General features: G+C 41.4%; 84 protein-coding genes and 2 riboswitches (2 of these 86 only partly in view). Of the genes, 16 read left to right on the forward strand and 68 right to left on the reverse strand.

Going from position 1 to position 115,343, the window contains the following annotated elements; all coding sequences use genetic code 11:
* A protein-coding gene (locus L1999_RS27085) for an NAD(P)H-dependent flavin oxidoreductase (protein ID WP_235741356.1) crosses the window boundary here: on the forward strand, positions 1 to 455 show its end. It extends 499 nt beyond the left edge of the window; the window shows 455 of its 954 coding nt (coding positions 500-954); its start codon lies beyond the left edge, outside the window; it ends in the stop codon at positions 453 to 455.
* A gap of 156 nt (positions 456 to 611) precedes the next feature.
* Here the strand turns inward: L1999_RS27085 and L1999_RS27090 are convergent, their stop codons facing one another.
* The 7 genes from L1999_RS27090 to L1999_RS27120 all read right to left on the reverse strand — a co-directional run bounded on the left by L1999_RS27090 (position 612) and on the right by L1999_RS27120 (position 6,502).
* Positions 612 to 1,358, reverse strand: a complete 747-nt coding sequence (locus L1999_RS27090) for a DUF4253 domain-containing protein (protein WP_235741357.1) — start codon at positions 1,356 to 1,358, stop codon at positions 612 to 614.
* Between the two features lie 69 nt (positions 1,359 to 1,427).
* Positions 1,428 to 1,883 carry a hypothetical protein gene (locus L1999_RS27095; protein WP_235741358.1) on the reverse strand — a complete coding sequence of 152 codons (456 nt, stop codon included), beginning with the start codon at positions 1,881 to 1,883 and terminating at the stop codon, positions 1,428 to 1,430.
* Positions 1,884 to 1,965: 82 nt separating this feature from the next.
* Positions 1,966 to 2,640 carry an SDR family NAD(P)-dependent oxidoreductase gene (locus L1999_RS27100; protein ID WP_345790911.1) on the reverse strand — a complete coding sequence of 225 codons (675 nt, stop codon included), beginning with the start codon at positions 2,638 to 2,640 and terminating at the stop codon, positions 1,966 to 1,968.
* 137 nt (positions 2,641 to 2,777) lie between these two features.
* Positions 2,778 to 3,395 carry an AmiS/UreI family transporter gene (locus tag L1999_RS27105; RefSeq protein WP_235741360.1) on the reverse strand — a complete coding sequence of 206 codons (618 nt, stop codon included), beginning with the start codon at positions 3,393 to 3,395 and terminating at the stop codon, positions 2,778 to 2,780.
* A gap of 101 nt (positions 3,396 to 3,496) precedes the next feature.
* Positions 3,497 to 4,678, reverse strand: coding sequence for a NupC/NupG family nucleoside CNT transporter (locus L1999_RS27110; protein WP_235741361.1), 1,182 nt, complete (start codon positions 4,676 to 4,678; stop codon positions 3,497 to 3,499).
* Positions 4,679 to 4,739: 61 nt separating this feature from the next.
* On the reverse strand, positions 4,740 to 5,138 hold the full coding sequence (locus L1999_RS27115) for a cytidine deaminase (RefSeq protein ID WP_235741362.1): 399 nt from the start codon (positions 5,136 to 5,138) through the stop codon (positions 4,740 to 4,742).
* 62 nt (positions 5,139 to 5,200) lie between these two features.
* Positions 5,201 to 6,502 carry a pyrimidine-nucleoside phosphorylase gene (locus tag L1999_RS27120; protein ID WP_235741363.1) on the reverse strand — a complete coding sequence of 434 codons (1,302 nt, stop codon included), beginning with the start codon at positions 6,500 to 6,502 and terminating at the stop codon, positions 5,201 to 5,203.
* An 895-nt stretch (positions 6,503 to 7,397) separates the two neighbouring features.
* On the opposite strand from L1999_RS27120, the gene L1999_RS27125 reads away from it, so the two are divergent.
* Positions 7,398 to 8,570 (forward strand): N-acetylmuramoyl-L-alanine amidase family protein, encoded by a 1,173-nt coding sequence (locus L1999_RS27125; RefSeq protein ID WP_235741364.1) that lies wholly within the window; start codon positions 7,398 to 7,400, stop codon positions 8,568 to 8,570.
* Positions 8,571 to 8,606: 36 nt separating this feature from the next.
* Here L1999_RS27125 and L1999_RS29725 read toward each other — a convergent pair whose 3' ends face one another.
* The 12 genes from L1999_RS29725 to L1999_RS27180 form a co-directional block, all read right to left on the reverse strand.
* The gene (locus L1999_RS29725; RefSeq protein ID WP_275677274.1) at positions 8,607 to 8,732 is read right to left on the reverse strand and encodes a hypothetical protein; all 126 of its coding nucleotides are present in this window, start codon (positions 8,730 to 8,732) and stop codon (positions 8,607 to 8,609) included.
* A 183-nt stretch (positions 8,733 to 8,915) separates the two neighbouring features.
* A complete protein-coding gene (locus tag L1999_RS27130) occupies positions 8,916 to 9,095 on the reverse strand; it encodes a sulfurtransferase TusA family protein (protein WP_275677738.1) in 180 nt (59 codons plus the stop codon).
* Positions 9,096 to 9,164: 69 nt separating this feature from the next.
* Entirely contained in the window at positions 9,165 to 10,394 is a 1,230-nt protein-coding gene (yedE, locus tag L1999_RS27135; protein ID WP_235741366.1) for a selenium metabolism membrane protein YedE/FdhT, read from the reverse strand.
* A gap of 282 nt (positions 10,395 to 10,676) precedes the next feature.
* Entirely contained in the window at positions 10,677 to 12,590 is a 1,914-nt protein-coding gene (locus tag L1999_RS27140) for an Ig-like domain-containing protein (protein ID WP_235741367.1), read from the reverse strand.
* Positions 12,591 to 12,725: 135 nt separating this feature from the next.
* Positions 12,726 to 15,482 (reverse strand): sigma-54-dependent transcriptional regulator, encoded by a 2,757-nt coding sequence (locus tag L1999_RS27145; RefSeq protein WP_235741368.1) that lies wholly within the window; start codon positions 15,480 to 15,482, stop codon positions 12,726 to 12,728.
* A 252-nt stretch (positions 15,483 to 15,734) separates the two neighbouring features.
* Complete coding sequence (locus L1999_RS27150) at positions 15,735 to 16,391, reverse strand: HAD family hydrolase (RefSeq protein ID WP_345790912.1); 657 nt, start codon at positions 16,389 to 16,391, stop codon at positions 15,735 to 15,737.
* Positions 16,392 to 16,430: 39 nt separating this feature from the next.
* On the reverse strand, positions 16,431 to 17,486 hold the full coding sequence (locus L1999_RS27155) for an SIS domain-containing protein (RefSeq protein WP_235741370.1): 1,056 nt from the start codon (positions 17,484 to 17,486) through the stop codon (positions 16,431 to 16,433).
* A 20-nt stretch (positions 17,487 to 17,506) separates the two neighbouring features.
* Positions 17,507 to 18,313 (reverse strand): PTS system mannose/fructose/sorbose family transporter subunit IID, encoded by an 807-nt coding sequence (locus L1999_RS27160; protein WP_235741371.1) that lies wholly within the window; start codon positions 18,311 to 18,313, stop codon positions 17,507 to 17,509.
* On the reverse strand, positions 18,306 to 19,097 hold the full coding sequence (locus L1999_RS27165) for a PTS mannose/fructose/sorbose/N-acetylgalactosamine transporter subunit IIC (protein ID WP_235741372.1): 792 nt from the start codon (positions 19,095 to 19,097) through the stop codon (positions 18,306 to 18,308). Before L1999_RS27165 ends, L1999_RS27160 begins: the two co-directional genes overlap by 8 nt.
* Before the next feature lie 21 nt (positions 19,098 to 19,118).
* Positions 19,119 to 19,601: a PTS sugar transporter subunit IIB gene (locus L1999_RS27170; protein WP_235741373.1), complete on the reverse strand. Its 483-nt coding sequence runs from the start codon at positions 19,599 to 19,601 to the stop codon at positions 19,119 to 19,121.
* Complete coding sequence (locus tag L1999_RS27175) at positions 19,579 to 20,019, reverse strand: PTS sugar transporter subunit IIA (RefSeq protein WP_235741374.1); 441 nt, start codon at positions 20,017 to 20,019, stop codon at positions 19,579 to 19,581. Before L1999_RS27175 ends, L1999_RS27170 begins: the two co-directional genes overlap by 23 nt.
* 498 nt (positions 20,020 to 20,517) lie before the next feature.
* Positions 20,518 to 21,555, reverse strand: coding sequence for an asparaginase (locus L1999_RS27180; protein ID WP_235741375.1), 1,038 nt, complete (start codon positions 21,553 to 21,555; stop codon positions 20,518 to 20,520).
* 184 nt (positions 21,556 to 21,739) lie between these two features.
* Here L1999_RS27180 and L1999_RS27185 point away from each other — a divergent pair, with 184 nt between their 5' ends.
* The gene (locus tag L1999_RS27185) at positions 21,740 to 22,087 is read left to right on the forward strand and encodes a helix-turn-helix domain-containing protein (protein WP_235741376.1); all 348 of its coding nucleotides are present in this window, start codon (positions 21,740 to 21,742) and stop codon (positions 22,085 to 22,087) included.
* Positions 22,088 to 22,322: 235 nt separating this feature from the next.
* Here L1999_RS27185 and L1999_RS27190 read toward each other — a convergent pair whose 3' ends face one another.
* Positions 22,323 to 23,198 (reverse strand): SH3 domain-containing protein, encoded by an 876-nt coding sequence (locus L1999_RS27190; RefSeq protein WP_235741377.1) that lies wholly within the window; start codon positions 23,196 to 23,198, stop codon positions 22,323 to 22,325.
* A gap of 739 nt (positions 23,199 to 23,937) precedes the next feature.
* On the opposite strand from L1999_RS27190, the gene L1999_RS27195 reads away from it, so the two are divergent.
* The 4 genes from L1999_RS27195 to tatC all read left to right on the forward strand — a co-directional run bounded on the left by L1999_RS27195 (position 23,938) and on the right by tatC (position 27,603).
* On the forward strand, positions 23,938 to 24,705 hold the full coding sequence (locus tag L1999_RS27195; RefSeq protein WP_235741378.1) for a gluconate 2-dehydrogenase subunit 3 family protein: 768 nt from the start codon (positions 23,938 to 23,940) through the stop codon (positions 24,703 to 24,705).
* 25 nt (positions 24,706 to 24,730) lie between these two features.
* Positions 24,731 to 26,440, forward strand: coding sequence for a GMC family oxidoreductase (locus L1999_RS27200; protein ID WP_235741379.1), 1,710 nt, complete (start codon positions 24,731 to 24,733; stop codon positions 26,438 to 26,440).
* 218 nt (positions 26,441 to 26,658) lie between these two features.
* A complete protein-coding gene (tatA, locus tag L1999_RS27205; protein WP_235744480.1) occupies positions 26,659 to 26,871 on the forward strand; it encodes a twin-arginine translocase TatA/TatE family subunit in 213 nt (70 codons plus the stop codon).
* A gap of 12 nt (positions 26,872 to 26,883) precedes the next feature.
* On the forward strand, positions 26,884 to 27,603 hold the full coding sequence (tatC, locus tag L1999_RS27210; RefSeq protein WP_235741380.1) for a twin-arginine translocase subunit TatC: 720 nt from the start codon (positions 26,884 to 26,886) through the stop codon (positions 27,601 to 27,603).
* 261 nt (positions 27,604 to 27,864) lie between these two features.
* On the opposite strand, the gene L1999_RS27215 is transcribed toward tatC, so the two are convergent.
* From L1999_RS27215 to L1999_RS27225, 3 genes are all read right to left on the reverse strand, one after another.
* On the reverse strand, positions 27,865 to 28,065 hold the full coding sequence (locus L1999_RS27215) for a hypothetical protein (RefSeq protein WP_235741381.1): 201 nt from the start codon (positions 28,063 to 28,065) through the stop codon (positions 27,865 to 27,867).
* A 321-nt stretch (positions 28,066 to 28,386) separates the two neighbouring features.
* A complete protein-coding gene (locus L1999_RS27220; RefSeq protein WP_235741382.1) occupies positions 28,387 to 28,533 on the reverse strand; it encodes a YwzD family small protein in 147 nt (48 codons plus the stop codon).
* A gap of 207 nt (positions 28,534 to 28,740) precedes the next feature.
* Positions 28,741 to 29,271 (reverse strand): hypothetical protein, encoded by a 531-nt coding sequence (locus tag L1999_RS27225; protein ID WP_235741383.1) that lies wholly within the window; start codon positions 29,269 to 29,271, stop codon positions 28,741 to 28,743.
* Positions 29,272 to 29,519: 248 nt separating this feature from the next.
* Here L1999_RS27225 and L1999_RS27230 point away from each other — a divergent pair, with 248 nt between their 5' ends.
* Positions 29,520 to 30,452: a polyisoprenyl-teichoic acid--peptidoglycan teichoic acid transferase TagU gene (locus L1999_RS27230; RefSeq protein ID WP_235741384.1), complete on the forward strand. Its 933-nt coding sequence runs from the start codon at positions 29,520 to 29,522 to the stop codon at positions 30,450 to 30,452.
* A gap of 454 nt (positions 30,453 to 30,906) precedes the next feature.
* Here L1999_RS27230 and L1999_RS27235 read toward each other — a convergent pair whose 3' ends face one another.
* On the reverse strand, positions 30,907 to 34,230 hold the full coding sequence (locus L1999_RS27235) for a trifunctional glycoside hydrolase family 18/polysaccharide deacetylase/glycosyltransferase family 2 protein (protein ID WP_235741385.1): 3,324 nt from the start codon (positions 34,228 to 34,230) through the stop codon (positions 30,907 to 30,909).
* Between the two features lie 300 nt (positions 34,231 to 34,530).
* Positions 34,531 to 34,613, forward strand: a riboswitch (cyclic di-GMP riboswitch).
* A 295-nt stretch (positions 34,614 to 34,908) separates the two neighbouring features.
* Between L1999_RS27235 and L1999_RS27240 the strand changes: the two genes are divergently transcribed.
* On the forward strand, positions 34,909 to 35,892 hold the full coding sequence (locus L1999_RS27240) for an LCP family protein (RefSeq protein WP_235741386.1): 984 nt from the start codon (positions 34,909 to 34,911) through the stop codon (positions 35,890 to 35,892).
* Between the two features lie 408 nt (positions 35,893 to 36,300).
* On the opposite strand, the gene manA (L1999_RS27245) is transcribed toward L1999_RS27240, so the two are convergent.
* Together manA (L1999_RS27245) and L1999_RS27250 are read right to left on the reverse strand one after the other, a co-directional pair.
* Positions 36,301 to 37,245, reverse strand: coding sequence for a mannose-6-phosphate isomerase, class I (gene manA / locus L1999_RS27245; protein WP_235741387.1), 945 nt, complete (start codon positions 37,243 to 37,245; stop codon positions 36,301 to 36,303).
* A 21-nt stretch (positions 37,246 to 37,266) separates the two neighbouring features.
* Positions 37,267 to 37,803, reverse strand: coding sequence for an NUDIX domain-containing protein (locus L1999_RS27250; RefSeq protein WP_235741388.1), 537 nt, complete (start codon positions 37,801 to 37,803; stop codon positions 37,267 to 37,269).
* A 640-nt stretch (positions 37,804 to 38,443) separates the two neighbouring features.
* Positions 38,444 to 38,533: riboswitch (cyclic di-GMP riboswitch) on the reverse strand.
* A gap of 396 nt (positions 38,534 to 38,929) precedes the next feature.
* Here L1999_RS27250 and L1999_RS27255 point away from each other — a divergent pair.
* Together L1999_RS27255 and L1999_RS27260 are read left to right on the forward strand one after the other, a co-directional pair.
* Positions 38,930 to 39,337: a VanZ family protein gene (locus tag L1999_RS27255; RefSeq protein WP_235741389.1), complete on the forward strand. Its 408-nt coding sequence runs from the start codon at positions 38,930 to 38,932 to the stop codon at positions 39,335 to 39,337.
* Positions 39,338 to 39,744: 407 nt separating this feature from the next.
* Positions 39,745 to 40,542 (forward strand): AIM24 family protein, encoded by a 798-nt coding sequence (locus tag L1999_RS27260; RefSeq protein ID WP_235741390.1) that lies wholly within the window; start codon positions 39,745 to 39,747, stop codon positions 40,540 to 40,542.
* Between the two features lie 347 nt (positions 40,543 to 40,889).
* Here the strand turns inward: L1999_RS27260 and manA (L1999_RS27265) are convergent, their stop codons facing one another.
* The 19 genes from manA (L1999_RS27265) to L1999_RS27355 all read right to left on the reverse strand — a co-directional run bounded on the left by manA (L1999_RS27265) (position 40,890) and on the right by L1999_RS27355 (position 78,244).
* Positions 40,890 to 41,837 (reverse strand): mannose-6-phosphate isomerase, class I, encoded by a 948-nt coding sequence (gene manA / locus L1999_RS27265; protein WP_235741391.1) that lies wholly within the window; start codon positions 41,835 to 41,837, stop codon positions 40,890 to 40,892.
* A gap of 341 nt (positions 41,838 to 42,178) precedes the next feature.
* Positions 42,179 to 44,461, reverse strand: coding sequence for a glycoside hydrolase family 3 N-terminal domain-containing protein (locus L1999_RS27270; RefSeq protein WP_235741392.1), 2,283 nt, complete (start codon positions 44,459 to 44,461; stop codon positions 42,179 to 42,181).
* 31 nt (positions 44,462 to 44,492) lie between these two features.
* Complete coding sequence (locus L1999_RS27275) at positions 44,493 to 47,618, reverse strand: alpha-mannosidase (RefSeq protein WP_235741393.1); 3,126 nt, start codon at positions 47,616 to 47,618, stop codon at positions 44,493 to 44,495.
* 158 nt (positions 47,619 to 47,776) lie between these two features.
* Positions 47,777 to 50,776, reverse strand: coding sequence for an endo-beta-N-acetylglucosaminidase (locus L1999_RS27280; RefSeq protein WP_235741394.1), 3,000 nt, complete (start codon positions 50,774 to 50,776; stop codon positions 47,777 to 47,779).
* A 938-nt stretch (positions 50,777 to 51,714) separates the two neighbouring features.
* Positions 51,715 to 52,590 carry an ROK family protein gene (locus L1999_RS27285; RefSeq protein ID WP_235741395.1) on the reverse strand — a complete coding sequence of 292 codons (876 nt, stop codon included), beginning with the start codon at positions 52,588 to 52,590 and terminating at the stop codon, positions 51,715 to 51,717.
* Between the two features lie 43 nt (positions 52,591 to 52,633).
* Positions 52,634 to 53,524: an ROK family protein gene (locus tag L1999_RS27290; RefSeq protein WP_235741396.1), complete on the reverse strand. Its 891-nt coding sequence runs from the start codon at positions 53,522 to 53,524 to the stop codon at positions 52,634 to 52,636.
* A gap of 40 nt (positions 53,525 to 53,564) precedes the next feature.
* The gene (locus L1999_RS27295) at positions 53,565 to 54,974 is read right to left on the reverse strand and encodes a glycoside hydrolase family 1 protein (protein ID WP_235741397.1); all 1,410 of its coding nucleotides are present in this window, start codon (positions 54,972 to 54,974) and stop codon (positions 53,565 to 53,567) included.
* A 39-nt stretch (positions 54,975 to 55,013) separates the two neighbouring features.
* Positions 55,014 to 56,519, reverse strand: coding sequence for a response regulator transcription factor (locus L1999_RS27300; RefSeq protein ID WP_235741398.1), 1,506 nt, complete (start codon positions 56,517 to 56,519; stop codon positions 55,014 to 55,016).
* Positions 56,512 to 58,308 (reverse strand): sensor histidine kinase, encoded by a 1,797-nt coding sequence (locus L1999_RS27305; protein ID WP_235741399.1) that lies wholly within the window; start codon positions 58,306 to 58,308, stop codon positions 56,512 to 56,514. The genes L1999_RS27300 and L1999_RS27305 overlap by 8 nt, the downstream gene beginning before the upstream one ends.
* A gap of 320 nt (positions 58,309 to 58,628) precedes the next feature.
* Positions 58,629 to 60,086: an ABC transporter substrate-binding protein gene (locus tag L1999_RS27310; protein ID WP_235741400.1), complete on the reverse strand. Its 1,458-nt coding sequence runs from the start codon at positions 60,084 to 60,086 to the stop codon at positions 58,629 to 58,631.
* A 23-nt stretch (positions 60,087 to 60,109) separates the two neighbouring features.
* Positions 60,110 to 60,988 (reverse strand): carbohydrate ABC transporter permease, encoded by an 879-nt coding sequence (locus tag L1999_RS27315; protein ID WP_345790914.1) that lies wholly within the window; start codon positions 60,986 to 60,988, stop codon positions 60,110 to 60,112.
* A gap of 150 nt (positions 60,989 to 61,138) precedes the next feature.
* On the reverse strand, positions 61,139 to 62,068 hold the full coding sequence (locus tag L1999_RS27320; protein ID WP_235741401.1) for an ABC transporter permease: 930 nt from the start codon (positions 62,066 to 62,068) through the stop codon (positions 61,139 to 61,141).
* 177 nt (positions 62,069 to 62,245) lie between these two features.
* Complete coding sequence (locus L1999_RS27325; RefSeq protein WP_235741402.1) at positions 62,246 to 65,356, reverse strand: alpha-mannosidase; 3,111 nt, start codon at positions 65,354 to 65,356, stop codon at positions 62,246 to 62,248.
* Positions 65,357 to 65,381: 25 nt separating this feature from the next.
* Positions 65,382 to 67,262, reverse strand: a complete 1,881-nt coding sequence (locus L1999_RS27330; RefSeq protein WP_235741403.1) for a beta-N-acetylhexosaminidase — start codon at positions 67,260 to 67,262, stop codon at positions 65,382 to 65,384.
* Between the two features lie 286 nt (positions 67,263 to 67,548).
* Complete coding sequence (locus L1999_RS27335) at positions 67,549 to 68,166, reverse strand: YesL family protein (protein WP_235741404.1); 618 nt, start codon at positions 68,164 to 68,166, stop codon at positions 67,549 to 67,551.
* A 38-nt stretch (positions 68,167 to 68,204) separates the two neighbouring features.
* The gene (locus L1999_RS27340; protein ID WP_235741405.1) at positions 68,205 to 69,530 is read right to left on the reverse strand and encodes a glycoside hydrolase family 125 protein; all 1,326 of its coding nucleotides are present in this window, start codon (positions 69,528 to 69,530) and stop codon (positions 68,205 to 68,207) included.
* Between the two features lie 11 nt (positions 69,531 to 69,541).
* Positions 69,542 to 72,238 carry an alpha-mannosidase gene (locus L1999_RS27345; RefSeq protein WP_235741406.1) on the reverse strand — a complete coding sequence of 899 codons (2,697 nt, stop codon included), beginning with the start codon at positions 72,236 to 72,238 and terminating at the stop codon, positions 69,542 to 69,544.
* Positions 72,239 to 72,438: 200 nt separating this feature from the next.
* Positions 72,439 to 75,456 (reverse strand): endo-beta-N-acetylglucosaminidase, encoded by a 3,018-nt coding sequence (locus L1999_RS27350; protein ID WP_235741407.1) that lies wholly within the window; start codon positions 75,454 to 75,456, stop codon positions 72,439 to 72,441.
* 112 nt (positions 75,457 to 75,568) lie between these two features.
* Positions 75,569 to 78,244 (reverse strand): endo-beta-N-acetylglucosaminidase, encoded by a 2,676-nt coding sequence (locus L1999_RS27355; RefSeq protein ID WP_235741408.1) that lies wholly within the window; start codon positions 78,242 to 78,244, stop codon positions 75,569 to 75,571.
* An 887-nt stretch (positions 78,245 to 79,131) separates the two neighbouring features.
* On the opposite strand from L1999_RS27355, the gene L1999_RS27360 reads away from it, so the two are divergent.
* Positions 79,132 to 79,317, forward strand: coding sequence for a hypothetical protein (locus tag L1999_RS27360; protein ID WP_215046895.1), 186 nt, complete (start codon positions 79,132 to 79,134; stop codon positions 79,315 to 79,317).
* Positions 79,318 to 79,746: 429 nt separating this feature from the next.
* Here L1999_RS27360 and lsrF read toward each other — a convergent pair whose 3' ends face one another.
* From lsrF to L1999_RS27385, 5 genes are all read right to left on the reverse strand, one after another.
* Positions 79,747 to 80,625: a 3-hydroxy-5-phosphonooxypentane-2,4-dione thiolase gene (gene lsrF, locus L1999_RS27365; protein WP_235741409.1), complete on the reverse strand. Its 879-nt coding sequence runs from the start codon at positions 80,623 to 80,625 to the stop codon at positions 79,747 to 79,749.
* A gap of 398 nt (positions 80,626 to 81,023) precedes the next feature.
* The gene (gene lsrB, locus L1999_RS27370) at positions 81,024 to 82,097 is read right to left on the reverse strand and encodes an autoinducer 2 ABC transporter substrate-binding protein LsrB (RefSeq protein WP_275677739.1); all 1,074 of its coding nucleotides are present in this window, start codon (positions 82,095 to 82,097) and stop codon (positions 81,024 to 81,026) included.
* Between the two features lie 14 nt (positions 82,098 to 82,111).
* Complete coding sequence (locus L1999_RS27375; RefSeq protein WP_235741410.1) at positions 82,112 to 83,110, reverse strand: ABC transporter permease; 999 nt, start codon at positions 83,108 to 83,110, stop codon at positions 82,112 to 82,114.
* 7 nt (positions 83,111 to 83,117) lie between these two features.
* The gene (locus tag L1999_RS27380; protein ID WP_235741411.1) at positions 83,118 to 84,113 is read right to left on the reverse strand and encodes an ABC transporter permease; all 996 of its coding nucleotides are present in this window, start codon (positions 84,111 to 84,113) and stop codon (positions 83,118 to 83,120) included.
* Positions 84,106 to 85,617 carry a sugar ABC transporter ATP-binding protein gene (locus L1999_RS27385; protein ID WP_235741412.1) on the reverse strand — a complete coding sequence of 504 codons (1,512 nt, stop codon included), beginning with the start codon at positions 85,615 to 85,617 and terminating at the stop codon, positions 84,106 to 84,108. The genes L1999_RS27380 and L1999_RS27385 overlap by 8 nt, the downstream gene beginning before the upstream one ends.
* A 329-nt stretch (positions 85,618 to 85,946) precedes the next feature.
* On the opposite strand from L1999_RS27385, the gene L1999_RS27390 reads away from it, so the two are divergent.
* Genes L1999_RS27390 through L1999_RS27400 form a run of 3 tightly spaced genes read left to right on the forward strand, consistent with a single transcriptional unit; the run spans position 85,947 to position 88,836 of the window.
* Positions 85,947 to 86,867 (forward strand): sugar-binding transcriptional regulator, encoded by a 921-nt coding sequence (locus tag L1999_RS27390; RefSeq protein ID WP_235741413.1) that lies wholly within the window; start codon positions 85,947 to 85,949, stop codon positions 86,865 to 86,867.
* 29 nt (positions 86,868 to 86,896) lie between these two features.
* Positions 86,897 to 88,456 carry an autoinducer-2 kinase gene (gene lsrK, locus L1999_RS27395; protein ID WP_235741414.1) on the forward strand — a complete coding sequence of 520 codons (1,560 nt, stop codon included), beginning with the start codon at positions 86,897 to 86,899 and terminating at the stop codon, positions 88,454 to 88,456.
* A gap of 23 nt (positions 88,457 to 88,479) precedes the next feature.
* On the forward strand, positions 88,480 to 88,836 hold the full coding sequence (locus L1999_RS27400; protein ID WP_235741415.1) for a cupin domain-containing protein: 357 nt from the start codon (positions 88,480 to 88,482) through the stop codon (positions 88,834 to 88,836).
* 832 nt (positions 88,837 to 89,668) lie between these two features.
* Here L1999_RS27400 and L1999_RS27405 read toward each other — a convergent pair.
* The 13 genes from L1999_RS27405 to L1999_RS27465 form a co-directional block, all read right to left on the reverse strand.
* On the reverse strand, positions 89,669 to 89,821 hold the full coding sequence (locus tag L1999_RS27405) for a hypothetical protein (protein WP_235741416.1): 153 nt from the start codon (positions 89,819 to 89,821) through the stop codon (positions 89,669 to 89,671).
* A gap of 381 nt (positions 89,822 to 90,202) precedes the next feature.
* Positions 90,203 to 91,993: an acid phosphatase gene (locus L1999_RS27410; protein WP_235741417.1), complete on the reverse strand. Its 1,791-nt coding sequence runs from the start codon at positions 91,991 to 91,993 to the stop codon at positions 90,203 to 90,205.
* Positions 91,994 to 92,118: 125 nt separating this feature from the next.
* Positions 92,119 to 92,952, reverse strand: coding sequence for a sugar phosphate isomerase/epimerase family protein (locus tag L1999_RS27415; RefSeq protein ID WP_235741418.1), 834 nt, complete (start codon positions 92,950 to 92,952; stop codon positions 92,119 to 92,121).
* A gap of 31 nt (positions 92,953 to 92,983) precedes the next feature.
* The gene (kduI, locus tag L1999_RS27420; protein ID WP_235741419.1) at positions 92,984 to 93,814 is read right to left on the reverse strand and encodes a 5-dehydro-4-deoxy-D-glucuronate isomerase; all 831 of its coding nucleotides are present in this window, start codon (positions 93,812 to 93,814) and stop codon (positions 92,984 to 92,986) included.
* Positions 93,815 to 93,907: 93 nt separating this feature from the next.
* The gene (locus L1999_RS27425; protein ID WP_235741420.1) at positions 93,908 to 95,419 is read right to left on the reverse strand and encodes an arabinosylfuranosidase ArfA; all 1,512 of its coding nucleotides are present in this window, start codon (positions 95,417 to 95,419) and stop codon (positions 93,908 to 93,910) included.
* Between the two features lie 114 nt (positions 95,420 to 95,533).
* A complete protein-coding gene (gene iolE / locus L1999_RS27430; protein WP_235741421.1) occupies positions 95,534 to 96,424 on the reverse strand; it encodes a myo-inosose-2 dehydratase in 891 nt (296 codons plus the stop codon).
* A gap of 143 nt (positions 96,425 to 96,567) precedes the next feature.
* The gene (gene iolG, locus L1999_RS27435) at positions 96,568 to 97,593 is read right to left on the reverse strand and encodes an inositol 2-dehydrogenase (protein WP_235741422.1); all 1,026 of its coding nucleotides are present in this window, start codon (positions 97,591 to 97,593) and stop codon (positions 96,568 to 96,570) included.
* A 187-nt stretch (positions 97,594 to 97,780) separates the two neighbouring features.
* Complete coding sequence (locus tag L1999_RS27440) at positions 97,781 to 98,785, reverse strand: LacI family DNA-binding transcriptional regulator (protein WP_235741423.1); 1,005 nt, start codon at positions 98,783 to 98,785, stop codon at positions 97,781 to 97,783.
* A 56-nt stretch (positions 98,786 to 98,841) separates the two neighbouring features.
* On the reverse strand, positions 98,842 to 99,960 hold the full coding sequence (locus L1999_RS27445) for a glycoside hydrolase family 88/105 protein (RefSeq protein ID WP_235741424.1): 1,119 nt from the start codon (positions 99,958 to 99,960) through the stop codon (positions 98,842 to 98,844).
* 15 nt (positions 99,961 to 99,975) lie between these two features.
* Positions 99,976 to 100,803: a carbohydrate ABC transporter permease gene (locus L1999_RS27450; RefSeq protein ID WP_215046869.1), complete on the reverse strand. Its 828-nt coding sequence runs from the start codon at positions 100,801 to 100,803 to the stop codon at positions 99,976 to 99,978.
* A complete protein-coding gene (locus L1999_RS27455) occupies positions 100,800 to 101,762 on the reverse strand; it encodes a carbohydrate ABC transporter permease (protein ID WP_235741425.1) in 963 nt (320 codons plus the stop codon). The genes L1999_RS27450 and L1999_RS27455 overlap by 4 nt, the downstream gene beginning before the upstream one ends.
* Complete coding sequence (locus L1999_RS27460) at positions 101,680 to 104,175, reverse strand: hypothetical protein (protein ID WP_235741426.1); 2,496 nt, start codon at positions 104,173 to 104,175, stop codon at positions 101,680 to 101,682. The genes L1999_RS27455 and L1999_RS27460 overlap by 83 nt, the downstream gene beginning before the upstream one ends.
* Before the next feature lie 61 nt (positions 104,176 to 104,236).
* A complete protein-coding gene (locus tag L1999_RS27465) occupies positions 104,237 to 105,502 on the reverse strand; it encodes an ABC transporter substrate-binding protein (protein WP_235741427.1) in 1,266 nt (421 codons plus the stop codon).
* A 332-nt stretch (positions 105,503 to 105,834) separates the two neighbouring features.
* Between L1999_RS27465 and L1999_RS27470 the strand changes: the two genes are divergently transcribed.
* Complete coding sequence (locus L1999_RS27470) at positions 105,835 to 108,210, forward strand: glycoside hydrolase family 95 protein (RefSeq protein ID WP_235741428.1); 2,376 nt, start codon at positions 105,835 to 105,837, stop codon at positions 108,208 to 108,210.
* A 673-nt stretch (positions 108,211 to 108,883) separates the two neighbouring features.
* On the opposite strand, the gene L1999_RS27475 is transcribed toward L1999_RS27470, so the two are convergent.
* From L1999_RS27475 to L1999_RS27495, 5 genes are all read right to left on the reverse strand, one after another.
* The gene (locus tag L1999_RS27475; RefSeq protein ID WP_235741429.1) at positions 108,884 to 109,744 is read right to left on the reverse strand and encodes an ROK family protein; all 861 of its coding nucleotides are present in this window, start codon (positions 109,742 to 109,744) and stop codon (positions 108,884 to 108,886) included.
* Positions 109,745 to 109,821: 77 nt separating this feature from the next.
* Positions 109,822 to 112,932 carry an alpha-mannosidase gene (locus L1999_RS27480; RefSeq protein ID WP_235741430.1) on the reverse strand — a complete coding sequence of 1,037 codons (3,111 nt, stop codon included), beginning with the start codon at positions 112,930 to 112,932 and terminating at the stop codon, positions 109,822 to 109,824.
* A 24-nt stretch (positions 112,933 to 112,956) separates the two neighbouring features.
* Entirely contained in the window at positions 112,957 to 113,781 is an 825-nt protein-coding gene (locus L1999_RS27485) for a carbohydrate ABC transporter permease (protein WP_235741431.1), read from the reverse strand.
* A 14-nt stretch (positions 113,782 to 113,795) separates the two neighbouring features.
* Positions 113,796 to 114,716, reverse strand: a complete 921-nt coding sequence (locus tag L1999_RS27490) for a carbohydrate ABC transporter permease (RefSeq protein ID WP_235741432.1) — start codon at positions 114,714 to 114,716, stop codon at positions 113,796 to 113,798.
* Positions 114,717 to 114,794: 78 nt separating this feature from the next.
* On the reverse strand, positions 114,795 to 115,343 hold the final stretch of the coding sequence (locus tag L1999_RS27495; RefSeq protein WP_235741433.1) for an ABC transporter substrate-binding protein. Its footprint extends 825 nt past the window's final position; the window shows 549 of its 1,374 coding nt (coding positions 826-1,374); its start codon lies off the right edge, out of view; the stop codon is at positions 114,795 to 114,797.

The following is a 115,343-nucleotide window of genomic DNA, read 5'->3' on the forward strand; positions in this document are numbered from 1 at the left end:
TTCAAATACCAGTTATTGCTGCTGGAGGAATCATGACCGGGGAAGATCTTGCAAAAGCCATCCGTTTAGGGGCTTCTGGGGTTCAGATGGGAACTAGATTCGTTGCTAGTGAAGAGTGTGATGCACCATTATCATTTAAGGAAAAATATGTACAGGCTCAACAAGAAGATACCATTTTGCTAAAAACAACAGTTGGTCTTCAGGGGCGTGCCATTAAGAACCAGTTTACTAAACTTATATCTAATGATAATAAGGTAAAAATTAAGAAGTGCCTGGATTGCCTAAAAAATTGTTCTTATCGCTTTTGTACACTTGATTCTTTAGTAACTTCCATGAATGGAGATTGCGAGAATGGTCTTGTTTTTGCCGGTGCTAGAGTCCATGAAATCAAAGAAATACTTCCAGTTAAAACAATTATCAACAATATTATGAGTGAATATAAAGCTGTTATATAAAATCAGTCCAATAACAAAGGGGCTGTCCCTTTGTTATTGGACAGTCCCTATCATAAAATGCCGTTTATGTAATAACCTGTTGGTGGGCCAAAGGTGTCTAATTGGCCTCCTTAAGATATCAATCCCGTTTTTCTCACAAACTTCGAATATTTCATATTAATCCCACCAAAAATACCAAAATGATGAATTCATAAGTGTTCCTGCAAGTGCATTTACTGTCCCTGCACCTTGCCAAACTATATCACCACAAAATCCAAATTGTTCCCAAGCGAGTAATTCCGATTCTTCTTGAGTCTTTGGAGGATTTGAAACAAAGAATTCCCATACATCTGGGGTTACTAAAGCGGGAGTAGCTCCATACCTTTCATACCAATATTTGAATACTGCAACTTGTTCTTCTGGCATTGGGCATTCATTAAACCCGCCCATAGGGACCCAAGCAGCTACTTCCCAAGGTTTATCCGTTGGAATCTTTGCGAGAATGATTTTTTTATTAACTGCTTCCTCAATTGATAGAAAATGATTTATTTGTTCCTCTACCGCGAACTCGCCTGTTATATCGTCGTGTTCATCCTCTTCCATGGGTATGACTTCGTTAAGTAGGTTCTTTAACAATTCTTTTACATCAATATTCTTCGCTTTAGCTATGATTGATTCCCGCTTATCGTTCAAGTATTCTTTATTCGATTCGGTATCAACAACTTCTAACATCATTTCAGAAGGGATAATGACAAGTGGTGTATATCCTTCCTTTTTGCCTTCTATGAATGCTTGATGATATCTGGTCATGACACCTTTAACAGTTTTCTCCTCAACAATCGAGCTGTCACAATCCAATCTAGCCATTATTTCATTTATATAATCTTTACTTTCCTTTTTCTTGAATTTATCAAATATACCCACGTTCTTCATCTCCTACAGGTAATGTTGCTGGTAATATTTATAAATTCTATTAAATTGGTATTTTTCCTCTTAGAAATTAGGATAGTAGAAAATTAATGAGAATAACGGTTGTTCATATTTGGTATTTCTTAGGACATCATCACACTTTTTTGATTTACCCTTGTCTGAAGTTGGTTCGACTTCGGACACAGCCTCGCTCCTTTTGCTTTGCCTTGTCTGAAGTTGGTTCGTCTTCGGACACATCCTCGCTCTTTTGGCTTTGCCTTGTCTGAAGTTGGTTCGTCTTCGGACACATCCTCGCTCTTTTGGCTCTTCCTTGTCCGAAGTTGGTTCGACTTCGGACACAGCCTCGCTCTTTTGGCTCTTCCTTGTCCGAAGTTGGCTCGACTTCGGACACATCCCCGCTCTTTTGGCTTTGCCTTGTCCGATGTTGAACCGATATTTAAGCTGCCTCTTTTTATGGTAAGGTTCTACATGGTTAATTCCATAAAAAAGAAGCATGAGAACCGTCCCCATGCTCCCCACTTGTTTAACTCCTGAATCAGAGTTTGGATGATGACTGGACTTTGCGCAGTCATTATAATCAATGGCTGCTAAGGATGAAATACTAACTAATAATCAACTCGATTTCATCTTCCCTTTCCAGTATTTCCAATGCTACTTCTTTTGCGGATTTTAATCTTGAACGGTCAGTTATAAACTGATTTTCATCCCAAAAAGGAGTATCCATGCCACCCATATAAACACCAGAAACCGAAATCGAAGTAGTCTCTAACTCTTTCACCAAGGCTTCAGTGAACCCACGAATGGCAAACTTGCTTGCACAATAGGCCGTTTCATGTACCTTCCCGCGTAATCCAGCGGTTGAAATAATATTCATGATCTTCCCGGCATTCCGTTCCAGGAAGGCTGGCAATAGAGCTTTTGTTACATAAATGGTTCCTTTTACATTTGTATCGATCATGTGACTAATCTGATCCGCCGGGATGTCTTGCAAGGGACCGAAATAACCGATGCCTGCATTATTAATCACTTGATCAATTTTTTCGGTTTCATTCAAATCGGCGAGCACTTGTTTCACCTGACTAGAATCCGTAATATCACAAACCACTGACCTAGCACTGCCATTTGTTTGATCAATTATTTCCCTCACTTTATCAAGGTGTGTTTCGGTTCTTCCGACTAGAATAACTCTGTTTCCCTTTTGTGCATAGGCTAGGGCCAGTTCTTTTCCCAGCCCTGTGCCTGCCCCTGTAATGAGTATTGTTTTCAACCCCCGCACCTCCATACAAATAGTTAGTCCTATTCCAAAAAATTAGACATTGACTTCTTTCAAATTTTTTTAAAAAATTGTCCCATAGCAGGCATGTTCACATTAATCTTTTTTATATTCTGCCCAATCAGCCTCTTCCAAATAGTTCATTGTTTTTCTACATGAGTTAACGGGACGAATAACCTAAATTTAAATAAGCTTATACAAAAATAAGCGATGGATACGATTAAAACAATCAGCATTATTTGATTAACAACCGGGGTATTCCAAACACCTAAAAAATACAATAAAGATGGGATGGTTAATGTGACCCAGGATTGAATAAAGGCAACTTTCCCAAGATAATGGTCAATTTTCATTTCCAGTGAATTGGATAAAAAGAATAAAAACCAAAGAAAAGCCCACATCCCCCATGTGAGTGCACCCACAGCATCATGAAAATGGATGATAGCTGTCAACGTATAAACCACCGCTATGACCGCCACCCATAAACAAAACCAGCCAAGTCCCCTTCCATCCAGTTCTTTTAATGCGGTAACTCCAACATATAAATAAGTTAAGCCAAATAAAAAGATAGATGCGTAATTATATAAGTCCCAATGATCTTGACCTGAAACCATTAGTAAATAAAACGGTATAATCAGCTGTATGACACCTACAAACAGATTAAAGACCCCAACACTTTTCGCTTCCGCTTTTCCTGTTAACATCAAACTATTAAGAAATAAAACGGCACCCGAAAGAAATAGTCCGACAAAGCTCATATTCTCTGTTGTGAAAAAGTCTTTTCACAACATTCCCCTCCCTCAAAAAGGAAAAAGCAGTTTTCCATCCTTTGAAAGATGAAAAAATGCTTTTTCACAGATTATAAAACGATACTTACTACTACAGCTGACAATACACTTACAAGAGTGGCACTGTATAAAAGCTTTAAACCAAATTTGGCCACAACGTTACCCTTTTTCTCGTTCAGACTTTTGACGGCTCCGGCAATAATCCCGATCGATGAAAAGTTGGCAAAAGAAACAAGGAAAATAGAGATAATTCCTAATGTACGAGGGCTAAAGGATTTACCCACCTTTGCCAGGTCCATCATCGCTACAAACTCGTTCGTTACAAGCTTTTCAGCCATAATACCTCCCGCTTGGACAGCCTCTGAGAATGGAATTCCCATGATAAACGCAATCGGTGAGAAAACATATCCTAATAATTGCTGGAAGGTAATATGGAAAATTAAATCAAAAACATTATTAACCGCAGCCATCAAGGCAACAAATCCAATTAGCATCGCACCGACAATGACTGCTACTTTAAAACCATCAAGAATATATTCGCCTAACATTTCGAAAAAGCTTTGTTTTTCTACTTCTTGAATTTCAAGAATATCCTCGTTTGGATCAACCGTATAAGGATTCACAATCGAAGTGATGATAAATCCGCCAAATAAGTTAAGAACAAGGGCCGTAACCACATATCTTGGTTCAATCATCGTCATATAGGCACCGACAATCGACATAGAAACCGTGGACATCGCTGATGCACAAAGGGTGTATAGACGATGGGCAGGCAGAAGACCAAGCTGTTTTTTCACGGTAATGAACACTTCAGATTGACCAATCATGGCTGAAGCAACAGCGTTATACGATTCCAATTTCCCCATGCCATTTACTTTGCTTAGCAATAACCCAATAGCCTTCATAATAAACGGAAGAATTTTTAAGTGCTGGAATATCCCAATTAACACGGAAATAAACACGATGGGCAGTAAAACATTTAGGAAGAATGGCGATTCGCCTTTATTGGCCATTCCGCCGAATACAAACGATATTCCGGCACCGGCATAATCTAGTAATTTAGTAAAGACCTCGGCAAATACTTTGATCAAATCTAATCCTAACGTGGTATTTAATAATAATGCTGATAATATGACTTGAATAATGACCATAATAATAATCGGCTTTAATTTAATGTCTTTCCGATTATTGCTTGCCAAGTAGGCTAGTCCGAAAACAACAAGCAGTCCAATAATCGCAATGATGTATTTCATGTCAGACCTCCAGATGGTATAAATCGTTGATGTATTCGTTTCCATTACGAACAAAAAATAATTACTTTGTTAAATCTTTAGAAGAAAAATAACCAGGCAGCAATTGATCAATGGTTGTCTCTAATTTTTCGCCTTTTAAATTCGCTAAAATAATTTTCGTATCTTTATCACAGAATTCTGCCATTACCTGGCGGCAGGCTCCACAAGGTGAAACAGGGCCCTCCGTATCTGCAACGACAATGATAGTATCGATTTCATTTCCCCCTTCAGAAACCGCTTTAAAAATAGCTGTTCTTTCAGCGCAATTGGCCAATCCATAGGAGGCGTTTTCAATATTGCATCCTTGGAAGACACGATGATCTTTTGTCAAAACAACTGCTCCTACTTGAAAATTTGAATAAGGAGTATACGCTTTTTTCCTAGCGTCAATCGCTTGATCGAGTAATGCTTGAATATCCATACTTTGTCACCCTTTCAGTTATGTTTGAGGATACAGGCTGACCAAACGGCCAGCCATCTAGATTAATGAATTTCTGTATAAATGAGTGTAGGCTTGGCTACTTTTTCATCTGTCACTTTATAAGCGGAGTAAATTTTTTCAATTACTTCCTCAACATTTTCTTGATTGCTATGAATCGTAACCAAGGACTCTCCTGCCTCGACACGATCTCCTACTTTCTTTTGAAGAACAACACCTACGGCCAAATCAATGACAGATTCTTTTGTCGCTCGTCCGGCGCCAAGCATCATGGCCGCAGTTCCTACTGTTTCCGCTGTAATTTCAGCCACATAACCTGAAGTTTTAGCGGGAACCTCTATCATAAAGGAGGCTGTAGGAAGTTTAGCTGGATCGTCGACAACCGATGCATCTCCTCCTTGTGACGCAAGGAAGGTTTTAAAGGCTTGTAAAGCCTGACCGCTCTGAATAGATTCGTTTAACATTTCACGTGCCTGCGCGAGATCAGCAGCCTTTTCTGCCAAGACAACCATATGGCTTCCGAGAGTTAAACAGAGTTCTTGCAAATCTTCTGGTCCTTGTCCTTTCAGCGTGTCAATCGCTTCTTTCACTTCAAGAGCATTCCCGACAGCAAATCCAAGCGGCTGGCTCATATCGGAAATGATCGCCTTTGTTTTACGGCCGACGCCATTGCCGATCTCCACCATCGTTTCTGCTAATTCTTTCGCATCGTCAAGATTTTTCATGAATGCACCGCTGCCTGTTTTAACATCGAGCACAATCGCATCCGCTCCTGCGGCAATTTTCTTGCTCATGATGGAACTGGCAATAAGCGGAATGGAGTCAACTGTTGCCGTTACATCCCTAAGTGCATACAATTTTTTATCCGCAGGGGTTAAATTCCCGCTCTGACCAATTACAGCTACTTTATTTTCATTTACTAATTGGATAAATTCTTCGTTTGATATTTCTACATGAAATCCCTTAATGGATTCTAATTTGTCAATCGTACCTCCAGTATGACCCAGGCCTCTGCCTGACATTTTTGCTACTGGTACGCCAACAGACGCAACAAGCGGTGCCAGCACAAGAGTTGTGGTATCGCCAACTCCACCTGTACTGTGCTTGTCTACTTTAATTCCTTCGATTCCTGAGAGGTCGATTTGATCACCGGATTGAACCATTGCTTCCGTTAAGTAAACACGTTCTTCTTTTGTCATTCCTTGAAAAAACACAGCCATAGCAAAAGCCGACATTTGATAATCCGGAATATCACCTTTTGTAAACCCGTTTATCAAAAATTGGATTTCGTCTTTGGTTAATTCATAACCATCACGTTTTTTCTCAATTACATCAACCATTCTCATGGAAGCGCACCTCTTTTTTATAAAAGTCATTTTTGTTTAAACTACGTATATGAATATAAAGGTTAGATGTTAGATGTCGGACGTCTAACGAACAACTTGATTGTACTCCTTTATCACTAAAGTTGTAAACCCTTTCTTTTTTGAAATTAATGGTAATAGGTTCTTGCCTGCTGATCTGAAGCTTAACTATCAATTCCCTATAATAAGCGTTTACATTTCTGTGAATATCAGGTTTATCGTTTACCATTGTCACAGATAAAATAAAAATCTATGTGATTACTATAGTGGTAGTAACCCGATTTGTAAAGCGGTTACCAAATTGTTATAGTTTTATAATTTTTCAAAAAGAAGCACGGGGACGGTTCTTCTGCTTCCGAATCCCGATGTTCCATTCCGGTTTTTACAGCTTTCTCTGCCCATGCAAGAGTGATTTGGGTACCTAACTCACAACCTGATTCGACTATATTCTCTCTATATTTTATTAATCAAACATTTGATTAAAAAAGCGGAATACTTTGTTCTTAAAGCCTTTCTCTTGAAAACTAGTAAAAATACTGTCGAGCCAAGTTAGGATAAAATACAGAAATCTCTCCAATTTCCCGGAAAATTTTATAATTATCGACTCAACTGAGACATTTCCCCTACTTTCCCCTACTTTCCCCATATTTCGAAAGTAATCAAACATTTGTTTAAAAACGCCACTATCCGCGTGGTTGCAGATTTTCTCATTCCATAGGTCTGAATAAAATGTCGAAAGCTCCCCTTATGTAGGCACCTTCTTAGAAGCAGAAGAACCGTCCCCATGCTTCCCAAATTTATTTTAAAAATTGATTATGATTTGATGAAAATTTGTCCATGCTAGTTTTAGAGTTTTTAAAACAGGGAGGTTGCTAACATGCTACTATCTAAAATTCGGAACGACGGCCTATTTAAGTTTCTGACGATTCTTAGTGCAATTACGGTCCCCTTATGGAATTATCAGCAGGCAGCGAATGCCGATAAGCCTTCTTCCCAGGTCACGGTTACTGTACCGACACTTAATGTCCGGGAATCTGCCGATCTTTCAAGTAAGGTAATTAGCCGCGTTCATCAGGGAGAAACTTTTGATATCATTCAAAAGCGGAATGATTGGGATCAAATTAAACTAGCAAATAACCAAACTGGCTGGGTTTACGACGCCTATTTAACTTCTACTGAAAAGATCGCTGGAAGCATAAACACCTATTCTTTAAACATCCGGGAACGTCCCAGTTCTTCCAGTAGAGTCGTAGGGTATTTAAAATCGGGAGCAAAAATATCCATCCACACGGAACAAGCTGGATGGGCCAAAATTGTCTCTTCTTCTGGTGTGAGCGGGTGGGTGAACGAAAAGTACATCGATAAAGAAACACCTAACAGCCATCACATACAACCTGCAGCTCCAACAACAAAAAAGGATGGTAATACAAATGAATTAAAGGTAGCCAAGGCAGCAGATGCCCCTATGACTACCCCATCCGAAAAATCCGTGCCTTTGCCAAATAATCAGACACCACTAAAAGGAAAAACGATTGTGCTGGATCCAGGCCATGGAGGGAAAGATAGAGGAACAACCAGTATTGCCCGCACACCTGAAAAATCATTGAACTTACCAACAGCCGAGACCGTTAAACAAAAACTTGAAAGTGCAGGCGCCCAAGTCATCTTGACTCGAACAAATGATACGTATATCCCTTTAGAGCAACGTGCAAAAATCTCCAACCTAAACCATGCGGATGCGTTTATAAGTTTTCATTACAATTGGTCCAGTAATCCATCGATCAATGGCATAACTGACTTTTACTATCAAAAATCCAGTAACCCTCTAGCCACCGCAATCTTAAACCAAGTGGCCAAAGAAACAAACTTAACGAACCTTGGAACAAGATACAACAACCTAGATGTACTCCGAAACAACAAACAACCAGCCACCCTAATCGAACTCGGCTTCCTATCCAACCAACAAGAAGACTCCATCGTCGAAAGCCCTCAATTCCGTAATAACGTAGCCCAAGGAATCTACCTCGGATTACTAGATTACTTTCAGTAAGAAACATGGGGACGGTTCTCATGCTTCTTTTATTCATTACGGCTTCATTTGGTCGTACAAATTTTGGATTGATTGAACCACTAGGTCTAACTTTGATTCATTTCGGTAAAGCGAAAAAGGGGCGAGTCCTGCTGCCCCCAATGAGTGAAATGTTTCTTCCATAAATCCTCACTCTTTCACTTCTCCAAAAAAGTATGGCGAAGCAGAAGAACCGTCCCTGTGCTTCCCTGTTCTTCCGAGGGCAGGAAGCAAAAGAACCGTCCCCACGCTTCCAAAAAGGCCGGATTCATGAGAATCCGGCCTCGCTTTATTATTCATGTTCAATGTCGATTATTAACTTAGTCCTTACTGAACGACTTTAATATAGAAATAGATATCCTGCCCAACTTTTTTCGGCTTTGTGAGGAGTTGGTAGCCATGTTTTACGGCTTCCTCGGGAACACTTCGAAATGATTGTGGACAGTCGGCGATGACTTGTAATACTTCACCGATTTTCATGGTTTTTAGCGCATCCAGCGCATAAATAACAGGGTACGGTCAAGGCTCGCCGCGAATGTCTAACGTGTAGTTAACATCGATTACTTGGGACATCAATTACGCCTCCTTTGTAACATGAGAAATCCGGTCTGTTGTCTGAGATTTGATACCTTTTCCGTAGCGGAACCGCTTTTCCCACCAATTTGAAAGTAAGAACCAAGCAGCAAGCATGGCAATGGTTCCAAACAGAGCCCCCATCGGTCCCCATTGTTCGATTAAGTTTACTTTTGCTCCCTTTTCCACAAGGGCATGATAGATGCCGAGATGATCCCAGCCATAAGCAAGAGCCGTTGCTCCGACAATATTACCTGCGCCAACTACCCAATATAACAATTGACCTTCCATTGCCCGATACATCATGCCTGTCTCACAGCCTCCGGCTAGAACAATACCAAACCCGAAAAGAAGTCCGCCAATCGCCGTGCTAGGCGCAGCCATCTTGATAAGAGCGACAGAGCCATTTTGAATATAAATAAAGGTAATAACAACACTGATCAGCATCCCAACCGCAATCGCTTTGGACATCACAGCTCGCCCGCTAATCCATAAATCACGGAAAGCGGAAGTGAAACAAATTTGTCCGCGTTCAATTAGAATTCCAAACAACGCTCCGGCTATACAAGCAACCGCGAGCATTGTTTTTCCTGTTGTGAAAAAGTAAAGAACAAGCCCAAGGTACAGAAGCGCAAAAATGAGACCGATCAGCGGCTGAATAGTCCTTTTTTGGACAGCCTGGGTGACAACCGGGTTCATTGAGCCCTTCGTCAAGAGCGGCTTTCCACGCCACCATTTGGTATTCACGACTTTAACGCCAAAATAAGTTCCAATTGCAGTGGTCAACATAAAGATCCACGAATGGAACGAAAATTGAGGGACACCTGTGAAAAAGGCGGCCAAATTACAGCCAAGCGCAAGGCGTGCGCCAAATCCTGCGATGATACCGCCAATAAATCCTTGGAGTAACCTCCTCTTTTGTTTCGGTACGCGTATTTTAAAACTGTTGCTTACTAAAATCGTAATCAATGCACCAACAAGCATCCCGATGACAATCCAGCCGTCGGTCCGGCTGATCGGTGTTCCTTCGATACCGACCAGTTGGAAATACGCCCATTGTGACACATCCACACCGAACCACTGTAAGATGTGCCCGCCTAATCTGGTGAATTCACCTGTTACGGCCCAAACCGTACCTGTAATCCCGAAGTAGAACGCACTAGCCAGACCAGCTATACTAATGGCTATGTAAGGATTCCAGTATTCTTTAAAGATCTTTTGATAAAGATTCATGAAATGTAACTCTCCCTTTCATTTCATGGGGACGATTCATGTGTCCTGCAACGTGAGAACATCCCAATGGAATTGTTTTAAACTGTTTATACACACAAAAAAAGCCCAGTAATTCCTAGGCATTAAAAGAAATCTATACAAATACTAATGTAACGATTATGGGGCAACTGAGCAATTCGATTTATCGATAAGTCGAATGGGTATTTATCGGAATAGTAAATACGTAGTGGATCAGCAATCCATAAAAAAGAAGCATGAGAACCGTCCCCATGCTTCTTTCCCTTATTTTGATACGGTAGCTGTTCTTACTGCGCTGGTTTGTGCTTTTGCGTCTTTTGCGTATACATATAGTTTTGTGCCTGCATTTTGTTTTGGGATGTATACTTTGTAGTTTCCGTAAAGATTGGCTTGTGTTGTGTATGTTTTTGATCCGATCTTGATGATTACTATTGCATATTTCTCTGTGTTTCCTGTCACTGTTGTGGAAGTGTATCGAACTGCGTTCACTGTAGGCATGTTCGGTGCTACACGAATGACAGCGGTGCCTCTTGCTGCGCTTACACGGCCTGCACTGTCTTTTGCGGTGATGGATAGCTTTGTTCCTGTATTTTGCGGCGTAATGGCTACATTGTAGTTTCCATACGCATTGGCTTTTGCGGTATAAGCTTTACCTGAAACGGCCACGGTCACGATGGCATTTGCTTCGGTTTTCCCTGTTACGTTCCAAGCCTTATTATTAACTGTATTCACAACTGGTAAATTCGGAGCCACTTTTACGACTGTAATGGCTCTGGCCGCACTTACATTACCTGCTCGGTCTTTCGCTGTTACCGAAATATTCATTCCTGCGTTTTGGATTGGAATAGCTAATTTGTAATTTCCATATAGGTTCGCTTGTATACTATATGCTTTTCCAGCAATCGTTGCTGTTAAAATGGCATATGGTTCTGTTTTCCCCGTTACATCTGCAGACTTATTCGTAACAGCATTTACTACCGGGGCTGTTGGAGCCGTTTTATCTGTTACGGATACCGTTGTAGAAAAGCTTCGTGCATTCTGCTTATCCTCGTAGGATACCGTTACTGTTGTCCCCGCTTTTTGAGGAGCAATCCCTGCTTTGAAAAATCCGTTCGCATCAGCCACTGCAGTCGCAATTTGAGTTGTTCCATTCTTTACTTGTACCCGGCCATACGCAGGTGCTTTCCCAGATACGGATAAATCATTATCATCCACCTGGCTGACTTCTAACTTTTTTGTAAGATAAGCAGAAGAAATATAACCAACTAGTTTTTGATCTTCCGTTTTGACTGGGTACCATACAAATTGGTTTACACTGGAAGTATTTTGGTCAAATACAAAATTCCCTGAAATAATCAGCGTCGTATTTAATGCTAACTCCTTCAATAAGGAAGTAGTGCTGCTAGTAGGGATTGACCTTAACTTTGCCTGATCCTCGGTTACAACTACTTTATCTCCCGTATGAAAAAGAGCAGTTGAAGCATGCAACTGGTCAGTTAGTGTATACACCGGCTTTTTGAATACAATATTTGCGTCACTGTTAGGATCATATTGAAAGTCAGCTGTACTAAACGGGTACTGAGCCAACTTAGTATCACCTAGGAAGCTTTCTTGTTGAAGAAATCCAAAAACCTTTTCTTGGTAAGCTTTTGTATTTTTAGTCCCATCAGCCTGTATCAGCGGACTGTTTACAGGCTTTGTCCCATTGTAGGCCATAACTGGGAAGTACCAATTTTCAATGACCTCAGGTCCTGCCCCTTGAATCTTAGGCAAATCTGTCCGTTGATACATGCTCTTTAGGATGTCAACGCCGGCCTGGATATTGTAGTAAATATCAGTTTTCAACTTCGACTGATCATAGTTTGGTTGATTGGTAATTTGCATAAGACCAATACCGCCATCCGGTGCAATAACAGGCTGACCATTTGCTTCAAATTGTCTCCAACCACCATTTTCTTTTGTGGCCACAGCTTTGACTACTTCAGGCGGAATATTTGCCTCTAAAGCCGCATTCGTCAATAAGCAATTCATTTGCTGAAAAGATGGATTTTGATTTGCATTCACCTTTGCACATTTAGAAGGCCATAAAGCCTCCGCAGAAGCCTCCTTATAAGACCAAGAACAACCCAGGAGTATCAAACAAGCAAGTACCCCCGCTCTCCATAAAATTGATTTCATCCCATTCCTTCTCCCATCCATTGCAATTACAATATAATCCATTTTATCCTATAGATTAATATTTTACTAGAAAAGAAGCATGGGGACGGTTCTTGTGCTTCCAAAAAAGGAAGCATGAGAACCGTCCCCATGCTTCTACTCAACAATAGATTTAATAATGTTAAAAATATAACCGATTTCAGGTATATTCATTTGAACACTATAACTTTTTTCAAGCACACTGAATGCATTTCTTATCATGTTTATTTCCTTTTTATGGATCCGTTCAAACTCTTCTTGATTAGGGTATTCTGATATCGGTGCCTTTCTTATTAAGCGTTCAATCATGCAACTGACATGAACGAATAAAGCAATTTTTTTATCATTGGGCAGCGTTTGTCTCATCTGATTCTCCAACTGCTTTATTCCTTCTTCCACCTTTGAAATAACTTTTTCCGTATCTAAAATAATCAAGGAATCAATCACTCTTCGGAGAGAAAAATTCTTGATGATTCTATCATTCACTTTTCGAATCGTTTCCGGAGGCGCAATTTTCTCAAAGATTTTGAAAACATCATTTTCACCTTTTCCAGAAATGATATCTTCTAATGAAATAAAATTGATTCCCTCAATTTTAGGATTGTCTGTTCCCACAATCGCCAAAACATCATAAATTCTAAGCGGTGGCTCGTTCATTCCATTTTTCTTTAAACGCTCAAAATCATGTGATACGACTTTGATATCTATCAAGTCTTCCATACTTTCAGAAAGTAATTGCTGAATCTGCGTGGCAGTTCCAATACCTGTAAAACAGGAAGAAACAATGGCGTATTCTTTGCGTTTAGATGGATAGTAAAGATTAATAGTAGGCCGAACGAGTTGCTCCAAAGGCTGCAGCATCTCTTCAATCGATTTTCCTTGTGACAAATAATTCCCGATTTCTAAAGCAAAAGAAGTCGAAACCTGATCTATACAAAGGAGTGGGCCTTTAATTGCCTCTTTGATTTGATCATGAAGGAGGCTTAGCGACCCCATATCCACTAAAACGACCAACCCGCTGGAAGTATCATTTTCTTCAATATATTTAAGCATTTGTTTCGTAATATCTTTTATCGATGACTCCACAGGCATGTCGATGGAGTCATATACCTTAACCCCTAACAGACGATTACAAACATTGGAAATACTGCTCGCCGTTGCATAACCATGGGCAATAATCATCGCCTTTACACGATTATCATGATGCTGTATTTGCTTTTTGCACAAGAATAATGCCATCAAAATAATATCTTCATGATATAAATTTAATTCCATTCTCTTCTCGATGAAGGATATGACTTTCGCCGCTATTGAATATTCCGCTTTGTATTGTCTTTTTATAAATTGAAGCATTTGTTTTGTCAACATCTCATCTTGTTTATTCAGGATAAACGGATGGGACTTGAAAAATAAATAGGAGGACAGCGTATAAACGCTATTTCCATCATATTTAATATTATATTGGTCTTCTAAATAACGAAAAATGTCCTGTATAGCGGAAAGATTAAATTCCATCATGAAGCTTTTTGATTCATTCGGTCTTTCAAAGATTAAATTGTCCATCATAACCGTAATTTCTTCTGTACACTTCTCAAGAAATTCGGATTCTTTCCATTCACTATTTTCCAATTTAGAAAAATACCCTAAACAATTTCTGTAGGTTTGCTCTATATGATTAATCTTCGTTTCATCCACATGTAGGATTTGCTTTTTTTTATCTGGAAGGAATAATACGCCTCCTTCCTTTAAAGCATAATGATCAAACAATTGTGGGGAGCTCTTATAAATTTGGCCAGGCAATTCCTGTAAAGTGATAAAAATTTGGTCAATGTTATTCGTTTTCTTGGAATAGGCAAACCCGCAGGCATATTTAATAATGTTCTTGCATTCTCCAATATTACCTCCATAGTAATATTTATTTAAGATATCAAGTGCCTTATTGGTGACATGGATTGGAATACCGAGCAATTTAGATTCCTCGGTAAAAAAATGCTGAATAAACTGACTTTTTTCAGCCTGCCCCCGTTCTTCAAGACTCGGCACATTCACAGTAATAGGAATTCTCCTTAAAAATGTTTCCAAAAACACAGTTAAGCTTTCTGTAGTTGCAAAAATTAGACGGACCTTGGATTTTCTGACCACGGTTGTTTCCCCCATTCGGGAAAAAGTTCCCTGGTCCATAAACGTAAATAATTTCTCCTGTCCTTCCCGATCCAGCCTGTGAACTTCATCCAAAAACAATATACCTTGATCAGCCTGTTCAATAAGTCCCCTTTGCTCTTTGATCGCCCCAGTAAAGGATCCCTTTGCGTGGCCAAACAGATAACTTGTCAGCAATTCCGGATTATTCGCATACAAAGCACAATTAAATACATAAAAAGGAGCATCATCGGCAATGATCTTTTTTGCCCGGGAATAATCATAAATAAGCTTGGCCATAAAGGTTTTTCCTACTCCGGTTGGTCCAAGCAGCATTAAGGGTAAGCCATTGTCCGGATAAAAGATAGATGTTTTTATTTGCTGAATCGCTTCTTTCAGGCTCTTCTCATAACCAATCAACTGACTAAAAATACCTTCTTCTATATCTTTTATCAGTTCATCTTTTAAAGCCTCAAAACTATCGTAAATATTATTTTCCACATTTCCATAATTTTTTTCGATTGTCTCCCTGTGTAAAAAACAAACGGGACGTGTATTAACTTTCAAAAGAATATCCTCTTTAACCAATTCATTCAAAATTCTACTAGCTCTCGTTCGATCTATATTAAAGTGGAAAGCCACAGCCTCTGTTTGATAGGGTTCAAATCCTTCTTCGTGCTCAAAGGAAAACTTGGTAGTCATTTCAATCATATAATTGATCAGTTCATCATACATCCTGTTAGCCTCCCATCTATCAAAAACTATTTTAAAATTAATTTTACTATATAATTGTACGGCATTCTATAAGGTTCTATGATGTATTACAGTAGAGTAAATGGAATGATTTGGAAATTTTTATATAAAAAAACCTAAATCAACCAGTAGTATGTGTATATAAAAAGGCCGGATCCCTTTCTGCTCAAAGGGTCCGGCTTTTTATGATTCACTTGTAATGCCTCGGATTTCTCCGACCGTTACGCAGGCATCTTACACTATAGTAATACTTTTGTTTATGACGTCTATCAGTGATTGGCCAGCCATAGATTCAATCCGCAGATCGTAATCATGGAAGGTAAGTTTTGCCGTTATAGGATTCGGTACGATGACACAAGTTACACCGGCTGCCTTTGCCGCTTTCGCTCCATTGTTGGAATCCTCAAAAGCCACGACCTCATTGGACCTGACATCTAAAGCATCCAAGCATTGAAGGTAAACCTCGGGATCGGGTTTAACCTTTTTGACATCATCACCGGTCTTAATGACGTCAAAGAAATGGAGTAAATCAAGCTTTTTTAGAAAATGATCAATCCATTCCCTGTCTGAACTAGTAGCCAAACCAATCTTGAGACCCAATTCTTTTGCCTGTGTTAAATAATCACGCACTCCCTCTCTAACCTCAAGGTCGATGATTTTTTCCCGATGGCATTCCCTTACAAGTTGTCTAACCTCTTTGACAGTTACATTGTTCCCTAGTTTTCCCTCAATATATTCATCGATAATGGTTCCTTTTGTTCCGACACATGGGAGGAAAATTTCTAATGGAAACTCAACATTATACCTTCCCAATACCTCTTTGAAGCTATCATACCAAACGGTTTCGGTATCAATGATCAGTCCATCAAAATCAAAGACAACTGCCTTCATCAACTTATGAACCTCCCTTTCCTAAATCCACTTTAACATCTACTTATTAAACTTCTTACTTTCCAATTTCATATGAAATTGCGGGTCTTTTGGAATACTAGGGTTCACACCTTTTAATTCAGGCACCTTGGCACAAATTAATTGGATCGGAATAATATATTCAAACGTTTTATAATACGAATGGTTACTAAAGTCTGCTTTCATATTTTGTGTGGCTTCCCCTACATCATTACCAATTACGTAAATGTTCCCAGTCCAATCAGATAGAACATTAATCAATTTCTTTACCCTTTTTTCAACACCTGTATCTAAGATTATAAGTGTTGAATCTTCATTAACTGCATTGTAAATACCATGAATAAATTCCTCAAACTCATAACCGGTGACAGGCACCCTTAAAGTCTCGAGCATTTTTAGGGCACTCTCTAGTGTATCTCCATACATTTCGCTTGTTCCCACCACGCGAATTTCTTTTGCCTGTGCCAGTTTTTCCTTATTTGTTTCGACCCACTGAAGGGATGTATCATAGATTTTCAAAAATTGATCCGCACTCTTCTTCAATTCAGCGATTTCATCCTCATATTGTTCTTTTGTTAACTTACCTGTTTCTCTAGCCAATTGAAGGGAAAGAAGAATTAGATTTAATTTCGTGCAATAAAATCCTTTTGTTTTTGCCCCTGCCAATTCTTCTCCACAACGAACGGTTAAGATAAAATCTGCGGGTTCATCAATCAGCGCATTCTCTTGCCCTGCCATGGAGGCAATCAAACAGCCCTTCTCCTTTGCTAGTTTCATTGCATTATAAGTGGAATAACTGCTGCCTCCCTGTGAAATACCTATAACAAGAGTTCTTGAATTATCCCCAATAAAAGTCAGCTCATCGATGGCAAATGGATAATAGATATCTACACGAATTCCTAAGAAATGCTGCATGGCTTTATGCACTTGAAGCCCGGAATGAAAGCTTGTACCAGAGCCGGTTACAATGATCCGGTCGATGTCCTTTGTTCTTACATCTGCAAATATTTCATCCGCCTGTTCCATAATCTCATTCATTTTTACTGGTGTCTCTTGTAAATAATCTTCAATTCTCATCTTTTTCTTCTCCCTTTCTTTTATAAAATACCGGCCCAGTGAATCAATATTCCGCCGATAATGATCCCAAGTGTTAGTTTAGTGATACTTACTTTTCGTTTCATTAAGGTAAATACTATAAAGGTTATTAATAATGGCAACATGTTCGGAAAAATTTGATTTAATATGTCTTGAACAACTACTTTTGCTCCATTGATATTCAAATGAAGGGGGGTTTTTACATTTAACATCGTGGCTACCATTCCTCCGACAACAACTAGACCAATAGTTGTCGCAATCGCCATTATTTTTTCCATTAAGCCTTCTTTTTGAATTTTCTCAAGAGAGGATACACCCACACGGTACCCTAATCTCAACCCCGCGATTCTTACGAATAAGTGTGGAATATTATATAAAAGGAAGAATAGAATAGGGCCAAAGATATTTCCTTGTGTCGCAAGGGAAATCCCAATTCCTGCTGCAATGACTCTAAATGTGCCCCAGAATAGCGAGTCCCCAATTCCTGCAAGCGGGCCCATTAAGGACGCCTTTACGGCATTGATAGAATTGTCATCGAAGTCTTCATTGTTCGCGTTTTGTTCTTCCATTGCTGCTGAAATGCCCATTATCGTTGTTGAAATGGCAGGTGTCGTGTTAAAAATCTCCAAATGGCGATTTAACGCCTTTACCTGATCGTCATGTTGCGTATACAGTTTTTTGATAACGGGAATCATTGCGTATACATATCCCATATTTTGCATCCGTTCGTAGTTGAACGCTCCTTGAAGGGCTAGCGATCTCCAAAAAACTTGGCGAAGTTCTTTTTTCGTCACTTTTTTCTCAGTCAAAGTCAATCTCCCCTTCCGTTAAATTATCGATGGCCATAGAGCCATTTCCAACCTGGGATTGATTATTAATAACAATATGAATAATAATGGCAATACAAGCTCCGAATAAGGCAATGGCTGTAATATTTAACCCGAGGTAAGAGGCTGCCAAAAATCCAAGGAAGAAAAATACTGCCATTTTCTTCGAATATAGCATATCAAGCAATAAGGCAAATCCGACGGCAGGAAGCAGATTCCCAGCAACGCCTAACCCATCAAGAATGGTTTTAGGAACTGCATTTATTAAACCTTTTACTTGGTCTGCTCCTAAAATTATCGCTAAAAAGGTTGGAATAAAGACACTTAGAAAGAATAATACAGGTGGAATCCACATCATCATTGTCACACCACGAAAATCGGCCTTGGCAGCGAACTTTTCTGCTTTATGCATAAAATAACCATTAACGATACGTACCAAAACCCCTAAAGATTGAGCTAACACAGCGATCGGAACAGCAATAACCAACGCTACCTCCGGTCCTTTCCCGGTTAAAATAGCAAATGCAGTTCCCAGTACCCCGCCTGTTACAACATCCGGAGGAGTTGATGCACCAATTCCTGCAATCCCCATCCAGATTAATTCTAGCTGGGCCCCTATTATGACACCCTGCTTGACATCTCCAAGAACCAATCCGACTAATAATCCGGTAACGAGAGGACGCTCGAGCATAAGGGCACCGAAAATTCGGCTGTCCAAGATGCCAATTCCTGCAATAATTCCCAGCATAATTGCTTGTGAAACCATTTTATATCCCCCTTTTAGATACTAATTTTTTAGTAAATCTTTTAGATTTTTCTTCTTGTCACGAGGTAACATCCTAAATTCTAGGTCAACTGCACATTCTTCCATCTCTTTAAAATTAGCTAAGTCTCGGTCATCTACCGCAACTAAGTCGGTTAGTTTTCGCTTTCCTTCCGAAAAACGCAACCCGCCTACATTAATTTCCTTTAATACGCCCCCAGAACTTTTGACAAGTTCCAGCGCGTCATCCGTGTTTTTCACGAGTACCAACACTCTACTTTTTTGGGATTCAGCAAATTTTTGAACAATTTCACCAGACTCCTGTACCCCGCGGATGTATAATTTTACGTTATCGGGTTTTGCTAGATTCAAGGCCATTGCCTTCATCTGATCATTCTTCGCCTCATCATTTACAACGAGGATGACATTAATCTCCAATGCTTTGCTCCAGCCATAGGCTACTTGTCCGTGAATTAAACGGTCGTCAATCCGTAATAATGAGATCATCTTCTTCCCTTCCTTCCTGTGTTTCTACTAATTTATTAATATGAATAATTCCTTCTTTGGCAGAGCGGACTCCTTCGTTAATCATGTCCTTAATGCTGAGTTCATCCCCTGATAAAATCATGGTCAGCATCATGGGAAGGTTTAAACCTGTAATAATATCAAAGTCCTTATGTTCCATCAGAAGCTCGGTACAAATATTTGTAACGCTTCCTCCAAAGACATCCGTTAAAACAATAAAATGTTCATCCTCCTTTTTCGCTGTTAAAATCTTTTTTAATTCCTCTTTTGCTAAATCACCGGATTTTAGTTTAGTCATTCCAAAGTATGAAACATTCGAAGTCTTACCAGCAATTAGTTCTAATGTTTCAATAAATGCTTTGGATAACTCTCCGTGTGTAGCAATCAAAAAATGCTTCATTTCATAACCTCCTTTGTTTCTTACACTTTATAATGCAAGAAGCATGCCAAAATTATGGCATGCTTTAAAGTTTTTTGAATTTTTTGCCTAAATCCTTTTGCGGCAAGGTGTTGTGCTTGGTACTATCAATAAGTTATTCAATCTCTTGAAACGTCATCTGCACACTATCATTATCTTTCAGCACACTAAAACATTTTTGATGGCGGCGCTTTCTTTTGTGTGCGCACGATTAATTGATCGGTTATCTCACTTCTTTTTAAAAAAGAATCCTTGTCCTTTAATCAACAAGATGGTACTTCGTGGAAAGACCCAAATACCGCAATAACATAGTCCAAGGTATCTATCTGGGATTACTAGAATAGTTCCAACCAATATAAAAAGCACGGAATCAGTTCCCGTGCTTTTTAGCGGCCGAACTCGGCCCCCTCATTCTTTTATCCTCAAGTATGAATCTATCTTCTTATAAAGACAGAATCTAATATTTTTCGCTTCCGTCTATTAAAGCAAACGAATAAGAGGTTCTATTTCGATATCGTCTTCTTGATCTGATTTGACGGTTAAGTCCTCTGCAATTGGTGTTTCAATGATTTTCTTAACCTCTTCCAGAGAATGCGCTTGTCCCAATGCCCACATTAATTTGGGTACAATGGCTTCTGTATTCATATCCCCAGATAATATAACTTGATGCTGAGCTACCTTACGGCCCACTTCATATAGAAGCAGGTCTTCCCCTTCTTCCAGGCATTGCGTTGTGATAACGACCGCAATCCCCTTTTCCGTAAGCTCTTGGATTTTTGAAAGCAAGTTCCTTCCTTCAAAAGGCAAGCCACCGTTTCCAAAGCTTTCAATGATAATTCCTTTATATAAATCTTTTAGACAATCAAAAGTCTCAGGCTTCATACCAGGATATAATTTCATCAAAAATACATCGGTACATATGTTAGCATGAAAAGAAAACCTTTTTGAGGTACGAACAGGTTTCCATTTATAATTAATTTCATTTCTATCTATGTAAGCTACATACGGATGGTTAATACTTTCAAATGCATCATAACTTTTTGTTCTCATTTTAACTGCTCTTGTTCCAAGAATGACTCGGCCATCAAATAGGACAAATACTCCGCCAATATCCTCACAAGCAAACCGTAGGGCATCGGAAACATTTTTTTTCGCATCCGTTTGTTTGAAACTGATCGGGACCTGTGATCCGGTCAGCACAACCGGCTTTTCCAGACCCTGCAGCATATAAGAAAGGGCTGAGGATGTATACGCTAACGTATCTGTTCCATGTGTAATGACAAATCCGTCATAATCATAATAATGGGTATAGATGGCCTCAGCGATCTTTATCCATTGCTCTGGCTGCAAATTGGTACTATCAATATTCATTAAAATTCTACCGTCAACATGTACATCACTTGATGTTTCTGGTAAAAAATCCAAGATTTCTTCAACAGATAATTCTGGAACCAGCCCCTCATTCCTCTCTACTGAGGCAATTGTTCCACCGGTAGCAAACAATAAAATCTTCTTCACAAGCAACATCTCCATTGAAAAGAATGGTCAAGATTTACGCGAAACGCGTATTTATACTAGCTATTATATAACTAAATTATGAAAAATCAATATATTGTTCTCGTTTCGCGTATACCTTTTCTAGTATTCTCCAATTTTCAATGGTATAATAAATCCAATATTAAAAAGCTGGAGGCCTGAGAACATGCTGGAACGTTTATCTGTATTAAGAAAAGAGCGAAAATGGTCCCTACAGGAAACGGCCGACAAACTAGGGATAGCAAAAAGTACTTATGCCGGTTACGAATCAGGCTATCGTGAACCCTCCCTCCTCTCCTTATTACAAATTGCGGATTTATTTGATACAACGGTTGATTATTTATTACGAGCAGAAAAGGACGATTTTATTGAGATTACAAATTTTTCAAGTAGCATTTCTCACAGACTTTCAATAGATGGGGAACTTTTGTCAGCCGATGAATTAATCGATTTTGTCTCTTTTGTGAGGGTGAAAAGAATGTTGAAAGCAAAGGAAATCAAAAAAGAAGCCTAGATATGTAAGATCCTCAATAGGTATTCCAATAACAAAACAGCACCTCCAAATGAACATGGAAGGTGCTTTTACTTTTTTTAGAATATGATAGGGTTCAACGTAACGTATGAATAGGAGTACGCTTTAAGATTGGTCTCTGTCCAATAGGACTGCGGTTCTTGTGCTTCCAAAAAAAAGCATGGGGACGGTTCTTGTGCTTCTAAAAAAAAGAAGCATGAGAACCGTCCCCATGCTTCTAGTACTTATTTAGCTCCTGAATCGGTGTTTGGATGATGACTGGACTTTTATTAGGGTCCAACCATTTTAGGATGTTGACGACATTGGTTTGGGAAGTGGCGGTACATCCCAATGTATAGCTGCTTCCAATGTGGAAGAAGATTGCACTGCCTTTATAAGGAGTTCGTTGTGCATTGTATCTAATAACGAAGCCGTAGCTATAGGCTGCGATATTCATGTTTTCAGCACTCTTCCATTGACCTTGTGTTTTACTTCTTGATTGCCAAGTGTTGTAAAGTGTTGAGGTTGGATCATCTACCCAAACATCATCGCTTGTGATTTTTCTGTACGGCAGTTTGGTTCCTGGATTAGCATAACGTCCAAATGTGGTTCCAATTGCATACCTCCCAATTGGAGACCGTTTACCGCCTTCACGCATATTTGTGTATGTGGCAAATCCATATTTACCAATATAGCCTGTTGTGGTTAACACAGGTACCCATTTACCAAGGGAATTTCTCTCAAAGGTACGAATTTCAGCACTTGAAGTATTGTAACCATTAGCTGTTACCAGAATTAACTGTTTGTTGCCTCCAACTGTCTTCAAACCTTCGGCCAAATTCTTAGTGGTTAGGTATTGATTGGATGCCCAACCTGTTTTACCACTAACCGTTACCTTATCCCACGCACCTTGCGTTTGAGAAACGGTGACAGCTTGGTTTTGCTTGACGGTTGTGACAATTGCGTAGGTCGTACCCGGTCCCGTTCTGACATTCAAGGTGGTCGCTGTTACATATTTTGTTACAGTTGTCGCAGCTTGAACCGGTTTCACTACAAGTAACCCTGCAAATAAAACAAACATCGCAACAAAGATTGCAAATCCCTTTTTAAACATCTACTTACCTTCCCCATTCTAGTTATACTATTTTCCATTCTAATTATATAACCATTATATCACTCTATTTCAATAGGGATTACGTCCCCTTCCGTGGGGGAGCATGGGGACGGTTCTCTTGCTTCCTTATTTTTTAGAATTGAAATTCTATCAATCAATCTCCCATCCAACGACACGATTTCGACCACATTCCCTATATGCTATACTATTCAAACGTTTGTTTAAAAATACGAAAACTATTTGTCCATCATGAATGTATCCTTCAAACTCAAAAAAAGAATGTCGAATATAGTTTCGAATATTTTTAGATAAAATGACAATTTCCCGGAAAATTCTATAGAAATCGAGTCACCTTCTATCATTCTTCCCATTTCCTACTGATTCGCTATTAAACAAGCGTTTGATTAATAGTGGGTGAAACCCACATTAATTCTATATTTCCATCCCCAATGGTTTAAAAGAAATGTCGAGAACTAAGAGAATTAAGCCATTTTAAATGCTGAAGACCATTTAATCTATTTCTTCAACCTCCTAGCTGTGTTTAACCGAATTATGAACGAAACAAATATTTTGAACCCATCCCGCGCGAATAATCCTAGCCTTTCATTAGGTTAATACTGCGGCAGGATCATTAGAATTCCATTAAAAATAATTTTTTTCTAGAAAATAGGTTTAGTAAATCAATAGTGTGGAAGCTACAAAAGGGAGTGTAAAAATTCAGTTAACAAGGAGGACGCAAATGTCACAAAAGACAAAAAGTTCATTGTCTCGACGGAAATTCATTCAAAATTCCAGTTATGTAGCAGGCGGGCTAATCGGAGGAGGTCTCCTAGGGGGCCTGGGAGGAATCGTTGGCAGAAACATCTTTGGACATGAAACTGCCACCACAACCGCTACCCCATCCAAACGCGTTGCAGACGAATCCTACAACCACGCTTTTATGTATTTCACGAATCCGGCCCAATTCGAGGTACTTAAAGCAGCTATCGACCGCATCTATCCGGAAGACGAAAACGGACCGGGTGCAACCGGGCTTGGCGTTCATTTCTTCATTGACCATCAACTAGCAGGGACCTACGGCCATAATGCCAGGGACTATATGCAAGGGCCCTTTGCAGCGGGCTCCAACTTCCAAGGGTATCAGTCGCCACTCAAACGCCACCAAGTATTCGACGTTGGCCTCGATGCCTTACAAACTTACAGCCAAAGTCAATACAAAAAGGCCTTCCCCGACATCACAGACGACCAAAAGGACACAATCTTGAAGGCGTTCGCAGAAGATAAAGTCCCGCTAAAAGGGGTAACATCTAAAACATTTTTCAGCATTCTCCGGGCGCTTACCCTAGAAGGTGTATATTCGGACCCATTATATGGCGGAAACCGTAACATGGAGGGCTGGAAAATGAAAAAGTTCCCTGGCAGCCAAATGGCCTATATCAACCAAATCGAATCGAAGAAATTCAAAACCATGAAACCACAAAGTTTAAACAAACATTTTAACTCATAATGAATCGGATGACGGAGGATGAGAAATGGCGAAACAATTACCAAAAACAGATGTAGTTATTGTGGGTGTCGGCTGGGCGGGCGGAATCCTCGCGGCTGAGCTCGGAAAACAAGGACTAAAAGTCGTTGGCTTAGAGCGCGGCAGAGAGCGAAGTATCAAAGACTACACGATGATTCATGATGAACTCCGCTACGGAATCCGCTACGAATTAATGCAGGATTTATCAAAAGAAACAGTCACCTTCCGCAACACTCTAAAAGAACAGGCACTGCCCATGAGGCAGCTGGGATCCTTCCTGCTCGGTGAGGGCCTCGGAGGTGCAGGAGTTCACTGGAATGGACATACCTTCCGCTTCCTGCCCTATGATTTTGAAATTAAAACACAAACGGTAAAAAAATACGGGGCGAATAAAGTAAAAGACTTGCAGATTCAAGATTGGGGTATAACCTATGATGAACTGGAACCCTATTATGACAAATATGAAAAAACGGCCGGCATCGGCGGGGAAGAAAATCCATTTGCGGGTAAACGTTCCAACCCATATCCAAATCCGCCAATGAAGGACACACCATTGACGGACCGTTTTAAAAAAGCCGCGAAGAATCTAAAGCTTCATCCCTATCAGATGCCATCAGCGAATATGACAAAGGCCTATGAAAACCCGTATGGGGCCAAAATGGCTCCTTGCCAATACTGCGGTTTTTGTGAGCGGTTTGGCTGTGAGTATGGGGCAAAAGCAGATCCAACGGTTGCGGTGATTCCTTTTGCAAAAAATACGGGGAACTTTCAATACAGGACATACTCCAACGTTACCCAAATTCTTCATGATGGTAAAAAAGCAACGGGTGTCCGCTACATAGATGTGCAAACAAATGAGGAATTCATTCAGCCGGCGGAAATCGTGGTCTTAACCAGTTATGTTATGAACAATGCCCGCCTTCTATTAACCTCTAAACTTGGAAGACCTTATAATCCTAATACAGGTGAGGGTGTGATTGGTAAAAACTATTGTTATCAAATCAACCCTGGAACACAAGGCTTCTTTGAAGACGAAGAGTTTAATACCTTCATGGGTGCCGGTGCACTCGGGGCAACTCTTGATGATTATAATGGCGATAACTTCGACCATTCCAGTCTTAATTTTATTCACGGAGGATCGATTACCCTGAATCAGTCGGGCTATCGTGCCATCCAACATAACCCGGTTCCAAGTGACGTGCCAAGCTGGGGAAAAGAATTTAAACAAGCCTCGCTTAAATATTTTACTCGATCAATCAATATTGGAGCACAAGGAGCCTCCATGCCAACCAGGATGAATTATCTTGATTTAGATCCAACTTATAAAGACGCGTATGGACAGCCCCTTTTACGCTTAACATATGATTTTACGGAACAGGATAAAAATCTATACAGCTATATCGGAAAACAAACGGACAGAATAATGAAGGAGATGGGCGCTTCCAAAATCAATGACCGTAAGACACTCGAACATTATGATATTGTCCCCTATCAGACAACGCACAATACAGGCGGCGTCATCATGGGAGCGGATCCAGGAACGTCTGCAGTGAATAACTATTTGCAAATGTGGGATGCGGAGAATGTCTTTGTGGTAGGGGCATCGGCCTTTCCACACAATAGCGGCTACAATCCAACCGATACTGTTGGCGCCCTTGCCTATCGGGCTTCAGAGGGGATTATAAGATACAGCAAGCAAGGCGGAATGTTAGTGTAATGATGTGAATCGGAGGCGCCCGGGTCTGCGTTATACAAGTTGGTCGGCTTTTTGTAAGTTGACGGGCGTTAACCGCAAGTTGGCTCTGCTATCCGCAAGTTGGCTTACACTATACGCGAGTTGGCTCATGCTATACGCAAGTTAGCTTCTGCTATACACAAGTTGGCCGGCTTTCCGAAGATATAATTTCTAACACTATTAAAAAGGAGCGATAAATGATGGGATTCTCAGGAATTGGTATTCCAGGATTAATTATTATTCTCGTAATCACGCTAATTGTATTTGGGCCAAAAAAGCTGCCGGAAATTGGTTCCGCATTCGGAAAAACATTATCCGAATTTAAAAAGTCAGCCAAAGATATTATGGATGATCACGATAATGAAACCGTCTCAAGCACCGATAAAGACAAACAAAGCCTACTAAAAGAGTAAGGAGGAACCTAAATGGATGCGGAAGAACAACCCCTTGTCGAGCATTTGATTGACCTAAGAAAGTCACTGCTCCGCTCTGTGGTGTTTTTCGTTCTTTGTTTCGCAGCCTCCCTGCTTTTCATCAATAAACTGGTTCCAATCATTACGCAGCATCATGAGCTCGTGATGATGGGACCGCTTGATGTGATTCGGCTTTATACTGGGATTGCTGCTAGTGTCAGCCTGGGTTTGTCGCTGCCATTTATCGCCCATCAACTCTGGCTGTTTGTCAGACCCGCCCTTACGGAAAAAGAACGAAAAGCAGCTGTGAAGTTTCTACCGGTGATTAGTTTGAGCTTTATTGGCGGACTATTATTTGGATATTTCGTAATCTTTCCGACCATCTATCACTTCCTGATTCAAATGGGGCAGGAACATTTTAAAATGTTCATTTCAGCCAAGGAATACTTTTCGTTTCTATTAATGTTCACGATCCCATTCGGATTTCTATTCGAGGTGCCTCTAGTGCTTTTATTCTTGACTACCATCGGAGTAATCACTCCCTCTTCTTTGGGAACGATACGAAAATATGCATATATCGGACTAGCAGTAGTTTCAGCTGTCATCACCCCACCGGACTTTTTCTCACAGCTAATAGTACTGGTACCATTAATAGCACTCTATGAAATTGGAGTATTCTTATCAAAAATGAAATGGAAACAAGGGGACGGTTCTTATGCTTCCGAAGCATAAGAACCGTCCCTGTGCACCCCAGTCGTGAGAAATATTAATCAATTGTTCATAGACCGTTCATAATTAATTAGTAACATAGTTAGCGGGTAAACGAACCAATACCCGAAGAAGGAGGAGGTCCAGCCCCACGCGCTGGACTTTTTTTATGCCTTGTGGTCCCAAGGACTTTTCGCTAATAGAAACAACAAAAGCCCTTCTCAGTTGAGATGGGCTCTTATTAATACTCGGATTTAAGAAGCACAAGAACCGTCCCTCTGATTTTCAACTTATATCTTCGAATATTTTTTCAAATACCTCGAAGGCTTCGGTATCGATTCCAGCAATCAAGTGAATATATTTTATTTCTTTACCGGTTAAGTCCCTGTCTAGCCGCTTTGAAACTAAACGAACTAATCGTTTATATCGTTCCTCTTCTTCAGTGACAAATGTAATGGCTTCTAAATATTCTCTTCTAGTCATCATTTCAAAATCTCTCCTCCCTAGCCCCAATCTTATCCAAAAGTCCATAAAACTAAACCCAGGACTACTGATAAATTAGGAAACTAGCAACGGATCACGCCTGGGGGCAAATTAATCCTTACTCTTTTGTTTTACCCATCTCTAACTTAGTAGTAAATATCCCAAAATATCGACGTCAAAAAGAAAAGGAAAGGACATAGTCCCTTCCATGGTTATACTAACCGTGCTTCGGAAGCATGAGAACCGTCCCCGTGCTTCCCCCAATGATTCCACAAAAAAGAAGCAAGAGAACCGTCCCCTGCTTCCACATATCTATTCTATTTATTAGCAGATCACGAGCTGTTTTAAGTCCGCTTTTAATTCTTCTATTAGTTTATCAAGTGTAATTTCGGTTTCGTTTTCGCCTTTTTCATAGGCCTTTTTGACAATTTGTGAAAAGTCGACAAAACTCTGCTTTGCGGTAAGATTCAATTTCCTATTTCTCCCTCCTATTTATCTAGTAAGCCTACATTTTACTATCAATTCCGACAATTGTAAACGCAAATCCAATAGAAAATTGTGACATTTTGGTGTAATAGATAAAAGTTTTAATTGTTTTGCAAATTTATATACCCACTTAGCCCAAAATACAAACCACCGCTTTCATAATGTAAGCGGTGGTCTGTTTTATTTTAAGGTTTAATCTTTAAGGAGCAGTGTTTTTAGTTTTCTTCGATATATTTTTATTTCAGCCAAATGGGACAACAAGCCAAGCAGTATCCCAAAAAATAGTCCATTATAAACGGGATAATCAAGAAATGGAACTCTTTGAATTAAACCTGTATCATGCCAGAATAAACCGAAGTCCATTCCGATAACAAGACCGATAAAGAACCCGGATAAATAGGTTCGTTTTTCAACACCATTTCCCTCTAATCGATTATTATTTGATATTGCCATATTAAAAGCCTGCCAGAGAGCAAACCCATAGATAGAAGGATAGAAAAGTCCCCAACTATAATTAACCGAATCATGCGCACGCTGGAGGTCTCCGGTTAAGGTATCTAATAGAACTATATTTAAATGTGATTTTAAGTTGATCAAGAATTCTAGTACTAACAATATAGTACCAATATAATAATTCTTATTGTAAAGTTGTCCAAATCCCGGCAGAACGAGTGACCATAACATGGCAGCTAAAGGGGATTTATAGGGCCGGCTACTTCTCATGGGTGTCTCTCCCTTAAATGAAATATATCGCTATAATTTCGACAGAGTTAGGATAAATTCCTCCTATTTTACATTTTTTAGTAACTAAGTCCCTATAATTGGAATCCTCGGCTAAACCAATTACCCTCTATAATAAAAAGTTAATTCCCATAAAAACCCCACATTTTTTTTGTATCTATTTTCCTATATTTTTGGTATTCTTATAAACGAGTGTAAAATATTTGTCAAATTTTTGGAGGTATACTCGAATGAGCTCTCAAAAAACGAAGAAAAAGAGAACTTGGTTGAAAGTCACAGGTATTATTCTTCTCATCCTTATTATTGGTGTAGGAGTTTACGCATATAATGTATATAGTTCATTAAAAAGTGCTGTCACAACGATGCATGAACCAACCGCCCGAACACAGTCAGAAAAACGTCACGAACCTGTTGCTTTAACAAATAAAGATCCATTTTCAGTCTTAATGCTTGGTGTCGATGAGCGAGCAGGCGACAGAGGCCGCTCCGATACGATGATCGTACTAACCGTTAACCCAAACAACAATTCAGTCAAGATGCTCAGCATTCCTCGTGATACTCGTACAGAAATTGTTGGTAAAGGGAAAGTTGATAAAATTAACCACGCCTATGCCTTCGGTGGCGTCCAAATGTCGATCAATACAGTTGAAAACTTCTTAGACATACCCATTGATTATTACATGAAGGTCAACATGGAAGGATTCAGAGACATTGTAAATGCAGTTGGCGGCATTACCGTTCAAAATGATTTAGATTTCACCTATGATGGTTACCACTTCACAAAAGGTCAATTGAATTTAGATGGTAAAAAGGCATTAGCTTACTCAAGAATGAGATACGATGACCCCCGCGGCGATTTCGGCCGACAAACAAGACAGCGTCAAATCATTCAGGGTGTAATTAAAGAAGGAGCAAGTGTATCCAGCTTAGCCAATTACTCCGATATCTTTAATGCCCTTGGCAAAAACGTTAAAACCAACCTTACCTTTGATCAAATGATCGATATTCAAAAAAATTATAAATCAGCCGGATCCAACATTACCCAAATGGAGATCAAAGAAACAGGCACTAAAATGGATGGCATTTATTACGGTTTAGTCTCTGACGCAGAGAAGCAAAGAGTTCAAAATGAATTGAAAACTCAGTTAGAATTAAATAAATAAAAAGCAAATGCTGATTGGAATGAATCCAATCAGCATTTTTTTATAATAATCTAATCTGTTATCAAAACTGTTATGTTACCATCTATTTGTAGTAAAAGCTGCTTTCCTAGGATGTTATCAATGAACAAAAGCATGAGAACCGTCCCCTTGCTCTGGCTTCTTCTTTCCACAAGTTACACACTTGTCAGTATAGTAGCTATATTTATGATGTCTACGGAGAAAACAAATTAGTCCCATTAGTTTGGATTTAAGCATATCGAATCATACCTCCTCTGATTGCTATTTATTAATCATAGAGGAAGTATGTTATCAAATTATTACTAACGGATTAAAAACTATTAAATTCGGATTAAATTAGAATTAAAAAAACACAAGCGTTTCAAATAAGCAAATTGCCTTTTTACATATAAATAATTGGGTTCAGGAGAGCTGCTGAACCCAATTTTAAAAGAGTCTATCCTACCTTCTTAACCACTTCAATATTACCAGTTCTCTCTAATTTACCCCAACCAACTCGTCCACCTTGAATGGCTTTGAAGATCGATTTCCAGGAAACCCACAATAACATGTAGCGGTAAAAGATTCTTTGGAAAAACAAAGAAAACAGGGGTGTAAGTTTAGATTTTTCCCATCTTAACGCAAATAGGCAAACGACAAAATCAACGATAAAATATCCTGTATAAAGGATCGTAAAATATTTTAGATTCCCCGTAACTAATCCAATAACCATTAAAATGTCTAGTATAGGTGCAAAAACAGGGACTAAAAACTGAAACAACAAGATATTAGGAAGAGCAATAAAACTTAAGGATTTGTTGTTATTTTTCCAAAAAGCATTCTTATGTTTCCATAAGCACTGCAAGGTACCATAATTCCATCGAAAGCGCTGTTTTAGAAAACCCCTGATATTTTCAGGTGCCTCTGTATAAGCATATGCCTGATCTTCAATTGCCACTTTATATCCTGCACTTAGTATCCGTAAAGTGAGATCCGTATCTTCAGCTAATGTGTCATTCGTAAAATTCCCCAGATTTTCAACAATCTGTTTTCTCCACGCCCCTATAGCGCCGGGAACAACCGTAACACAATTAAGCAAAGCATGAGCACGTTTTTCTAGATTGAATCCAGTTACATACTCGATATGCTGCCATGTGGTTATTAAATTTCGTCTATTTCCCACTTTTACATTCCCAGAGACAGCCGCAACCTTGTCATCCGCAAAATGTCGGACTAGCAGCGCAATGGCTTTCGGTGCAATCATGGTATCCGCATCAATAGCCACTATAATTTTCCCCTCCGCCTTTTTAATCCCAATATTAATGGCGGAGGATTTACCGCCGTTTCGCTTAAAGTACCTTCTAACCTTTGGATGATTAGAGAAATTTTCAGACATAACGACTGAGGTCTGGTCCTTAGACCCGTCATCTATAACAAGGACTTCTAAGTTCACATAAGTACTATCGAGAACGGACTGAATCGTCCTCTTGATAACCTTTTCTTCATTGTAAGCAGCAATTACTACACTGACTAACGGATTATATCCTTCTTTGTAAGTCTTTAGTAAACTGCGTTTTTTATGTCTCCATGCTAAAAAAATAAACAAAGAAAGACGAAGGATAAAAACAAGAAGAGCTCCGTAAAACAATTTCACAAGTACATTTTTTAAAACCGCTATCGTCTCTAAAACAAGAGAAAGATATTGAATATAGGAGCGTTCCTTTTTCGAAGTCTTAGGAGATATACTTTCTTCGTTCCTATTGATCATGTCGCTCACGGTGACAAACTTATATCCCTGATGTTTCAACTGCTCGATTATCCCCGGTAACGCCTGAACGGTAGCTGTTCTGTCCCCACCACCATCATGAAGTAAAATAATATCCCCGTTAGCTGCCTGTTTCACGACATTCTCAACAATGTCTTGTTTATTATTTAATTTCCAATCCGATGAATCAACGTCGTAATTAACCGTGATATATCCCATTTGAGATATATCCATTAATCTTTGAAACTGTGATTTCACATAAGGAGTCCGCTGATCCCCATCATACATATTGAAATCATCCCCATAAGGTGACCTATATAAGATGGATGAATGCCCCGTAATGGCTTGAATAATACGTTCAGTTGAATTCAATTCCCATTTCAATTGAGGATAAGAAACATTATATATATTCGGATGTGAAAACGTATGATTCCCAATTTCATGGCCTTCTTGATCGATCTGTTTAACAATACCCGGGTGAAGGAGGGCATCTTTACCGATGATAAAAAAGGTTGCCTTTATATGATACTCTTTCAATATCGCTAATATCTTTTTTGTAAAAATAGGATCTGGCCCATCATCAAATGAAAGGACTATTTCTTTGGAGGTTGAGGGTTTATTTAATCGCTCTATTTCAGATGCCTTAGGAAAAGAAAGATAAGATTCACTTTTAATCAATCCCGAATCATCAAAATCCAAGCTTCTACTCCCTTCCAGCTGATCTGTTAAAGGATGCAGAATATTCCCATTCCCATAATTATTGGTACTATCTCCGTTCTTTACAGATAATAAGGTATTGGCTTTTTGGCCTCCTACCACATTCCAAACAGATGGATCTTCCGTTCCTAATCTCCATAAAGCGATCCCTTTCACTCCGCTTGATACAGCGACTCTCCATTGATTATAGAAAGTCACACTATCTAAGAACCAAATTTCATGTATTCTTTTATCCTTTTCATAACGAATATAAGGGCTTTTACTCATATCATCCCACTGAACACTTAAGTTTGCTTTGTCAGCCATCCTCATTATGTCTTCAAATGAGACAACCTTCCCTGCCTGTCCGGTCTCCCAGTCCCAATCGTACCCGTAATTTCCTAAACTAATAATGAGCTTGTCTTTCGGCACTTTTGAAAGATTCTCTATATACCATGATTGTGATGAGATAGGACCGGGATTTTCCATATTCTCATCATATAGCATTAAGATCATTCGATCACAATACTCTTCAAGTTTCGTATAATCAAACGAATCATTCGTAGGTTGAATATCCATGGTTACGAGAAGTCCTTCTTTATGAAAAGATTGATAAAGCTCTCTCATAAAATTTGTCAACAAATCCCTGTCACTCACTCTATTAAACTCAAAATCTATGTTAATACCATCGTAGCCATTCTTATTTATTTCCTGCTGTAAATTATGTATTAGTGTAGCCTGTGCTCTAGGAGAGTGTAATAGACGATGAATGATTTCTTGGTCCCACTTCCCATTTACCACATTATTAATTAGCGGGATAACCATAGTATTGTGTTTTTTTGCTAGTGACCCTATATCCTTTTCCACATCACCTTTTAGTTCCAAGTTGGAACCTAACTGATACCATCCTGGTATAAGCACATCTATTTTATTTATATTTCGCTTTAAAGAGTTTTTACTATTCTTATCCCAATTAACATAAAAGGCATAAACATCCGTTTGGTTTGCTATTTTTCTTTTTAAAAACTTTTCGTTTACCTGTTGATTTGTATTTGCGGAGTAATTTACGTAATCCCCCTTAACAGGTTGAAGATCAGAATATGAATCCCACTCCGTTTTATTGAACGAAGGAAATATTGGGTCCTTTACTAAACTTAAAACAGTTATGAAAAGGCCCGAAAGAAGTAGCAAAACTAATAGGAAAAAGATGAATACACCCCACCTGAGATTAGATGTATTACCGAAGATAATTCTCGTCTCATTAGCTGTATTTATTTTTTTATTAGGATTGTTAAAACCATCGGTTCCCCTCTTAAACACGTCTTCACCTTCTCACCATGCTTTCGCATAATTCTGTATTTCTTTAACAATAAAAAGGTTCAGCATGTTGCTGAACCCCTACATTTCACATTTATAGATTTTATTACTAATAGCGTGGAAAATCAAACCATTTATAATTAAGTTCTAATAAACGTTTCAACGCCAATATCCATAAATTCAAACGGACAGATGAATATATAGATACGTAATAGGTATACGGATTCATTAAAATTTGTAGTAAGCTAAACTTTTTTACTATACTAACAGTAGTAATAATGTTACAATTTACCCACTATATAAATCATATAAAGGCAAATCTATTGAAAAATGGGGGCGTAAAGTCTCGGATCTAAGGTGAAAGCTAAGGTGGCTGAACTACCGGATTAATATTCAAAGGAGTTGGACCGTATGAGTATTATGTCCATATTTTGTTATCTTTTCAAGAAACATAAAGTTGATTACTACACTAGCAAATGTGTTAGATGTGGTAAAAAGTGTAGAACTCGATAATTCGGGTTCTTTTTTTATTTCAATTCTACTATCTTTTCTGCAACAAGATTCAATATGCGATTTTCCAATTATAATATATTGAGCCCAATCTCCAATAATAGTAAGATTAGTCAGTACTATAAATTCTAGATAACATCATCCTATTTATTTAATACAGTGGAGGAAGAAATGAAGAAAAAGGGCACTAGAAAATGGAAAGTCATAGGCTTCAGCATTTTAGGAATTTTTGTTTTAGGAATGGCAGCATTTGGGTATGAATACTATCAATTACAACCCAAGAATCATTTTTCAACAGTGCCTGTAGTGGGGGCTAAAAAGACATCTACTTCATCTAATGCGGATGAAAAGGTTGAAGTGAAGACACCTGTATTTAACGTCCTCCTAATCGGTTCTGATCAACGAAAAGGTGACAAATTAGGTCATACCGATTCTATGGTGCTTGTCCATGTTGATTTAAATAAAAACAAATATCAAGCGGTTAGTATACCTCGTGATACTCGTATCCATTTAGATGGTTATGGATATACAAAATTAACGAGTGTTCAATATATTAAGCAAGCCACCGCTGGGTCACAAAAAGGAATTGAAGCTGCTGTTACAGCCATAAGCGAGTTTATGGGTGTCCCTATAAATTATTATGTCGAAACGAACTATTGGGGCTTCCAATCTATGGTTGACGCATTGGGTGGAATCAAGATGAATGTACCTTTTGATGTAAAATTAACACACCCATGGTATGCTGAAAATAGAAATAAAGTAATTAATACAGGTACTTATTCATTTGACGGGAAAATGGTAACTGAGGTTGTTCATGAGCGTTATTCACTAAAAAATGGTGAATATGGCCGCCAGCAGCTACAGGAAGAGGCATTAAAGGGGATTGCCAAAAAAGCGTTAAGTCCAAGCAATATTACCAAGTTGCCAGCCCTGGTTAAAACGATCCCTCAATTTGTGGTAGCTACAAATATGTCAACAACTGATATGTTGAGCCTAGGCCTGTCTGCCAAAAACTTTGACCCAAAAACTCAGTTGGTTTATCAGCAAATACACGGTGAAGGAAAAAAACTTTACGATGATATACTAAAAGCAAACAATTCACAAATAGTGATCAATCAAGAACAAGTAAAAGATATAGCAGCTAATTTTCAATAAAAAATCACAGGGACGGTTCTCATGCTTCCGAAGCATAAGAACCGTCCCTTTGCTTCTTTCTTCACCATAATTCAACAATTAACCCCTAAATCTCACATAATCATTTTTATTATTCTGCAATTTATTCCATTGAATTTGAAAGCGGTTTCAGTTATAGTTAAAAAAACACTTTTGATAGACTTAAGGGTTATCTACAACGATTACTAGGAGTGTGGATGTACATGGACGAACAGGGGAATCTATTAGTGGGATTATTTTGGGGTACGTCTTTAAGTATACCTTTGTGGATAGCGTTTTTTGGCTGGCTGAAACTGATTATTCATTTTGTTATTTAGTAGAAATACCTTTTAATTATATAGAAACAATAAAAGAGTAAGGAACCCCATCATGGGTCCTTACTCTTTTGTATTAAGGATGAGATACAATCATTTCACAATTCCCATCGACCTCAAACTCACCAAATCCAACAGGAAGAATGAAATGGGTTCCCTTCCTTAATTCATATTGCTTATCATGATGAGATAGGGTGCCTTCGCCCTTAATCACACTAAAAAGCAAATACTGATCATTGTAAGAAAAGCTAGACTTGCCGCCAACTTGCCATTTATAAACAGAGAAAAACTCCGATTCCACAAAGGTAGTAATGTTAGTAGTATCCTTCTCTTGGACTGTTTTCATACCCACAGCATCTTGATGAGGAACCGTAGTAACCTCGATTGCTTTCTCCAAGTGGAGCTCTCTTAGATTTCCCTCTACATCTCGACGATCATAGTCATAGACCCGATAGGTAGTGTCAGAACTTTGCTGTGTTTCTAATACAAGAGTTCCTTCACACAGAGCATGGATGGTCCCGCTTGGAACATAGAAAAAATCACCTGGTTTGATTTTTACTCGGCGGAGCAGATCACTCCACTGACCTTCCTGAATTTGCTGCTGTAATTCTTCCTTGGATGTGGCATTATGACCGAAAATCATGTCAGCATTCTCTTTACAATCAATAATATACCAGCACTCAGTCTTACCAAGTTCGCCGTTTTCTTGAACCATCGCATAAGAATCATTAGGATGCACTTGAACAGAAAGGTCCATGTTGGCATCCAAAATCTTAGTTAATAAAGGAAATACCTTTCCCTTTGGTTTTCCAAAAAGCTCTGGATGCTCATTCCACAAATGATCTAAGGTCATTCCCTTATAGGGGCCATTATCTACCATAGATGGTCCATTAGGATGAGCGGAAATCGCCCAGCACTCGCCTGTGTTTTCATTAGGGATATCATATCCGAATACTTCCTGTAAAGCTGTCCCGCCCCATATTCTCTCTTTAAAAACGGGCTGTAAAAATAATGGTTCCAAAAAAAATCCTCCTCATGGTTGTTAATCTGTCATAAACTTATATCTTAAAATAGCAGCTAGACCGGCACCGTGCTTGAAATCACCTTTAATGATGAGATCCTTCAGCTCTTCCATGGTAAGAGTATGCAATTCTAGTGTCTCGCTACTTTCTAACGTTTGCTGGGTCGAAGTTAAGCCCGCTGCAGCAAACAAGAATATTTCCTCCGTTGTTGAGCCTGGAGAAGGATAAAAGCTTCCTAATTCAAGCCAATGCTCGGCCACATACCCTGTCTCTTCCTCAAGTTCTCGTTTTGCAACCTCAAGCGGGTCATTGCCCTCTTGATCAATCATTCCAGCAGGCAACTCCCATTCCCAACTGTTAATGGCATGGCGATATTGTTTTAAACAGACGACTTCATGCTCTTTCGTTATCGGGAGAATACAGACTCCTTTGGCAAAGTCCAAATAGGAAAACGTCTTTTCGTCCCCGTTTGGAAGAATCACCTGATCGATGGTAATGCCAAACCGATCTACCTTATTCTTATTAGAACTTGTAATCTTCCAAGTCAATTTGTTCACCTCTAAACTTAATCATTCTTCTGATTCAACTAAATTATCTCCAAATATTAGGATACTACAAAACGAAAGAAAATAGGAGAACTAATTTATGATTACTTTACCTGTGACATGGTTTCTTCAGGAACAGTAGTTGGAATTTAAATGCCAGATTATTTCCCTTTCATTTAGGGAATACTTTTATTATTAAATTTCAGGAATAGATAAGCTATTCGGTCATTTTATTTAAAAAGAGGACTTTATTTTTTGGGGTGAATTTTATGGAGAGGCAAGGGAACATTTTAGTAGGGATCATATGGGGAACTACCTTTAGTATTCCGTTGTGGCTGGCGGTATTTGGCTGGCTAAAACTATTTCTTCGTTATGTTTAATGATAACTTTCTGTTTTTAAGCGGCTACGTATAAACAGTAACGATCTGATAATAATTTTACTGGACAAAAAAACAATCCCAATATAGAAAGGATTGTTTGGAAAACGTTTACATATTAATGATGAGTATTTAACATTTGATCTCCTCTTTTGGCTGCAACCATTAAACTCATAATCAAAAGCATCGAAAAAGAGCCGACAAATAGACCTGCTATAAATATAGCCATAGTAAACCTCCTAGATTAATGATAATTCGTAGTAAGGCGATTCATATTCGGTAACTGGCTAGCATAGTTTAAAATAAAAACCTTAGCCCCTCTAGCTTTGCGCGGCCACTTTTCAATGGTTTTGCCCTTTCGTACGAACTATGTATTTCTTATTTTATTATAACATTTATTACGAGTGTTCCATAGTATTAATAACCTTTTAAATATTTATATTATGTGAAAAGTGTTTAAGGATGGCTCGATGTATGGACGAACTTCAATTGAGCCAGCCAGCAAAATGGAGGGAATAAATTTGAAAGAGAACGAGGATGGGGGAAACTTTGGTTTGGGATGCTTATGGGGAATCCTTTTATCCATCCCTTTATGGATCCTCACTTATATCATATTCCGTCATTTCCGACACTAGAGAGAGATTTACATCTATCCAAGAATTTCAACCAAGTATAAAGCTTTTTTACAGCCAAGAAATCATTTATTTTTGGCATAATTAAATGTTAAGATGATTCCTATAATAGATTTAGTAGGAGTTTTTATGCAAAAAAAGTTACTTGTTCAACTACTGTTTATCTTTTCATTGGTATTTATTGTCAAATATACGATGTTTCCAAATTCTTCGTTAGGCATAGGTATAAGCAAAGGGGAAATAAACTTAATACCTTTTAAATCTTTGGGGAATCCAATTTCACCCGACTTTTTCGTGAATGTTGGGGGGAATATTTTATTATTTATTCCGTTTGGTTTTATTTTGCCAGTGAAGTATCCTAAGATTAGTAGATTGCAGACAGTCACTTTAGTAGGATTATGGTTATCAATCCTAATTGAGTGTATCCAATTAACCATGCCTAATAGAACCACGGATATTAACGATGTTATGTTAAATACCCTAGGCACATATATTGGTTTTCGTTTATTCAAAAAAGGATGTAGATTAAAGCCCTAGAAGCAAATGTAAAATGATGTTACATAAAACCTAATAAATCAATCCTTCTTCTTAGCAGGTGAAAATTATTATTCATTATCGTTCTAACAGGACTTTTACTCTACTCTGGAAAACAATTAATACTATTAAGATGCATATTATAAACACCGCAGACTTCTGTGGTGTTTTAGTGATAAATCGTATATTCCAATTGTTAATCTTCGATAGGTTGCAAATTTTCCGAGAGAAATAGATTATTAACTCAACATCAGGGATGACCGTGATGTGTTTTCATTTTATATAATGTCGTATAATTGGATTTATGCGCACCGTTACATGAACAACTACGGGAACAGTTCAATTTAAGTTGATTTAATATTTGTCCGTAAGCAAGTTCAAATCAGGTCTCATAAAAGAGGAGAAATGCCATGTCTGAAGCATATCAAGTAATAAGTTTTGTTGAAAATCAAAATATGAAAATTGAGATTTTGGAGTATCAACAATTAGGCGGAAATGATAATTTTACTGTTGCTGAAAAGCTATTTTTTGCACAAAAATCAAACATTAAATTAAGACAAGTAAGGATTACACTTAAAAACAGCGCCCTTACCGCTGAATCAGGTGCCCTACAGTTTATGAAAGGAAATATCGCATTAAAAAGTCTAGGAGGAACGAGTGCCAAAGGGTTTTTAAAAGGTTTAGCCTCCAGTGTTTTAACCAATGAATCCATGATTAAACCACAATACCAAGGGAGCGGAATCATTTATTTAGAACCAAGCTTTAAACACTTCATGATCGTTGAACTAAATAACGAAGAAATCATTGCAGATAAAGGTCTTTTTTATTGCTGTGAATCAACTGTTTCGATTTCCGTCCAAGCAATGAAGAATATCTCCTCTGCCATTGCTGGAGGCGAAGGATTGTTTCAAACAAAAGTATCTGGAAGCGGATATTGCGTATTTGAAATTCCTGTTCCCGAAGAGGAATTAGTGGAGTTTGAACTACAAAATGAAATGGTTCAAGTAGATGGAAATTTCACACTTTTCCGATTAGGGAATATCGACTTTACCGTTGAAAAATCAACAAAAAGCATTTTCGGTTCTGTTACATCCGGCGAAGGTCTACTTCAAACATTTAGAGGAACGGGAAAAGTCTTTATCGCACCAACGTTACCTGTTTATGAAAAGTTAGGACATCTATTAAACCCGACGCCGCCATCAAAATAAAAAGGTCGCTGGCTAAGGTTTAAAGTTTCGGTGAATATGAGGACAGCTTGATGATTTCTGCCACATATAATGTAAAAAAATCTAGTTTCATTTAAGCTATAATACACCCAATGCCTATACCATTTTTTCAAAAAAAGGTAATCAACTATTCTTGCCTCTTGTCAAAAGTGTTGCCCTTGTCAAATTTTCCATTTCGTTGTGACAAGGGCTTTATTTTTAATCTTTAGCATTAACATACCTCGGAGTGGAAGTTTACCGCCTCTTGAGTTAGGCACCTTCACCCTTAAGTTCAATCTGCTGACAAGCGCACAAAAGAAGCATGAGAACCGTCCCCATGCTTCTGCTATCTACTTATGTGATAAAATTATCTCGCATTGACCGGAAATTTCAAATTCACCAATTCCAACGGGGACAATGAGATGCGTACCTTTCTTCAAACGATATTCCTCTCCATTATGTAAAAGTGCTCCCTCTCCATTTATAACACTAAGAAGTAAATAGTGATCATCAAAAGAAAACAAGGCACTTCCTTGCACTTCCCATTTATAAACCGAGAAAAACTCTGACTCTACTAAGGTAGTAATCTTAACATTCTCCTGCTCCTCAACCCTTTGAACAGCTTCACCATCTTGGTGCGGGACAGTCGTTACATCAATAGCCCTTTCTAAATGGAGCTCACGTAAATTTCCGGCTGAGTCCCTGCGGTCATAATCATACACACGATAAGTGGTGTCCGAGCTTTGCTGTGTTTCCAACACAAGTGTTCCTTCGCATAAAGCATGAATGGTTCCACTTGGGACGTAGAAAAAGTCACCCGGCTTAATTTTCACACGGCGCAAGAGTTCATTCCATTTCCCCTCGGTAATTTGATCTACTAATTCCTCCCTTGTCTTGGCGTTATGGCCAAAGATCATGTCCGCATCTTCTTTACAGTCGATAATATACCAGCATTCCGTTTTGCCAAGCTCCCCATTTTCATTTACCCTCGCATAGGCATCATCGGGATGAACCTGCACAGATAGATCCATATTGGCATCCAAGATTTTGGTTAACAACGGAAAAACTTGCTCTTTTGGATTCCCAAATAGTTCAGGATGCTCCCGCCAAAGAATGTCCAGAGTTATGCCAGTATACGGTCCGTTTTCGATGACGGAAAGACCATTCGGGTGAGCAGAAATGGCCCAGCATTCTCCCGTGTTTTCAGATGGGATGTTATATCCATATTCTTGCTGTAACGTAGTTCCTCCCCAAATTCTCTCTTTAAAAACAGGCTTTAAAAATAATGGCTGCAACATAATACCACCCTTACTATATAAAATTTTTCTGTCGTCAATAAGAGCCATTGATTACCCTATTAACCTATTTTTTTCATTTACGGTCGACAATAAGGGCTATTGTCTACCCTGTTAATCTATTTTTTCTATATACGGTCGTCAATAAGGGTCTTTGACTACCCTGTTAACCTATTTTTTCCATATACGGTCGTCAATAAGGGTCTTTAACTACCCTGTTAACCTACTTTTTCCGTTTACAGTCGTCAATAACGCCCATCGACCATCCTGCTAACCCTATTTTTTCCATATACAGTCGTCAGTTAGTCCTCTTAGCAGGAACTCCTGACATTATTCCGAATGATTTAACCGATCGTCAAGACAGCGCTTAAAGAGTCGACAGGATTTCCAACTTCAATTTCAACCCATCCCTGTTCTACCTTATAGGTATTTTGGCTGCTGAATACTTGTAATTCCTCCGCCCCAAGCTCAAGCATCACTTCTTTGGTCTCCCCGGCAGCCAGCCATACCTTCCTAAAACCTTTTAATTCCTTAACCCTTCTGGTTATACTTAAGCCCTTTCCTTTTAGATAGAGCTGAATCACATCATAACCATCGCGGTCCCCAATATTAGTGACGTCCACCGTTATGCTGAACTTTTCACCAGCCAACAATTGATCAGCTGTTATGGTTTTCCTTGTGACCCGAAGATTTTCATACCTAAATTCGGTATAAGAAAGCCCAAAGCCAAATGGATACAAGGCATTTCCGGATTGATCGAAATAGTCCTTCTTGTATCCCCCGTCCTTATAATTATAAAAAACAGGCAGCTGCATGGAAGACCTTGGGATGGACACCGGCAATCGTCCGCTCGGATTTACCTCTCCAAATAACACCTCCGCTATGGCCTGACCACCCATTTGTCCTGGGTACCAAGCACTTAAAATGGCCGGGGCATGCTCCGCAATCCATGGTATCGCATGTGGTCTGCCCTGGATTAACACAACAATAACCGGTGTTCCTGTTTCCATCACTTTTTGAAGCAGCTGGAGCTGAAGGCCGCCCAATTCCAAATTGGCGACATCCACATTTTCGCCGCAATCCATTTCTTCCTCGCCTGTTGTATTAACAACAGCTCCGTTTAGGTCAAATTGGGCATCAAATTTCCTGGCACTCGAACCACCTAAAACAACGATGGCTACATCTGAACTGCCAGCAAGATGAACGGCTTTCTCGATACCATCTCGATCACCGGAGCGAATGCCGCAGCCCTTTTCATAAACCACGTCCGCCTCAGAGGCCAGTGAGGTAATCCCCTTCCGAACCGTAATGACGCGGTCTTCCCGCTGGAACGGTGTATAATCCCCAAGCTGATTATAAATGGCGTCTGCATTAGGGCCAATGACTGCTATTTTTTTAATATCTTTTTTGAGAGGAAGGATTCCGTCATTTTTTAACAGAACAATCGACTGCCGTGCCGATTCCAGATTGATTTTCTCAGCCTGCTCCTTACCTTTCATCGGATCGGCTTCCACATAAGGCCGGTCAAACAAGCCCATTTTGAATTTAAGCGTTAATACCCTTCTTACGGCATCATTAAGCTTTTCTTCACTGACGAGCCCCGTTTCCACTGCGGTTTCCAAAGTAGTATACACATCATCCCAAAGGCTGATATCTACCCCGTTTTCAAGAGCCAATGCAGCGGCTTTCTCCCGGCTTTGGGTTAAAGCGACCAAATTGTCGAGCGCGCAGCCATCAGCCATTACCGCTCCCTTAAATCCGAATTCCTCCCGCAAAATTTGATTAAGAAGATAGCCATTGGCATGACACGGAATTCCGTCAATTTCATTGTAGGCTGCCATACAGGCAAGCGCGCCTGATTGGATGGCTGAGATCATCGGCGGAAGATGAATTTCCCTTAATTCTCTTTCCCCGATGGAAGCTGGCGCAGCATTCTTACCTCCTGTTCCGTTGCCCTGGGCCGCAAAATGCTTTAAAACAGCGGTCAGTTTTCCCTCTGGGATAAAGTCACCTGGCTCCCCCTGCATTCCTTTAACAACAGCCTCGGTTAACTGGGAGGCGAGGTAGGGATCTTCACTGAAGCACTCCTCTGATCGACCCCATCTTGGATCGCGCAGGATATCCAGGGTTGATACGAGGGCCAAATGGGCCCCTTTTGCCCTGACTTCCTCTGCAACAGCCGCCATCAGTTTTTCATGCAATTCGGGATTCCACGTTGCACCAATTCCCAAATTGACAGGCGTAATCATGCTGTCTAATCCTTGATGGCCATGGGAGCATTCCTCCGAAAGAAGGACGGGAATTCCCAATCTTGTATGTTCCTTTACATATTGTTGAATCAGATTGGCCACATCAGCACTAACATCCTCCGTAATCCCATTTTCAAAATGAACGGCTGACCATGGGTCGGAACGGAAGAGTCCATAAAGGACTCCGATTCCATCCCATCGCTCTACATGTTCTTTAAACTTTTCCGTTAGTTCGTAGCCGGTGTCTGTTTTTCTGTAAACTTCCCAGCCATACAATTTCTGATTAACCTGTCCAACCTTTTCCTTTAAGGTCATCTTGGACAATAATGCTTCAACTCGTTCATTTATCGTTTCTTTTGCCGTATTAGAATATGCCATTTTTCCACCTGACCCATGTAGTTTTTTGATTCTACAAGCTTACTAAAATTGTTTTTACTTCAAATGGCTTCAGTAAGGAGGATAGCTTGTTCCCTTGGACGGAAATGTCTGCCTGTCTCTCTTCCAGCAGATTGGTTTCATGTGCAGACTGAACCTGCCCCGCCAAGGATAAGAAAATATTCTCTCTGCCGCCGCTAGATTCATACATTCTCAGCGTAAGCCCCGTGCCATCCTCTGACGGCTTGACCGTATCAAGAATGACCTGTTTGGATTCTATCTTTATAAAAGAATACGAACTTGGCAGGCTTCCCTGATGGGCAGAAGTACGGAAAACAACCGCTGGGTGATTCAACTCATACCCGCGCTTAACCACTTCAGCCTCTCGCCAATCACCTTCATGCGGGAAAAGGGAGTACGTAAATTCATGTTGTCCCTGGTCTGCCCCTTTGTCAGGCCATTTAGGTGCCCGAAGCAAGGATAAGCGCAGAACATTTTGTTTCATATCATATCCGTATTTGCAATCATTCAACAAACTGACTCCATAACCAGCTTCAGAAAGGTCGGCAAAGCGGTGGCCGCACACTTCAAACTGTGCCTGCTCCCAGCTCGTATTTGTATGTGTCGCTCTTTCCACCGATCCGAACGGGATTTCAAACGTGGCTTTATTGCTAACCACATCGACCGGAAAGGCAACCTTTAATAATTTGTGCTCCTCCTGCCAATCGACTCGTGTTTGGAAATCGATTCGTCTACTGTGATGATAGAAAACCATATCTTGCTCGATGGTTGATTGAGCCAGCTGCCATTTAAACCGGATCACATCCTTGGCCGCTCCTTTTTGGATGTTTTTCTCAAGAAGGACAACCGGTTCCGCCGGCTGGTCTTCAAAATGGGGATCCACATCCCATGCATCCCAGAGCATTGGGCGGTCATGGAAGAGCTGGAGCTGATTACCGGCGGCCCCGCTAGGCACCACTTCACGCTGGGCTTTTTTATCATAAAGGCGGGAAATTTCCCCCTTTTCATTCCATTTCACCAGATAATAGTCTGTTTCCCACTCGCAGCCCAATTCCTCTTGTTCCTCGACTACTTGTTTCCCTAAATCCTTTAACCATATCGTTGCATAGCCCATTTCTGGAATCTCAGGCACGTAAACAGTTAATTCAGTTTGGCCATCTTCCCTTTGAATAAAGTCCGTTGGAAGTTCCTGCCCCTCCTGATTAACTGCTCCCTTTCCTGCCAATTCAGGTCCACCGGTAATTCTTACGGTTTCAGACCTCTTCCAAGACAAGCTATTAAAAAGGATGACCGGTACTCCGTCGCCCTCGGTGTCAATTTGCTTTTCGAGGGACTGCAAAGCTTCCTGTCGCACCATTTCGCCGTTTGCAAAAATTTTTTTGTAATCGGACTCCGAATCCACATAGACCTCCGGAATAGACGACCCTGGAATAATATCGTGAAATTGATTGAGCAGAAGCAGCTTCCAGCCTTCTTCCAATGACTGAGAAAGATTGGCTCCGGCAAGGTTTCCAGCTAGGCTGCGCCAAATCTCTGCATCCCGGTAAAGGACTTCTGCTTTCCGGTTCCATTTCTTATTCCGGGCATGTGTAGTGTACGTCCCCCGATGAAGCTCCAAATACATATCCCCCACCCATGCAGGTAAAGGTGGATTGGCCTCACGAATCCCATCGAAAAATTCGTGGGCTGTACTGTTGACTACTGCCGGCAAGCCAGGCAAAGAGGCGGAACGATCAATATAATCAATCATTTCTTGTGTCACGCCGCCGCCGCCATCCCCATGTCCATAAAGGAGCATCTGTTTTGGATGGGCATTCTTTTGCTTAAAACTATCCCAGTGACTCTGGATTTCTTGGGGGTGGGTATATTCATTTAATCCATGATTCAAAAAGGAAAGAATCTGCGTTCCATCGATCCCTTCCCAATAAAACAAATCATAAGGAAAGGAATTGGTGTCATTCCAGTTCATTTTAGAGGTCATAAAATAGTCAATTCCGGCACCCTTTAACAATTGCGGCAGAGAAGCACAATAGCCAAAGGTATCAGGAAGCCACTCAATTCTTGGCTGCACGCCGAATTCATCCTTGTAAAATTTCATCCCATATAACAACTGGCGGACTAAGGATTCACCGGATGGCATATTTAAATCAGGCTCTACCCACATGCCTCCAACGACCTCCCAGCGTCCATCAGAAATATGCTTTTTTACCCTTTCATAGATTTCAGGGTAATGCTCCTTCACAAAGGCATAGGCTTGGGGCTGGCTCTGTGCATAGGTAAAGCCTGGATTCTCATCCAGCAGGGTACTCATCGTCGAAAAAGTCCGGCTGCACTTGCGAATGGCCTCTTTTACCGGCCAGAGCCACGCCAGATCAATGTGAGACTGTCCGACCATTAACATTTGGCCATATGGGCTGGCCGGCAAATCAGATAGTTTTTTCTTTAAGTCTTCTTCCATGCCAGCGACCCATGAACCATTGGTTAAGGCTTCCGGCGTTTCAGACAGGACCTTTTTTTCAACCTCAGTCAAACTCTCGATAATTTTGAATCGTCCCATATCACCTTCCGGCAGTAATTTTGCGGTGTCATAGTAACACTTCACGGTGGCCAGCAGACTTTGGACAGCCGTATTCGGCAGATCAAGAGTTCCTTTCAGAAGGGTTAGTGGCGGGGGATCAAATTCAGCGGGTTCATTTTGATAATTTAACTCATCGAGCGTTTGACCGGCATAGTTATATAATTCTACCTTTATATTAATTTTTTCTTTTCCCCGTACATTCTCGGGAAAAGGTACATAACTACGGTTCCGATCAATTCCATGGTGGGGCATGCCATCTATAGATACCAACCCTTCATGGAGAGTCCGGAGACCCTTTGCACCGGCAAGAAAGGTAAGTCCAAATGGCCGATTCTGCCAGTGAGCGGGGATCGATACTTCCTTCTCCAAAAACAGGGTACCGCCCGCATCGATTAACCAATCACCTTCATTAATGGTAAAGCTTTCCTCTGGATCAAACTCATAGTTTGCTGGTTTCGTATAAACGCCGCGTTTTGCACGCCAATCCTTAATCTGGATAGCCTCTAGTATCTGTTGATTCGATAAATGCTGAATAAATCGCTGTATTCTCTCCAAAGTCACTGTCGTTCCCTCCCAAGTTAGTATTCTTTTTTTAAAAAAATGACTGTGTTAAATTTTGGCTGTTGATTTCCGCGGGCATTAACCAGCAAAAAAATAAAGAGTATGGCAGATCATTTTCTTATCTGCCATACCTGATAACCTCGCTGGCTAGCAGCGGTTTACTTCGACCATGTTCTTAAAAAATAGTCGGCGCTTGCTTTTAGTCTATTTTTCGTATCTTGTGAAACGCCGTTGAATTCACCGCGGTCAACTTGAGCTTTAAATTTCTCTAATTGCGTGGCTGCTTGCGGCAAGCGGCCTGCCTCATAATGTTCCTTCGCAGTGTTTAATGTGGCCGTTAGCATTTCACCAGCTGTTGCGGTCAATTCCTTTTTCTCAACCAATCCGTTGATGATACCGTAAAGGTCATCTAAGCTCATTCTGACAACCGTAGTGACTTTATTTCCCGAATAGTCTTCCATCACAAATTCAAGGATGCTGTCCGTTGACTGAGTTTGGAAGGTAAGCTCTTGTAAATGCGTGCGTCCGCGCACAATATACGGTTTGCGTCCTTGACTGTAAGTGGTATTGAACGTTTTAGCTACACCATTTTCATAGACATACAGGTAATGCCAATCCCTCGAATCCGGTAATCCCCACGTCACGGAAGTCCCATTAATGGTGACTTTTTCGGCTGGATACGCTTCAATGGATTTGTCTATAAACGTGCCCTGATAGCTAATCCAGTCATGGCTGCCCACTTTTATTTTCAGAAGATATTGATCCCCATTAATCGGCAAATTCGACAGTTTTGCTTCTGGCTTGCCATTACTTACGGTGACCGTCTCGTTCACTTCTTTGGCATAGTCATACTCAGTAGAAAGATTGACAGTGATTTTTCCATCCACATCCTTAGGATTTTCCCATGAAACCACCATATCGCCGTTATCCGATTGGACAGCTTTGATGTTATGAACCCCTTTTGTTAAATCATACTGTACAACAGCAGGTTCACTTTCCTGGCCATCCTGACTCACGGCTGTCACGGAAATATCACCTGATAGCCCTTTCAAATTCTTGATGTAAAAGACATCATCATAAATACCGCCAACATAGGCTCCATTATTATAGACATTGTATTGTTTCACATTGTTATAATCAGCGAGATTCCATGAGAGATACATTTCATTAGAATCACGTAAAGCTTTAGTAATTTGAAGTCCTGTAGGCGCCTTCGGTTTCTCGATCGAGTTGTCGCTGATTTTCACCTGGCCGATATTGACCTGATAATTGTTGATTTGTCCTTGTGCCCCGTTATCAAAGACGATTCCAAAGGCTTCAATCTCTTTGCCAGCATATTCGGACAAGTCAAGATCGGCTGTTACCCATCCATCGGTCTTTTTACCGGAATTCGGTACGGCCACTTTCACAACTTTTTCCGGTGCATCTTTAAAAAGTAAACCGGCGCTCATCACAGATGAGTCATCTTGGGATGTTTTATTGTAGGTAAGCGAAAATTTGGAGCCCGCTTTTACTTTTAAATCAGTTTTATAAAGATGTAAAAAGTTTTCCGCATCCAACGTGCCATTTACAACAAGTGAGTTTCCGCCGTTATAGGCACCTACCTTTTGATAATGGTAGCGTGAGCCTGCATTGTAGTTAGGACCGAAATCAAAATCAGCCTGCAGCGGCGTGCCTGAAGTTTGCATCCACCACTGCCATGTCACAGGAATATCCTGAATATTGATATTGGACCATTCTTCAGAGTTACTAACCTTGCCATTGACATAATAGGCTAATCCGCGGCCCATGTTAAAATTGGAGACAAAGTTGGAGCCATGAATAACACTGCGTTCAGCGATGTACGCAGCAACACCATCCCAGTTATCGCCTTTTGCAGCTACATCAGAAAGCGGTGCGTTTGCATTTCTGCCCGTACTGGTTGGGTCAAGGTTAGGGCCCGTCCACCATGCACGGTCACGAATAAACGACATCCATTGGTAATCGCTGTTGTTGCGGCGCATTGTATCCGTTCCGCCGAGGTCTTCATCCAAACCATGATGGGTAAAGTCCGCTCCAAGCATGGCGATACTGTTCATCGGTTTGCCTGTGCTGTCTAAATTATTGCGGAGATCGTTCCGACGGGTATTAAATCGGTCGCCGCCTGCTTCCACACCGGCAAACACCGTCTCCAGAGGATTTAAACCTAAGCTCTCTGCTAATGCCTTCGAATTTAACAACTTTTGTTTGTTCCAATTGTAATTTAAGAACATTGACTGGGCCAGATCGCCATATTGCGAGTCCTTTACAAACGGACTATTCCCGGAAGTAAATTCGTTGTCGTATTTTAATTTACCAGTTGTATTATTAACTGCATCGTACCACTGGACATATAAACCACTATTTCGTAAAACCTTTAAAAACTCTTTATAAGTAGGGATATCTTTCACTGCTACCCCGGAAAGCTCTTCTTGGTTAAAGAAATAGCCGTCATATCCATAATACTTAGCCATTTCAATCAGTTTTTCAGCAACAGGGAAGTTCCCTTCCTTGTCTTTGACAAGCATTTGCGTATAGGTTTGCGGACCTCTGTCATTGCTTGAGAAGAAAATAACGGCAAGGGATTTGACACCGTTTTTATGGGCGGCATTGGTATAAGCCGGATTTGGGATATTTAATGCACCAAATTCAAACCATCGTTCATACCATTGAAGGCTCGGATCATATAAATCTTTTGGAACATCGGCTGTCGCCATTCCATGCCAATAAGAGTAATAATCTACATACTGCCAGTACGGAAACGTATACTGCCCGAATTTATTCGTGTAGGCGGTACTGTCCATAAAAGCATTCCCATAGTCACCAGCAATATTAGACATTTGTGTTTCCGGGCTCAAATTAGGGTTTGCCTGTGTGGCGGTAAATGCTTCATTACGTTGTTGTAATGGGACCCGCGACCTGAGCATCTCTGAATCTTTATCTGCTTCCGGTTTCCACTTTAAAATGTCATTCGATGTATAACCGTGCTGGGTTGGCTGATTTAATCCGGTTGCGCTGCTGCCTGTGTATGGCAGTGTATCCCCCGCCAAGGCTGAGGTTGCAAAGCCGGCCTGCAAGGTAAAAAGCGCCGAAATTGTGACGATCAGTGTTTTTTTCGTTTTTCCCATTCGTGAAAACATCCATTTCCCTCCCCTTTTTTCTGCGTAGCTGCTTAGACAAAAGAAGTAAGTTGATCACCTACAATTATGTAAGGCATCAATAGATTCATTGATTGAAAGCCCCGCCCCCTTTAAGTAAAACAGGTTACATTTCATCCCATAAATCGGCATAAATGTAAGCCTTTCCACCATTTTAGCAATACTATTCCTATCATCCTATTGGCTAAAACATAGATTCATTGGTTAAAGTAAAGAACACTGTTGGGCAATTCAGAATGTTAAAGTCGTGCTGCACGAAAAATGTCCTTCATCTAGGGATGAAGGACTAAACTTGATCGTACTCTCTCGAATCTGTCCTATAGACAGTGGCTATTGGACAATATTTTAGATTCCCTTCTGTAATTGTCCAATAGCTATAACTCTATTAGACAAAACCATATCGAACTTATAAGAATTGTCCAATAGAAGGTCCCTATTGGACAAAATCCTTATTCAACCTCTCCAATCTGTCCAATAGAGAGAGGCTATTGGACAAAATTTTGGATTTCCTTCTGTAATTGTCCAATAGCTATAACTCTATTAGACAAAACCCCATCGAACTTTTAAAAATCGTCCAATAGAAGATCCCTATTGGACAAAATCCTTATCCAACCTCTCCAATCTGTCCAATAGAGAGAGGCTATTGGACAATATTTTAGATTCCCTTCTGTAATTGTCCAATAGAAGGCCCCTATTGGACAAAATCCTTATCCAACCTCTCCAATCTGTCCAATAGAGAGAGGCTATTGGACAATATTTTAGATTCCCTCCAGAATTTGTCCAATAGCAGCAACCCTATTAGACAAGAACCCCATTGAACTGCGGGAAATTGTCCATTAGAAGATTCCAACTTCTCGAATTTATTCAAGCCACCCACACAAAAAAAACGTACCACTCTCCCGAGTAGTCCGTTCCCTCTATTAATATACTTTCCTACTCTCACTCCATGCCTGCCGCGCCAGCAAAAGCGCCCCCGTAATCCCAGCATCATTGCCCAACCCAGGACTTACAATATACTCCGACAACTCCGGCAACGACACATAATCACGCAGAAACTGCTCCAAATACTGATAGATAGAAGGGAATACTTGTTTTTGGTTCATCACGCCGCCGCCTAAGATGATCCTTTTTGGAGAAAGAATCAGAATATATTGCATCAGAGCCTGGGCGATATAGTAGCCTTCCAGTTCCCATACTTCCTCCCGTTCAGCCAAGCGGATTCCTTTTTCTCCCCACCGTTCTTCAATGGCAGGCCCTGCCGCCAGGCCCTCCAGGCAATCATCGTGGTACGGGCATCTTCCATGATAGGGATCCCTTGGATGACGTCGAACCAAAATATGCCCCATCTCCGGATGTGAATGCCCTTGAAGCAGCTGTCCCTGAACAAGCGCCCCTGCACCAATTCCTGTTCCAACCGTAATATATAAGCAGCTGTCCAGCCCTTTGGCAGCACCAAAGGTCGCCTCGCCTAATGCGGCCGCATTTACATCCGTATGAAAGCCCATGGGAACATCAAAGGCATCCTGAATCGTTTGCACAAACGGATAATCCTTCCACCCTGGTTTTGGTGTAGACGTAATATGTCCGTAAGTCGGACTTTCCCGGTTGACATCAATGGGGCCAAACGAGCCAATCCCGATTGCTTCCACTGGGTACTTTTTAAAAAAATCAATGACTTTTGGAAGGGTTTCTTCCGGGGTAGTAGTGGGGATCTGAATTCGGTCCGTTATCTTCCCCTTTTCGTCTCCGACCGCACAAACAAATTTTGTCCCTCCCGCTTCAATCGCACCAAGCATTTACAACTCCTCCTAGTCTACTTATTCTTGAAATCGTCCCTTGTCATTTTAGAAAATGAAACAAGGCCCCGATTAAGTTGGCATCGTTACCAAATTGACACGCTTCCACCTCAATATGTAACGTGGATATATCATCTCTTAATCTCTTTAATTCACGATTGATCCCGGCAATCACGTCCTGCTGCTTACTAATTCCACCACCAATGAGGATTTTTTCTGGGTCTAGGGCATATTTTAAATTATAGATACCGATTGCCAGCCTCTTATAAAACTCGGTAAGGCATTCTTGGGCAACCGAGTCGCCTTCTTCCGCCAAACGAAATACCTCTTCTCCGTCCAACGTCCCTTTCCCAAGCAATTTCCCCTTTTTCACTTCCTCCACAAGGGCATTGGTGGAAGCCACAAGGCTCCAGGTTCCTTGCAGCGGCTCTTCTTGGAAAGGGGCTCCCATAATCATGTAACCAAACTCCCCGCCGTGAAGCTTAGCCCCGCGTAATATCGATTGGTTCAGGACAATACTGCCGCCAATTCCTGTGCCTATCACAATACAAATATAGTAATCCGTTCCTTTGGCTGCACCTAACCAGCCTTCCGCCAAAGCAGCGCAATTGGCATCATTTTCAATCGCTGTCTGAAGTCCTGTCCGTTCCTTTATGAGTCCGGTCATGTTGACTCCATGGATATAGGGAATCGCACTGGCTCCGCCAATAAAGCCTGTTTTTACATCTACAGATCCTGGAGAACTTACGGCAATTCCTTGAAGATCAAAGTCATCCGAATATTGTTCGACTATTCTTTGTAAAGTCTGCAAGAAGATCTCCAATCCATCTTTGGGCGTCATCAACTTGCCGCTTTTGAATTTCTTGGCCGTTTCATCCATAACCGCATATTTGATATATGTACCTCCAATATCGAATACCATGTAGGCTTTCATTAGAATCCCCCTACGTGTAAAATTGTTCGTCCCGCCAAGCTTAAAATCCATTGTTCTCTGCCAGTAGCTTATACCATCGGCCGGATTTTTTTAGGGTCCGTTTTAGACCATTCTTCAAATCTACTTCTACCAATCCGTAGCGGTTCTTATAGGCGTTTGTCCAAGACCAGTTATCCATGAATGTCCAGATATGATATCCTAGACAATTGGCTCCTTCCTGAATTCCTTTATGTACCCACTTTAAGTGTTCTTTCACAAACTCAATCCGGTAGTCATCCTCAATGAATCCTTCTTTGTTGCGAAACTTCTCTTCTCCCTCAACCCCCATGCCATTCTCCGAGATGAAGAAGGGGATATTCCCATAATAGTCACGAAGATCGATCATAATGTCATAGATGACTTCCTCGCATATCTCCCAGCCGCGATGCGGATTGATTTTCCGCCCTGGCATGATATAAGGATCAAATAGATGTTCTGGCATAAACGGAGTATTCTCAGGCTCCGGCTTCTCCTTCGCTTTTACACGGCGCGGCTGGTAGTAGTTCACACCTAGAATATCAATCGGATTCTCTCTGATCACTTCCAAATCACCGGCCTCCACCGTTGGAAGCAGGTCTCTTTCTTTTAATAGATCAACCAAGTCACGCGGATACTCCCCTTTTGTGACTGGATCAAGAAAACTGCGGTTAAAGAACAGATCCGATAATATTGCTGCGGCTACATCCTCCGAATCATCCTTGCTTCTTGGATAGGTTGGCGTTAAGTTTAGGATGATGCCGATTTTCCCCTCTCCCTTCTCTTTTTTAAAGGCCTCTACCGCCCTGGCATGGGCCACAATCGTATGGTGGGTAACAACGGCCGCCCGTTTGAAATCTGTTACATTGGGATAATGCCAATTATATAAATAGCCTGCCTCGACTGGAACAATCGGTTCGTTAAAGGTAAACCAATATTTGACGCGACCTCCAAATAAACGGAAGCAGGTTTTTGCATAATTCACATAGGCATCGACGACTTCCCGGCTTTCCCAGCCGCCTTTTTCCTGCATACACATCGGCATATCAAAATGGTATAAATTCACAAACGGCTCTATTTCCTGGGCCAGCAGCTCATCGAAGACTTGATTGTAAAAGGCAACGGCCTTCTCGTTTACTTCCCCAGTTCCGTCCGGAATTAACCGGGACCATTGAATCGAGGTCCGAAAGGAGTTATGACCCGTTTCCTTCATTAACTGAATATCTTCTTTAAACCGATGATAGAAATCCGATGTCTGTTCCGGACCGACCTGATGATGAAAACAATCAGGCTCCACGCTGTACCAATAATCCCAGATACTTTGCTTTCTTCCATCAGTCATTGCTGCCCCTTCCGTTTGCGGACCGGATGCGGCACTTCCCCACCAAAACTTTTCAGGAAAACGATAGTTTGGTTGGTTAATATGTTTTTCCATCAATATCACCGCTTCTCTCTATTAAATGGTCATGCACGATTAAATTTTCCTCCACTCACTCGGTGTCGTGCCAATGATTTTCTTGAATTGCTTATAAAAGTAAGTAGTATCAGAATACCCGACTTTTTTTCCTATATCCCCGGCCCGATAATGGGTGGTTTTCAGTAATTCCTTTGCTTTCTCCAATCGGTAGCGATTAAGATATTCTGAAAAGACAACCCCTACTTCCTTTTGAAACAACTGCCCCAGATAAATGGCATTGACATGGAACTGCTGCCCCAGTGTTTTTAAGGACAGCCCCTGGTCATAGTGGGCATGGATGTACTGGAGCACATTCTGCACAATCGGGCTTCGCAAATGAACATGATTATGAATGGTCAGGATTAGCTCGTAGCAATATTCAGTCAAGATGGTCTTCATCTGCCCGATATCCGAACAATAAACAATCCGTTCAACGACAGCGGTATAAAGCGAAAGGTCATCCGGCTGCAGGGAATAATGAATATAAGAAATTAAATCAAAGGTATATTTTTTTGCCACATGAGGGGAGATGATGGTTGATTTTTCTGTTAATCCCTTAAAGAACAAATCAATCAATTTTAATGATTCTTCCTCCTCGTTCATGAGCTGTTTTACAATAGTTTCCTTGAACTCCTGCTGACGTTTCAGATCTTCCTGGCGGTCGACTGCTAGTTTATCTGTCAGGAGCACATTCGGTTCTGAGTATAGCTGAAGAGAGCTATGTTCCCTAGCCACCATAAAGCTTTCTTCAAATTCATCCATCGTACAGACGGTCTTTCCCATCGCCAAATAGAATAAGCCTGTCCTTCTTTGTTCATTGCGGAGGTCCTCCACAAGGCTTTGATGCTGCTTTTCCAGCTCCTCTTCACTCGCACCGCCGAAAAAAATCACAATCTCTTGATTAGGACTATAGAAACATAATGCCGAGTATTGCTCTTCAATATGGTGCCTGACACCATTAACAACCTCTGGATTGTGGTAATGTTCAATAGTTAGGATTGAAACCGCGTACATTGTCTGGTTAAATTCGATTTGGTATAGGGCCAATCTTTCGAGGCAGTTATGCCTGTCCATTTCGCCATTTAGATAACTCCATAATGTATTGTCCAGCAGGGTGGCTGTTTCTTGTGCCTTGCTGCCTGCTGCTTCAGCTTTTAATTTCCTTCCGAGGACTTGAAGCGTTGTCAATAATTCCTCTTCATCCACAGGCTTTACCAAATAATTTTCAATTCCTAATAACAACCCTCGCTTGATAAAATCAAACTCTTGATATCCTGTTAAAACCATACTTTTGGTCTCAGGCCGGATGCTATTTACCTCTTGTATCAGGTCTAAGCCGGACATTTCCCCCATCAATATATCCGTGATGAGGAAATCGATGGGATATTTCTTAATATAGGAGAGCGCCTCCTCCCCGCTTTCTGCTGTATGGACGATTTCAAACCCGTAATCTTCCCAATCCAAGATGGCCGCCAGTCCTTTTGTGATGATGGGTTCATCATCAGCAAGTAACACCTTAAACATGGTAAAGGCCCTGCACTGGAATGGACAAAGTGACCCTTGTTCCTGTGTCTTTGCTGCTTTTTAACGAGAGCCCAAACTGGTCCCCATACTTGAGTTTCAAACGTTGATGGATATTTCTTAACCCGATTGATTTCATTTCATCGCCCTCTTCACCATTAATATGTTGAACAACTTTGGCCAGTTCATCTTCAGACATACCTTTACCGTTATCTTCTATACAAATTTCGATTTTTCCACCAAGATTGGCCCCATAAATGGTTAATTCATTATCAGACCGCTCCTTTTTAAAACCATGAATAAAGTAATTCTCAATAATCGGCTGAAGGATCAATTTTTGAACAGGTGTTTGTTCTACCTCGTCTGGAATATCGAAATGGACCTCGAGCTTATCCGGATGCTTAAACTGCATTAAGGTTAAATATTGTTTGACATATTCCACTTCGGTATAGAATGGGACGGTATCCTTTGATTCCAGCGAGTAGCGAAACAATTTGGATAAATGAAAAATCATTTTACTGGACGTTTTGGAGCCCTCCAAGACCGCTACCATTCTGATTGCTTCAAGCGTATTGAATAAAAAATGAGGATTGATTTGAGCTTGAAGCGCTTTTAATTCCGCCTGCTGCTGCTTCATATTGAGCATGTAAAATTGTTCTATATAATTATTCAATTCATTAAGCATGGAATTCATATTAGAGGCAATGCTCGATAATTCATCTTCATGTTTGGACTCGGGAATCCGTGCATCCAGGTTCCCCTTTTCCACTTGACGAATCGTCGAAACAATCTTATTAATCCGTTTCGAATAATTTTGCATAAACGAATAAGACAGTAAAATGGCCGCCATAATAAGTAAAATGATTACGACCCACATGGTTCCCCTGACAATGGATAACTTTTGCCACCCTTGGTCGGTAATAATACTGACAAACGTATAATCACCCTTGTTAGCGATGGTATTGACATAATACTTTTCAGATTTATACTTGATCTTCGTTTCATTTGTTTCTTGTTTTAATTGATGGACAAGAGCGAGAGGGACTCCCTCATTATGCGAATAAACAATTTGGCCGTCTTTGTCGATTAAAAAGAAAGAAGCCGGTGCACCTTCCTCCCTTTTGACCATCTTATCTAAATGTTCAGTAGAGTAATAGATGGAGATTTCCCCAAGTTTCTCAAGCGTGACTGGGTTATTAATGACCACCTTTTTTGTAATGGTATCTTTTAATTCCCGCCCTTGCGGCAGTCCGGTTTCATTTAGATTAGAGTATCCCCCCGGCATGGTATCATGTGTATACGGTTTCGGTTCAACAATACTCTTGTTCCAGCGAAGATAATTATTGATAAGTAAATATTCGATTCCTTCACGATCCAATGAACGTAAGCTAATGGCGTTAATATCACTGTCTTGACTAAAAAAGCCATTAAAATAGGTATCAAGATTGTTAGGAAAATACGTGCGGTCCTCCGAAAATCGATCAAGGCGGTATTCTAAATATTTCCCATACCCATTATGGAGGGCAAAGGAGATATCATCGATCAGATCCCCTTGAACGTAAATATCCCTGATCGCTTTATTAATATCTGAATCTTTGGCAGAAAAATAATCCTCTACCCGTTCGATCGTCCTAGTATTCACATTGACTTCCTTCTGAATGATGATATCAGAATAATAGTTTGTAATAGTCACAATTAAGACGATTACCGTTACAATAATCGTAATGGAGGAAGTTAAAAAAAGTTTATTAAATATTTTTTGATGAAAACGGCTGTTTTGTTTCAATTTCATTTTTCCAATCCCTCGGGTTGTCCATATTTTTCAGTTCAAGTGTAACACAATAGAGAGGACCGAAGACTAGCTAACTTCCTTTGCCGTTCCAGGTAAATTCATCCTAATGGCAGGAGAGCATAAGCGCCTTGATCAGCCCCGACAAGCACAAGACGAGCCGGCCGAAAGGTTGCTCTTTAACCTTTTGGACGGATTGACTTGTGACCTCGAGGGGCTAGGCGCTGGAGCTGGACAATTCTCTAGGTAAAAACTTTTATACTTTCTTACCTGTCGAAATAAAATCAAGCCGGAATACTCCACCCAGCTTGATTTTATTTTACTTATTTTTGTGAGCTTTTCCACTCATCATATTGCTTTTGAATTTCTTTTAACACCTTGTCAAGTCCAGCCTCTTTCAGCTTTTTATTGAATTTTGGCAGGTATGTTTCCGGATCAACCGAACCTGTGGCCAATGCCGGGTAAAACTCTTTCGAGATGTTGGTAATGGAAGCAAGCTCTGAGCGAACTGGATCACTGTTAAATTTGAAACCAAGTGATGGTGCCTTTACAGCAGAAGCGTTAAATTCCTTGAACTTTTCCCATTTATCTTTTGGATCGTCCTTGTACAAATCCAAGATAAAGTGGTTGCCTAAGGAGTAAGATGGCATATTATATCCGTCGATACGTGCAGGCAGGTCTTCAATCGTGCCATCTGCATTCTTCTTGTAATGTACTCCTTCAATTCCTTTATCAACAAGGTTGCGGAGATATGAATCTGTATTGAGCAGCGTTAAAAATTCCATGGCTTTTTTCGGATTCTTAGATGTTGCTGAAATCGCTTGAATCGAACCAGAAACAGAATCATTTACAATCGTTGGTTGTTCAGCAGGAACAGATACTACTTCATACTTGGCAGAACGGGACCATAGTAAATCAGCATATGGCTGGGAACCGCCCATGCGGACAAACCAGTTTTGTACATCCATTGGCCAGCTGTCTTTACTTGTTGCGGCATCTTCTTTAAGATAGCCAGCTTTATAGTACTCGCGCATGGTTTTAAATTGTTTCATAGCAGCATCCGTATCAAATGGATTGACCACTTTGTTAGTATCACCTTCAAACGGGAAGGCAAAAGGCATTTCATTATTGAAGACATAGTCAAAGCGTAAAGGTGCTTTAAAGGTTGCCATTGGTGTAACACCAGATTCATTTTCTTTAATCGTCTTCAGCATTGGCTCAAGGTCTTGCAACGTTTTTACCTTCGAAAGATCAAATTTATATTTATCAACAAGGCGTTTGTTAAATGTATATACATCTTGTCTGGCCACCTCTTTGTTCGTAGGGACGCCGTAAAGTTTACCGTCAACTTTATTTCCTTCTAATAAGTCAGGGTTGATTACGTCCTTTAGTGCTTTCCCTTCCTTATTCAACAGATCATCAATGGCGAGGAATGCACCTTTTTGGGCATTTTGAACGTAAGAGGTGCCATTTGTAAAAATAATATCAAAGGATTCCCCTGAATTAATCATTACTTGTGACTTTTGATCCCAATCGCCCCAGTCAATTTGCGTCATTTTCACTGTGGCATTGATTTTTTTCTTTGTATATTTGTTCACCTCTGCAAAAACCTTATCAGTATCTTTTTGCGGGGTTCCAATGGTGTACCATTTAATTTCATATGGCGCTCCATTTTTACCGCCCTTTTCTGATGTGCTACTGTCTTTGCTGCTGCAGGCAGATAATAGGGTTCCGGCTGCCAGAACGGATGCGAGAATAATACCAAGTTTCTTTGTCTTCATTCCTTTTCTCCTCTTTCTGTTAGTTATTCTTTAACGCCGCCAATGGTCAGTCCGCTAATAAAGTACTTTTGAAAGAACGGGTACGAGACTGCAATTGGTAAGGTGGCGATCACAACCATAGCCATTTTGGCTGATTCTTGCGGGATGGTATCAAATAAACTTGTCTGCATGATAGCTACATCCATATTTTTTCTCATAAACTCAAGATTTGCCTCTATTTTCATCAGTAAAGCTTGAAGCGGTACCAGATTAGGGTCATCAATATAAAGTAAAGCGGTAAACCAGTCATTCCAATAACCCAGTGTACTAAACAGTGCAATCGTAGCAATTCCCGGTAAGGAAAGCGGGAAGATGATTTGGAAAAAGATCCGCCATTCACTTGCTCCATCTATTCTGGCCGATTCTAAAATCGATTCAGAAACAGACTTTAAGAAGAAAGTTCTCATGATGATAATATAAAACGCATTCATTGCAAGTGGAAGGATCAACGCCCAAATTGAATTTTTTAAATGTAAAAATTGAGTGACGACGATGTAAGTCGGTACCAACCCGCCGCTGAACAGCATCGTAAAGAATGCCAGGAATGTGAAAAATTTTCGATACTTAAATTGCGGTCTTGAAATCGCGTAGGCATAAAAGGTTATCATGAACACACTGATAATGGTACCGAAAATCGTAATAAAAATCGTGACACCATAAGAGCGGAAAAAGGACTCCTTCATACCCCATAGATACCGATAAGCATCCATGCTCCATTCGTTTGGGATCAGTTGAAAACCATTCCTGACAATACTTTCCTCACTTGTAAACGAAATAATAATCACATAGATAAAAGGAAAGACACATGTAACCGCGAGAATCCCTAGCAGCACAGCAATAATGGCATTTGCGGCCGGATGCATATGTTGAGGGTCTCGATACTTTTTCCTTGTCACCCCTCTTTTAATTTCTTCTACTGGCTTTGAAATAGCAAGCGATGAATGGGTTTGTTCTAGTTTTGGCATATAAGCAGCCGCCGGGCGACTTTTCCTCCCTTCGTAAAGAAATGAACATTAAAACAAGGCACTTTCCTCATCCACTTTTCGTACAATATAGTTCGTAATCATAACAAGGATAAATCCAACAGCCGACTGGTATAGACCCGCCGCTGTACTCATCCCAATATCCCCAAGATTCATAAGACCGCGGTATACGAATGTATCAATAACATTTGTTACTCCATACAAAGCTCCTGAATCTCTTGGCACTTGATAAAACAATCCGAAATCCGAGTTGAAGATCCGGCCAATATTCATGATCGTTAAGATAATCATTAAAGGTTTAAGCATTGGCAAGGTAACATGTTTAATCTGCTTCCATTTGGAAGCGCCATCAATCATCGCTGCCTCATAATAGCTCCGATCAATCCCGACGATGGATGCTAAATAAACAATACTGCCGTAACCTATCCCTTTCCACATGCTCATAAATACAAGAATAAACGGCCAATACTTCGACTCGCTATACCACGAAACAGGGTCAACATGGAACCAGCCAAGAATATGATTTAACAAACCGTGTTCCGTACTTAAGAAAGTGAAAACAAAGTAACTGCCAATAACCCAAGAAATAAAATGTGGGAACAAGATAGAGGTTTGATAAACCTTTGACAGCCTCTTATTGATTAACTCACTGAGCAGGATGGCTGTTGCCACCGCAGTTACTAGCCCTAATACAATAAAGACAACGTTATAGAGTATCGTATTTCGTGTAATAATCCAGGCGTCATTCGTACTAAATAGATATTTGAAGTTGTCTAAGCCAACCCATTCACTATTCATCACGCTGGAAAAAAAGCCATCGGGATCAATCCGAAATTTTTTAAAGGCTAAAACCTGTCCAAACATCGGCAAATACGAGAATAGCAGCAGCCAAATGGTGCCTGGTAAAACCATCAGCAGCCAAATTCGATTTTTATAAAGATCGTTTAATATCCGTTTCATCTTTGTCCTCCTCCCGCTTTTATGTAAGCACTTCCATACCTTTATTCTATAGTGAAAAGCGGCCTATTTATAGTTGACTAATTTAGGATTAAGTGCAAAAATCTTAGAAGTTTTTACAACAATTAGGCGAAAAAAGACAATAACCGACTGGAATGGTCCAGTCGGTTATTTTTTTTCCTATAAGACTCTTAAAGTCTTAATCTCATAAGGCTTGATTTCAACCTCAATTGGGGATGCAGATTCTTCTCCAATTGGTTCTTCCATTAAATTGGTCTCCACCCATGAGGTGATGCCTCTTGGTATCTCTAGAGTAACCTTGCCCCTCCGTCCTTCATATTCATGCAGGCGGATGATGATTCCATTGCCATCGTGAGCCGGCTTAATCGCATCAATCCAAACATGGTCCGAATCGATTGCCAGGAATGACTCCTCTTTTTCCCATTTCCCTTCCACAGCCAGGATAGGGTCATTTAGATCCCATGCTTTTTCAACCGTCTTCGCTTGGCGCCAATCCCCTATATGGGGATAAAGTGAATAAACAAACGAATGTGTTCCCTGATCCGCTTGTGGATCTGGATGAATCGCAGCTTTTAATAAAGTGATCCTCATCGTATTTTCTTTGATGTCATGGCCATATTTGGAATCGTTCAGTAAACTTACCCCATAGTCCGGCTCTGACAGGTCGGCCCATTGATGGGCAACCGTTTCAAATTTGGCCATATCCCAGCTGGTATTCCAATGGGTCGGGCGCTTCACATTTCCATATTGAATATCATAGGTCGCCTCGGTTGCGCGGATATCCACAGGGAAAGCTGCCTTCAGTAATTTTCTCTTTTCATGCCATTCCACCGTTGTATCAAAATCAATGCGGCGGTCATTTTTGTAGAATATCATCCGCTGAGAAATTTCAGAATGGTGATACGTCCACTTGGCAAGAATCGTAAACGTCAATTCCCCATTCTCCACTACTTCAAACGCCTCTAACCGGCGGATTTCTTCCATTTTTTCTTGATAGAAAAGATCGATATCCCAGGCATCATGGGCAAGCGGCTTATCTTCAAAAATTTGCAGGATATTCCCCTTTTGATTTTCAGAGAGAACCTGACGCCCCGCTTCCTTATCAAAAAGGGACGTCATTTGGCCGAATTCATTCCATTCCACAAGGTAATACGGTGTCTCCAACTTACCTTCCTGATAGGTAAAATTCGATTCCGCTTCCTGCACGGTTCCCACAGGCTCAAAATATAAAGTCTTGGCACCAAAGGATGGCAGGGTTTCTACCTCAATAAGCCAGCCGCTATCCCGTTTTTGATGGGTTAGGATTTCTCCCTTACTGTTTTTCCAAACACCAGCAGCATAATTGGCAAATTGGGGGACTGTCACATTTCTCATACTCTGCTGATGGGTTGCGTTAAAGAGCACAACAGAGCGGTCAGCTTGGTTCACACCATGCTCAATGATACGGGATTCCACGTTTCGAACTAACTCATGCGCCTCTTCGTATTCTTCCTTGGCATCCTCATACACCTCATGAATGGAGGAGCCGGGAATAATATCATGGAATTGATTACGCAAGATAATTTTCCAGCCGTCTTTCAGCTCATCCCTTCCGATCCACTCTCCATTTTCAGAAAGCCACGAAGTGAGGAATTCCGCCCGTCTATATAAAATCTCCAGTTTTCGGTTCATCCTCTTCATAAAGGCCTGGCTTGTATAGGTGCCCCGATGGTATTCAAGATATAGCTCCCCATCCCATTTATGGATATAGCCATTTGCTTCTGATACATTTTGGTGGAGCTTGTCAAAAAATTCCCCCGCTGTCGCCGTTTTCACATTCGGCATCCCTGGCAGCGAATCAAATCGGCGGCGCATTTCTAGCATATGACGGTTGACCCCGCCACCGCCATCACCATATCCATAGGAGAGAAGCAAATCTTTAGATAAGTCCTTATCACGATACCCTTTCCAAGCACCATTCACCGTTTTCGCCGTAATAAAGCCATTATACGTATAGAACCAAGAGTCCGGGGAATTCCATGGTTCCGGCGTCGTAATAAAATGCGTTAAAATCTCCGTCCCATCGATACCTTTCCAGTGAAAGGTATCATGCGGCATCCGGTTATACTGATTCCAGCTGATTTTGGTTGTCATCATCGTTTTGATGCCTGATTTTGTTAAGATCTGCGGCAGTGCCCAGCTGTAGCCGAACACATCCGGCAGCCATAGATACTTGCAATCAACACCAAACTCTTCTTTAAAAAAGTTTTTCCCGTGAAGAATTTGGCGGACAAGCGATTCGCCGCTCGGAATATTGCAATCAGCCTCAAGCCACATCGCACCGCCAGCTTCCCATTTGCCTTCTGCCACTCTTTCCTTTATTTGAGCATAAATCTCAGGATAATCCGTTTTGATATACTCATAGAGCTGCGGCTGTGTTTGCAAGAATAAATAGTCAGGGAATTGCTTCATTAGATGCAAGACCGTTGAAAAGGAACGGGCAGCCTTCTCTCTTGTATTTTTCAAGCGCCAAAGCCATGCCACATCAATATGGGTATGACCGATTGTGTGGATGGTGATATCGGAAGATTTGGAAAATGATTGAATCGCCTCTGTAAGGCTTTCCTCTGCCACATAACAGGACTGATAAAACTCCGGACTGCCGGGCTCGGTCCAATTAATCAACTGCAAGGCATTAGAGATCAACTTTTTTAAAATGGGATAGGCGGAGTCTGACTCACTTGTTTCTTTTAACGCCTCATAGGCGGCCAAAAGCGTATAGTAGAGGTTATCTACCCGACGATCCAGCCAGCCGATCGCTGCCATTTCCAGTTTAAATTCATTTTCCCTCGGTTCTCCTCCGCCCTCAAGCCCTGACCAGAGCCGGAAATCCAAGCGAATCGGCCCCTTAGCGGTTTCGTCATCAAAAAGGACTTCTTCATGGTTGGAATCGACACCTTGATAAGGCTTGCCATTGATAAAGAGAAGGGATTCAAAGCCTGAATTATTCCCCCCGCCCGTTTTTCCAAATGAGAAAAGACCGGCAATCTGCTGATCGGCATAGGGCAAATGAGTATCAATCTCTGCATGAAGCCAAATATAGCGATCGCGGCCTTTCCAGTAGTCGCCGATTTTCAGCACATGTTGTTCATTATAGGCAGCCGGAGGATAGGCACCGATGGCCCCATCATCTTCCTGTGCGTAAAATGAGTTGATCATCGTCAAGTCCCGATACCGATAACCCTCTAATTCCGTGATACGTGCATCAAATTTTCTATCTGTTAAAAACATAATTTCACCTCGTTAGGACTAGATATTATAATGAAAAGTTTCCTGCGGTGACGATCCGGTGATACACATTGCCGCCTGCCACTCCGTCAACCATTTCCCATGGCCCATCATGACGCAAGCGAATTTCTTCTAATTCCTCTATCCGGGAAATCCTTCCTTCGAGCCACTCCTGAATTCGGTATTTGACAGAATCAATCCGAGTTAGGATGCCGCCATAACGAATATCGATCACTTCCCAGCCAAATGGCTTGTACGCCGCAAACCAGATGTCTCGGTGCTTTTTCCTTAAAAGATCAACATTCGCTTGGATTCGATCCATGGTAATAAGAATGGATTTCATTTGCTCATAATTGGAATTTCGATATGCCTCTAGGATGTTGATGCCAATTTCCGCTTTGTCAGCGAGAACCCTCGCCAGTTGTTCATATAAATCAAACAAGCCTTCCCATGCCGGATTCTCCTGCTTGGCTTTTTCAAACACGGGCACCAGCTGCTGATAGTGCTCTCCTAAAGCAAGTCCGCGGACGTTCTCATCATATAAACCGATTAAACTATCTTGGTAGAGCAACACTTTCGACGTCATCGAGGAATTCATGTTATCCTTCATGACACCAGGTGTTTCATCCAAAAGTTTTAAATTCATAAAATCTGTAAAATGTCCATCACCGCAAAATTCAAAACGCTCTGACACCTTTTCAATCGACACTTCCTTTTGATAGGTGTGCTCGGCAAACAATTGCAAGATCGGAGAGGCGGCCGCAAACGGCGTTTCTGCCCCATTATCCCCCCACAACGTTACGAAGATTTCCTTAATTCCTTCCTGTTTACAGGCAGCTAGTGCCGCTTCGGTTGTCGCAATCGCCTTGCCATAGTTCGGCGCTAGTCCATTCCATGTCCAAGCCCCGCCGGCAAAAATCGGCGAGGAACCGAGAAGCTTATGGTTTTGAAAATCTTGTTCATATACTTCTTGTTCGCTTCGATAATAGTTCCAATAAACAAGCTCCACATCCGGGATTCCTTCTAATATATCCTTCCGAATGCTGCCGCTGTCATCCTTATAGGGGCTGTTTTCCGCAAACAGCGGGAAATACATATCACTCCAAATCATCGGTTTCAGCCCGAGCCTATCGGTAATCGAGACAACCTTTTGGAGATGCCGATTCATCAGATCAACATGGTTTTCAAACCCATGCTTTTCTAGATACTTACCTAGGCCAAGCTGAAAGGTCTCGTCCATGCCAATATGAATCCTTTTGGTGCGAAATGGCTCTGAGGCTGCTCTTAGACAGCTCTCTAAAAACTCATACGTTTTGGGCTCATCAACGAGTAAGATGTCATCTGTGTCTTTGAAGCTTTGAGCATAATTCCATTTAAGAGCTTCCCGTAAGTGGCCTAGCGTTTGAATACAAGGGATCATTTCAATTCCGAGATTTGCGGCATATTGATCACATGCTCGTAACTCCTCTAACGTATACCTTCCCCGCATATAGCCAAAATACGGATATTCCTTTACCTCGTACGTGTCCTCCGTATAGAGCATCAGGGTGTCTAATCCCATCACCGCCATCTGCTGGAGCAGCTTCTCTACTTCGTTGACAGTCGGAACGGCATTTCTCGAAGCATCAAGCATCACACCACTCATGGTAAACTGCGGGTTTTCGGTTAAGTCGAACTCGGTGATTGTTTGAAAATGCTCAAGCCAAAGTCCTAAAGCTCGGAAAAAATGAATCGGCTTTTCAAACGAAATCTCCCCTTGACCACTTTTATTTGCAGCCCTTAACGGCCCTTGCTGATTTCTCACTTGAATCGGATAACCGTCAGTAGAAAGCTGAATATTGAATCGGTTGGATAGCAGCTTCAGTCCATCTGTTATTGAAGATGTGTCTCCCTTAAAGTATAGTTGCACTTGTAATCCCCCCTGTTTTTGTCCAGATTGTAGTCGATTTAGTGTTGCAGATGTTTTTTAGCTATGTTTAAACACAAAAAGGCGTGAATGTGAGTATTTTTTTACTCTAAATAAATAGGTTGATCGATTTATCAGCAGTTTTTTTTAGTTTATCAGCAGTTTTTTGAAATTTATCAGCAGTTTTATAGAGTTTATCAGCAGTTTTGCGGTATTTATCAGCAGTTCCTTCATATTTCAGGAATTGCCCCACCTCGCCTCGTATCAAAGCTACACTCAACAGCACAAACTAACCAACATGTACCCTCTCCAATTGAGTAAACCGGCTAAGACAAATCCTCATCATCCAATAAGCAGGAGCCACCGCAGAAATAAACGGGATGAGCCCTGGATACCGATTAATCAAATAGCCAATCACCATTAACCCGATTCCAATCAATAGACTGAAAGGCAAACTGGTCAATGTCATGAAAAAGGACTGCTTGATATATTCCTTATTGGAATACTCATAATGCACATAGATGGCAAAGAAATAGCCTGCCGCTAATAATAGGACAATCACTAAAAGGTAAAGAATTAGCGAAATAAAACTGCCTAAAACACCTGTTAAAAAACCCTCTGTAATCCTGATATCGATAAAAAGAAACAGGCCAATGCCGTAAAAAACAAGGCCTATTCCATTGCTTCGCTTCCATTCTTTGAAATACACTTGCTTAAACGTCTTCCAAACAGGGAGATCGGTATCCTTCCTCAGCCATCTCCGGACAATTGTAAAAAGGGCAACAGTGGCAGGGAAAAAGCCAAACACCCCTAATCCCAAGGCGGTAAAGACAATCCAGCATACATTTGCTGTGATTGCCCTCCAGATCCACTCACAAACACCGATGATCCTTGAACTTTTTTCCATACCGGCACCAACCTTTCCAATCGTCGATCAAAATGAACTTACGCTTGATTAATTTTCAAAAATTGTTGATCAAGTGGACTGCCTTTGACTGCTTTCCCTGTCAGACTTAGCACGAATTCACTAAACATCGTGTTCGCCCATGCAAACCAGTCCCTTGTAAATTCCTCAGGGCTGTCGGCGTTAAAACCTTCATGCATAAAATCCGTACCGCCATCTGTGTTTTTAAAATAAGCTAAGATCTGCTGCTTTTCGTCCTCACTCGTCGAGGTCATCCCTTGGATGGCCAGGGCGATATGCCAAATGTAGTGGTCTGGCGTATGCGGGCTGCCGATGCCCTTGGCATACTTCCCTTCGTAATAGTACGGATTATCCCTGCTCAAAAGGAACTCTCGTGTATGGATATACGTCCGATCATCAAATGGCAGGTATCCTAAATAAGGGGCTGCCAGCAAACTTGGAACATTGGCATCATCCATTAACTGGCTTCGGCCCTCCCCATCTGTTTCATAGACATACATCTCGCCATAGATCGGGTGATCCAATTTCGCATATTGTTCAATCCCCTGCCTGATTTCCTCACGAAGCTGTAAGCACGCTACTTTTAAGGAAGAATCCTTCAACACCTCGTGACAGATTTCCGCCGCATATCCTAGCACGACAACAGCAAACATATTGGCCGGGACGAGGTATCCGTAGGTGCAGGCATCATCACTTGGACGGAACGCACTCCAGGTCATTCCGGTTGGGACCACACGCCCCCCTTTTCCTTCGCGGATTAAAGTATCCGATTGGCGCACATCGGCCCGTTCAAATCGGTAAGGAGACTGTTTTTCATGATCCTGCTCCGTCCTCCAAACCTGGATAATCGTCTCGATCACCTCTTGGAACGTTTCTTTTATATAAGCTGTCCGTCCTGTTGACTTCCAAAATAGATAGGCAAGCTGGATCGGATAGCATAAGGAGTCAATTTCATATTTCCGTTCCCAAATATGGGGCGTCATCTGGGTAAGATCGCTCTGGTGCCCCTTGCCATTCGCCGTTTCATTAAAGGCATTGGCATAAGGATCATGTAAGATAAACGCGAATTGCTGGCGAATAACCCCTTCAAGTAAATCGGCCAGCTCCGCGTCCTCCTCTGCAGCGATCAAATAAGGGCGTACTTGGGCAGCAGAGTCTCTTAACCACATCGCAGGGATGTCTCCAGTGACGACAAATGTTTTTCCATCCTCTAATTTTTTCAACGTCGTTGTATACGTATTAACAAAGCATTGTTCAAACATACGGTGTAATTTTTCATCCCCAGGAAAATATTCCTTCACATGCTGGATTAATTTTTGCATCGATTTTGGAATTACGGCTGTCATTTTTCCCTCTCCTATCTGTTTGGTTGAAAACCTAGTGTAATAATTTCATAGCCAGCCACATCATACTGATCGCTGGACTCATTGGTTTGTTCTTCAAGTATCGTACTCTTGTAAGTTGAAAAATCAGGTATTGATGCCTTAAGGCTAAGACTTTCTGGTGCCGGATTAAACCAGCGGATCATCACGTCATCACATTCTTCCGCCACTTTCATCGATGACCACGCAAGGCCCTCAGACTCCCACTCGACAAACTGATGGTCAGCTGGCAATGTGCCTTCATGAGCGCTTGCCTGGATCACCTGAAGGGGAACTTTATATTGATAAGCATCCACAAATGCTTTTGACGTAATCACATCCTCTTCATGCATGAGCACTTGCCACTCGGCTGTTTGTATACCTAGGCACTGGGCCTCTGGTGTCGGGAAGTAACCCCAGTCGCCAAGCTCTGCAGTGGAACGAAGGACGGTGAGGGCAATCGTTCCATCCGTTGGCAGGATTTCATATTCCTGAAGACCATCCGTGGCCACGGTTAAGCCTATCTCGCCATTCGAAAGGCTCGAGAAGCGCTGCTGATGATGACAGAAGCTAGGATTCTCCCATTCCTTTTCCGGCGTATTCGGGCGGTTCGCAATCTCAAAAATACTGTCCGCCTGATGTGTTTCCGTTTGCAATCCGGTTGGGAACAGAACACGCAGGCGATGATCGACCGCTTGATTGTCAATGGTCAGTTTAAAAGCAGGACCCTTCATTCCTTTTTCAAGAGTCACAACGGTTCGCAGCGTGAGGACGCAAGTTTCAGATGATCGGCCCGACCTTCTTTCCTTGTGCCAAATCAAGCGATTCCGTTCGTCCGCTAATTGATCGTCCGCTGATACCGGGATCTTGATGGTATGTGTAAATTCAAGCTCCGTACGCAAAGCTGTTTTTTCAATAAAACGAAATTCGGCCGGAACACCCTTTGTTGTAATCGGATCCTGTCCTTCTGCTTCCTTAAACATATATTCATTTCCGACATCCCCTGTGTCCTCGTAGATTCCGAGATGGAAGAAGGTCTTGCCGTCCGCTTTATTCGTAAGATCATAGGTACCATCCTCATGAAACTGGATGCGTACATATTCATTTTCTATGACCAGACGATCATCGGCCGAGTGTCCGTTAAGCTGCCCGGCAGATTCCTGACACGGAACAAGATAGAACGTCTTGTAACCGAATGCCGGTATATTATCTGCAAAGAAGCTCAGCTTAGCCCGTTTAGCAAAAAACGGCTGGCGGAATTTGTCATCCGGTAAATCATAGCCAAACTCAACCACTGGGTCTTCTAAATCAAATTTGATGGTCTTGCCTGCTTGATCCACCAGCTTGTAGACCGGCATCTCTTTGTCCTGTAAATAGACTGGAATTTGTTCGAAATGCATTTGGGAAAAATACACCTTCTCCAAATCGACTGTTTTTGTGACGACTTCGTTTTTGGTCCATCCCGTTGTATTCAAGACAACAAGAGGAATTCCGCCCACCGGTGCGCTCGAGGTATCAATTTTTTCAGCAAGCTCTGCTGCATGTTCCTGGACAAACACCTCTCCCATTTGCGAAACGGTTTCAAAGCGGGTTACCATTTCACGGTGCACCTCATCCACGCTGCAGCCGCAAATGCTGTCATGCGGGTGATTTTTCATCAATGATTTCCACATGAAGCGGAGATATTCCCTTGGGTACGTTCCGCCTGCTAAAAAGACCATGCTGGCGATCGGTTCGGCAATTTTTTCCAAAAAGGTTTGACAGTGATTGTTCCATTTCTTCAAATAAATCCGGCTGGATGCCGTATTGACTAGCGTCGACCAGCCATCGGTCCGCTGATTGCGCAATTCGCCTTCAATGACCTGCAGCTTCTCAGGAAGAGCTTCTTTTAAAGCTTCTGTATATTCATCGAAACTTGAATGCTTAAACGTGTATTCAGGATACAGAGCAGATGCGGTTTCAATGGCCTTCGGAATGGTCTTTTGCAGCGGCTGGTGATCGCATCCGTTCATAAACAATAACTGATTGGTGGACGCATATTTTTCTGCTTCACGCAGCTTTTGATCCCAGAATTTTTTTGCTTCCACATCGTTCACCGGGATTTCATTTCCGTTCGAGTACCAATTGGCAAAAAGAATGCCTAATACAGTGGAGCCGTCAGGTGATGACCAAATCATCTCGGAATAAGGTGATTCATATTCGGGAGCATCTGACACGGTGTTATTAAATCCGGTCGGTTTGACACCCCTTCCAAAAGCAGCCGTATCAATCCCCGCTTGCTTTAAAAGCTGGGGCGCCTGCCCGTAAATGCCAAAGGTATCAGGAAAATAGCCAATTTTTGAGACATGCCCATAGGCTTTGCTATCATGTAAACCGATTTGCAGGTTTCGGACATTTGCTTCAGAGCTTGTTAAAAAAGCATCCTGCAGCACATACCACGGTCCGATATGCAGTTTTTTCTCTTCGATTAATTGTTTGACCATCTCCCTGTTCTCCGGATGTACAGCAAAATAATCTTCCAAAAGAACGGTTTGGCCATCGAGATGGAACGCTTGAAAGGCATTTCCTTCTTCTTTGAACTGAGTGATCATTTCATTCATCAACTTTATGAAGTAATAACGGTGCTTTTCAAAAGGCAAGTACCATTCCCTGTCCCAATGGGAGTGTGAGATAATATGCGCTGTTTTCTTCATTGACTCTTACCTGCTTTCTCTTAAAATAGCAAAACGAAAACGCTATCATTTACTTTGATTTCATTTTAACAATCCAAGAAAATGGAGCAATAGATTACTCGTAAGTCCTATGGATTTTCCAGTGTTTCTAAAAATAGTTCATGAAAAATGGGGGCAGACCTCATTGCGATTGTGCAATGAGGTCCGCCCCCAACTCCTATTTAACCGTTCTTTTGGTTTCCATTATTAAAACTCTTTTTTAATTCCTCCATTTGATCCATTAACTGAACCAGACGGTCATAGTTAGTTACCTGGTTCCTTAGAGTTGGATGAAGCTTGTTGTAGGCAACTTTGCAGTCATTTACCATATTCTTATCAGCAAGCGTCAACTCATCCACATCAGGAAGCGCGCTGATTTGATGAATGACTTCAGTTACCTGTTCGTTCAAATAAGCGGAACTGAACCTCAAACTTTCCCTTTCATCTTCCTGCTGGACGGTATAATAGACTCTTCCAGCCTCAGGACCGAAATCAAGGTTCTCAAATACGATGGTTCCGTCTTGGTCAGCCGTCTTTTCTGCGAGAATATCCTTTGCATCCAAGGACTTATATAATCGAACCGTTTGACCTTTTTTCACTCTGTCAACCGTTACCTGATCTTCGGCTCCTGCATGATTTTCCGCCTTTACAAAATGCATCATCACATTCTCTGTTCTCGGCAGAGCAGCACTTTCAAACAACTGCCAATCATAGATACGGATCGCTCCCCATGGGGAAGTACCGCTATTATTAATTTGCAGTTTGAATTCCCTTGCTGTAACAGGCTGATCTAACACTACATCTGTCACAGCTTTCGTATTGCCTGTTATCCGTTTTGCGCTGATCCATTCACCGTTTTTATTTTTATAAAGCAGCTCAAAATCCACGGTGTTCATATTTTGGGCTTCCCCGCCATATTCAGCATGTTCCACGCGCCAGCGGCGAATCGTTTTTTCCTCGCCAATATCAATGGTCATATAACCGGTTTTCATATTGGTTGCGCACCATTTACTATTGCCAAGTGCGGTTCCGTCCAGTGCTTTGGAGGCAGGTTCTGCCGCATTTTCCGCGGAAACAGAGGTTACCTTGGCGTTGAACGCCACATTAGGAGAAGTAGGATTCTTCTCGATCTCTGTTGCATCCGTACCCATCCCCCAATCAAAAGAGATGGTGGCAGCTTGACCGCGTACATCATCCTGATTGACCGGAACCACTTTCAGTTTCGTCTTGTTATCATCGGAAGCATTTTCGATCGTTCTCGTAATGTTTGGTGTATAGAAATAGTTATTCGGTGTTACTCCTAATAGAGTTTCGACGCCATCAGCATTCTCCTGGTAAACCTCATAATGCAAGACATTCTTTTGCTCGGCCCAGCTTAGACGGGCCTCGGCCTCAAACGCTGTTTTCGGCATCTTTTCCAGAATTTTTACATCAGCCGGTTTGGTTAGCACGGCATCTGCGGCATCATAGACGGACAGCTGGCCTAAATGAATCGAGTAGTCTTCCATTTTTTCAGAGTTGTTGATTTTCAGACTTAACGCATAGGCGGTTTTCCCTGCATCCTTTCCGAGATCGACAACCGCTGTCTGCCAGCCATCACCCGATTTAGGCAGCGGATAATAGTTCATGCTGCTTTTTGCATAGTCTTCACTAGTGGCTACACCCAGCGACAGATCAGCTCCCGACTGGTTTTGATAAACGACACGGACCTTTGTTGTGTCCGTAATAGGGAGTTTTGAGCTGTAAAGCATCGTGTCATTGACAGAACCCGGTTCAAGTGCACCGCTAAATTTCAGCGAATTGCCCCCGTTATAGGCTTTATCAAAATCATAGGCCACCTTGATTCTGCTCCCTTCATTGCGGATCCACCAGCGCCAGGTCGGCATGATATCCTGGATGGAGCGGTTATTCCACTCAAGACTGCTTGCAACTTTTCCATTCACAAAATACTGTTTTCCATGGCCGCTGTTAAAGTTAGTGGTAAACGGCTTTGATTGAATAACGGATGAATCCGAGACAAAGCGCGCCATCCCTTTCCAATCTGCTGAATCATCGGCAAGGGTAGGATCACCTTGAGGACCTGTCCATAAGTAGTTTTCTTTTTCATGGAAGTCGGCCGGATTAGCCGCTAATCCCATGGTTGAATTCGGCGCATAAAGAGCAATCGATACTTTTGGCTGTTTCTTTTCATCTAGCAGTGCATCGGTATTAATTTTTGTATTATACGAATTCTGCTGAATTTCAAAACCTGCATAGGCATCAAACGGACTGCGGTTATGGCCTTTCATCGTTTCTACGGTGGTGTTAATCTTACTGGTTGTCCAGTTATAGTTTAAAAAGAATTCATCAACGGCAGATACTCCATCTTCTGCCGGCTTCACATACATGTCATTTTTGCTGTTGATGGAATCCTGATAGTTGATGGCTCCAGTATTGTCCTGAGCATCATACCAACTGACATTTAGACTTGAATTTCGTTTTATATAGCGCATCATTTCATTCATGCGTTCGGCTGTTTCTTTACTAACGCCAGACGTCTCTTGATTGAAAAAATAGCCATCAAACCCAAAGTATTCCGCCACTTCAATCATCTTGTCGGCCACTGGGAAACTGCCATCTTGTTTCTGTTGTGTGAACTTTTCAATCTCGGCGACTCCTTCAGCTGACCTGCCCCATGGGAAACCAAGTGTGGCATAAACAGGCACCCCATTCCGGTGGGCGGCATCCACAATATCCGGTGTAGGGATAGCAAAAATCCCTTCATTGGTTCCTGCCCAGTAAATATAGGAGTCTAGTAATTGCCAGTTGTCGAAAGCGTATACATTAAATTCATTGCTTCCGACCGAACTAGCTTCATCATGATTCCACGTTGTAATCGCCGCAGAGGTGATACCAGCCTTTGGGTTTGCCAGCGGATTAACCTGGGAACCTTTAAAGCGATTTTTATTTAATGGAACGCTGGCCCGGTTTATTTCAGCATCCGGGTCACTTTCAGGTGACCACTTTAGAAGTGTGTCAACCCTAAAGGCTGGTGCCAGCGGCTTTAGACTGAGCTTGTCCGCATAATTCTCATTGACAACGTCCGTCCCGTCTCCATTCACGGCGGCCTTTGCCCCAGGTGCGCCATTTGAACTTAGTAACAATAAGGCGGCCGATACCGATAAAATGCGGCCGAACAACCTGCTTCCTTTTTTCCTCATCTTGCTCCTCCTCTTAATCTATATTACTTCCAATTACCGAAGCCTTCTTTTGATCATAGTGTTGGTGTTCAAATTAAAGGAAACAGGAGAACAGTCCCTGCTTCCACACATACTATGGATTGGGATATCCATGGACTTCAAATTCATAAATTCTTGCAGCCGTATCTCCGCCCTGGGTCGGCTTGTCAACCCACAAACGGACATACCGTGCGTTTGTTAAAGTGATGCTGTGCTCCGAAACAGCCGCTGTATTATCGGTCACCTTAACCGCCTCTGTCCAATTTTCTCCATCTGTGCTTACTTCAACTCGAAATGCCTGGGTGTTAAAGGCTTGCGGCTCCCCGCCCGACTCTGCATGGCGAATGACAAACTTGGAAATGGCATATTGACCGCCAAGATCGACCTGTAACCAATGCGGAGGATTCCCCAAGGCGCACCATTTACTGTTATCCGTTACCTTGCCATCGAATGCGAACTTCGCCGCTTCAGTCGGAGAACATTGTCCGCTGGCGATGGTAGTCTTGTTCAATGCCACATTTTGAATGTCCTTTGCCGCTTCAGAAATAGTGATCATTTCCTTCTTAGTGAGGACACTCTCGCCCTCGCTGTTTTTCGCAATCAGGGTCACCGAGTAAACGCCTTCTTTATCATACGTGACGACCGGATTTTCCTCATGGCTCACAGCTGGAGTGCCGCCTTCAAACTGCCATTCCCATTCTTCTGTTACTTCAGATGACTTATTAACAAAGTGAATCTCCTGCCCTGGAGCCGCTACCGTTTTATCCGCACTAAAATCGGCCTCCGGCTTTGGATACGCGGGCCAATCGAACGTAACAGCCGCTGGCTCGCTGCGTTTGAAATCTTTGCTCACCGCTACGACTTCCAAAGTGGTGCTGCTTTCTTTACCGCTGCGCTTTAAATTAGAAAGGTAATAAACCTGATTAGGGGTAGCGCCCACAAACTCTTTTTCATTGTTCGGCAGCTTCCGGTAAATTTCATAGTGGCTCACATCGGAATCAGACTTCTTCCATGCAAGCGGGACATCCGCGTAGATTCCCTTGTTAAACTCCACTTTATTGACCTTTGCCTCAGTCGGAGCATCGATGGAATCATGTTTTTCCTGTTTATTATAAATCTTGATTTCTCCGATATTGGTCGTAAAATCTTTCACATCCTTGTCACTCTCAACAAGAAGAGAAAGGGCCGCAATTTTTTTATCACTATATTTTTTAAGTTTAATAGTGTCAGTAGTCCACGGTTGGTCCGTTCGTTTTTTCACATCAAAAAACACAAATTGGTCTGGATTGTCCGTGAAGCTGACTCCTACTTTCATGTTTGGTTTTTTCATATCTGTTTTGTAAGTCAGCGAGATTTCCGTATCCTTTTGGATCGGCAGGTTGGTTTTATAAAGCTTGATATGGGTAGGGTTGTCCGCTTCAATTGTTCCAGAAAGCCTTAGCGAACTGCCGCCATCATAAGCCGTATCCCAATCGAAATTGACGTCAACCAATTGTCCGCCTTCCTTCAGCCAGCGCCAAGTCGGAAGGATATCCTGCAGACTGCGGTTATTCCAAGATTGTTTGCTTACCATATTTCCATCTGTCGCAAAAAACTTACCGCTTCCTGTATTAAAATGAGTCACAAAAGGAAGTTCCTGAATGGCCGTTTTAGCAGCAAAATAGTTGGCCATCCCTTTCCAAGTTCCGTTATTGCTGGTGGATGCCGGATTTCCGGACTTTCCAACCCAGAATTCATTTTCCTTTTGGTAAAACTCCTCCATCGTGGAAGCCGTTTTAAAGGCCCAATCCGGACGATAAATTCCTAAAGAGGTTAATGGTGCTTTGCCCTCAGGGAAAATTCCCTCCCAAGGAACATTTGTACTTGTCCCTTTTGCTTCCACATCAATCCCGGTAAAAATATCATACGGGCTTCTGCCAAGTTCCTGGGCTTTAGTAGAAGAAGACTGCTGGTTGCGCCACCAGAAGTTTAAAAACATACTGTCAGAAACACGGGTTTGCCCATCCTGCAGGAAGCTTGCGTTTTGATTGTTCAACGCATTTTGCCAGCTAACCTTCCCATCTTTCGTCATCGAATCATACCACATGATCTGCATGCCTTCTGGCTTATGCTGCTGAAGATAGACAAGGAAATCCTTCATCTTTTGAGCCGTTTGAGCATTTCCACCTTCGGTTTCCTGGTTAATAAACCAGCCATCAAATCCGTAATAGCGTGCAGCTTCAATCAGCTTGTCCGCAGCAGGAAAGGAGCCATCCCCCGCCTGAGTCAGCATTTGGTTCAGCCACTCGACCTTACCGCCATATACAGTCGGCGGAAAGAAAACGTTTCCTAAAATGGGCACACCGTTTTTATGAGCCGCATCAATGACGTCCGCACTTGGCGGGACAATGATCCCTTCACCGGCAGAACCCGCCCAGTACACCATGAGGTCAACATATTGCCAATAGCTAAAGGTATTCGCCAAAAACTCTTTCCCGCCTTGTGAAGGAACACCGCTTGTTGTGGGGTTGAGTGCAGATAAAGCCACTAGCTTCGCATCTGACTGGGCATGGTCATTGACTTTGTACAACACATCCCGTTTGCCTAATGGAATTTGGCTGCGGTTAAACACAGCATTCGGATCATTCTCTGGAGTCCAGTTCAATAATTGTTCGGGATACCAATAAGATGATTCTGGCTGTTTGGCATAACTAGTGTTAGGTGATAACACCACAATCACGATGCATAAAAAGAAAACCAGCCACCAATAGCCCTTTTTCATGTTTTTCATTGTTTCTCCTCTCCCTCTGTCTATTTTTTTATATTGAAGCTTATGTAAGCATGCTTCCCCTTTTCCTGCGTTGGACCCAAAAATGATAGCGCTGTCAAATTTATGACCTGAGTTTTTTCTGTCATTCATTCCCATTGGGCTCTTTTTTCTCACATCTTATTCTGAGCGGCGGGCTCCGTCAATGTATGCCTAAAATGTGATTTAGTTTTTCCACTATCTCTAAGCTTTTTCCATTAAAACTATAACGCCACAGATATTGATGACGTTATACTACCCTGAGAGGCAATCTTTAGGTTTACGGTCTTTATAGGGTCTAAAGTGACAAGATTTCGACCAAATTCCCTATAGGCTATACTATTCAAACGTTTAATTAATAAAGCAGAGATAGCATCGATATATGAGTTTCTCTTCTAAACTGCTAAAAAAAATGTCGAGGACCACTAGAGTATTTCGCAGAAAATCGGTCAATTCCCGGAAAATTCTATCCTTTTCGTTTGAACAGACAATTCCCCCTACTTTTCCTAATGGTTCCCTATTACACAAACGTTTGGTTAAAACCTTGGTAACCCTTTGCCAATCCTGCCTTCTTCTCTCCAGTTGGTTAAAAGAAATGTCGATCCCTGTCTACGAAGATCCCTCATTATGTAATCAAGTCCGCAAAATATAAAACTAGTTCATTTCCCATTTTTGATCATTTTTTTCCTTAGTTTAAAAAGAAACGGACCTAGAGATTCATCTCTAAGCCTTTTTCTTTGAGCGATAAAACTAATACCCAACACGTCCGCCTGGTCTTATTCATATGAACAATCCCATTGTTACAAAACTGACATAATTGTAATCATAGTGACATATAATTTATCAATCACCTAGGAAGGAGGAACAACCCTATGGATAATCGTATATTCTTGTTTCTTGCTACAATTTTATCTGGTTTTGCACTTATAAGAGTTCCTTTAGCTGGTTCATTCCTTGAAGGCGTTTCACCTGTAACAAATATCCTTGGCATTCTAACCGTTATTGTCTTCTCACTTGTCTTAATTTATAAAGGTGTAAAAGGCTTGTTCCAAAAGTAAAGGGGATTCAGATGGGGAGCACTCTATACGGGTGCTTTTCTTATTTATTTCTATATAACAACACAATATACAAATAATTAGCTTTAGTGGTCCAATCGCTCCTAAATCTGCCCAACCGAATGAAGTCTTACGATAGGCAGAACAGCTTTGTGGATTCTTTAAGATTTACGGTTAGCTTTTCAATCACACCTATTAATATAAACCGCCAACTTTTAATCATCTTTCTGTGTCCCTATTTAAGTGAGCAACACCAGAGGCGGCAGAAGTATAATATTAGAGGCCAAATTTCCAATAGTTGATAGAATTTTGAAGCCTATGGAATCAGTGTCTGCTTAGAAAACATAAAAGGCACAACTAGCAGTTTCGCTAGTTGTGCCTTTTTGCACGCAAAAGTTCCAATTATCCGCTAGTAGAACCGTCCCTATGATTCTAGTTTGTGAGATGTTGATAAAACTCAAAAGCCTCTTTATCAGTAAAACCTTCATGAACAACCTTACCAACTGCTTGAATCATTTCTTCGGGATATTCAGATTGGAAGATATTCCTTCCCATATCCACACCAGCTGCACCGCCTTGGATCGAGTTGTAGGCTAGTGTAAGGGCATCTTTTTCTGGTAGTTTCTTACCGCCTGCAACTACTAATGGGACTGGGCAAGCTGAGGCAACTTTTTCAAAATCCTCGCAATAATAGGTCTTTACAATTTGTGCACCAAATTCGGCCAGCATTCTTGTGGCTAACAAGAAGAAATTAGTCGTTCGCTCCATTTTTTTACCAACGGCTACAACACCCAGTGTGGGAATGGAATACCTTGAGCCAAGGTTAACAGCTCGGTTTAATTCTTCAATGGTTTCCTTCTGTCCATCAGAGCCAATAAAGGTTTGAATCGCGATCGCACTGGCATTCATCTTAATCGCATCTTCCATATCAACGACCATGGATTCATGACTTAGGTCATCCTGGAGAACACTAGAACCAGAGGAAGCTCGTAATGCTATTGCTTTATTAAAGGTCGGCGGGACACTGCTTCGAATGGCCCCTCTAGTCCCCATTAAACAATCAGCATAATTTGCCAATCTAGGAATCAGCAGATCTAATCTTTCTAGCCCTGAAGTAGGTCCCATGAAATAGCCATGATCAAATGCTAACATGACGGTTTTACCAGTATCCGGGTTAAAGATTCTTGATAACCGGTCCTTCATTCCCCAGTCATAATTGTTTGCACCTTTTACATGGTAATTTCCATTATTCGCGAACGGTATACTCTCCGAAAAATCCTTTGCATTTTTGTTGCCATGTGTATCAGCCATTTCTCTCACTCCTTTATAACATGTACTCTATTTAACCTTGAATGTTGCTCTCCGTTCCAGGCGGCTTTCCGCTCCTCGCTTGCTTGATTAATTCCGCGTGTTTAGCTGATAATTCCGCGCAATTTTGAGTTTTTTCCGCGCAATCTCCGATTAATTCCGCGCTTTTTTCCTTTTTTCCCGCGCCTTTTTGTATTAATTCCGCGTACCTGTCCTAGCAGCCGCCTTCCGCTCCTCTCTTACTTGATTAATTCCGCGAACTTGGCTGATATTTCCGCACAATTTCAAATTTTTCCCGCGCAATCTCCGATTAATTCCGCACCTTTTCCCCTTTTTTCCGGGCTTTTTGGATTAATTCCGCGCACCTGCCCCTGCGGCCGCCTTCCGCTCCAATCAACATGTTAAAAATCGTAGTCGTTCGTATTGTCTTTCGTAAATACAATCCGTTCAGGCAACACAATAATGCCTGAATCATCTGCTGTATAATCGTAGCCTTGGATCGTGTTCGGCTCTACTTTAACGGAACCCATATCAGGAACATCCAACGAATCCCCAACCTTTAGATCTTTCCCTTGAGCCAACCAATAAGCAACATACACAGCAAGAGCCCCTTGATCTTTTACATCCCACAACCCATGATTCGTAATGGTTCCATTTTCAATAAACTGTCTCATCGAATTAGGAGAAGCAAACCCAGTAATAATCACATCACTTGCTTTTAACCCTTTGTTTTCAGCTGCTTGTGCCATAGCTGGAAGAGCTGTTGAATCCGGGCAAATAACCGCATCAATACCAGGATAAGAATTTAAAATACTTTCTCCAACCTGTAATGATTTTTGTTCATTGGCATCACCGTACTGAGTCGTAACCACTTCCCATTTTGGATATTTTTCTTTAATATATTTGTTTGCAGCTTTAACCCATGAGTTTTGATCAGGAACGGTCGGGCTGGAATAGAACCAGGCGATCTTTTTAGCATCATTAGGGTTAGCCATTTGTTGTGCTGCCATATCAACAAGCATTTTTCCGAGGATATCAGGTGTACCCTGGTCTACATAAACAGAACGGTATTTAGGATCAACATCTGAATCCCATGTGACAACTTTCACCCCGGCATTTAATGCCTTTTTCAATGCTTGATTCAAACCGTCTGAAGAAACAGATGAAATGGCAATCGCATCTGCACCACTATTGACGGCACTATTAATAATTTGTACTTGATTTGCAACCGTACCTTCAGGAGCACCATCATACTTTACTTTAAAACCAACCTTCTTGGCCATTTCTTGTGCACCATCGTTACCAGATTCAAAGAAAGCATTCCCTGTCATTTTTGGAATAAAAACCACCTTAATATCTTTAGGATCTTTCTTTTTGCCCCCTTTTCCGTCTCCAGAAGCATTTTCATTGGAACCGCAGGCAGCTAATAATAAGGTCAAAATCGCCATAATACTAACTATTTTAATAGACTTTATCTTTCTCACTGTACCTAACCCCCAATATGTTGTTTTTGTGTTAAGAGTTTTTTCATGTTAAATCTGAACTCTGGATTTATGCCCATGAATGCGACTGATACGATAAGAAGAATCCCAGTAGCTAAACCTATATACTGGGTCGAGACCCCGGCCATTTGTAATCCTATCTGCATAAATCCTAAGATTATGCTAGCTAACGCTGTCCCGACAACACCCCCTTTACCTCCTGTGATTAATGTCCCTCCTAACACCACAACCGTTAGAATGGGCATTAGATACTCAGCACCATAATCAGCTCTTGCACTGCCTAAATAGGAGGTTAATACAACCCCTGCAATACCAGCACTTAACCCCGACAAGACGTACGAACTAGCAATGATTCTTTTCGTATTGATTCCCGAGTAATTGGCTGTGTTTTGGTTAATTCCTGTCAAGTATAGATATCTGCCATACCTTGTACGGTGCAGGAGAATATAAGCAACCAGAAACAAGATCATAAATAAAATAACGGCATTCGGGATTCCCATGACATCTCCATTTGCAATGTTGCTAAAATTCTCAGAAAAGCCCGAAATCCCTTCATAGGTACTTACACCAGACAATCCCACCAGCACAATCGCAATCCCGCTATATAAAAGCATCCCGCCCAGAGTGATGACCATCGCTTGAACTCTTCCATAAGCAATCAGAACTCCATTGAGAAGGCCGCATAACCCACCAATTAAAATGGCACAAATGATCGAGACCCAGATATTGATCCCAGCCACTTGCGACAAAAGACCTGTGACAACTGAGGTTAATCCAATAATAGAACCGCCTGAGATGTCTATCCCTCCTGTAATAACAACCAGTGTGACAAAAAAGCCAATAATCGCAATCGCAATAAAATCGTTAAAGCTATTTAACAAGATCGTGACATTCCAGAATCTTGGATTAATCATCCCAAAAATGATAATTTCTGCAATAATTAAGATGAATAAAGTAAGATTCCATTTCGGGATTTTAGTTAACATGGCATGCCTATGCCTCCTTTTGTAGAACCCTGGCATTTAATCGAACTTTCTTTGCCTTTTTATTAGCATTTAACGTAACCAAGGCATCAATCACTACAATAATGATTAATAGAGAACCCGAAATCGTATCATTCCAAAAGGCTGGTACTTTCATATAAACCAGTGCAGAGTTGATCGACGTTAAAATAATCGCTCCCAATGCTGCCCCAACAACCGTTCCAATTCCGCCTATTAATGACACACCCCCGAGAACGCAGGCTGCAATCACCGTCAACTCTATTCCTGCTCCAGCATTCGTGGAGACAAAGCCAATTTGACTAACAAAGATTAATCCAGCTAATGAAGCACAGATACCAGAAATGACAAATGAATAGGCAATATATCTATTCACAGGAATCCCAATTGAAATGGCTCCGTCTCTGTTATCACCAATCGCAATGTAATACCTTCCCTTATTGCTCTTAGACAGGTATATCTGAACCAATAGGACCCCAACAATAACAAGGAATGATAATAAATTAATGCCAAAGATGTCTATATTCGAAAGCTCTTTAAAGTTTGCAGGTATATTTTCTACCCATTTCCCGCCCGTATAAATGACTTGAACCACTCTCGTAATGGAAAGGATCGCTAAAGTCATAATAAAGGAAGAAATTTTTAACTTGATCACGCCAAATCCATTAATGAGGCCAATGATAGCCCCAATCAGGATGGCAGCAATCACAGCTAGAAAGATATTTCCTCCGTCGCGAAGAATCGTTCCACAAACGGCAGCACTTAATCCTAGCGTTCCGCCTACTGAAATATCTAAATTCCCGGTTAACAGGACAAAGGTCATCCCGACTGCAAGAACAATATAAAGCAGGCTGCTTTTCAAGGATTTATCGATATTTTGTAAAGAGATATAGTCTGAGTTAATAAAACCCACTACAACAAATAGAAGGACTAAAAATAGGAACGTTCTAAATTCCCGTTGTTTGAATATTTTTCTAACGCTAGACATGTGTCTGATCACTTCCTTTAAATGTTCCAAAAGCTGCCTTCATCACATTGACCGCATTGATTTGGTCTAAGCTTAGGCAAACATCGCAGGTCCCCTGATAGACAGCATAGATTCGGTCGCTAATCCGTTCGATTTCTTCTAAATCGGAGGAAATAAGGAGAATCGAAAATCCCTGGTTTTTTAATTCTGTCAAGATAGAATAGATGTCACCTCTTGCAGCCGCATCAATTCCCCTTGTTGGTTCATCCATAATGATTAATTTAGGGTTCATGGATAACGCCCTGGCAATAACAGCCTTTTGTTGATTCCCGCCTGAAAGTGATTTGATTTCATCCTCCTGGGAATTGACCTTTATCCTTAATCGATCAATATACTGATTGGCCACTAGTTCTTCTAACTTTTTCTTGGTAAAAAAACCGTGCTGTTTAATAAGTTGAGCGGTGATATTATTTCTCACAGAGGTTATCGAAAAAATCCCGTTTAGAAATCGATCTTCCGGTATATAAGCCAACCCGCTGTCAACCGTTTCATTTATCGACAACTTTGTAATGTCCTTCCCATCAAGATAGACCTTTCCGCTCTCAATCGGATTAATTCCGTAAATCGCTTCCGCAATCTCTGTTCTTCCGGCACCAACAAGCCCGGCAAGCCCCACAACCTCTCCCTTATAAACTTCAAAACTAATATTCTTAAATCCATCACCAATTATGTTTTCAACTTTAAGGATCGGTTCTTCTCCCTCATGAGTGGACCCTTGTCTAGTAAACTGATCGTTGTAATGATTTTCATTTCCAACGGGAAGCAATCCTTGAATCAACATGTCTTTCGTGAACTCCTCTATTTTCCCCTTTAGAGTTACTTTTCCGTCCCGTAAGATGACGGCATGGGTGGAAATCTGAAAGATTTCATCAAGACGGTGGGTAATATAGAAGATTCCAACCCCAGTATTTTTCAACTGTTTAATCACCTTGAATAATGACTCTGTTTCTGAAAACGTTAAGGTAGAGGTTGGTTCATCCAGAATCAATACTTTTGACTTTCTTAAAAGTCCCTTAATAATTTCAAGCTGTTGTTGTTCCGCGATACTTAATGTAACGGCAAACCGATTCAAATCAAGATTCCAGCCTAACTCTTTAATGAGCTTTGCCGCTTCTACTCTCACTTCATTTTTATTTTTACTAAAACCAATCGTGAGGTTTTGTTCAACCGTCATATTTGGGAACAGCAATGGTTCCTGCGGCACTAAATAAATGCCTCTTTCATGTGCGGAAGAAGGATTTAAATGCTCCGCCTTTTCACCAGCAATCTCAATAACTCCTCCATCGGCCTTGTAAATCCCCGTGAGGATTTTCATTAAGGTGCTCTTCCCTGCTCCATTACCGCCGATAATAGCGATCACTTCTGACTCATTAAGCTCTAAGGAAACCCCCTCCAAAACGTTGTTTCGGTTAAAGGCCTTCTGGATATTCTCCAATCTCACTAAGTTACTCGGAGCATTCATCATAATCCCCTACCTTAGTACCATTTTGTAATCGCTTACTAATAAGCTATTACGGATTCATACATTTTATTAACGATTAAACATATTATTAGCTAATAAACCTTCTATCTATCTCTGATGCTGGCAAATTTAAAAATAAGCCAAAACACCTAACGAATGATTCTCCCGTAGATTATATGAACTAGGAATAATATTCATTACATGCTTATTACAATATAGAAGGATGATCGAATGATTTTGCTTTTACTTTTGTTTTACCATCATGCAAAAGTATCACAATTGTTTTAACATAAAACTTTTGTTTCAAAAATAAACTGTAGAGAGTGAAGAACATGTCATATGAAAATAGCCTGATCATAAAAATCGCATGGAAATATTACATTGAAGGAATGACGCAAAATGAGATAGCAGAGTCTTTAAACCTATCTAGAATGAAAGTGATCAAATACCTAGAGATCGCGAAGGCCAATAACATTATCCAATTTAAAATTAACCTGGAAAAATTGGTTAACATCGAATTGCAAAATCAAATCAAGCAACAGTATCAATTACAAGATATTTATATCGTTCCTGCCTCTAACGAAAATCCGTTAAATAGTCTTACAAAAGCCGCCGCCCACTATATTGAAGACCGAATTACCAGCGACACCATGATAAATGTTGGTTATGGGCAAGCCGTTTCAGGGACCTTGGGACATTTAACGATTTCAACTAAGTACAAAGTCACCTTTGTTTCATTATCAGGCGGTGTAAAATTCTACATTCCAACAGCCATCGATTCGTCATCCGATTACTACACAAATCCTAATTACCACCATTACATTATGCCGGCCCCATTATTAACATCTACCGAACATCTTGCGAAACTTCTGATTCAAGAAAAACCAATCAAGAAAATCTTTGACATGATCCCTTACTCCACGATCACCATCATTGGCATTGGCGCCGTAAACGAAGGGGCCACCCTTGTCAAGGAAGGATATTTAAACCCACATGAAATGGAAATCTATAAATCACTGGGAGCCGCAGGAGATTTATTAAGCCAATTTTATGATAAAGATGGCCATGTTCTAGAGCTTCCCTTGCATAAACAACTGGTTAGTACCGATATCAAACTATTAAAATCACTTAACCATGTTGTGGCTGTCGCTGGCGGGTCTGAAAAAAGGGAGGCCATTATCGGCGCCCTAAAAGGGGGCTATATCGATGTACTAATCACAGATGAAGCCGTTGCCAAAAGCCTAATCGAGTGAATCCCAATTTGATCGAAAGGAACGATTGCATGGAAAAATACTTACTGGCAATTGATGCCGGAACCGGCAGTGTCAGAGTGATCTTGTTTGACACATTAGGCAATGAAAGATTTACTGCCCAATCAGAATGGACCCATCATGAAGATAAACGGTATCCCGGTTCAATGGACTTTGATATCGAAAAAAATGTAGACATGATCATCACTCTGATAAAAGAAATTTTAGCAAAGAGTCAGGTGAACCCCGAAAACATAGCCGCCATTTCCACCACAAGTATGCGTGAAGCCATTGTTCTATATGATGAAAACGGGAAGGAGTTATGGGCCTGTGCAAACGTGGATTCAAGATCAAACGAGGAAGTAGCTCACCTTTGCAGAATAAGCGACACCATCGAAAAAGACATTCATCAGATTTCTGGACAGACCTTTTCATTAGGAGCAATTCCGAGAATCCTCTGGGTAAAAAATCATCTCCCTGAAACTTATCAAAAAATTAAATACGTTACGATGCTGAATGACTGGATTACATATCGCATGACCGATGTGATCTCTGTTGAACCTTCTAATGGCTGCACCACTGGTCTTTTCGATATTAAGAAAAGAGTTTGGGATCCTAGCATTGCTAAGAAGGTAGATCTTAGAAATGATATTTTTCCGATTGTAAATGAAAGCGGATCTGTGATTGGCCCTGTTACCAAGGAATTCTCAGTGCTGACTGGATTAAGCACGGAAACGATGGTTGTCGCAGGGGGCGGCGATGCCCAATTAGGCTGCATTGGCATGGGAGTCATCAACGATGGAGATGCAGCCGTCTTAGGCGGAAGCTTTTGGCAATATGAATATACAACCAACCAGGTTGAGATAGATGACGAATGTAAGGTAAGAGTCAATTGCCACGCCATCCCCAATACTTGGCAATATGAAACAATCGCCTTCTTTCCCGGATTGATCATGAGGTGGTTCCGAGATACCTTTTGTGAGCTAGAAGCCTTTATTCAGAAGGAAAGCGGCGAAAGCATTTATGCTCAAATGGAGAAACGGGCCCAGCATGTACCGGCGGGCTGTAATGGAATGATTTGTACGTTTTCCGATAAAATGAACTACTTTTCATGGAAACATGCAGCACCTAGTTTCATAGATTTTAAGTTTGACAGTTCATTTAATAAAGCAACCTTTTACCGGGCGATAATGGAAAATGCCGCTTTTGTCACAAAGGGCAATATGGATACTATTTCTCACATAACCAACCAAGCACCGGAATCAATTGTGTTTGGAGGCGGGGCAGCAAAAAGTGACTTATGGTGCCAAATAGTTGCGGACGTTCTGCATATAAAAGTGAAAGTTCCGGTAGTAAAGGAATCGACAGCTCTAGGTGCGGCTATCTGTGCTGGTGTAGGGGCTGGCATTTATGAAAGTTTTAATGATGCCATTACGAAAGTTGTTCAATTCGAAAAAACCTCCGAACCAAACGAAACGAATCACTTCATTTATGAAGAGTTATATAAAAAATGGGAGACTGTCTACAAAGTGCAACTCGCTCTTGCAGATCAAGGCTACACCAACCATATGTGGATTGCCCCAGGACTATAACACATCAAAAGGAGTGCTAACAAATGACAGTGACAAATGAGAGTGAGAGAGAATACCGATTTGGTGACAGTGGTCCTAAGTACCTTAAGAAAGGACCGAGAATGAACTTTGGTGTCGTGGTACTGCAACCCGGACAGGATTTTACAGCACATTATCATAACGTGATGGAAGAAAACTTTTTTATCTTAGAGGGCGAACTAGAAATTCATATTGACGAGGAGATTTTCCAATGTAAACAAGGAGACTTTATTCACGTGGAACCAAAACAAGTCCACTATTTAATCAATAAAGGCAATACAGTCTTTAAGGCGGCTTTTATGCTGGCACCCTACCAAGAAAAAGATAAGGTTGACGTAGATTACAAGCCATACGATAAATAACCGAACTCCACAAGGACGGTTCCTATCGTTTTAATAGATTATTCCCGCGCCATATGTCTTGGCGCGAGATATTTTTAATATTTAATTTCTGTTTAAGCGATTAGCCGTATATATTCTTATCAATTTTAACTATGCTTGTAAAAAGGAGGTAATAATAATGGAATTAGAACTACCCTGTAACGCTTTAGGTTTACGCTCGTTATAGGGTTTAAAGTGACAAGATTTCGACCAAATTTCCTATAGGCTATACTATTCAAACGTTTAATTAATAAAGCAGAAATAGCAGCTCTATAGGAGTTTCTCTTCTAAACTGCTAAAAAAAATGTCAAGGACCACTAGAGTATTTCGCAGAAAATTGGTCAATTTCCCGGAAAATTCTTTCCTTTTCGTTTGAACAGACAATTTCCCCTACTTTTCCTAATGGTTCCTATTACACAAACGTTTGGTTAAAACCTTGGAAACCCTTGCCAATCCTGCCTTCTTCTCTCCAGTTGGTTAAAAGAAATGTCGATCCCTGTTTACGAATATCCGTGGTTATTTTAAATCGAATAGAATTACGAAAAAGAATTTGAAAGAACTGGCATCGACCATCTATTGATCAATAAAGACTAATCTTACATTTAAATAAAATAAGCAGGTCACCATATCATAATAGTGTTCTGCCTACTGTTAACTCATTTAAGTATTTTTCGCTATATTCCAGCGGTGACAGGCATATAGGGGATTTTCTCCTTCTCCACAGGAATATTTTTATGTATAATGGATATATAATAAAAAAGAGAAGTGCGTCAACACTTCTCCCTGCAACTGCTACCGTCAGGGTGGTAGTTGTCTATGTGTTATTTTTACGAGAACCACCCTTTTGCTTGCGACGGCGTAGGGCGGTTTTCTTGTTTTCTAGTACGTTTCTCCGAAAGAAATATGCGCTCACTTCACGCGTAACCCCCTTCAGAACTTCTCGTAGAATTTCAAGAAATGTTTCCATGACTATCACCTCCTTTCCTAGAGGAAAGAAGCGTAACAACCAACATTTTATACCTATCTAAAAACAGTTCAATCTTCGACAAAATCCGGGCTTGACGAGGCACCAGAATTTAATGAATAAGGATTTTGGCCACCCAAAAGTCGGCAGAACCGTCCCCATGCTTCCATTGAATTCATTTTTCTCTGGCCATCAAAAATTTCGCGTTTGGCTCTTCTGCTTAGAAAACATAAAAGACCCAACTAGCTGTTTCGCTAGTTGGGCTTTTATACAAAGTCTCCATAAGGAGGGTAAAGGTAACTTGATCACCCGTATGTCAAAGGGATGGCTCTCATGGTTTTTCCATAAGAACCATCCCTTTCCCCTGTGTCTTTTTTGAACTAGCTATTTTTTTATAACCTTTAATTGGATTTTGTTGGACTTATAGATAACCTTTACTTTGTATTGGCTTGGTAAACCCACGGCCTCAATGGAAGAAAATTTTCCTTTAAGTTCATTCTTGTCATAATTTATGAGCGTTAACTCATTAGCAGGTACATTATTATCAGAAAAGTCCACACGTAATTTTCCATTGATGGTGGCCTTGCCCTCAATATCGACCTGATCATTTGGACTATCAAGGGTGAGCTCAAGCGTTCCCTGATTAGATTGTGTGTAATTTCCGCCTATGACCAATTTTCCTGAAACATTTTCTTTGAGTGTACCTCCGTTATTCACAATATCCCCGCTGCCAAAAGCTGTCTCAGTATCCCCTTCTAGTGTGCCTTGGTCAATCACTGTACCACCGGTGTAAGTGTTCTGACCTTGCAGCATTAACGTACCTGTCCCCTTTTTGGTCAGCTTTCCTGTACCTGAAATATCGTTGCGCCAGTGGTCGAATGCATTGAAACCGCCTTTGGAAGCGTCCATCGCCACCGTGACGTCTTGGACGAAAGCACCATAGCCATCTGCTGCTGCGAAAAGATTTAACCTGCCCCATCCCTCAGGATCGTCAAGTACTGGATAGCCGGAAGGAAGGCCAGTCGTAGCTAAAACCCAGCGGCGCTGAGTGCTGTCAAGATACGGCAGACGTGTTTCCAGCAAGACTTCTGCACCCTTAGGAACAACCATTGGTTTTGTACTTGAGTTAATCTGGTCAAATCCATAGGTTAATCGTTGCGTAAAATCCTGTTTGTTCTTGGCATAATCTGCAAAGCGATCTACCGCTGTACCCGTTTGGGTTAACAATTTAGTTTGAGCTTCGTCATAAGCCGCCTTCTTCAGATCCTCATTGGCTGGGTCGGACAGAATCGACGCTGCCAGTGCAGTTGCCATCACCCGTCCGCCAATAACGTCAAGGGTAGAGTGCATACCGGCAACAATCCGGTTGTTCCCAAGCTCTGAAGCACGCGTAAGCATTTCCTGATAACGTTCCGGTATGGCATAGGCCATCGCAAGAGAAGCAAGATAAGCCGCATTGGTATGGCCGCTCGGGAAGCCGCCATTTTTGCTCGGATCAGGGTCTATAGAAGAGCGAATGGACGGAACGACAATGTCAGGGCTGGTCCAGCGAAACGGTCGCATATAGCTATAGTAATTCTTAGCCGGTGTTGTGGATGAATAGTTGCCCCGCAAGGTCTTAACCAAATTGACAATTTTACCAAGATTGGAATCAGTAAGTCCTGCATCTGTTCCCCCATCGTTATATTTTACAGTCTCAGCATCTGCCGGTACACTGCTGATGGTGGTTGTCGCACCGGCGTTTTCACGATAAACATCTGTTAGCGAACCAAGTCCATCAATGACGCTGTAGCTTTGACCCCTACGCTCATCAAAATAGGCTGCTTCTTCTTGACTGGAAGTACGGCTGCTTGTAATGTCCAGTACCTTTTGAATGTTGGCATCCAGCACAGCGCTGTTCAGTTTAGTCCCTGTATCCCAAGTAGGACCAGGAGCCCATAACTTATTAAATTCGGAAAGCACCCCAATGGTCGGATTTGAATTGACCGTCATATTGGCGGAATTATTATTTTTGTATGTATCTACAAAATACCCCCAAGATGGCTGCTCCGCAGGACTTACATTCGTTGGAAAAGCAGTTTGTTCCGAGGCACTCACCTTACTTCCATTAAAAGAACTTAGAAGTAACGGCAAAGACAATGCAGCAATTGAAAGATGTTTCGTTAATTTTTTCACTTTGATCCTCTCCCCTATTAAACTAGTTTTTTATTATTCCAAGAAAGCGCTTAGCTTACAAATGAATTAATTTAACCGAATTCTCAATCAAATTTACTCAAAAAAGGTCCCATCCCCTATCCTAGTCATGCCTGTTCATATTTTTTTCGTAAATACATTAAACTAGCTTCGATAAACGGCTCTTCTGTCTCTTCCATGATAATTTGTATAAATGGCTTCTTAGCTTTAATTAAAGGGAATATGAAATCATAGTTTAATAGACCTTTACCAACAGCTGTCGTTACCAGCCTGTCACCCTCAACGATAAAATCCTTTGCATGGAAAATAGCAATTCTATCCCCAAATAGCTCCAGTGCCTCTAGAAAAACTTCTTCTTGATGCTGGTAGTTATTGATCGTTAAGAAATTAACTGGATCAAAAACGACTTGAAGATTATTAGAAGGGACACTATCTAACAGTCTTTTCAGTGTTTTCGGGGAATAGACCGGATGATTCACCCCAGCCTCTACTCCTACAATCACTCCAAACTTTTCAGCCTCTTCAACTAAGTCGCGTACAGTTGTTACTACTTCTTGGAATGGTTCTTCTTTGAAATTTTCCTCTGTATAAATAATTTCAGCATTAACATTGCCCGTTTCGCTGGCAACAATACTGCATCCAAAATCCCTGGCATAGCGGATATGCTCCTTGAACCGCTCGATTCCATATCTTCTTTCCGTTTGATCAGGATGAATCATATTAAAATAGCAGCCAAGCACGGCAATATCGATATTTTCTGCGGAAAACGCTCTTCGGATATGATGGGCAAAGCCAGGACTTAAGCTTCCCAAATCTGAATTAACATCCAGAGATTTTTTTAAGACTAGCTGAACAGAGTTTAACCCTTTATCAGCCATTACTCTCGTTAATTCATTTAACGGACGTTTCTTAAAATCATGACCTCTTACCCCTAAATTCATTGTTATCACCTCTATCCAATTAGGAAATCTATTATTTTAAATCTTCCATCTTCACATGATCCATGTCATCATACGTGATGTTTTCACCGCACATCCCCCAAATAAATGTATAGTTACTTGTTGCGGTTCCAGTGTGAATCGACCAGCTCGGCGAAATGACAGCTTGTTCATTTTTAAGTACTAAATGTCTTGTTTCCTCCGGTTTACCCATAAAGTGGAATACGCGTGTATCTGGCTCCATATCAAAATATAAATATACTTCCATCCTGCGTTCGTGAGTATGGCATGGCATCGTATTCCAAACGCTGCCTGGAGACAGCATCGTCAAGCCCATTTGCAGCTGGCAGCTTTCACAGACATTCGGATGGATATATTGATGGATTTTACGTTCATTTAATGTTCCGTTTGCCCCTGCTTCAAGCGGTTTAATTTCATTTATATCAATTTTCACCGTTGGATATTTATGATGGGCAGGAGTTGAGTTAATATAAAATTTTGCTGGATTCGCAGCGTCCTTTGAACGAAATAACACTTCCTCCGTCCCTTTTCCCACATATAAGCCGTCATAGCGGACCATATCATAGTCCACACCATCAAGGGTGACAACCCCTTCTCCGCCGATGTTAATAATCCCCATCTCACGCCGTTCCAAAAAATAATTAACCCCTAACTCTTTATCCAGTGTTATCGCTAATTCTTGTTTTGCAGGGGTTACCCCGCCAAAGATCATCCGGTCAACATGTGTGTAAGTTAAATGCACTTGATCGGCTTCAAACAGTGTATATACTAAAAAATGCTTTCGTAATTCATCTGTTGTATATCTTTTAATCTCCTCAGGATGGTTCGCATAACGTGTTTCCATTTTATAATCTCCTTTTTTTGAAATGGTTTTGAACAATTTTCCCCTGTCCTTTTTAATCTGATACCAGGAAGGAAAGGATAGGAGACCAATTTTTCATTTTCGTTTTGCCAACCGTATTACATTCCATGATAACTTCGGAATTACGGTTGAAACTCGGCCGTTTTCTGACTTCGCATTCCCGTTGGAATGTGGTGCAACAGGAGCTCCATTGACTGAGTTGGTAAGCTTTAGGTCATCATTTTCAAGAACGATATGTTCCATCACTTCATAGCCTTCAAAGTTTCGGATATCCACCTCTAATTCCAACCCTTCTTGTAAATGGCGGTTTACGGCAAATAACGTCAGCTGTTCATTCTCCTCGTTATAAACAGCAGTGGATTCTAGGTACGGAACATCCGTGAAATCCTTGCTATCATATTTTGGGCTTGAAATAATAGGATTTAATGCAACACCTCTACCATAAACAGAAGCATGCATATAGGGATAGAAAATAGTTTGTTTCCATGCCTTCCCATTATTTTCAGTCATGATCGGAGCAATGACGTTCACTAATTGAGCAAGGCAAGCAATCTTTAATCGGTCCGCATGCTTTAACATGGTGATCAGCATACAGCCAACTAATAAAGCATCTTCAAAAGTATAAATATCTTCAAGCTGTGGAGGAGCAATACTCCATGGCTGAATCTTCTGATCTGCCTCATTACTGTGGTACCAAACATTCCATTCATCAAATGCAAGATTAATATTCTTTTTGCCGCGCTTTTTGGCTTTAATATAGTCGGCAATTGAAATGACAGAACGAATGAAATCATCCATCTCAAGGGAAAGAGCTAAATAGTTAGAAATATCATTGTCGCGATTCCCATAATATTGGTGAAGAGAGATATATTCAACATGGTCATACGTATGATCAAGTACAGTAGCCTCCCAATCTGCAAACGTAGGCATCGTGCGGCTTGAGCTTCCGCAGGCAACTAGCTCAATGGTCGGGTCTACCCATTTCATCACCTTTGCTGCTTCTTGAGCAATCCGGCCATATTCACTAGCGGTCTTGTGGCCAATTTGCCAAGGACCGTCCATTTCGTTACCTAAACACCAAGTCTTGATCCCATAAGGATCCTTTACACCGTGAGAGATTCGCAGGTCACTATAGTAAGAGCCTCCCGGATGATTACAGTATTCTACTAAATTTCTTGCAGCATCAATGCCGCGGGTTCCGAGGTTTACAGCCATGTTCACTTCTGCGTTTGCCAGCTTGGCCCATTTCATGAACTCGTTCGTTCCAATTTCATTTGTTTCCGTCGTACGCCACGCCAATTCCAGGCGGTGCGGACGCTGTGCCACAGGGCCTACCCCATCTTCCCAGTTATAACCGGAAACAAAATTCCCACCGGGATAACGGACTAATGGTACCTGAAGCTCTTTTACCATTTCGATTACATCCTGACGGAATCCATTTTCGTCCGCCTGAGGATGCCCTGGCTCGTAAATACCGCCATATACGGCACGGCCTAAATGTTCTATGAAGGAACCATAAATGCGATTATCAATCTCAGAGATTCTAAAATCTTTTTCTAAAATCATTTTAGCTTTGTTAGTTGTCATCCTTCTCTTCCTTCCATGATCTATTTATTTAAGTACCGAGTTCTAATAGGGCGCACCGATTGGACCGCCCTACTGCTTCAAAAAAGAAGCACGAGAACCGTCCCCGCATTTCCTTTACAGCCCGCTTTGTTCAGCGATATAGTTTCTCGCTTTTAAAGCATATTCCAAAGGATTGGCAATGGCCGGGTCTTGTTCCGCTTCTACGACAAACCAGCCTTTATAACCAGATGCTTCTAATGCCTCAAAAACGGGTTTAAAGTCAATGGCTCCATCGCCAGGTACGGTGAATACTCCTTGTTTGACTGCTTGAAGGAAGCTCAACTTCTCTTCACGGACCTTGTTAGCGACATCCAGGCGGACATCTTTTAAATGCACGTGAAAAATACGGTTCATATGTTTATGTAGTACCTGCAGATGATCTTCTCCTGAAAAAACAAGATGGCCTGTATCGTACAGAAGTGAGACCTTATCCGGATCCGTTTCTGCCATTAGCCGGTCAATTTCCTCAGCGGTTTGGATGCCTGTTCCCATATGATGGTGATAGACAATTTTCATCCCTTTTTCAGCGGCAAGGTCTCCAAGCAGGTGCAGTCCTTCAACCAAACGCTTCCACTCTTCTTCCGTAAAAACAGGTTTCTCATCAAACAAGGGGGTCTCCATCTGTCCTTGAATGCTGTTGCCTTGTTCAGATACCACAATGACCTTTGCACCCATTTCATGTAAAAAATCCCGGTGTTCAATAAAGGCTTGGGTGGTTTCCTCAAATGGCTTCGAGGTTAAGAAGGCACTAAACCAGGCACTGGCAATTTCAAGCCCACGTAATCCTAATGCCTTTTTTAATACCTCGGTATTACGCGGATATTTATTGCCGACCTCACTGCCGGAAAATCCCGCAAGGGCCATTTCACTGACACATTGCTCAAAGGTTATTTCTCCGCCAAGCTCGGGCATATCATCATTGGTCCAACCGATTGGCGCAATCGCCATCTTCACATCCTGAAACATATTGCTTCTCCCTCCGTTGTTCTTTTAATAGAATCATAAGCCCTGACGGTTCTAGCTATTTCCATTGGTTTACTTAATAATTCCGTCTGTTTTCCTGTTTATTCTAGAGCTAGTATAACCGTCAAACTTATTTCAACCACAGACTACAAAATCACAGCCGACTGACCGGCACTCTGAAGCTGGACCGGTGCCCCAGTCTCCAGCGACTCTTTAGCCGCCTTCGCAATCCGCTCCGCCTGCAATCCATCATAACCGCCGCAGATAACCTCTTGATTTTTCAAAATAGCCGTTACAAATTCATTCACTTCATCAATATAAGCCTGCGTATAGCGTTCTAAGAAAAAGTACAATGGTTTTTCCTTTGAAACATGCTGAGCAGTAGAAACCTCAACAGTATTCGCGCGGTTGTTATCTGCTTGTGCGGCACCTTTATCTCCAAAGACTTCTAGGCGCTGGTCGTATCCATATGCCGCCCGACGGCTGTTTTCAATAACACCGAGAGCGCCATTAGCAAATTTCAAGGTAATAATCGCTGTATCAATATCGCCAGCTTCACCAATCGCCGGGTCAACTAGCACCGCTCCATTTGCAAACACTTCAACGACTTCACTGTCCATGATGTAGCGCGCCATATCAAAATCGTGAATCGCCATGTCCATGAAGAGTCCGCCCGATGTTTTTATGTAATCAATTCCTGGTGGTTCTGGGTCACGTGATGTAATTCGTAAAATATGTGGTGTGCCAATGTCACCCTTTTGTACAAGCTCACGAATTTTACGGAAGTTAGGATCAAATCGGCGGTTAAAGCCTACCTGTAGCAAGACTCCTGCTTTTTCTACAGCTGCAAGTGCTTCTTCTGTTTCTTCCACTGAAAAACTAACGGGTTTTTCGCAAAAAATATGTTTTCCGGCGGCAGCCGCTTCCTTAATCAAATTGGCATGAGTAGTGGTGGGTGAACAGATAAACACCGCATTGATTTCAGGATCCTTCAAAATATCATGGTAATTAGTAGTCAATACTTCGATTTGTTTTTCCTTTGCCCATTCTTCAAGATGATCGATGACCACATCGGATACACTTTTCAATCTTACTTGCGAAATCCCTCTTAAGTTATCAACGTGGATTTTTCCAATTCGTCCCGCTCCAATAATCCCAACTGTCAATGTCATTCTCAACGTCCTCCCTTTAGAAGGTTGCAGTAAAAGAGTTAAGCGCTTAACTCTTTTGGTTAAAAACCGCTCTACAACAACCTTATTCAATGATTCGTTTTGAAACATCATTCCAAGATTTAGTTAAGCGCTTAACCCTACTCTTAAAATGAAAGCTGACTAAACAGTTGTTGGTCAGCTTTCTTGATTATGAACTTAGATCTTTCACTGACTCCCGCTCAACTAGTGTCGGGGCTAGCATGATTCTATTCGTAGGCATACCAGGATCCTCAATCGAATCCAACAATTGTTCCATGGTATAGCTGGCTAATTTTGCAATTGGCTGAGCGATCGTCGTTAAACCTGGATCAGATATTTCGGCGTGGATGGTATTATCAAAGCCAATAATCGAAATATCATTAGGAACCGATACGCCTGCTTTCCGTGCCGCATTAATAAAAACAGCAGCGATTAAATCTGTGGTAGCAAAAACCGCTGTTGGCCTTTTTTCCATTTGAAAAATTTGATTGGCGGCCAATTTCGCTTCTTCTATTTTGGATTTGGCTTCAATCACTTGAACGTCAGCAGGGTTTACCCCTTCATCAGCAAGAGCCTTTTTAAACCCCTCTACACGCAGCCGGCCGCTCGCTCGTTGTGGTTCGGTAATGACGGCAAAAGTCCGGTGTCCCTTTTGACAAAGGTAACGCCCTGCTAGATAACCGCCCCTGATATCATCTGTCGTGACAACGTGTGAATCGAGCGCAAGGTGGTCGACCGAGAACAGAACGCAAGGGACGTTTTGATCATGAAGGTTTCTTAATTTTTTTACATCCTTTGGCTCGGTCGCAATGATAATTCCGTCCACTTGTTTCTTAATCAACAGGTCCAGATAATCATGCTCACGCTCCAGCTGATAATCGGTACTGCATAAAATAATCGAATAACCCAATTCCCGTGCATTATTCTCCAGCGCACGGGCTACCTCTGCAAAGAATGGGTTCGCGATATCGGGAACCAGCACGCCAATCGTAAAGGTCTTTTTCCCCGTTAAAGCGGTAGCTACACTGCTTGGCTGGTATTCTAGGTTCTTCATAATATCCAGCACCTTGTTTTTGGTTTTTTCACTGATTCGGCCTGTATTATTTAAAACTTTGGATACCGTAGCAATCGACACATTGGCCTCTTTTGCTACATCATAAATAGTAGGTTTCATGGCATTCCCCTCTTCTCCCACTACGTGAAGTCATTTTCCTCATTATACTATTTTGTTTAGTTACTTAACAAACCCTCATGTTGCAGCACCTCGGAAAGTAAGACAATCGCCAATGCCTGACCATATGCAGTCGGTGCAATAATAATTCGCTTATAATCTTCCTTTTCCTTCCCAATCGCAGTACCAGCCGAAACATTTAAGACAGTTCCATCCTCAGCGATGTTAGCCAAAACCGCTTCGACCGCTTTTCGACAAACCGCTATATAGCTGGAGTCTAATAACCCAAGACGAATTCCTTTTAATATTCCTGCCGCAATGGCACTCGACCCGGAAACTTCGGTATAGCTATCGGAATCATCAAGCAGCGTATGCCACAACCCATTTTCGGATTGCAGGGCGACTAATCGGTTCACCTGCGCTTTAAAGGTACCAGCCATCTTCTCATAAGCCTCAGAGGATAGTTTGCCTTTTAGTGTTTCGATTAATTCCGGGGCAGCTAAGGTATACCAGCTGTTCCCGCGGCACCAATAGGCCTCACTAAAATGATGGTCATTGTCAAAATCATAGCCATGATAGAAAAGAGAATCTTCTTGGTTAAACAAATGGTCAATATGGAGATTCACTTGATAAGCCGCTTCATCGATCCAAGCCTGCTGACCATATTTAATCCCCATTTTACTTAAGAACAAAACCACCATAAACAAGGTGTCAATCCAGATTTGTCCTTCATTCAGCTTCAAATCATGTTTGGTATCGCCAGAGGTTACATGCTGAAGCCCGTTTTCCTTTGTTCTTGGCGCCTGATTGATGATCCAGTCAACCCATTCCAAAGCCAGGGTTTCCCTCTCTTCATAGTCCATTAACGTTAACATCGGGGCAGTGGTATTGATATTTTTAAGCGGTAAACCGCGCTGAATTTGATCCTCTGCCCAGTTCTTAATATATTCACGATAATCCGGAAAAGCATCATCCCCGGCTAGATTTTTCAAACCGAGCAGTCCAACTCCCTGCGGCCAATCCCACTCTTCCATTCCAAAGTCCCTTGGGAAGTAGCCGATTTTTTCGGCATCGCCCACCTCTTTCAAGGAATCTTCATTCGAAGGCCGTTTTAAATCCAGCAGCTGGTTCGTTATTTTTAACACAGCTTCACGAACATCCGTTAGTACTTTTGTCACCCTTCATCACCTCATTTAATCTTTCAATCCGGAGCTGGCGCCTGTATCCATAATGTAACGTTGGAAGACGGCATATAAAATCGCCATCGGAAGAATCGAAATTACGGAAGCAGATAGCAGCAAGACCCAATCAATATTGTTGGCCCCGACGATACTTCTTAACGCAACCTGAATCGTATACTTGTTCGGATCGCTGATAACGATTAACGGCCAAATGTAGTCATTCCAGCGCCACTGGAAAGATAAAATCGCTAAGGTAATGACAATTGGTTTCGCGATCGGTAACATCAGTCTAAAAAAGATTCGGCCTTCGCTCGCTCCGTCAATTCGGGCTGCTTCTATTAAATCATCAGGTACTGTCATGAAATACTGTCTAAACATGAAAATCCCGGTTGCTGTATTAATAGAAGGAATAATTAATCCCCATAAACTATCATAAAGGTGTAGCTTTTGAATCACCATGAAGGTTGGATTCATGATAACTTCCGTCGGTAACATCGTCGTGGTTAGGATACAGAGGAAGAACACCGTCAGCCATTTGTATCGGTATTTTGCCAAGGCAAACCCACAGGAAGCACTGGCAAGGATGGTTAAGGCCGTTGTGGTCACGGTGACGATCAGCGTATTCCCTACATATTTCGTAAATTCCATGGTTTTCCAAGCATATTCATAGTTCTCAAATGAAAACTTTTTAGGAAAGATATGAAGCGGATAGGAAAACAATTCACTTCCCGGTTTAAAGGAACTTAATAAGAACCATAAAACAGGAATCAAGAACAAGAGTGCTAATAACCCCATAATGGTAGTAAGGAGAACGGTTGTGAGCCTATTTCGATACGTCATTGTTTACCCCTCTCTTCAACCTTTAGATTAATAACGGCAAAGATCAGCAGGATGATAAATAAGATCATCGATACGGCACTGGCATAGCCGATATTCTGATTGTTAAATCCTGTCTGATAAATGTATTGAACGATGAACGTATTATCATTTCCCGGTCCGCCGTTTGTCAGTGACTGCACTAAGGCAAATTCTTTCATAAAACCAATCGACGATAGCATGATGACCATAAACGAAGTGGGTCTTAGGGACGGCAAGGTAATATGGAAGAACTTTTGCCACCCATTCGCTCCATCAATTTCTGCTGCCTCATAATAGGATTTAGAGATGTTAAGCAACGCGGAAATGAAGATCAGCATATTGAAAGCCGTTCCTCCCCATGCTGATGCAATCAAAACGGTTAACAGCGCTAAGTTTCCATCTGTAGACCAATGCACAGGATCAAATCCCATGAGTTGAATGATATAGTTGATAAACCCGAAATCTTCTCCAAACATCCAGCGAAAAATAACCCCTACTACAATCGGTGAAATCAGCCAAGGAAGGAAGAAAATGACCTTCGCCACTGACTTCCCTTTGGTATACTTGCTGACCAATAGCAAGGAGATACATAAGGAACTGACGTACAATGTTGGGACACCGATAATCGTATACGTAAACGTCCGCCCAAGTGCTTTGTAAAAACTAGAATCTTGGAAGAGGTTGATATAATTTTGCAAGCCAATAAAGTGAGCCTCTACCCCGGCATAATCTGTAAAAGAATAATAGATACCCAGGATGGCCGGCCAGGCAAAGAACAGAGTAAATAGAACCATGTTCACGATGACAAAGGCCAGGGCCCATTTTTGATTTCGATCCTTTCTCCTTGATGCTGCTTTCTTAACATTTACTTGTTTGACACTCGAGTAATTCACTGTCAAATCGGTATCCGGCGTTATACTCGACTTTTTGATGATTGACATACAATTCCTCCTCCTTTATGGTCAAAGTGCCAACCTGCTGATTCTGGTATGACCACTCCTCGTCCGCGATGTGAATTTCCGATTCCAATTGTTCCTGCATAAAGTTACTAAAGGTCTTATGCTCGTATTCCGAAGAACAGATACACACGATTTTATGCGACATCCCGCAGGCCCGGGCTTCCCGATAAGCTACGGCACCTTCTTTTATTCGTTCAAAGCCCTGGCTGAAGTAGATTCCTAGATAGGTTTGATCCTTCCTGACAAACAGCCAATTCCCTTTTTCGATAATCTCATCCAGCTTCCAGAAAGGCAGATACGCGTGAATGAATGGTAGGAAAGGTTCTTGTAACCGGTATTCCATCAGCATGTACTGCTTATATTGACGTATATTTGGGCTGATTCCATTCCCTGCCCAGAAGCTAGGCCGGTTTTCCCCGCTATACACCGATTCACCAGGATGATTAATCCAGACTTGGGTATTATCCTGACCTAAGGCAATATTCATCGCATGCTGCTGATGGCCTCTTTTAAACGCATTGAAGTTAATCGCTGAACTCATACAATAGTTCTTCGTTTTGTAATTATAGGTATAAACCTTCTTAATTCCCTGGATATACTGGGAAACAAGCGCCTTTGATTCGTCTTCGATAAAATTCTGCTCTAACTGAGGCGGAGTGTAGTCTGATATACAGAATAAGGTGGTTGATCTTAGCGCATGATTTAGATTTCCCTTCTTCCAGGCGATAAAAGCTAGATTAGCGACCTCGCCCAGCTCCATTGCCTTTAAATCATGTTCATATACTCGCCCGTAGGTTGTGGACATCGTTTTTCCCTGAAGATTAATCGCAATAATTTCAAAGGTGATATCCAACGCTTTTTTAGCCAAATCTCGAATCGAAGCGTCCGGTGCCGATTCATAGAGACTGAAGAACCCGATTAAATCAATTGGCAGGTAGGTGGTTGAGTTCCATTCGGAGAAACCATAGTCGAAAAAGACGTCAAACCACTCTTCCAGGCGCTTTTTACCGATTTCATACTGTTCCATTCCGGTTCTGTTACTGACGGTAAACACTCTTTCTGGATACATATGGCCGGCAAGGTACTGTGAAATATGGAAAAGCAGGGCATGATTTTCACTGAAATACCACATGACATCGTTGCCAGGCTCATCAATCCAATACCTGAAATTCACAGCGAGCTCCTCGATTTCACGATGAAAATCGGCTGGGATGATGTCTTGATACTTAATCGTAAACCCAAGCAATGGAGCGAGCCTGAAATCGGCACAATCACCCTTTTTCTCAATCTCGTTAAAGCAGCTTTTAATATGTTGAATGGCACGGGAATCGACCACTCCATTGAGGTGTGCCAAGGCAATCCCAGTATTTAAGTCTAGGAAATCTCTTTCCACAAAGAACTCTAAAATCTCCTTCTTTCTTTCAGACAACTCATCTGAAAAAAATCTGGAGGAATAATCATTGGCAAGAATTGCGGTCACCAATCTTCTGCTAATCTCCACTTCCCCATCGACAACAAAGCCAATATCGAAATAAGCAAGTCCGTTGGCGGAAAGTTCACTGATTGGCATCAGTGTAATCTTGTTTTCATCCAGGTTATTCACCTGAAAGAAATAATCATAGGGTGATTCGGTCCCTTCATCTGATTCTTTTACTAAGACCGGATTTAATAAATGATTGCGATTGACATTTACAAACAGCTGGGGAAACAGATCGATATGCTCGGAATCAAGATAGATTTCCAGGCTGCCAGAGTCATAGAGATCTTTTGAAAAATAAAAAGAAGTCAACAATTCTTCTGCTTTCTTCATTTTTTCCGGAGACGCATTGACTGGAATATAGGCATCTAATGGCTGTTGACCCGTATAACGCAGCTCCATGAAATAATTGACATCTCTCTCTGCCAGATCATCCATATAAATAACGATCTCATTCGTTCCCTTTTGCAGGTTCAAGTGAATTGGTGTATAGGAGGCTAGATTTCTTGTATAAGGAGTGTAGCTAATCTGTTTACGATTGTTGACCCAAATCTCGACACTTCCGCAGGTACTGAGCGTAAAGGGAAGAGTTTCTTCCTTTTCTGTAACGATATAGGATTTACCGTAAACACTTAACACGTGTGGAGTGGGAATAAAGGAAGAAAACTCAAAGCGTGTGTTTTCAAAAGGGAAATAAATATGATGAAAAGGTGAATCAGTCAGTTTAATATCATTCTTTAAGCGCTCTTCTAAAAATTGTTTTCTGCCAGGATATTCAATTTGCACATATTCCTCCGTCAAATTAACAGGCTGCTCAAACGTATCTTTTTCAGATTCATAGGGTTCGATGCTTAAATCGGTATAAATCCAACGATTCAAAGGTTGGTTAGGTTGAACTTGATATGTATAGCGTTCCATACGAATACCTCACTTAATAGGGAGGGAATACTGAAACACCAATATTCCCTCTCAAGATTTATTATTTTGCGTATTGTTCCGTAAATGTTTTTTCTACATTGGCAATCGCTTGATCAATAGACTCTTCTTTATTTAGAACTTTAATGACTTCTTGTTTTAGAGCATCTACCGCTTGCTTATCAGAAGTTAGCTGTAATTTATCATTAACCGATCTTGCTACTGCAGCAACTGGATCAGAAGAGCTGATTTCATTGCGGTACACATCATACGCACTTGTAGCAGTTGGGCTTGCATTGTAATCGACATTTGCTCCCTCTACTACTGGAAGATAGCCGCCTAAACCTGCCATTTTTGCATAATTTTCTTTTGTATATAACCAATCAATAAATTTCTTGGTTTCCTTTTCTACGCCAGATCCTTTGAATTGAATCACATAGTTACCACCTAGGTTAGTAGAACGAACCTTTTCGTATGGCATATAAACAGATTGCCATTTAAAGTCTTTAATATTTTTGTCAAAATCTTTTAACTGCCAGTTACCAGAGTAATAGGCTGCAACCTGGCCGCTTTTGAACATAGCGGATGCATCCTGGCCGGATAACCAAACAGAGGTTGGCATGATTTTGTTGTCATTTAATTTAACGAAGGCTTCCAAACCTTTTTTGGTTTCAGCATTTGTGGTATACTTTCCGTTCTCATTCACAAATCCTTTACTTCCAAATTGGTATAAGAATGAACTTAAACGGTGTGAAGATGGATCCATAACTAAGCCGTATTTCGCATCTGTTTTATCAAGGACGATCTTTAAATCACTGATAAATTCATCCCAAGTCCAAATATCTTTGTCACTTGTCGGAACTTTTACACCGGCTTTATCAAATAAATCTTTATTAATATATAAGCCGACTGCAGTTAAATCGATTGGGAGGGCTACAGCCTTATCATCGATGGTGATAGCCAAATTCTTGTCTACCCCTTTGCTATCCAACGTGGAGGACAAGTCAGCCAATTTATTTTTCCAAATTGGACTAAATCCTGTTACCCTTGCTAATGCTGGCGGATTACCGGATTTCACCATGTTTGTAATCCTTGTTACAAAGTCACTGTACGGTACATCCACCACTTGAACATTGACCCCAGTTTCTTTTTTATATTCTTTGGCCATTTCTGTTAAAGCGCCGCCTTCAACCGTATCGCCTGATACAAAAAACTGGATTTTCTTAGAACTCGATGATGCCTGTCCTGAACTTGAATTAGAACAAGCTGAAACTACTAGAAGCAAGCAGGATACCAATAAAGCCAAACCTAATTTGATCTTCCCTTTCATTCCATCCACCTCTTTAAGTTTATGTAGAGTAAGCGCTTTATTCATAAGTAAATAGAAAATTGCTGAAATTCCCTTCAATCCCATTTTATTACGGGAAAGCGCTTACCTTGTGTCCATTATATTCCAAGCCCACCTCAGTTTCAATAACATTTTTAAAATTCTAATAATTTTTTTAAGTTGCTAATATTACTATTTATAGTCATCTTCCAAACATGTAAACTATTGGTGTGCATGGGGACGGTTCTCGTGCTTCCCCAGCACCTTTGCAATCTTTCTAGTGATAATAAGTTAAGCGTTTACCCTTATAAGATCATTAAAGGAGAGAATTAACGATGAAGTTACGATATGATCGGCCGGCTAGATCTTGGAATGAGGCGCTTCCGATTGGGAATGGACGTCTGGGTGCCATGGTTTTTGGCGGAGTAGAGAAGGAACATTTGCAATTAAATGAGGATACGTTATGGTCAGGAACCCCGAAGGATACAAATAATCCAAAGGCAAAGGAAATGCTTGCTGAGGTTCGTAAATTGATAGTTGATGAGAAATATGTAGAAGCTGATCGAGTATGCCGGGGGATGATGGGGCCATACACACAATCCTATTTGCCGCTTGGCGATTTGCACCTTCAATTCTATCATGGAGATACTTTTCATTCATATGAACGAAGCCTGAATTTACAATCAGGGACGGTTCATGTGGATTATAAGGTTGGGAATGTCCACTATACACGTGAAATGTTTGCCTCCTTTCCGGATCAAGCGATGGCCATTCGACTTACGGCCAGTAAACCAGGCTTCTTACATTTTTCCGTCAACCTGGGGAGTTCATTAAAGTTTACGACGGCTCCCGATCAAGACCAGTTTGTTCTTAGTGGAATTTGTCCCGAGCATGTTGATCCGTCTTATTATCATTCGGACGATCCGATCCAATATGGGGATCCAGATAAGACGGAGGCCATAAAATTCGAAGGACGTATAGGGGTAAACGCGGAAGATGGCTGTATGCATGTTGATCAGGATGGCCTTCACGTTACGGAAGCTACAACCGTTACCCTGCACTTTAGTGCAGCGACAAGCTTTAACGGCTATGATAAATCGCCAGGATTGGATGGGAAGGATCCTTCTTTAGCTGCAAAAGCATTTCTAGAGAGGGCCATGGCGAAATCTTTTGAAGAACTAAAACATTCCCATATGGAAGACTATCAGTCATTTTTTAATCGTGTGGAGCTGGACTTGGGACCTAGCATTGCGCCGGAAAACCTGCCCACCGATCAATGGATCTTAGATTATGGGGCAAAGGATCCAAAGCTGGTGGAATTACTGTTTCAGTATGGGCGATATTTAATGATTGCCAGCTCCAGGCCCGGTTCACAGCCGGCTAACCTTCAAGGAATTTGGAATCGTGAGGTCAGGCCGCCATGGAGCAGCAACTATACCTTAAACATTAACGCTCAAATGAATTATTGGCCGGTTGAAACCTGTAATCTTTCAGAATGCCATGAACCCCTTTTAAACTTTATTGAGGAACTAGCTCAAAACGGCAAGAAAACGGCTTCCATTAATTATGGTTGCAGCGGATGGACGGCGCATCATAATGCTGATATTTGGCGCCAATCTGGCCCGGTTGGCGATTACGGACATGGTGACCCCGTTTGGGCTTTCTGGCCCTTAGGCGGAGTATGGTTATCTCAGCATCTGTGGGAACATTTTACCTTCGCGAAAAATCAAGCTTATCTTCGCGAAACGGCCTATCCCATTATGAAAGAAGCAGCGCTTTTCTGTTTGGATTGGCTAATCGATGACGGGAAAGGAAATTTGGTGACTGCCCCATCTACCTCGCCCGAGCATAAGTTTATGACGACAGATGGGCAACTGGCTGCAGTTAGCATGGCAACGACGATGGACATGAGTTTGATTTGGGAGTTGTTTACGAATTGCATCGATGCTGCAGAGGTATTGGAAATAGATGATCCTTTCCGCCATCAATTAACCGCTGCACGTGAACAATTATACCCGATGCAAATTGGCCGTTATGGACAGCTTCAAGAATGGATACATGATTTTGAGGACGAGGATCCTCACCATCGGCATGTATCCCATCTTTTTGGCGTTTTTCCTGGGCGCCAGCTTACCGATTCTGAAGGAAGGGAACTCTTCGATGCTGCCCGAAGATCGCTGGAAAGAAGAGGCGATCATGGGACAGGATGGAGTCTTGCCTGGAAAATTTGTTTGTGGGCACGGTTTAAAGACGGGGACCGAGCTCATAGATTAATTTCTAATCTTCTTCAGCTCGTGAATGAGGAGAATTGCCAGAGTCAAAAGGGCGGCGTTTATGCCAATCTGTTTGATGCGCATCCTCCCTTTCAGATTGACGGGAATTTTGGGTTTACTGCAGGACTAGCCGAAATGCTGGTTCAGTCGCATTCTGGTGCCATCCACCTGCTGCCGGCCCTTCCTTCTGCCTGGTCCACTGGATTTGTAAAAGGGTTACGAGCACGGGGAGGCTTTGAACTAAACCTTAAGTGGGAAAAAAATGCATTTGAGAGCGCTGAAATCTACTCCCATTTAGGAGGACCTTGTCAATTAGAGATAGAACCATCCATAGAAGTGACGATAGATGAGCAGAAAATACCTGTAAAAAAGATGTCTACTAACAGGATTTCCTTTGATACACTAGCAGGACAGAGATATATGCTAAAAAGAACTTAGAATCACGGGGACGGTTCTCATGCTTCGAAAACATGAGAACCGCCCTAGTATTTGAGAAGCAAGAGAATGACCAATCGACAGCGTTTCGACTCTATTCCCTATATGTTTTACTAATCAAACGTTTATTTAAAAATTCCGAAAGGGTTCAGCCCTCTAATTTACTCTATAAAAGTAGGAAAAAAATTGTCGAGTAACGTTAAACTATTTTACCAATAAAACTTCAATTTCCCGGAAAATTCTATTGTTATCGACTCAACCTACAACCTTCTCGTCGATTCCCAATATTTCGCAACTAATCAAACATTTGTTTAAAAACAATCTTATCCACGTTATTTCTGAATTTGTTACCCCTATTAAATAAAAAGAATGTCGAGAGTAGGTATTTATTCCACCGGAACCCTGTAAAACATTTTCCTCCCTCCACTTCATTCGAATCGACGGATGTTTATCTTCAAAATATTGCTGACCCTCTTGTTCTCCCAGTCTATGCCTAACCTACTTCCAAAATCTCGAAGCCTTTTTGTATCTACTTCTGCGTTCCGTACTTTTTCCACCTTTATTTGTCCGGCCATTATGATCTTCTAATGAAGTTTGCAAGTAAATTTTAAATAATGCCGTTGAATACATTGATTGATTGGATAAAATGGCTAGTAAGGAAGCACAAGAACCGTCCCTATGCTTCCAAGCTATCCCAAGCCAGTAGAAGGGATCCTGTAATTCCTGCTTTATCTCCTAATTCAGGACTTACAATATAATCGGAAAGATCCGGCAGAGTGACATAATCGTTCATCAATTCTTTCAGATGTTTTTTTATGGCTGTAAATACTTGTTGCTGGTGCATGACGCCCCCGCCAAGGATGATTTTTTGGGGTGAAAGAATTAAAATGTACTGCATCAACGCTTGGGCAATATAATACCCCTCAAAATCCCAGACTTCCTCACGATGGACAAGGTTTATTCCCTTATCGCCCCATCTTTCTTCGATTGCAGGACCCGCTGCGAGGCCCTCTAAACAATCATGATGATAAGGGCATCTTCCTTCATATGGATCTTCTGAATGCCGCCGGACTAAAATATGTCCCATTTCCGGATGCGACAATCCTTGGAGCAGCCTTCCTTGAACCATTGCTCCTGCACCAATCCCCGTTCCAATCGTGATATACAAGCAGCTGTCCAACCCTTGGGCAGCTCCAAGTTTGGCTTCCCCTAACGCAGCAGCATTGACATCCGTATTAAACCCGACTGGTACCCCATATGCCTCTTGGATTGTTTGTACAAACGGGTAATCCTTCCAAGCTGTTTTAGGTGTTGACGTGATAAAACCGTAGGTAGGACTATGCTTGTTTATATCGATCGGACCAAATGACCCAATTCCAATCGCATCCAAATCATACTTACTAAAGAATTGAATAACCTCTTTTATCGTTTCTTCTGGAATAGTGGTTGGAATTTGAATCTGGTCTGTAATATTTCCCTCTTTGTCTCCTACTGCACAAACAAATTTGGTTCCTCCTGCTTCGATGGCGCCCAACATCCTACTTTCCCTCCTCTGATCATTTCAACGTGCAGTCATTCTAAAAAGGGGGGGAAATCTCCCCCCCTCATCCGCTGTTATGTTAACTTTACAATAAAAGTCTTAATTTCATAAGGTTTGATTTCAAACGTAAAGCCCTGATTTTCCCTAACCTCAGAAATACTTCTTTCCATTAAGTCGCATTCCTGCCAGGAGTCAATATGGAATTCGCTTGCTACCTCTACTGTCCCTCTTGCACCTGCAAATTCATGCAGGCGGATAATGAGATGATCGTCATTTTCCCCTTTTTTAACGGCATCCACGATAACATTCTCTGCCGCAACATTAAACAGTGAAACACTTTGTGTTTTGCCTTCTGCATAGGTCAACGGGGAATTAAGCTCCCAAGCCTGCCGTACCGTATTTCCTTCATACCAGCTTCCAGTATGAGGAAGGATGGAATACGTAAACAAATGTTCACCTTGGTCAGCCTCTACATCAGGATAGGTAGCCGACTTTAACAGGGTAAGGCGGATGACATTATCTTTGATATCATGTCCGTATTTGCAATCGTTGAGTAAGCTGACACCATAATCTCTTTCAGAGAGGTCTGCCCACTGATGACCAACCGATTCAAATCGTGCGTGATCCCAGCTCGTGTTCCAATGCGTTGGACGTTTTACATTACCATATTGAATATCATAAGTTGCCTCAGTTGCCCGAATTTCAACAGGAAAGGCTACCTTCAACAATTGGTTTTGCTCATGCCAATCAATCTTTGTTTCAAAATCAATTCGCGGACTTGCAGCATATAAAACCATTTTCTGATTGATCACTGAGTTTGCGTATCCCCATGTAAATTCAACAACACAACGAACCGGACCATTTTCAATAACACTTGCTTCTTGTAGAGTCGAAATCTCTTTCATCTTTTCTTGATAATAAAGATCGATATCCCAGGCATCAAACCGCATTGGTTTATCCTCAAAAACCTGGAACACATTCCCCCGCGCATTAGGGGCTAAAACATTTCTTTGATTTTTCTTGTCATAGATTCTTGTCAGCTGGCCATCTTCATTCCAGGAAATATCATAATAGTCGGATGAAATACTAGTTTCAGATACAATAAACGACGAACTAGTTGAATTTGTTCCCTTTTCGTAAAAGATAGAGCTTTTTCCGAGAGATGGTACCTCAGCTACTTTAACTAGCCATGCTCCATCAGAGGTTTGCTGAGCATCCAGCACCTCACCGGCCTCATTCTTCCACAATAATTCTCCGGTCGTGTTCGTGTTAATTTTAACGGTATCATTTCGTTGCCACGAAGAGGAATTATAAATGACGAACGATTGTTGTCCGGTCATTCCTCCTAATGACTGAGAAGCTTCCTTCCAAGCCTTCACTGCAAGATCATATGCTTGTGCATATTCCAGTTTACTATCTTCGTAAACCTCACGAATAGAAGAGCCTGGAATGATATCATGAAATTGATTCCGCAGGACAATTTTCCAGCTTTCCTCTAAATCTTTGACTGGATAGGCTGACCATGAACCCGAAAGGATACTGCTCAAGGTATTAAGCCATTCTGTTTCCCGAAGAAGCAGCTCCATTTTGCGGTTCATCCGTTTATTATACGCCTGAGAGGTATAGGTTCCACGGTGATACTCCAGATAAAGCTCTCCATCCCAGGTATGAACATATTGATCTGTATTTTCTACGGTCTCATGAAGGCGCCTAAAATACTCATCTGCTCTTCCTGTCTTAACAGCCGGCAGGCCAGGCATCTTATCCAATTTCCTTCTCATTTCCAGCATTTCACGATTAACGCCGCCTCCTCCATCTCCATACCCATAGGAAATGAGCAGCTCCTGGTTCACAGCTTTATCACGATACGCTTCCCAAACTCCTTTTACAGAACGGGGGGTAATCTGTCCGTTGTATGTATAGAACCAGCGGTCATCTTCAGGAGTCGTGACAAAGTGAGTTAAAATTTCCGTTCCATCGATCCCTCTCCATTTAAACGTATCATGCGGCATTCGATTATACTGACTCCAGCTAATTTTTGTTGTCATAAAAGTCCTAATACCAGATTTCACTAAGATTTGTGGAAGGGCCCAGCTGTACCCGAAAACATCCGGCAGCCATAAATATTCACATTCTTTTCCGAAGTTTTCTCGGAAAAATTTTGTACCCAGCAGTAATTGACGAACGAGTGATTCGCCTGACGTTAAATTGCAGTCCGCCTCCAGCCACATTCCGCCTTCAGTTTCCCAGCGTCCTTCCTGAACCCTTTTTTCAATCTGCTTATAAATCTCCGGATAATCTTTTTTAATATAATCATATAATTGCGGCTGCGTTTGTAAAAAAACGTAGTCCGGATATTTCTCCATTAAACGGAGAACTGTCGAAAACGAGCGGGCTGCCTTTTCTCTTGTATGCTTTAGTCTCCATAACCAGGCGACATCGATGTGGGTATGCCCAATTGCGGTGACCGTTACGGGATAGTTTTTCGGAATTTGCTCTATTTCCTCATTTAAACTAGCTTGCGCCTGGTAAAGGGAATCATAGAATCCTTCTGAACCAGGGGAAGACCAATCGACTAACAGGAAGGCCCGGTCTAATGCCTTTAATAAAGATTGTCTTTCCGGCTGATTTTCCTGCAGATACTCTACTGTTGCCAGGGCCGCTCTTGCGGTGTAATATAAATCATCCACCTTTTCATCCATGCAGGCAATAAAAGCCGTTTTCAACTGATGTTCCTGCAGGGTCGGCTTACCTCCGCCTTCGAGTCCTGACCAAAGCCGGAAACACATTTCAATGGTGGTACCTGAATAGCTTTCATCCAAAAATACCTCCTGATGGTTCATGTCGACTCCTTGGTATGGCTCTCCGTTTATGTAGAGGAGAGACTCAAACCCTGAGTTATTTCCACCGCCTGTTTTTCCAAAATCAAACACTCCAACAACTTTTTGCTGCCCCCAGTGTTCAGGGATTGGTATGAGCGTTTTTAGCCAAATGTATTGATCTCGTCCTTCCCAGCGTTCACCTACATTCTTCGTCTCCCACGGCCCATCCTCAGGAGGCTTCTGGGCAATCTTTCCTTCCTCATCTTCTTGGGCTTGAAAAGAAGCCACCGGCAGAATATTTCTATAACGATAGGAATCTAGTTCTTGTATCCTTCTCTCTAGCTTTTCAGTAGTCCAAAACATATCAAACACTCCTTTAAATAGTGATTAACCTTTGGAAGCTCCACCTAGGCTGAAGCCTTGGGACATAAATCGCTGCGAAAACATATATAAAATGACAGAAGGCATTGTGTAAATCATTGAGAAAGCGGCCAACTTTCCGTATTCAATCATTCCAAAATTACCAAAAAACTGAAAAATCGTGACAGAAGCAGGAAATTTATCCGGCGTCTGGATTAAAATGTACGGAACGAAAAAGTTTCCCCAACTTCCAGAGAAGGTAAAGATCGCAACGGTGCAAATCCCAGGAATCATCAATGGGGCAACCACTTTCCTTAAACCTGCCCAAACAGATGCGCCATCGATCCACGCAGATTCTTCTAATTCCAATGGCACAGAATCCATAAAATTTTTCATCATCCAAATCGCATAAGGCAGCCCGGACGCCGTTAAAAACAAAATCGTCCCGATAAGTGAATCCTGAATATGGAGATAAAGAAAGAGCTGATAGACAGGCACCATCACCGCAGTAATCGGCAAAGCTGTCATGAACAAAATCGTATACATAAAGGACTTTTTAAATTTCAACGCATATCGTGATAGTGGATAGGCTGCCATGATGGCCACAACGACAACCAGCACAGATTGACCAAACGATAAAAATAACCCGATCCCAAAGGAACGAAGATTGGCAGGATCCGTTACGATGGACGTGAAATTCTCGGCCGTAAAGGAACTGGGCATTTTCAAGGCTTGCTGCGCATTAGGATCGAAAGAGGCAAACAGCACCCATAAAAGCGGCAGGAGAAACAAAATACCAATTATCGTTAAAATGATATAAGGAACAACTTTTTCAGTTTTGTAACGGTTCACTTCTAACTCCCCCCTTAAACATTGACCTTCATGGACCGGATATAAAACAAGCTTGCACAAATTCCAATGAGGAGCAGAATTAAGGATATGGCCGTTCCATAGCCAAGTTGGTAATTTACAAACGCCTGGTTATACATAAAGATAGGAAGAGTCTGTGTGGATGTGCCAGGCCCGCCGCCTGTCATCGCAAATATTAACGTAAACACACCTAACGTTTGCAAGGTTACTAGAATCATATTGGTAACAACGGATCCCTTTACCATCGGCAAGACGATTCGGAACAATACTTGAAAACGGGAAGCTCCATCTACCACGGCAGCTTCTTCCACACTTTTCGGGACATCATCCAAGGCTGCCTGGAAAACCAGCATCGAAAAAGCCGTACCGTGCCAGATATTCGCCACCACCACACTCACCATTGGAAAGGTATACAGCCATGTGACAGGTTTTAGACCCATATGCTGCAGGAGCATATTTAACGTTCCATTATCACTTAAAAAAGCCACCCAGCAAAAAGCAACGACAATTTCCGGGGTTACCCAGCCGGCAATAACAATAATGCCGATAATCCGGCGAAATGTTTTGTTTTTCTCTTTCATTAGGACAGCCAGGATAAACCCTAAAACCTGCTGGCCAATAACGGCAGAAAAAAGCAAGAACACGATTGTTTTAACGACACTAATGCGGAAATTCGGATCTTGAAACATCGTGATAAAGTTTTGAAAGCCTATAAACTGAACACTTTTTGCTTCTGTACCTGTTAAAGATAGATTCGTAAACGCAAAGTAAAAAGTGAGTAAAATGGGGCCGACAAAAAAGACAAGCAATAGGATCCAAGCAGGCAGCAAAAAGAGAACCGATTTCAGCAGCGTATGATCCTTTTTCGTTTTCTGCTTGGTTGTGACTGTTTGTGATACAACCGTATTTGTATTCATTTCACACCCCGTCCTATTATGTTAGAATCTGGCTGCCCTTTTGGGGTTCAAAAAGGCAGCCCATCATTCACTTTTCGATTATTTTTCGATTACCTTATCAGAGCCGACAATTTTTGTTACATTCACCTCATATTGTTTTGCTGCCTGATTAGGAGTGATTTTTTCTGTTACAACGTCCTCGACGAGTGATTGAATTTGTGTGGATACTGTTGGGTATTTATCAACGGCTGGACGGAAATGAGTAAATTTCAAAAAGTCAGTTGCTTCTTTAAACATCGGGATATCTTGATACGCTTGCTCTTCGGCCACATCATTACGCGGAGTCAAATTACGTTCTTTCGATAGCAACGAAAGATTATTTTCTTTGCTTGACGCAAATTCAATAAATTCCCAAGCTACATCTTTATGATGTGAATTTTTTGGAATAGCAAGTGCCCATCCACCGGACATGGATGTCGTTCCAGGAGCTTGTCCATGTTGTGTTGGCATTGGGGCGAATCCTAACGTTTTAAAGGCTTCAGGCCAAGGTGCAGCACCCGTCTCCCCCCAGTTTCCTGTCTGCCAGAATCCATCGAGTCCAATGGCAAGCTTTCCTTTTGGCATTAACTGCTGGTAAGCCATGGAACC

The sequence above is a fragment of the Neobacillus drentensis genome, assembly GCF_021560175.1.
GTDB classification, from domain to species: domain Bacteria; phylum Bacillota; class Bacilli; order Bacillales; family Cytobacillaceae; genus Neobacillus; species Neobacillus drentensis_A.

Coding starts and splice junctions, on each gene's coding strand:
- L1999_RS27105 (WP_235741360.1), bottom strand. CDS start 3,395: ATGAGCTTTGTCGGACTATTTCTTTCGGGTGCCGTTTTATTTCTTAAT.
- L1999_RS27110 (WP_235741361.1), bottom strand. CDS start 4,678: ATGAAATACATCATTGCGATTATTGGACTGCTTGTTGTTTTCGGACTA.
- L1999_RS27115 (WP_235741362.1), bottom strand. CDS start 5,138: ATGGATATTCAAGCATTACTCGATCAAGCGATTGACGCTAGGAAAAAA.
- L1999_RS27120 (WP_235741363.1), bottom strand. CDS start 6,502: ATGAGAATGGTTGATGTAATTGAGAAAAAACGTGATGGTTATGAATTA.
- L1999_RS27125 (WP_235741364.1), top strand. CDS start 7,398: ATGCTACTATCTAAAATTCGGAACGACGGCCTATTTAAGTTTCTGACG.
- L1999_RS29725 (WP_275677274.1), bottom strand. CDS start 8,732: ATGGAAGAAACATTTCACTCATTGGGGGCAGCAGGACTCGCCCCTTTT.
- yedE (WP_235741366.1), bottom strand. CDS start 10,394: ATGAATCTTTATCAAAAGATCTTTAAAGAATACTGGAATCCTTACATA.
- L1999_RS27140 (WP_235741367.1), bottom strand. CDS start 12,590: ATGAAATCAATTTTATGGAGAGCGGGGGTACTTGCTTGTTTGATACTC.
- L1999_RS27145 (WP_235741368.1), bottom strand. CDS start 15,482: ATGTATGATGAACTGATCAATTATATGATTGAAATGACTACCAAGTTT.
- L1999_RS27150 (WP_345790912.1), bottom strand. CDS start 16,391: ATGAAGGCAGTTGTCTTTGATTTTGATGGACTGATCATTGATACCGAA.
- L1999_RS27155 (WP_235741370.1), bottom strand. CDS start 17,486: ATGAGAATTGAAGATTATTTACAAGAGACACCAGTAAAAATGAATGAG.
- L1999_RS27165 (WP_235741372.1), bottom strand. CDS start 19,097: ATGGTTTCACAAGCAATTATGCTGGGAATTATTGCAGGAATTGGCATC.
- L1999_RS27170 (WP_235741373.1), bottom strand. CDS start 19,601: ATGATCTCATTATTACGGATTGACGACCGTTTAATTCACGGACAAGTA.
- L1999_RS27175 (WP_235741374.1), bottom strand. CDS start 20,019: ATGAAGCATTTTTTGATTGCTACACACGGAGAGTTATCCAAAGCATTT.
- L1999_RS27185 (WP_235741376.1), top strand. CDS start 21,740: ATGCTGGAACGTTTATCTGTATTAAGAAAAGAGCGAAAATGGTCCCTA.
- L1999_RS27190 (WP_235741377.1), bottom strand. CDS start 23,198: ATGTTTAAAAAGGGATTTGCAATCTTTGTTGCGATGTTTGTTTTATTT.
- L1999_RS27195 (WP_235741378.1), top strand. CDS start 23,938: ATGTCACAAAAGACAAAAAGTTCATTGTCTCGACGGAAATTCATTCAA.
- L1999_RS27200 (WP_235741379.1), top strand. CDS start 24,731: ATGGCGAAACAATTACCAAAAACAGATGTAGTTATTGTGGGTGTCGGC.
- tatA (WP_235744480.1), top strand. CDS start 26,659: ATGGGATTCTCAGGAATTGGTATTCCAGGATTAATTATTATTCTCGTA.
- tatC (WP_235741380.1), top strand. CDS start 26,884: ATGGATGCGGAAGAACAACCCCTTGTCGAGCATTTGATTGACCTAAGA.
- L1999_RS27215 (WP_235741381.1), bottom strand. CDS start 28,065: ATGATGACTAGAAGAGAATATTTAGAAGCCATTACATTTGTCACTGAA.
- L1999_RS27225 (WP_235741383.1), bottom strand. CDS start 29,271: ATGAGAAGTAGCCGGCCCTATAAATCCCCTTTAGCTGCCATGTTATGG.
- L1999_RS27230 (WP_235741384.1), top strand. CDS start 29,520: ATGAGCTCTCAAAAAACGAAGAAAAAGAGAACTTGGTTGAAAGTCACA.
- L1999_RS27240 (WP_235741386.1), top strand. CDS start 34,909: ATGAAGAAAAAGGGCACTAGAAAATGGAAAGTCATAGGCTTCAGCATT.
- L1999_RS27255 (WP_235741389.1), top strand. CDS start 38,930: ATGCAAAAAAAGTTACTTGTTCAACTACTGTTTATCTTTTCATTGGTA.
- L1999_RS27260 (WP_235741390.1), top strand. CDS start 39,745: ATGTCTGAAGCATATCAAGTAATAAGTTTTGTTGAAAATCAAAATATG.
- manA (WP_235741391.1), bottom strand. CDS start 41,837: ATGTTGCAGCCATTATTTTTAAAGCCTGTTTTTAAAGAGAGAATTTGG.
- L1999_RS27270 (WP_235741392.1), bottom strand. CDS start 44,461: ATGGCATATTCTAATACGGCAAAAGAAACGATAAATGAACGAGTTGAA.
- L1999_RS27280 (WP_235741394.1), bottom strand. CDS start 50,776: ATGTTTTCACGAATGGGAAAAACGAAAAAAACACTGATCGTCACAATT.
- L1999_RS27285 (WP_235741395.1), bottom strand. CDS start 52,590: ATGCTTGGTGCGATTGAAGCGGGAGGGACAAAATTTGTTTGTGCGGTC.
- L1999_RS27290 (WP_235741396.1), bottom strand. CDS start 53,524: ATGAAAGCCTACATGGTATTCGATATTGGAGGTACATATATCAAATAT.
- L1999_RS27295 (WP_235741397.1), bottom strand. CDS start 54,974: ATGGAAAAACATATTAACCAACCAAACTATCGTTTTCCTGAAAAGTTT.
- L1999_RS27300 (WP_235741398.1), bottom strand. CDS start 56,519: ATGTTTAAGGTGTTACTTGCTGATGATGAACCCATCATCACAAAAGGA.
- L1999_RS27305 (WP_235741399.1), bottom strand. CDS start 58,308: ATGAAATTGAAACAAAACAGCCGTTTTCATCAAAAAATATTTAATAAA.
- L1999_RS27310 (WP_235741400.1), bottom strand. CDS start 60,086: ATGAAGACAAAGAAACTTGGTATTATTCTCGCATCCGTTCTGGCAGCC.
- L1999_RS27315 (WP_345790914.1), bottom strand. CDS start 60,988: ATGCATCCGGCCGCAAATGCCATTATTGCTGTGCTGCTAGGGATTCTC.
- L1999_RS27320 (WP_235741401.1), bottom strand. CDS start 62,068: ATGAAACGGATATTAAACGATCTTTATAAAAATCGAATTTGGCTGCTG.
- L1999_RS27325 (WP_235741402.1), bottom strand. CDS start 65,356: ATGTTTTTAACAGATAGAAAATTTGATGCACGTATCACGGAATTAGAG.
- L1999_RS27335 (WP_235741404.1), bottom strand. CDS start 68,166: ATGGAAAAAAGTTCAAGGATCATCGGTGTTTGTGAGTGGATCTGGAGG.
- L1999_RS27340 (WP_235741405.1), bottom strand. CDS start 69,530: ATGACAGCCGTAATTCCAAAATCGATGCAAAAATTAATCCAGCATGTG.
- L1999_RS27345 (WP_235741406.1), bottom strand. CDS start 72,238: ATGAAGAAAACAGCGCATATTATCTCACACTCCCATTGGGACAGGGAA.
- L1999_RS27350 (WP_235741407.1), bottom strand. CDS start 75,456: ATGAGGAAAAAAGGAAGCAGGTTGTTCGGCCGCATTTTATCGGTATCG.
- L1999_RS27355 (WP_235741408.1), bottom strand. CDS start 78,244: ATGAAAAACATGAAAAAGGGCTATTGGTGGCTGGTTTTCTTTTTATGC.
- L1999_RS27360 (WP_215046895.1), top strand. CDS start 79,132: ATGGATAATCGTATATTCTTGTTTCTTGCTACAATTTTATCTGGTTTT.
- lsrF (WP_235741409.1), bottom strand. CDS start 80,625: ATGGCTGATACACATGGCAACAAAAATGCAAAGGATTTTTCGGAGAGT.
- L1999_RS27375 (WP_235741410.1), bottom strand. CDS start 83,110: ATGTTAACTAAAATCCCGAAATGGAATCTTACTTTATTCATCTTAATT.
- L1999_RS27380 (WP_235741411.1), bottom strand. CDS start 84,113: ATGTCTAGCGTTAGAAAAATATTCAAACAACGGGAATTTAGAACGTTC.
- L1999_RS27385 (WP_235741412.1), bottom strand. CDS start 85,617: ATGATGAATGCTCCGAGTAACTTAGTGAGATTGGAGAATATCCAGAAG.
- L1999_RS27390 (WP_235741413.1), top strand. CDS start 85,947: ATGTCATATGAAAATAGCCTGATCATAAAAATCGCATGGAAATATTAC.
- lsrK (WP_235741414.1), top strand. CDS start 86,897: ATGGAAAAATACTTACTGGCAATTGATGCCGGAACCGGCAGTGTCAGA.
- L1999_RS27400 (WP_235741415.1), top strand. CDS start 88,480: ATGACAGTGACAAATGAGAGTGAGAGAGAATACCGATTTGGTGACAGT.
- L1999_RS27405 (WP_235741416.1), bottom strand. CDS start 89,821: ATGGAAACATTTCTTGAAATTCTACGAGAAGTTCTGAAGGGGGTTACG.
- L1999_RS27415 (WP_235741418.1), bottom strand. CDS start 92,952: ATGAATTTAGGGGTAAGAGGTCATGATTTTAAGAAACGTCCGTTAAAT.
- kduI (WP_235741419.1), bottom strand. CDS start 93,814: ATGGAAACACGTTATGCGAACCATCCTGAGGAGATTAAAAGATATACA.
- L1999_RS27425 (WP_235741420.1), bottom strand. CDS start 95,419: ATGACAACTAACAAAGCTAAAATGATTTTAGAAAAAGATTTTAGAATC.
- iolE (WP_235741421.1), bottom strand. CDS start 96,424: ATGTTTCAGGATGTGAAGATGGCGATTGCGCCAATCGGTTGGACCAAT.
- iolG (WP_235741422.1), bottom strand. CDS start 97,593: ATGACATTGACAGTTGGGATTATTGGAGCGGGACGAATTGGAAAAATC.
- L1999_RS27440 (WP_235741423.1), bottom strand. CDS start 98,785: ATGAAACCTACTATTTATGATGTAGCAAAAGAGGCCAATGTGTCGATT.
- L1999_RS27450 (WP_215046869.1), bottom strand. CDS start 100,803: ATGACGTATCGAAATAGGCTCACAACCGTTCTCCTTACTACCATTATG.
- L1999_RS27455 (WP_235741425.1), bottom strand. CDS start 101,762: ATGTCAATCATCAAAAAGTCGAGTATAACGCCGGATACCGATTTGACA.
- L1999_RS27460 (WP_235741426.1), bottom strand. CDS start 104,175: ATGGAACGCTATACATATCAAGTTCAACCTAACCAACCTTTGAATCGT.
- L1999_RS27465 (WP_235741427.1), bottom strand. CDS start 105,502: ATGAAAGGGAAGATCAAATTAGGTTTGGCTTTATTGGTATCCTGCTTG.
- L1999_RS27470 (WP_235741428.1), top strand. CDS start 105,835: ATGAAGTTACGATATGATCGGCCGGCTAGATCTTGGAATGAGGCGCTT.
- L1999_RS27475 (WP_235741429.1), bottom strand. CDS start 109,744: ATGTTGGGCGCCATCGAAGCAGGAGGAACCAAATTTGTTTGTGCAGTA.
- L1999_RS27480 (WP_235741430.1), bottom strand. CDS start 112,932: ATGTTTTGGACTACTGAAAAGCTAGAGAGAAGGATACAAGAACTAGAT.
- L1999_RS27490 (WP_235741432.1), bottom strand. CDS start 114,716: ATGAATACAAATACGGTTGTATCACAAACAGTCACAACCAAGCAGAAA.